103 protein-coding genes, 2 tRNA genes, 1 other RNA gene and 16 pseudogenes (2 of these 122 running past the window's edge) are annotated in these 113,751 nt (G+C 60.2%); 44 read left to right on the top strand and 78 right to left on the bottom strand.

Features of this window, described 5'->3' with window-relative positions; translation table 11 throughout:
• The 8 genes from AC0L7P_RS06645 to pyk all read right to left on the bottom strand — a co-directional run.
• Positions 1–274, bottom strand: the 5' portion of a protein-coding gene (locus tag AC0L7P_RS06645) for a YrhK family protein (protein WP_473435000.1). The gene continues 5 nt to the left of window position 1, outside the view; the window shows 274 of its 279 coding nt (coding positions 1–274); its start codon is at positions 272–274; its stop codon lies beyond the left edge, outside the window.
• Positions 275–322: 48 nt separating this feature from the next.
• The gene (gene pheS, locus AC0L7P_RS06640; protein ID WP_473434999.1) at positions 323–1,393 is read right to left on the bottom strand and encodes a phenylalanine--tRNA ligase subunit alpha; all 1,071 of its coding nucleotides are present in this window, start codon (positions 1,391–1,393) and stop codon (positions 323–325) included.
• A gap of 67 nt (positions 1,394–1,460) precedes the next feature.
• Positions 1,461–2,204: a MauE/DoxX family redox-associated membrane protein gene (locus AC0L7P_RS06635; RefSeq protein ID WP_473434998.1), complete on the bottom strand. Its 744-nt coding sequence runs from the start codon at positions 2,202–2,204 to the stop codon at positions 1,461–1,463.
• A gap of 8 nt (positions 2,205–2,212) precedes the next feature.
• Positions 2,213–2,698, bottom strand: a complete 486-nt coding sequence (locus tag AC0L7P_RS06630; RefSeq protein WP_473434997.1) for a DUF305 domain-containing protein — start codon at positions 2,696–2,698, stop codon at positions 2,213–2,215.
• A gap of 138 nt (positions 2,699–2,836) precedes the next feature.
• Complete coding sequence (rplT, locus tag AC0L7P_RS06625) at positions 2,837–3,202, bottom strand: 50S ribosomal protein L20 (protein ID WP_473434996.1); 366 nt, start codon at positions 3,200–3,202, stop codon at positions 2,837–2,839.
• Positions 3,203–3,214: 12 nt separating this feature from the next.
• On the bottom strand, positions 3,215–3,415 hold the full coding sequence (rpmI, locus tag AC0L7P_RS06620; RefSeq protein WP_473434995.1) for a 50S ribosomal protein L35: 201 nt from the start codon (positions 3,413–3,415) through the stop codon (positions 3,215–3,217).
• A gap of 123 nt (positions 3,416–3,538) precedes the next feature.
• A complete protein-coding gene (locus AC0L7P_RS06615; protein WP_473434994.1) occupies positions 3,539–3,763 on the bottom strand; it encodes a hypothetical protein in 225 nt (74 codons plus the stop codon).
• Between the two features lie 29 nt (positions 3,764–3,792).
• A complete protein-coding gene (gene pyk / locus AC0L7P_RS06610; RefSeq protein WP_473434993.1) occupies positions 3,793–5,238 on the bottom strand; it encodes a pyruvate kinase in 1,446 nt (481 codons plus the stop codon).
• Positions 5,239–5,455: 217 nt separating this feature from the next.
• On the opposite strand from pyk, the gene AC0L7P_RS06605 reads away from it, so the two are divergent.
• Complete coding sequence (locus tag AC0L7P_RS06605) at positions 5,456–5,740, top strand: DUF1244 domain-containing protein (RefSeq protein WP_473434992.1); 285 nt, start codon at positions 5,456–5,458, stop codon at positions 5,738–5,740.
• A 152-nt stretch (positions 5,741–5,892) separates the two neighbouring features.
• On the opposite strand, the pseudogene AC0L7P_RS06600 reads toward AC0L7P_RS06605, so the two are convergent.
• Positions 5,893–7,450 (bottom strand): annotated as a pseudogene (locus AC0L7P_RS06600) (bifunctional metallophosphatase/5'-nucleotidase).
• A gap of 493 nt (positions 7,451–7,943) precedes the next feature.
• Between AC0L7P_RS06600 and leuC the strand changes: the two are divergent.
• The 4 genes from leuC (at position 7,944) to AC0L7P_RS06580 (ending at position 12,283) form a co-directional block, all read left to right on the top strand.
• Positions 7,944–9,347: a 3-isopropylmalate dehydratase large subunit gene (leuC, locus tag AC0L7P_RS06595; protein WP_473434991.1), complete on the top strand. Its 1,404-nt coding sequence runs from the start codon at positions 7,944–7,946 to the stop codon at positions 9,345–9,347.
• Positions 9,348–9,447: 100 nt separating this feature from the next.
• Complete coding sequence (leuD, locus tag AC0L7P_RS06590) at positions 9,448–10,053, top strand: 3-isopropylmalate dehydratase small subunit (RefSeq protein WP_473434990.1); 606 nt, start codon at positions 9,448–9,450, stop codon at positions 10,051–10,053.
• Between the two features lie 317 nt (positions 10,054–10,370).
• A complete protein-coding gene (locus AC0L7P_RS06585; RefSeq protein ID WP_473434989.1) occupies positions 10,371–11,162 on the top strand; it encodes a hypothetical protein in 792 nt (263 codons plus the stop codon).
• Entirely contained in the window at positions 11,063–12,283 is a 1,221-nt protein-coding gene (locus tag AC0L7P_RS06580) for an endonuclease/exonuclease/phosphatase family protein (protein WP_473435414.1), read from the top strand. Before AC0L7P_RS06585 ends, AC0L7P_RS06580 begins: the two co-directional genes overlap by 100 nt.
• On the opposite strand, the gene AC0L7P_RS06575 is transcribed toward AC0L7P_RS06580, so the two are convergent.
• Positions 12,212–13,123, bottom strand: a complete 912-nt coding sequence (locus tag AC0L7P_RS06575; protein ID WP_473434988.1) for a Rossmann-fold NAD(P)-binding domain-containing protein — start codon at positions 13,121–13,123, stop codon at positions 12,212–12,214. The two genes, AC0L7P_RS06580 and AC0L7P_RS06575, sit on opposite strands and share 72 nt — an antisense overlap.
• A 94-nt stretch (positions 13,124–13,217) precedes the next feature.
• On the opposite strand from AC0L7P_RS06575, the gene AC0L7P_RS06570 reads away from it, so the two are divergent.
• Positions 13,218–14,168: a LysR family transcriptional regulator gene (locus AC0L7P_RS06570; protein WP_473434987.1), complete on the top strand. Its 951-nt coding sequence runs from the start codon at positions 13,218–13,220 to the stop codon at positions 14,166–14,168.
• On the opposite strand, the gene AC0L7P_RS06565 is transcribed toward AC0L7P_RS06570, so the two are convergent.
• Positions 14,144–14,677: a redoxin domain-containing protein gene (locus AC0L7P_RS06565; protein WP_473434986.1), complete on the bottom strand. Its 534-nt coding sequence runs from the start codon at positions 14,675–14,677 to the stop codon at positions 14,144–14,146. The two genes, AC0L7P_RS06570 and AC0L7P_RS06565, sit on opposite strands and share 25 nt — an antisense overlap.
• A 152-nt stretch (positions 14,678–14,829) precedes the next feature.
• Here AC0L7P_RS06565 and leuB point away from each other — a divergent pair, with 152 nt between their 5' ends.
• The 3 genes and pseudogenes from leuB to AC0L7P_RS06550 all read left to right on the top strand — a co-directional run bounded on the left by leuB (position 14,830) and on the right by AC0L7P_RS06550 (position 17,100).
• Positions 14,830–15,882, top strand: a complete 1,053-nt coding sequence (leuB, locus tag AC0L7P_RS06560) for a 3-isopropylmalate dehydrogenase (RefSeq protein ID WP_473434985.1) — start codon at positions 14,830–14,832, stop codon at positions 15,880–15,882.
• 119 nt (positions 15,883–16,001) lie between these two features.
• Positions 16,002–17,009: pseudogene (locus AC0L7P_RS06555) on the top strand (DMT family transporter).
• Positions 17,010–17,023: 14 nt separating this feature from the next.
• A tRNA-Pro gene (locus AC0L7P_RS06550) sits at positions 17,024–17,100 on the top strand.
• Positions 17,101–17,517: 417 nt separating this feature from the next.
• On the opposite strand, the gene AC0L7P_RS06545 is transcribed toward AC0L7P_RS06550, so the two are convergent.
• On the bottom strand, positions 17,518–18,222 hold the full coding sequence (locus AC0L7P_RS06545) for an SDR family oxidoreductase (RefSeq protein ID WP_473434984.1): 705 nt from the start codon (positions 18,220–18,222) through the stop codon (positions 17,518–17,520).
• 98 nt (positions 18,223–18,320) lie between these two features.
• On the opposite strand from AC0L7P_RS06545, the gene AC0L7P_RS06540 reads away from it, so the two are divergent.
• A complete protein-coding gene (locus AC0L7P_RS06540; protein WP_473434983.1) occupies positions 18,321–19,238 on the top strand; it encodes a LysR substrate-binding domain-containing protein in 918 nt (305 codons plus the stop codon).
• Positions 19,239–19,296: 58 nt separating this feature from the next.
• Here AC0L7P_RS06540 and AC0L7P_RS06535 read toward each other — a convergent pair whose 3' ends face one another.
• Positions 19,297–20,280: a YHYH protein gene (locus tag AC0L7P_RS06535; RefSeq protein WP_473434982.1), complete on the bottom strand. Its 984-nt coding sequence runs from the start codon at positions 20,278–20,280 to the stop codon at positions 19,297–19,299.
• Between the two features lie 40 nt (positions 20,281–20,320).
• Positions 20,321–21,484 carry a YHYH protein gene (locus AC0L7P_RS06530; RefSeq protein ID WP_473434981.1) on the bottom strand — a complete coding sequence of 388 codons (1,164 nt, stop codon included), beginning with the start codon at positions 21,482–21,484 and terminating at the stop codon, positions 20,321–20,323.
• Positions 21,485–22,665: 1,181 nt separating this feature from the next.
• Here AC0L7P_RS06530 and AC0L7P_RS06525 point away from each other — a divergent pair.
• The 3 genes from AC0L7P_RS06525 (at position 22,666) to AC0L7P_RS06515 (ending at position 25,791) form a co-directional block, all read left to right on the top strand.
• Positions 22,666–23,724, top strand: a complete 1,059-nt coding sequence (locus AC0L7P_RS06525; RefSeq protein ID WP_473434980.1) for an alpha/beta fold hydrolase — start codon at positions 22,666–22,668, stop codon at positions 23,722–23,724.
• A 147-nt stretch (positions 23,725–23,871) separates the two neighbouring features.
• The gene (locus AC0L7P_RS06520; RefSeq protein ID WP_473434979.1) at positions 23,872–24,783 is read left to right on the top strand and encodes a DMT family transporter; all 912 of its coding nucleotides are present in this window, start codon (positions 23,872–23,874) and stop codon (positions 24,781–24,783) included.
• Positions 24,784–24,999: 216 nt separating this feature from the next.
• A complete protein-coding gene (locus tag AC0L7P_RS06515) occupies positions 25,000–25,791 on the top strand; it encodes a class I SAM-dependent methyltransferase (RefSeq protein WP_473434978.1) in 792 nt (263 codons plus the stop codon).
• Positions 25,792–25,999: 208 nt separating this feature from the next.
• On the opposite strand, the gene AC0L7P_RS06510 is transcribed toward AC0L7P_RS06515, so the two are convergent.
• Complete coding sequence (locus AC0L7P_RS06510) at positions 26,000–27,550, bottom strand: winged helix-turn-helix domain-containing tetratricopeptide repeat protein (protein ID WP_473434977.1); 1,551 nt, start codon at positions 27,548–27,550, stop codon at positions 26,000–26,002.
• A 186-nt stretch (positions 27,551–27,736) separates the two neighbouring features.
• Here AC0L7P_RS06510 and cysK point away from each other — a divergent pair, with 186 nt between their 5' ends.
• Positions 27,737–28,822 (top strand): cysteine synthase A, encoded by a 1,086-nt coding sequence (gene cysK / locus AC0L7P_RS06505; RefSeq protein ID WP_473434976.1) that lies wholly within the window; start codon positions 27,737–27,739, stop codon positions 28,820–28,822.
• Between the two features lie 13 nt (positions 28,823–28,835).
• Positions 28,836–30,437, top strand: a complete 1,602-nt coding sequence (locus AC0L7P_RS06500; RefSeq protein WP_473434975.1) for a pyridoxal phosphate-dependent decarboxylase family protein — start codon at positions 28,836–28,838, stop codon at positions 30,435–30,437.
• 204 nt (positions 30,438–30,641) lie between these two features.
• Here AC0L7P_RS06500 and AC0L7P_RS06495 read toward each other — a convergent pair whose 3' ends face one another.
• The 11 genes from AC0L7P_RS06495 to AC0L7P_RS06445 all read right to left on the bottom strand — a co-directional run bounded on the left by AC0L7P_RS06495 (position 30,642) and on the right by AC0L7P_RS06445 (position 38,659).
• Positions 30,642–30,785: a hypothetical protein gene (locus AC0L7P_RS06495; RefSeq protein WP_473434974.1), complete on the bottom strand. Its 144-nt coding sequence runs from the start codon at positions 30,783–30,785 to the stop codon at positions 30,642–30,644.
• A gap of 481 nt (positions 30,786–31,266) precedes the next feature.
• The gene (locus tag AC0L7P_RS06490) at positions 31,267–31,662 is read right to left on the bottom strand and encodes an ATP-binding cassette domain-containing protein (protein ID WP_473434973.1); all 396 of its coding nucleotides are present in this window, start codon (positions 31,660–31,662) and stop codon (positions 31,267–31,269) included.
• A gap of 62 nt (positions 31,663–31,724) precedes the next feature.
• On the bottom strand, positions 31,725–32,042 hold the full coding sequence (locus AC0L7P_RS06485; protein ID WP_473434972.1) for an ATP-binding cassette domain-containing protein: 318 nt from the start codon (positions 32,040–32,042) through the stop codon (positions 31,725–31,727).
• A gap of 11 nt (positions 32,043–32,053) precedes the next feature.
• Positions 32,054–32,926, bottom strand: a complete 873-nt coding sequence (locus AC0L7P_RS06480; protein ID WP_473434971.1) for an ABC transporter permease — start codon at positions 32,924–32,926, stop codon at positions 32,054–32,056.
• Positions 32,927–33,070: 144 nt separating this feature from the next.
• A protein-coding gene (locus AC0L7P_RS06475) for an IS3 family transposase (protein ID WP_473434970.1) occupies positions 33,071–34,148 on the bottom strand; the annotation gives its coding sequence in 2 pieces (ribosomal slippage) (positions 33,071–33,893 and positions 33,892–34,148; 1,080 coding nt in all).
• 99 nt (positions 34,149–34,247) lie between these two features.
• Positions 34,248–35,573 (bottom strand): AAA family ATPase, encoded by a 1,326-nt coding sequence (locus AC0L7P_RS06470; protein ID WP_473434969.1) that lies wholly within the window; start codon positions 35,571–35,573, stop codon positions 34,248–34,250.
• Positions 35,570–35,923 carry a hypothetical protein gene (locus tag AC0L7P_RS06465; protein ID WP_473434968.1) on the bottom strand — a complete coding sequence of 118 codons (354 nt, stop codon included), beginning with the start codon at positions 35,921–35,923 and terminating at the stop codon, positions 35,570–35,572. Before AC0L7P_RS06465 ends, AC0L7P_RS06470 begins: the two co-directional genes overlap by 4 nt.
• A 205-nt stretch (positions 35,924–36,128) precedes the next feature.
• Positions 36,129–36,365 (bottom strand): MerR family transcriptional regulator, encoded by a 237-nt coding sequence (locus AC0L7P_RS06460; RefSeq protein WP_473434967.1) that lies wholly within the window; start codon positions 36,363–36,365, stop codon positions 36,129–36,131.
• Positions 36,366–36,442: 77 nt separating this feature from the next.
• The gene (locus AC0L7P_RS06455; protein ID WP_473434966.1) at positions 36,443–37,015 is read right to left on the bottom strand and encodes a hypothetical protein; all 573 of its coding nucleotides are present in this window, start codon (positions 37,013–37,015) and stop codon (positions 36,443–36,445) included.
• Positions 37,008–38,207, bottom strand: coding sequence for a tyrosine-type recombinase/integrase (locus tag AC0L7P_RS06450; RefSeq protein ID WP_473434965.1), 1,200 nt, complete (start codon positions 38,205–38,207; stop codon positions 37,008–37,010). Before AC0L7P_RS06450 ends, AC0L7P_RS06455 begins: the two co-directional genes overlap by 8 nt.
• Positions 38,207–38,659 (bottom strand): hypothetical protein, encoded by a 453-nt coding sequence (locus AC0L7P_RS06445; RefSeq protein WP_473434964.1) that lies wholly within the window; start codon positions 38,657–38,659, stop codon positions 38,207–38,209. Before AC0L7P_RS06445 ends, AC0L7P_RS06450 begins: the two co-directional genes overlap by 1 nt.
• A 508-nt stretch (positions 38,660–39,167) precedes the next feature.
• Here AC0L7P_RS06445 and AC0L7P_RS06440 point away from each other — a divergent pair.
• Positions 39,168–39,818, top strand: a complete 651-nt coding sequence (locus AC0L7P_RS06440) for a sce7726 family protein (RefSeq protein WP_473434963.1) — start codon at positions 39,168–39,170, stop codon at positions 39,816–39,818.
• On the opposite strand, the gene AC0L7P_RS06435 is transcribed toward AC0L7P_RS06440, so the two are convergent.
• The 4 genes from AC0L7P_RS06435 to AC0L7P_RS06420 all read right to left on the bottom strand — a co-directional run bounded on the left by AC0L7P_RS06435 (position 39,815) and on the right by AC0L7P_RS06420 (position 42,931).
• Positions 39,815–40,801, bottom strand: a complete 987-nt coding sequence (locus AC0L7P_RS06435) for a beta family protein (protein ID WP_473434962.1) — start codon at positions 40,799–40,801, stop codon at positions 39,815–39,817. The two genes, AC0L7P_RS06440 and AC0L7P_RS06435, sit on opposite strands and share 4 nt — an antisense overlap.
• A 234-nt stretch (positions 40,802–41,035) precedes the next feature.
• Entirely contained in the window at positions 41,036–41,599 is a 564-nt protein-coding gene (locus AC0L7P_RS06430; protein ID WP_473434961.1) for an ImmA/IrrE family metallo-endopeptidase, read from the bottom strand.
• Positions 41,599–42,237 carry a hypothetical protein gene (locus tag AC0L7P_RS06425; RefSeq protein WP_473434960.1) on the bottom strand — a complete coding sequence of 213 codons (639 nt, stop codon included), beginning with the start codon at positions 42,235–42,237 and terminating at the stop codon, positions 41,599–41,601. Before AC0L7P_RS06425 ends, AC0L7P_RS06430 begins: the two co-directional genes overlap by 1 nt.
• 292 nt (positions 42,238–42,529) lie before the next feature.
• Entirely contained in the window at positions 42,530–42,931 is a 402-nt protein-coding gene (locus AC0L7P_RS06420; RefSeq protein WP_473434959.1) for a hypothetical protein, read from the bottom strand.
• 86 nt (positions 42,932–43,017) lie between these two features.
• Here AC0L7P_RS06420 and AC0L7P_RS06415 point away from each other — a divergent pair, with 86 nt between their 5' ends.
• Positions 43,018–43,344, top strand: a complete 327-nt coding sequence (locus tag AC0L7P_RS06415) for a helix-turn-helix domain-containing protein (protein WP_473435413.1) — start codon at positions 43,018–43,020, stop codon at positions 43,342–43,344.
• Positions 43,345–43,364: 20 nt separating this feature from the next.
• On the opposite strand, the gene AC0L7P_RS06410 is transcribed toward AC0L7P_RS06415, so the two are convergent.
• A complete protein-coding gene (locus AC0L7P_RS06410; protein WP_473434958.1) occupies positions 43,365–44,336 on the bottom strand; it encodes a site-specific integrase in 972 nt (323 codons plus the stop codon).
• Entirely contained in the window at positions 44,329–45,402 is a 1,074-nt protein-coding gene (locus AC0L7P_RS06405; RefSeq protein ID WP_473434957.1) for a hypothetical protein, read from the bottom strand. Before AC0L7P_RS06405 ends, AC0L7P_RS06410 begins: the two co-directional genes overlap by 8 nt.
• Positions 45,403–46,283: 881 nt before the next feature.
• On the opposite strand from AC0L7P_RS06405, the gene AC0L7P_RS06400 reads away from it, so the two are divergent.
• Together AC0L7P_RS06400 and AC0L7P_RS06395 are read left to right on the top strand one after the other, a co-directional pair.
• Positions 46,284–46,514: a helix-turn-helix domain-containing protein gene (locus tag AC0L7P_RS06400; RefSeq protein WP_473434956.1), complete on the top strand. Its 231-nt coding sequence runs from the start codon at positions 46,284–46,286 to the stop codon at positions 46,512–46,514.
• Positions 46,507–47,814, top strand: a complete 1,308-nt coding sequence (locus tag AC0L7P_RS06395) for a reverse transcriptase domain-containing protein (protein ID WP_473434955.1) — start codon at positions 46,507–46,509, stop codon at positions 47,812–47,814. The genes AC0L7P_RS06400 and AC0L7P_RS06395 overlap by 8 nt, the downstream gene beginning before the upstream one ends.
• A 7-nt stretch (positions 47,815–47,821) precedes the next feature.
• On the opposite strand, the gene AC0L7P_RS06390 is transcribed toward AC0L7P_RS06395, so the two are convergent.
• From AC0L7P_RS06390 to AC0L7P_RS06380, 3 genes and pseudogenes are all read right to left on the bottom strand, one after another.
• The gene (locus AC0L7P_RS06390) at positions 47,822–49,549 is read right to left on the bottom strand and encodes a DUF6538 domain-containing protein (RefSeq protein ID WP_473434954.1); all 1,728 of its coding nucleotides are present in this window, start codon (positions 49,547–49,549) and stop codon (positions 47,822–47,824) included.
• Positions 49,550–49,643: 94 nt separating this feature from the next.
• Positions 49,644–49,733 (bottom strand) — tRNA-Ser (locus tag AC0L7P_RS06385).
• Between the two features lie 239 nt (positions 49,734–49,972).
• Positions 49,973–50,185: pseudogene (locus AC0L7P_RS06380) on the bottom strand (transposase); the annotation flags it as partial.
• A 97-nt stretch (positions 50,186–50,282) separates the two neighbouring features.
• On the opposite strand from AC0L7P_RS06380, the gene AC0L7P_RS06375 reads away from it, so the two are divergent.
• Positions 50,283–50,564 carry a DUF6471 domain-containing protein gene (locus AC0L7P_RS06375; RefSeq protein ID WP_473434953.1) on the top strand — a complete coding sequence of 94 codons (282 nt, stop codon included), beginning with the start codon at positions 50,283–50,285 and terminating at the stop codon, positions 50,562–50,564.
• 38 nt (positions 50,565–50,602) lie between these two features.
• Here the strand turns inward: AC0L7P_RS06375 and AC0L7P_RS06370 are convergent.
• The 9 genes and pseudogenes from AC0L7P_RS06370 to AC0L7P_RS06330 form a co-directional block, all read right to left on the bottom strand.
• Positions 50,603–50,809, bottom strand: a pseudogene (locus AC0L7P_RS06370) (IS630 family transposase); the annotation flags it as partial.
• A 53-nt stretch (positions 50,810–50,862) separates the two neighbouring features.
• A protein-coding gene (locus AC0L7P_RS06365; protein WP_473434952.1) for an IS3 family transposase occupies positions 50,863–51,940 on the bottom strand; the annotation gives its coding sequence in 2 pieces (ribosomal slippage) (positions 50,863–51,685 and positions 51,684–51,940; 1,080 coding nt in all).
• Between the two features lie 385 nt (positions 51,941–52,325).
• Positions 52,326–53,592 (bottom strand): annotated as a pseudogene (locus tag AC0L7P_RS06360) (IS256 family transposase).
• Between the two features lie 235 nt (positions 53,593–53,827).
• Positions 53,828–54,206: RNase P RNA component class A (gene rnpB / locus AC0L7P_RS06355), an RNA gene on the bottom strand.
• 12 nt (positions 54,207–54,218) lie between these two features.
• Positions 54,219–54,882 (bottom strand): annotated as a pseudogene (locus tag AC0L7P_RS06350) (N-acetylmuramoyl-L-alanine amidase).
• 68 nt (positions 54,883–54,950) lie between these two features.
• Positions 54,951–55,691: a hypothetical protein gene (locus AC0L7P_RS06345; RefSeq protein WP_473435412.1), complete on the bottom strand. Its 741-nt coding sequence runs from the start codon at positions 55,689–55,691 to the stop codon at positions 54,951–54,953.
• Positions 55,692–55,767: 76 nt separating this feature from the next.
• The gene (gene gatA / locus AC0L7P_RS06340) at positions 55,768–57,252 is read right to left on the bottom strand and encodes an Asp-tRNA(Asn)/Glu-tRNA(Gln) amidotransferase subunit GatA (RefSeq protein ID WP_473434951.1); all 1,485 of its coding nucleotides are present in this window, start codon (positions 57,250–57,252) and stop codon (positions 55,768–55,770) included.
• A complete protein-coding gene (gene gatC / locus AC0L7P_RS06335; RefSeq protein WP_473434950.1) occupies positions 57,252–57,539 on the bottom strand; it encodes an Asp-tRNA(Asn)/Glu-tRNA(Gln) amidotransferase subunit GatC in 288 nt (95 codons plus the stop codon). The genes gatA and gatC overlap by 1 nt, the downstream gene beginning before the upstream one ends.
• An 85-nt stretch (positions 57,540–57,624) precedes the next feature.
• On the bottom strand, positions 57,625–58,074 hold the full coding sequence (locus AC0L7P_RS06330; RefSeq protein WP_473434949.1) for a nucleoside deaminase: 450 nt from the start codon (positions 58,072–58,074) through the stop codon (positions 57,625–57,627).
• Between the two features lie 94 nt (positions 58,075–58,168).
• Between AC0L7P_RS06330 and AC0L7P_RS06325 the strand changes: the two genes are divergently transcribed.
• From AC0L7P_RS06325 to AC0L7P_RS06280, 10 genes and pseudogenes are all read left to right on the top strand, one after another.
• Complete coding sequence (locus tag AC0L7P_RS06325) at positions 58,169–58,978, top strand: pseudouridine synthase (RefSeq protein ID WP_473434948.1); 810 nt, start codon at positions 58,169–58,171, stop codon at positions 58,976–58,978.
• Between the two features lie 63 nt (positions 58,979–59,041).
• On the top strand, positions 59,042–59,887 hold the full coding sequence (locus AC0L7P_RS06320; protein WP_473434947.1) for a TerC family protein: 846 nt from the start codon (positions 59,042–59,044) through the stop codon (positions 59,885–59,887).
• A gap of 77 nt (positions 59,888–59,964) precedes the next feature.
• Positions 59,965–60,168 carry a hypothetical protein gene (locus AC0L7P_RS06315; protein WP_473434946.1) on the top strand — a complete coding sequence of 68 codons (204 nt, stop codon included), beginning with the start codon at positions 59,965–59,967 and terminating at the stop codon, positions 60,166–60,168.
• Position 60,169: 1 nt separating this feature from the next.
• A complete protein-coding gene (locus AC0L7P_RS06310; protein WP_473434945.1) occupies positions 60,170–61,060 on the top strand; it encodes a 5-bromo-4-chloroindolyl phosphate hydrolysis family protein in 891 nt (296 codons plus the stop codon).
• 36 nt (positions 61,061–61,096) lie between these two features.
• A complete protein-coding gene (locus AC0L7P_RS06305) occupies positions 61,097–62,287 on the top strand; it encodes a toxic anion resistance protein (RefSeq protein WP_473434944.1) in 1,191 nt (396 codons plus the stop codon).
• A 34-nt stretch (positions 62,288–62,321) separates the two neighbouring features.
• Positions 62,322–63,251, top strand: a complete 930-nt coding sequence (locus AC0L7P_RS06300) for a DUF2927 domain-containing protein (protein WP_473434943.1) — start codon at positions 62,322–62,324, stop codon at positions 63,249–63,251.
• A gap of 141 nt (positions 63,252–63,392) precedes the next feature.
• Positions 63,393–63,863, top strand: coding sequence for a GbsR/MarR family transcriptional regulator (locus AC0L7P_RS06295; RefSeq protein WP_473434942.1), 471 nt, complete (start codon positions 63,393–63,395; stop codon positions 63,861–63,863).
• Between the two features lie 53 nt (positions 63,864–63,916).
• Complete coding sequence (locus tag AC0L7P_RS06290) at positions 63,917–64,885, top strand: efflux RND transporter periplasmic adaptor subunit (protein WP_473434941.1); 969 nt, start codon at positions 63,917–63,919, stop codon at positions 64,883–64,885.
• Positions 64,875–65,147 carry a hypothetical protein gene (locus tag AC0L7P_RS06285; RefSeq protein ID WP_473434940.1) on the top strand — a complete coding sequence of 91 codons (273 nt, stop codon included), beginning with the start codon at positions 64,875–64,877 and terminating at the stop codon, positions 65,145–65,147. Before AC0L7P_RS06290 ends, AC0L7P_RS06285 begins: the two co-directional genes overlap by 11 nt.
• Positions 65,144–68,289 (top strand): annotated as a pseudogene (locus tag AC0L7P_RS06280) (efflux RND transporter permease subunit). The gene AC0L7P_RS06285 and the pseudogene AC0L7P_RS06280 overlap by 4 nt, the downstream one beginning before the upstream one ends.
• Positions 68,290–68,300: 11 nt before the next feature.
• Here AC0L7P_RS06280 and AC0L7P_RS06275 read toward each other — a convergent pair.
• Both AC0L7P_RS06275 and AC0L7P_RS06270 read right to left on the bottom strand, forming a co-directional pair.
• Positions 68,301–68,702, bottom strand: a complete 402-nt coding sequence (locus AC0L7P_RS06275) for a group III truncated hemoglobin (RefSeq protein ID WP_473435411.1) — start codon at positions 68,700–68,702, stop codon at positions 68,301–68,303.
• A gap of 2 nt (positions 68,703–68,704) precedes the next feature.
• The gene (locus AC0L7P_RS06270; RefSeq protein ID WP_473434939.1) at positions 68,705–68,860 is read right to left on the bottom strand and encodes a hypothetical protein; all 156 of its coding nucleotides are present in this window, start codon (positions 68,858–68,860) and stop codon (positions 68,705–68,707) included.
• An 82-nt stretch (positions 68,861–68,942) separates the two neighbouring features.
• Between AC0L7P_RS06270 and AC0L7P_RS06265 the strand changes: the two genes are divergently transcribed.
• Complete coding sequence (locus AC0L7P_RS06265; protein WP_473434938.1) at positions 68,943–69,371, top strand: RrF2 family transcriptional regulator; 429 nt, start codon at positions 68,943–68,945, stop codon at positions 69,369–69,371.
• Between the two features lie 15 nt (positions 69,372–69,386).
• On the opposite strand, the gene AC0L7P_RS06260 is transcribed toward AC0L7P_RS06265, so the two are convergent.
• The 11 genes and pseudogenes from AC0L7P_RS06260 to AC0L7P_RS06210 form a co-directional block, all read right to left on the bottom strand.
• Positions 69,387–70,385 (bottom strand): alginate lyase family protein, encoded by a 999-nt coding sequence (locus tag AC0L7P_RS06260; protein ID WP_473434937.1) that lies wholly within the window; start codon positions 70,383–70,385, stop codon positions 69,387–69,389.
• On the bottom strand, positions 70,382–73,132 hold the full coding sequence (locus AC0L7P_RS06255) for a tetratricopeptide repeat protein (RefSeq protein ID WP_473434936.1): 2,751 nt from the start codon (positions 73,130–73,132) through the stop codon (positions 70,382–70,384). Before AC0L7P_RS06255 ends, AC0L7P_RS06260 begins: the two co-directional genes overlap by 4 nt.
• Before the next feature lie 64 nt (positions 73,133–73,196).
• Positions 73,197–73,841 (bottom strand): alginate O-acetyltransferase AlgX-related protein, encoded by a 645-nt coding sequence (locus AC0L7P_RS06250; RefSeq protein WP_473434935.1) that lies wholly within the window; start codon positions 73,839–73,841, stop codon positions 73,197–73,199.
• Positions 73,826–74,416 (bottom strand): annotated as a pseudogene (locus tag AC0L7P_RS06245) (alginate O-acetyltransferase AlgX-related protein); the annotation flags it as partial. The gene AC0L7P_RS06250 and the pseudogene AC0L7P_RS06245, both read right to left, overlap by 16 nt.
• A 55-nt stretch (positions 74,417–74,471) precedes the next feature.
• On the bottom strand, positions 74,472–74,903 hold the full coding sequence (locus AC0L7P_RS06240; protein WP_473434934.1) for a hypothetical protein: 432 nt from the start codon (positions 74,901–74,903) through the stop codon (positions 74,472–74,474).
• Complete coding sequence (locus tag AC0L7P_RS06235) at positions 74,875–75,240, bottom strand: hypothetical protein (RefSeq protein ID WP_473434933.1); 366 nt, start codon at positions 75,238–75,240, stop codon at positions 74,875–74,877. The genes AC0L7P_RS06240 and AC0L7P_RS06235 overlap by 29 nt, the downstream gene beginning before the upstream one ends.
• Positions 75,241–75,255: 15 nt before the next feature.
• Positions 75,256–77,703 carry a right-handed parallel beta-helix repeat-containing protein gene (locus AC0L7P_RS06230; RefSeq protein WP_473434932.1) on the bottom strand — a complete coding sequence of 816 codons (2,448 nt, stop codon included), beginning with the start codon at positions 77,701–77,703 and terminating at the stop codon, positions 75,256–75,258.
• Positions 77,643–78,260, bottom strand: a complete 618-nt coding sequence (locus AC0L7P_RS06225) for a sugar phosphate nucleotidyltransferase (protein ID WP_473434931.1) — start codon at positions 78,258–78,260, stop codon at positions 77,643–77,645. The genes AC0L7P_RS06230 and AC0L7P_RS06225 overlap by 61 nt, the downstream gene beginning before the upstream one ends.
• A 23-nt stretch (positions 78,261–78,283) precedes the next feature.
• Positions 78,284–79,342 (bottom strand): hypothetical protein, encoded by a 1,059-nt coding sequence (locus tag AC0L7P_RS06220; protein ID WP_473434930.1) that lies wholly within the window; start codon positions 79,340–79,342, stop codon positions 78,284–78,286.
• 31 nt (positions 79,343–79,373) lie between these two features.
• The gene (locus AC0L7P_RS06215; protein ID WP_473434929.1) at positions 79,374–80,849 is read right to left on the bottom strand and encodes a glycosyltransferase; all 1,476 of its coding nucleotides are present in this window, start codon (positions 80,847–80,849) and stop codon (positions 79,374–79,376) included.
• 13 nt (positions 80,850–80,862) lie between these two features.
• Positions 80,863–82,182, bottom strand: a complete 1,320-nt coding sequence (locus AC0L7P_RS06210; RefSeq protein ID WP_473434928.1) for a UDP-glucose dehydrogenase family protein — start codon at positions 82,180–82,182, stop codon at positions 80,863–80,865.
• A 280-nt stretch (positions 82,183–82,462) separates the two neighbouring features.
• On the opposite strand from AC0L7P_RS06210, the gene AC0L7P_RS06205 reads away from it, so the two are divergent.
• Complete coding sequence (locus AC0L7P_RS06205) at positions 82,463–83,368, top strand: heparin lyase I family protein (RefSeq protein ID WP_473434927.1); 906 nt, start codon at positions 82,463–82,465, stop codon at positions 83,366–83,368.
• An 11-nt stretch (positions 83,369–83,379) separates the two neighbouring features.
• Here AC0L7P_RS06205 and AC0L7P_RS06200 read toward each other — a convergent pair whose 3' ends face one another.
• From AC0L7P_RS06200 to AC0L7P_RS06180, 5 genes are read right to left on the bottom strand one after another with little or no spacing between them, the layout of a single operon-like run.
• Complete coding sequence (locus AC0L7P_RS06200; protein WP_473434926.1) at positions 83,380–84,066, bottom strand: ABC transporter ATP-binding protein; 687 nt, start codon at positions 84,064–84,066, stop codon at positions 83,380–83,382.
• Complete coding sequence (locus tag AC0L7P_RS06195) at positions 84,063–84,809, bottom strand: ABC transporter ATP-binding protein (RefSeq protein ID WP_473434925.1); 747 nt, start codon at positions 84,807–84,809, stop codon at positions 84,063–84,065. Before AC0L7P_RS06195 ends, AC0L7P_RS06200 begins: the two co-directional genes overlap by 4 nt.
• Complete coding sequence (locus AC0L7P_RS06190; RefSeq protein ID WP_473434924.1) at positions 84,802–85,779, bottom strand: branched-chain amino acid ABC transporter permease; 978 nt, start codon at positions 85,777–85,779, stop codon at positions 84,802–84,804. The genes AC0L7P_RS06195 and AC0L7P_RS06190 overlap by 8 nt, the downstream gene beginning before the upstream one ends.
• Positions 85,776–86,696 carry a branched-chain amino acid ABC transporter permease gene (locus AC0L7P_RS06185; RefSeq protein ID WP_473434923.1) on the bottom strand — a complete coding sequence of 307 codons (921 nt, stop codon included), beginning with the start codon at positions 86,694–86,696 and terminating at the stop codon, positions 85,776–85,778. The genes AC0L7P_RS06190 and AC0L7P_RS06185 overlap by 4 nt, the downstream gene beginning before the upstream one ends.
• Before the next feature lie 50 nt (positions 86,697–86,746).
• Positions 86,747–87,883, bottom strand: a complete 1,137-nt coding sequence (locus AC0L7P_RS06180; protein ID WP_473434922.1) for an ABC transporter substrate-binding protein — start codon at positions 87,881–87,883, stop codon at positions 86,747–86,749.
• Between the two features lie 195 nt (positions 87,884–88,078).
• Between AC0L7P_RS06180 and AC0L7P_RS06175 the strand changes: the two genes are divergently transcribed.
• The gene (locus AC0L7P_RS06175) at positions 88,079–88,990 is read left to right on the top strand and encodes a Gfo/Idh/MocA family protein (protein WP_473434921.1); all 912 of its coding nucleotides are present in this window, start codon (positions 88,079–88,081) and stop codon (positions 88,988–88,990) included.
• A 27-nt stretch (positions 88,991–89,017) separates the two neighbouring features.
• Here AC0L7P_RS06175 and AC0L7P_RS06170 read toward each other — a convergent pair.
• Positions 89,018–90,209: pseudogene (locus AC0L7P_RS06170) on the bottom strand (acetyl-CoA C-acyltransferase).
• Between the two features lie 205 nt (positions 90,210–90,414).
• On the opposite strand from AC0L7P_RS06170, the gene AC0L7P_RS06165 reads away from it, so the two are divergent.
• Positions 90,415–91,575, top strand: coding sequence for a trans-sulfuration enzyme family protein (locus AC0L7P_RS06165; RefSeq protein ID WP_473434920.1), 1,161 nt, complete (start codon positions 90,415–90,417; stop codon positions 91,573–91,575).
• An 11-nt stretch (positions 91,576–91,586) separates the two neighbouring features.
• Here the strand turns inward: AC0L7P_RS06165 and AC0L7P_RS06160 are convergent, their stop codons facing one another.
• The 4 genes and pseudogenes from AC0L7P_RS06160 to dgcN all read right to left on the bottom strand — a co-directional run bounded on the left by AC0L7P_RS06160 (position 91,587) and on the right by dgcN (position 95,361).
• The gene (locus tag AC0L7P_RS06160) at positions 91,587–92,444 is read right to left on the bottom strand and encodes a D-amino-acid transaminase (protein ID WP_473434919.1); all 858 of its coding nucleotides are present in this window, start codon (positions 92,442–92,444) and stop codon (positions 91,587–91,589) included.
• Between the two features lie 54 nt (positions 92,445–92,498).
• Positions 92,499–93,167, bottom strand: coding sequence for a CE1 family esterase (locus tag AC0L7P_RS06155; RefSeq protein ID WP_473434918.1), 669 nt, complete (start codon positions 93,165–93,167; stop codon positions 92,499–92,501).
• A gap of 205 nt (positions 93,168–93,372) precedes the next feature.
• Entirely contained in the window at positions 93,373–94,338 is a 966-nt protein-coding gene (gene dgcA / locus AC0L7P_RS06150; RefSeq protein ID WP_473434917.1) for an N-acetyl-D-Glu racemase DgcA, read from the bottom strand.
• A gap of 24 nt (positions 94,339–94,362) precedes the next feature.
• Positions 94,363–95,361 (bottom strand): annotated as a pseudogene (gene dgcN / locus AC0L7P_RS06145) (N-acetyltransferase DgcN).
• Between the two features lie 244 nt (positions 95,362–95,605).
• On the opposite strand from dgcN, the pseudogene AC0L7P_RS06140 reads away from it, so the two are divergent.
• A pseudogene (locus AC0L7P_RS06140) lies at positions 95,606–96,561 on the top strand (L-malyl-CoA/beta-methylmalyl-CoA lyase).
• A 150-nt stretch (positions 96,562–96,711) separates the two neighbouring features.
• Here AC0L7P_RS06140 and AC0L7P_RS06135 read toward each other — a convergent pair.
• Positions 96,712–97,548 (bottom strand): AraC family transcriptional regulator, encoded by an 837-nt coding sequence (locus AC0L7P_RS06135; protein WP_473434916.1) that lies wholly within the window; start codon positions 97,546–97,548, stop codon positions 96,712–96,714.
• Positions 97,549–97,672: 124 nt separating this feature from the next.
• Between AC0L7P_RS06135 and AC0L7P_RS06130 the strand changes: the two genes are divergently transcribed.
• Complete coding sequence (locus AC0L7P_RS06130) at positions 97,673–98,635, top strand: acetyl-CoA carboxylase carboxyltransferase subunit alpha (RefSeq protein WP_473434915.1); 963 nt, start codon at positions 97,673–97,675, stop codon at positions 98,633–98,635.
• Positions 98,636–98,653: 18 nt separating this feature from the next.
• On the opposite strand, the gene AC0L7P_RS06125 is transcribed toward AC0L7P_RS06130, so the two are convergent.
• The 4 genes and pseudogenes from AC0L7P_RS06125 to AC0L7P_RS06110 form a co-directional block, all read right to left on the bottom strand.
• Complete coding sequence (locus AC0L7P_RS06125; protein ID WP_473434914.1) at positions 98,654–99,265, bottom strand: pyridoxamine 5'-phosphate oxidase family protein; 612 nt, start codon at positions 99,263–99,265, stop codon at positions 98,654–98,656.
• Positions 99,266–99,296: 31 nt separating this feature from the next.
• Positions 99,297–100,049 carry a lysophospholipid acyltransferase family protein gene (locus tag AC0L7P_RS06120; RefSeq protein ID WP_473434913.1) on the bottom strand — a complete coding sequence of 251 codons (753 nt, stop codon included), beginning with the start codon at positions 100,047–100,049 and terminating at the stop codon, positions 99,297–99,299.
• Positions 100,049–100,947 (bottom strand): annotated as a pseudogene (locus AC0L7P_RS06115) (cell division protein FtsX). The gene AC0L7P_RS06120 and the pseudogene AC0L7P_RS06115 overlap by 1 nt, the downstream one beginning before the upstream one ends.
• A pseudogene (locus tag AC0L7P_RS06110) lies at positions 100,947–101,623 on the bottom strand (cell division ATP-binding protein FtsE). The pseudogenes AC0L7P_RS06115 and AC0L7P_RS06110 overlap by 1 nt, the downstream one beginning before the upstream one ends.
• 118 nt (positions 101,624–101,741) lie before the next feature.
• On the opposite strand from AC0L7P_RS06110, the pseudogene AC0L7P_RS06105 reads away from it, so the two are divergent.
• A pseudogene (locus AC0L7P_RS06105) lies at positions 101,742–101,846 on the top strand (MJ0042-type zinc finger domain-containing protein); the annotation flags it as partial.
• Between the two features lie 27 nt (positions 101,847–101,873).
• Here AC0L7P_RS06105 and AC0L7P_RS06100 read toward each other — a convergent pair.
• Positions 101,874–102,050, bottom strand: coding sequence for a hypothetical protein (locus AC0L7P_RS06100; protein WP_473435548.1), 177 nt, complete (start codon positions 102,048–102,050; stop codon positions 101,874–101,876).
• Positions 102,051–102,297: 247 nt separating this feature from the next.
• Between AC0L7P_RS06100 and AC0L7P_RS06095 the strand changes: the two genes are divergently transcribed.
• The gene (locus tag AC0L7P_RS06095) at positions 102,298–102,621 is read left to right on the top strand and encodes a hypothetical protein (RefSeq protein WP_473434912.1); all 324 of its coding nucleotides are present in this window, start codon (positions 102,298–102,300) and stop codon (positions 102,619–102,621) included.
• Positions 102,622–102,651: 30 nt separating this feature from the next.
• Here AC0L7P_RS06095 and AC0L7P_RS06090 read toward each other — a convergent pair.
• Together AC0L7P_RS06090 and lysA are read right to left on the bottom strand one after the other, a co-directional pair.
• A pseudogene (locus tag AC0L7P_RS06090) lies at positions 102,652–105,251 on the bottom strand (TIGR02302 family protein).
• A gap of 42 nt (positions 105,252–105,293) precedes the next feature.
• Entirely contained in the window at positions 105,294–106,559 is a 1,266-nt protein-coding gene (lysA, locus tag AC0L7P_RS06085; protein WP_473434911.1) for a diaminopimelate decarboxylase, read from the bottom strand.
• 109 nt (positions 106,560–106,668) lie between these two features.
• Here lysA and AC0L7P_RS06080 point away from each other — a divergent pair, with 109 nt between their 5' ends.
• Both AC0L7P_RS06080 and AC0L7P_RS06075 read left to right on the top strand, forming a co-directional pair.
• A complete protein-coding gene (locus AC0L7P_RS06080; protein ID WP_473434910.1) occupies positions 106,669–107,091 on the top strand; it encodes a hypothetical protein in 423 nt (140 codons plus the stop codon).
• The gene (locus AC0L7P_RS06075; RefSeq protein ID WP_473434909.1) at positions 107,088–107,822 is read left to right on the top strand and encodes a WD40/YVTN/BNR-like repeat-containing protein; all 735 of its coding nucleotides are present in this window, start codon (positions 107,088–107,090) and stop codon (positions 107,820–107,822) included. Before AC0L7P_RS06080 ends, AC0L7P_RS06075 begins: the two co-directional genes overlap by 4 nt.
• Before the next feature lie 5 nt (positions 107,823–107,827).
• On the opposite strand, the gene AC0L7P_RS06070 is transcribed toward AC0L7P_RS06075, so the two are convergent.
• Together AC0L7P_RS06070 and argH are read right to left on the bottom strand one after the other, a co-directional pair.
• Positions 107,828–107,968: a hypothetical protein gene (locus tag AC0L7P_RS06070; RefSeq protein WP_473434908.1), complete on the bottom strand. Its 141-nt coding sequence runs from the start codon at positions 107,966–107,968 to the stop codon at positions 107,828–107,830.
• 44 nt (positions 107,969–108,012) lie between these two features.
• The gene (argH, locus tag AC0L7P_RS06065; protein WP_473434907.1) at positions 108,013–109,404 is read right to left on the bottom strand and encodes an argininosuccinate lyase; all 1,392 of its coding nucleotides are present in this window, start codon (positions 109,402–109,404) and stop codon (positions 108,013–108,015) included.
• A gap of 15 nt (positions 109,405–109,419) precedes the next feature.
• Here argH and AC0L7P_RS06060 point away from each other — a divergent pair, with 15 nt between their 5' ends.
• Positions 109,420–109,968 carry a TlpA disulfide reductase family protein gene (locus AC0L7P_RS06060; protein WP_473434906.1) on the top strand — a complete coding sequence of 183 codons (549 nt, stop codon included), beginning with the start codon at positions 109,420–109,422 and terminating at the stop codon, positions 109,966–109,968.
• Here AC0L7P_RS06060 and AC0L7P_RS06055 read toward each other — a convergent pair.
• Positions 109,965–110,497 (bottom strand): annotated as a pseudogene (locus AC0L7P_RS06055) (DNA-3-methyladenine glycosylase I). The gene AC0L7P_RS06060 and the pseudogene AC0L7P_RS06055 overlap by 4 nt on opposite strands.
• A 163-nt stretch (positions 110,498–110,660) precedes the next feature.
• On the opposite strand from AC0L7P_RS06055, the gene AC0L7P_RS06050 reads away from it, so the two are divergent.
• The 3 genes from AC0L7P_RS06050 to yddG all read left to right on the top strand — a co-directional run.
• Positions 110,661–111,500, top strand: coding sequence for an EAL domain-containing protein (locus AC0L7P_RS06050; protein WP_473434905.1), 840 nt, complete (start codon positions 110,661–110,663; stop codon positions 111,498–111,500).
• Between the two features lie 120 nt (positions 111,501–111,620).
• Positions 111,621–112,793, top strand: coding sequence for an acetyl-CoA C-acetyltransferase (locus AC0L7P_RS06045; RefSeq protein ID WP_473434904.1), 1,173 nt, complete (start codon positions 111,621–111,623; stop codon positions 112,791–112,793).
• A 121-nt stretch (positions 112,794–112,914) separates the two neighbouring features.
• On the top strand, positions 112,915–113,751 hold the 5' portion of the coding sequence (gene yddG, locus AC0L7P_RS06040) for an aromatic amino acid exporter YddG (RefSeq protein WP_473434903.1). It continues 27 nt past the right edge of the window; 837 of the gene's 864 nt are visible here — the first part of the coding sequence; its start codon is at positions 112,915–112,917; its stop codon lies beyond the right edge, outside the window.

Raw genomic sequence — 113,751 nt, 5'->3', positions numbered from 1 at the left:
CAGCGCGGTCGGATAGATCGGAATAATCGCCCATGTGATAGAGCCGTATCTCCCGGCTCAGGCGCAAGGTCGGCTTCAGCGCAAAAAGAAGCGAGCCGACAACAAACAGCCATGTTCCTGTATATTGCCATGCGTCTTGAAAGAACATGACAGACCCGACAAGAAAACAGAGGGCCGCAGCGAAATCGGCCAGCGTGTGCGCCAATTCATACAAAGCATAAAGACGGCGGCTTTCAGCAGATTGCTGTCTTACCTCATGACGGAACAGTTTCATTCTGCCTCCTGCGGTATCGCCCCTGCAAAGCCACTATGTCGGATCATATCACACACCCCCGTGCAGCGTTGGCACAGCCAGCGGCGAGAACCCGTAATGCCGCAACCACCTCAGGTCGCTGTCGAAGAACGCCCGCAGATCAGGAATGCCGTATTTCAGCATGGCGATACGGTCGATTCCCATGCCAAAGGCAAAGCCCTGCCATTGGTCGGGGTCAATGCCCCCGGCCTTGAGAACCGAGGGGTGGACCATGCCGCTGCCCAGCACCTCTAGCCAACCGTCACCTTCGCCCACGCGCACCTGGCCATCTTGCCATGAACACTGAATGTCCACCTCGGCGCTTGGTTCGGTGAAGGGGAAATGCGAGGCGCGGAAGCGGGTTTTCACCGTGGTGCCGAAATAGGCGGTGAAGAATTCTTCCAGCACCCATTTGAGGTTGGCCATGGAAATATCCTTGTCCAATGCCAAGCCTTCGACCTGATGGAACATCGGCGTATGGGTCTGATCGTAATCGGCACGATACACCCGGCCCGGCGCGATGATGCGGATCGGCGCGCCTTGCTCCTGCATGGTGCGGATCTGCACCGGGCTGGTGTGGGTGCGCAGCACATGGGGCGGGCGTTCATCGCCCTCGGCCCGGTGCATATAAAACGTGTCCATTTCGCCCCGTGCCGGGTGATGGCTCGGGATGTTCAGGGCATCAAAATTGTAAAAATCGGTTTCAATCTGCGGCCCTTCGGCCACAGCAAAGCCCATGTCGGCAAAGATCGCCGTCACTTCCTCCCACACCTGGGAAACCGGGTGGATCGTGCCCATGGCCGCGCCGCGCGCCCGGCCCGGCAAGGTGACATCCAGCCATTCACCGCGCAGGCGTTCTTCCAGTGCCGCATCACCAAGCGCCTGTTTTCGCGCGGAAATTGCCGATGTTATCTCATCCTTCAGGGCGTTCAGGGCCGGCCCTGCCACTTGCCGTTCTTCGGGGGTCATGCGGCCCAGCTCTCGCATTTTCAGGGAAACTTCGCCCTTCTTGCCGATGGCCGCCAGACGCACCGCCTCCAGCGTGGATTCATCTGCCGCCCCGGCCACCTCGTTCAGGTATTTCTGTCTCAGCGCGTCCATGGCGATCTCCGAAGATATGGGTTGCGCTGTCAGCTATCCCGTTGCGGCGCCGCTTGCAAGTTTGCGGTTATTTCAGCAGCATCCACAGGGCCATCGCCACCATCATCAGGTTTTCGGTCAGCGATACAAAACCAAGCGGCACATTCGAACTGCCCCCCATACAGGCGCATTTCAGGCTGCGTTTGTCGATATAGACCGCCTTGATCACCGAAACCGCCCCGATTCCGCCAATAAACAGCGCCACAGGTGCGGCCAGCCAGATCAGCGCCCCCGCGATCATCAGAACACCGGCCAAGGCCTCTCCGAACGGATAGAGGTATCCATAGGGCACCCATCGCCGCGCCAGCAGGTCGTAATTCAGGAACATCGTCGAGAAACTTTCGACATCGCGCAGCTTTTGCACCGCCAGAAGACACATGGAAATGGCGATAAACCATTCACCCGCCCGCAGGGTCAGCAAGGTGCCAAAGGCCGCCCAGCTGGCGGCCAGCGCCATGGCCAGCCCCATTCCGAACAGGGCGATCACCGGCGTATAGGTGGTATCATCCTCGCCGGTCAGGGGAATGTCGAAATGGGCGCGCAGATCGTCATAGCCGCCGATCCTTTCACCATCGATAAAGGTTTGCGGCGTAGTCTGCACCCCGTGTTCGGCCATGAAGGCATCGGTTTCGGCGCGCGTCTCAAGATGGTGATCCTCCACCTCGTATCCCTTCGCCTCAAGCAGGGCCTTGGATTTCAATCCATAGGGACAAAGGTGATCGGGCATCACCATGCGGTAAAGGCGGGCTGTCTTTGGGGTATCACTGGCCATGGGGTTCCTCACTTTCCGTCGATTTCCGGGGTGGCGACCGGACCACCGCGCAGGTCGGCCAAAAGGGCCTTCATCTCGGCGATCTCGCGACGCTGTGTCTCGATGATTCCATCCGCAAGCTTGCGCACGCGCGGGTCGGAAATATCCGCCCGTTCACTGGTGAGAATCGCGATCGAATGATGCGGGATCATCGCCGACATCCAGGCCGTATCGTCCACGGTATCCTGACTGCGCACCAGATAGAGCGCGGCACCGAACACAATGACCGCGCCCGTGAAGATCGAAAGATTGATCCTTCGGTTCGTATACATCCCCATCATGAACGCCAGCATCACCACAGCCATCGCCGCCCCCATGTAAAGCGCCATCCACATCCGCGTCTGGCTGAACATCACATGTTCAACGGCGTAAGTGTTCAGATACATCAGCCCGAACATTACCAGGGTCGATGTGGCGATCATGGCGGCGAAACGCACATAGGACGGTTTCATCATGGCTCTCCTTCCCGGGGCTGCACGGTGCGCGTGCATGCTGTCTGTGAAAAGAAAACGCCCCTCCTGCGCTGGAAGGTTCCACAACGAAAAAGGCCGCCCCCAAAAGGAGCGGCCCCGTTTTCGGCAATGTGGTAACGATCAGGCGGCCAGCGCGGCCTGTGCCTTGGCCACGATCGCACCGAATGCGTCGGGTTCGTTCACGGCCAGATCGGCCAGAACCTTGCGGTCAACCTCGACACCGGCCAGGGACAACCCGTTGATAAAGCGGCTGTATGTCAGCGCCTCATCGTGGCTGCGCACGGCGGCGTTGATCCGCTGAATCCACAGGGCGCGGAAATTGCGCTTGCGGTTCTTGCGGTCGCGCGTGGCGTATTGGTTGGCCTTGTCCACCGCCTGTGTTGCGGTCTTGAACGCCGTGGAGCGGCGGCCATAATAACCTTTGGCGGCCTTGATGACCTTCTTGTGACGGGCGTGGGTGACGGTTCCACCTTTAACTCTCGACATGGATCTGTCTCCTTAACGGGCGTATGGCATGTAGGATTTAGCAAGCTTTTGATCAGGCTCGCTCAGCACGCGTGTGCCACGGGCATCACGGATGAACTTTGTGCTGCGCTTGATCATACCGTGGCGTTTTCCCGCCATGCCGCCGACAACCTTGCCGGTTGCAGTCACCTTAAAGCGCTTTTTGGCGCTCGATTTCGTCTTCATCTTGGGCATTTCCGTCTCCTGTTCTTTGGGTCGGGTTTACGCGCGACTCGGCATGCCACATTGGCCGGACGCACGACAGAAAGGGCCGTATAGGGGGGACATGAAAAACTGACAAGCCCAAAAGCAACCGGTTCAGCGGGTCACCATACCGACAACCCGCACAAACGCACCGGGAATATCATTCAGGGTATAGCCACTGGGCCGATGATTGACGGCCCAGTAGATCGAAACCCCGGCCAGCACGATCAAAACCATGGCGGCGCGGGGCGACCGGGATTCGGAAAAGGCCGACAGCAGGGATGGAATGGCAAGCGCAAGACAGATGACGCCAAGCACAATGGCAATATCGGGATCCACGCACGCCTCCAACCACAGGTTTTACAATGTTATTCAGGATCGCCCGCGAAAATCAACCTTTCTTCGCAGGGCGCCACACGCAGAATGTTTGTGGTGCCCGGAATGTTGAACGGCACACCGGCGGTGATGACAATCTGGTCCTCGCGTGTGGCAAAACCTTCGGCCTGCGCCGCCCGCACCGAGGCCACAACCGCGCCCTTGAACCGGTCAACCGTGCGCGTCATCACACAATGCAATCCCCAGGTGAGGCACAACCGCCGCGCGGTGCTTTCCACATGGGTCATCGCCAGAATCGGCACCCGAGGCCGTTCGCGTGCCACCAGGCTGGCGGTGGTGCCGGATTGCGAGAAACAGCAGATCGCCTTGATTTCAGTGGTTTCCGCGATTTCCCGGGCCGCTGAAACGATGGCATCGGCCACGGTTTCCTTGCGCCCTCCCCGGCTTGCCTCGATCACCTCGCGATAGGTCGGGTCACTTTCCACTTCGATGGCGACGGCGTTCATCGTCTGCACCGCTTCGATCGGGAAACCGCCCGCGGCGGATTCCGCCGACAGCATGACCGCATCCGCACCTTCATAGATGGCAGCCGCGACATCAGAAACTTCGGCGCGGGTGGGCATCGGTGATTCGATCATCGATTCGAGCATCTGCGTCGCCACGATCACCGGTTTGGCCGCCGCGCGGCTTTTGCGCACCAGTCGTTTCTGGATCGGCGGCACATTCTGCACCGGCAATTCGACGCCCAGATCACCCCGGGCCACCATGATACCGTCAGAGGCGGCGAGGATGGCGTCAAAGTTGGCAACCGCAGATGGTTTTTCGATCTTGCTGAGGATCGCCGCGCGGCCATAGGCCAGATCCCGCGCCTCGGCCACATCTTCGGGCCGCTGCACAAACGACAGGGCCAGCCAGTCTACCCCCAGTTCACAGACAAATTCCAGATCCTTGCGGTCTTTCGCGGACAAAGCCGCCAGCGGCAGCACCACATCGGGCACGTTCACGCCCTTGCGATTGGAAATCACCCCGCCGACCAACACTTCGCAATTGGCAAAGTCACTGCCGCAATCCTTGACGATCAAACGGATTTTGCCGTCATTCACCAGCAGGGTCGACCCCGGTTCAAGCGCCTCAAAGATTTCACGATGGGGCAGGCGAACGCGGGTATTGTCACCCTCGGCCTCGTCCAGATCCAGACGGAAACTTTGACCGACGCTCAGTTCCTCTTCGCCATTGGCGAAGGTTCCCACCCGCAGTTTCGGGCCCTGAAGATCGGCCAGAATTGCAATCGGACGCCCCAGATCGGTTTCGATTCGCCGGATGATGGCATGGCGCGCAGCGATTTCGCTGTGGTCCCCATGGCTCATGTTAAGGCGAAACACATCTGCGCCGGCCTCAAACAAGGCGCGGATCGTGTCATAATCATTGGAGGCGGGGCCAAGCGTGGCGACGATTTTGACGTTGCGAAGGCGTCTCATGGGGCCTTTTCCTTAATACAGGTCATCGTTTTGATGGGTCGCGGCGGTTATGACCCAAAAATGTTAGCGGTACAACTGGCACTGACATCCTGCATGTTTCGTGCCAGAAATCTGCAAAGAAATGATGAAGAACCGGCCACCGGCCCTGGCTTGGCCAGGCCCGCTTGACGAATGGGCGCCGCCCTTCCACCCTTTGATCATATGTCAGGAGAACACCATGGACCTTCAAACCGAACTCGAAGCTGCCGCCTTTCGCCGCTTGCGCGATCATCTGGGGAAACGGACGGACGTACAGAATATCGACATGATGAACCTGACCGGGTTCTGCCGCAACTGCCTGAGCCGCTGGTATCAGGAGGCCGCAAATGAACGCGGCGTCGAAATGACCAAGGAGGAAGGGCGCGAAGCGTTCTATGGAATGCCCTTCGCAGAGTGGAAAGCCCTGCATCAGAAAGACGCGACCCCGGAACAACAGGCCGCCTTTGCCAAATCACACGACTAAGGCGTTTCGACTTTACATTGAAACATCACAGATCGCTTTTCGCGTTCGACCGAAGGGAGAGGCAGCGAACAAGCGATTCAAGGTTAAGTCGAAACGCTATAGGCTTGCTCGATTGGCGGCCCTGCCCGCACCGGAACAGGGCCGCTGATCGTTTACTTCTGGGTGATGCGTCCGCCGACATCGGTTTTAACCGGGCTGTGCGCGATCATGTACTCGGCCAACACATCGGCCACATCCGGCCCGAAGTCATAGGCATTCTTGGCGTCACGGAACATCGAATACCCATCACCACCGTTGCGGACGTAATTGTTGGACACCACGCCATAGGTCTTGGCCGGGTCGATCGGTTCACCGCCAACCATCACATCGGAAATCCGGCTGCCCACGTCTTTGCTCGGGTCAAAGGCATAGGTCATCCCCGCCACCAGTGGGAACCGGCCCGCGCCGTCGGCGTGCTGACTTACGCCGTTTTCCAGCGCCTCCAGCATGGTCGCGCCCGTCACCTGAAAGGTCGACAGAGTGTTCTGGAACGGCAGAACCGTCAGAATTTCACCCATGGTCACGGGACCGGCATCAATGCTGGCGCGCACACCGCCCGAGTTCTGAAACGCGATCTGGATGCCCTGATCGGCCACCCGCGCCAACATGGCGTCAGCGATCAGATTGCCCATGCCGCATTCCTGCGCCCGGCAAATTGTACGATCACCCTCGATGGCTTCGGCGGCTTCTGCCACCACCTTGTTGCGAATCTCTTCCAGTGGTTTGGCGGCTTCGGTGATACGATCCTTGGTGGCCGCATCCTCGTTTACGGCGCCATCCAGAATCAGCGGCGCGCCGGTGGCGGCTGTCACGACACCGGCATCATCAAAGGTAACGTTCAGTTCGCCCAGAAATTTACCATAGGCATAGGCCGACACGATGGCGGTATCACCCACCATGGTCGGATAGGCGCCCTCGGCCCCGTCCATATCGCCCAATAGGGTGTTGGTATGTCCCCCGACAATCACGTCGACACCCGTGGTATTGGCCGCCACGGTCTGATCAACCTTGTATCCCGAATGTGACAGGACGATGATTTTGTTCACACCCTGTTCGGTCAGCTTGTCCACCTCACCCTGCACGGCATCGCTGGGGTCGGTGAAAATCACATTGGGGCCAGGGCTGGACAACTCATCAGTGTCCACCGGGGTCAGGCCAATCAGCCCGATCTTTTCGCCGTTCTTTTCGATCACCACGGATTTCTTGATCGCATCCTTCAACAGATCTTCGCCGGAAATATCGGCGTTGCTCATCACGATCGGGAAATCGAGCGAGATCGACAAAACCGCGCAGCACCTCGGGGCCATCGTCGAATTCGTGGTTCCCCACGGTCATCCCGTCATAGCCCATCTTGTTCATCATCTCGGCGGCCAGCTTGCCCTTGTAATAGGTATAGAACAGCGTGCCCTGAAACTGATCGCCACCATCCACAAGAATGGAATTGTCGCTGCGCGCCCGTGCTTCGGTGATTGCGGTCATCAGACGGGCCGACCCACCGAAACAATCGCCCGCTGTGTTGTCATCGGGCGCGCAAACGGAATCGTACTTGGTGATGGGTTCGAACCGGGCGTGAAAATCGTTGGTGTGCAGAATGGTCAGTGAATAGTCGGCCGAGGCTGTCCCCGCCGAAAGCGCCAGTACAGCGGCGGTGGAAAGAAGACGGATGGTCATGAGAATCCCCCTGAGGTTTTTGATTGCAAACAGCTTGGCCTCACGCTCTGCGCAAGTCAAAGGTCAATGCGCCCATGCAGTGGCAGCGCATTGTAACACGCACATGAAACCGGCCCGGGTCCGGGGAAATTCGCCGGACATATGCAGCATCGACCCCGGGCCTGCGCCTGCAACGGCCCATCTGCGCCAACCATAATCCTGTCATTTGTGCGACCCGGGCACTGAGGGCCTTTTTCGTGGCGCTTTCCGGCTTGTCCCTCTGGGCTTGGCCAGCCCGCGCCCCCCGGGGGGGTGACGTGCGGGGATCCCCAAAGGATCTTGCGGGAAACACCGGGCCATTGTATCTCGTGCTCATGACTCAGGTTTTCGACATGGATGATCGTGCGCGCCTGCCCTGGCGGTTTTTCGGCGCAACGCTCAGCGTTCTCGCGCGTCTCTGACAGCGCGCCACGGTTCCGTATCCATCGCCCACCCTTTGCGAAAGACAAAAACCATGTCCCCCAAAACACTCTATGACAAAATCTGGGATGCCCATGTCGCCCACGAGGCCGAAGATGGCACCACCCTGCTGTATATCGACCGGCATCTGGTTCACGAAGTGACCAGCCCGCAAGCCTTTGAAGGCCTGCGCATGTCCGGCCGCAGCGTGCGCGCACCGGACAAAACCATCGCCGTGCCCGATCACAATGTGCCCACAACGCTGGACCGCGCCAAGGGAATCGAGAACGAAGAAAGCCGCATTCAGGTCGAGGCGCTGGACAGGAATGCCAAGGATACCGGCATTCACTATTACCCGGTGTCAGATGTGCGTCAGGGCATCGTGCATATCGTCGGCCCCGAACAGGGCTGGACCCTGCCGGGCATGACAGTGGTGTGCGGTGACAGTCACACCGCCACACATGGCGCATTCGGCGCGCTGGCCCATGGTATCGGCACATCCGAGGTGGAACATGTTCTGGCCACCCAGACGCTGATTCAGCGTAAGTCCAAAAATATGAAAGTGGAAATCACCGGCAAGCTGGCGCCCGGTGTTACCGCCAAGGACATCACCCTGTCGGTGATCGGCAAGACCGGCACCGCCGGGGGCACCGGTTACGTGATCGAATATTGTGGCGAAGCGATCCGCGATCTTTCAATGGAAGGGCGGATGACCGTCTGCAACATGGCCATCGAAGGCGGCGCCCGCGCTGGCCTGATTGCGCCAGATGAGACGACATTTGAATATTGCAAAGGCCGCCCCCACGCCCCGAAAGGCGCCCAATGGGAGGCGGCGCTGAACTGGTGGAAAACCCTGCAATCCGACGATGATGCCCATTGGGACAAGATCGTCACCATCGCGGGCGAAGATATCGCACCGGTCGTCACCTGGGGCACCTCGCCCGAAGATGTGCTGCCGATCACGGCGAATGTGCCCGCTGCCGGGGATTTCACGGGCGGCAAAGTGGATGCTGCGCGCCGCTCGCTCGAATACATGGGCCTGACCGCCGGAACGCCGCTGTCCGAGGTTGCCATCGACACGGTATTCATCGGCTCTTGCACCAATGGCCGGATCGAGGATCTGCGCGCCGCCGCTGCGATCCTGAAAGGCAAAAAGGTCAAGGACGGCATCCGCGCGATGATCGTCCCCGGATCGGGCCTCGTGCGCGCCCAGGCCGAGGAAGAAGGGCTGGCCGATATTTTCAAGGATGCCGGGTTTGAATGGCGCCTTGCTGGCTGTTCCATGTGCCTGGCGATGAACCCGGATCAGCTCGCCCCGGGCGAACGCTGCGCCGCCACGTCGAACCGCAATTTCGAGGGCCGTCAGGGCCGGGGCGGACGCACCCACCTGATGAGCCCGGCCATGGCCGCCGCTGCCGCCATTACCGGTCGTCTGACCGATGTGCGGGAATTGATGTAATCACGCCCGCTCATCGGTCCTTACGTCCCTCTTCGCACGCCACAGCGATGAGGGACGACAGGACCGAAGAGCGGTATGCGGTTCGAAAAGGATAAAAACGATGGAAAAATTCGAGAAACTCACCGGCGTCGCGGCGCCAATGGACATGATCAACATCGACACCGACATGATCATTCCCAAAAACTTTCTCAAAACGATCAAACGCTCGGGGTTGGGTGTGAACCTGTTCGACGAGATGCGCTATGACGACGACCGCAACGAGATCCCTGAATTCGTGCTGAACAAACCCGCCTATCGCAACGCCGAGATCCTCGTTGCGGGCGATAACTTTGGCTGTGGGTCATCACGCGAACATGCGCCCTGGGCGATCAAGGATTTCGGCATCCGCTGCGTTATCGCCCCCGGTTTTGCCGACATCTTCTTCAACAATTGCTTCAAGAACGGCATCCTGCCCATCCCCCTGCCGCAAGAGCAGGTGGATATTCTGATGAAAGATGCCGAAAAGGGCCAGAACGCGCGCATGACCATCGACCTTGAGAATCAGGTCATCACCACGTCGGACGGGGCCGAGATCGCCTTTGAGGTCGATGCCTTCCGCAAGCACTGCCTGCTGAACGGGCTGGACGATATCGGACTGACAATGGAAAAGGTCGCGTCCATCGACACATTCGAGGCCGCGGCCGCCCAGCAGCGCCCCTGGGTCTGACGCCACCCCGATTGTGCCCACCCCGGGCGCAACCACAATATTTTGAGGCAGCCCCACAGGCTGCCTTTTTTTCATCGAAACAATGATGCAAAGGCGCACCAGTTATTCCCTTAAAAGACCTGAAATTTTCATCAAGGTTAACAAGACGTTGAGAACCGAAGTGAAAGTGGGCAAAACTTGGGCAACAATGAGGCACCCCGCCACATTACGCGGGAACAGTTTGGAACAAGGGCGCGGCATCGTATCGCACCCGTCCAGGTTGAGGGTACATGGCAATGATTTCGCGACTCTTTGGCGCTTGTCTCAGGGGATTCCTGGTGGCGCTGCTGATTGCAACGCCGGCGCTTTTGCTGCCTGGGGTTTCGACAGACACAACGCAGGTTGTCATGCTGGTCGCTATCTTTGCGGCCGTTCTTACCGCAATGGAATATAATTCCTCCTATCCCTGCCTTTACGAATTCCGTGATGCCCCGCCGTTCAACCGAATCCGGTTCACCAGCCTGTTTCTCACGGTTTTCCTGCTGGCTGTCGTCCTCAAGGGCGCCACGCATCCCAGCCTTTTGGCCGAATTCGTCCATTCCGTCGGTCTTCTCATCGCCCGGGCGATCGATTTTCCCTACAGCCCGGTGCGGCTTGTGGTGCTGATGTTGCCCGAAAACGCACCAATGGAACGGCTTGATTTGCTGCGGGCGATGGCGGGGCTGTCCTATCTGATTTCTCTGATCTCGCTCGCGGTGTTTGCGGTTGCCATGCGCCTGCAACGCTGGCCGCTTCATAACGGCAGCTTCAACGTCTGGGTCAATCTGCCCACCTTCGACCCCACATCAGGCGGCGAGGTCGTGGGGCGGTTGCGGCGCGATTCCTATGTGAACATCGCCATAGGAATTCTGTTGCCTTTCCTGATGCCTTCGGTGGTATCCTCGGCATCTGATCTGTTCGGGTCGGTTTCGACAACCAACCCGCAAACCCTGATCTGGACGGTAACTGCATGGGCCTTTCTGCCTGCCTCATTGTTGATGCGTGGCATTGCCATGTCGCGGATCGCGGCGATGATCGAGGCAAAGCGCCGCGAAACGCCAATCACCGACGCGGGCCTGCTGCCCGCCTGATCGCCGCCTTTCTGAGCGCGCTGTTCCTTGCCGCCCCGGCCTGCGCCGACACTCTGCGTATTGCCACATTCAACGTCGAACTCGCCCGCAAGGGACCGGGGCTGTTACTGCGCGATCTGACCGAGCGCGACGACGAACAGGCCCGACTGATCGCCGGAATCGTCGCCCATGTGGCGCCGGATGTTCTGGTGCTGCAGGGAGTGGATTATGATTTCGACGGGCTGGCGCTTACTGCCCTTGCCGGGCTTTTTGCCAAGGCGGGCCACGGGATGCCCCACCGGTTCGCCCTGCTGCCGAACAGCGGCGTTGCAACGGGGCTGGATATGGATGGCAACGGGCACACGGGCGAGCCACGCGATGCGCAGGGCTATGGCCAGTTTGCGGGCGAAGGGGGGATGGCCGTGCTGTCACGCCTGCCCATTGATCTGACCCGAACCCACAGTTTCACCGCATTGCGTTGGGCCGATCTGCCCGGCGCGATCGCACCGCGCAAAGATGGCGCGCCCTTTCCATCGTCACAGGCACAGCAAATCCAAAGGTTATCGTCGGTCGCCCATTGGGATGTCGCGCTGACCCTTGAGAATGGTCAGACGCTCAACCTGCTGACATGGCACGGATCGCCGCCGGTGTTCGATGGCCCCGAGGATATGAACGGCCGGCGCAACCACGATGAAACCGCGCTTTGGCTGCGCTATCTCGATGGCACACTTGATCAGGCCCCACCAAAGGGCGCCTTCGTGGTGATTGGCGATGCCAACCTTGATCCGGTCGATGGCGATGGCCGCTCGGGTGCCCTTGCCGCCTTGCTGGCCGATCCCCGGCTGCAAGACCCCCGGCCCGAATCCCGCGGTGGCCCGGTTGCGGCCATGGCCGATGGCGGCGCCAATGGCCGGCACCGGGGCGATCCGGCGCTGGACACGGCCGACTGGAATGACACGAACGACGATGACCCGGGCAATCTGCGCGTTGATTATATCCTGCCTTCGGCCGACTGGCAGGTCGCGGGCGCGGGCGTGTTCTGGCCCGCGCCGGATGACCCGCTGCGCCCGCTACTGGGCGGTAACGGGAACGGCGCGTCGCGCCACCGGTTGGTCTGGGTCGATCTGGTGCTTGATCCCTAGGGCCACGGCATCAGCCATCGGAGTTTCCCTGAAATCGGCCAGCAGCGCGTTGAACCGCGCGCCATCCAGCCGGTGCGCCATATCCCACAAATACCGCATTTCGCACAGGTGGCGCGCCATCGGCCAGACCGGCGAAAGCAGGCGCAACGGCGCCCATGACATCTGCGCGATCCTGACGTCACGCCCTGATGCGCGCGCCACCGCTTGCCCCAAGGCGCGACCGGTCAGGGTATAGCCGGGGAACCCGACATCCTCGAACCGCTGCAACCGGTCTGGCTGATTGCACAGGGCCACCATCGCCCGTGCCATGTCGGGCAGAAAGGCAAAGGCGTGGGGCGCGTCCAGATCACCGGGATAGCTGAACCGCCCCTTGCCCAAACCCGCGGTCAGCACCTTGTCAAACCAGTTGCCGCTGGCCCGGGTGTCAATGAAATCACCCGCCCGCAGGATAAGGCAGCGCACGCCCGCCTCGCGATAGGCACGCTCCATGTCAATGCGCAGCCGCCCCAACAGATTGGTGGCCCGGTGGGGTGTGGTGGGGTGCAGCACGGGCGGCGCCCCTGCCCCGTAAACATAGACATTGCCGGGGATCGCCACCAGGGCACCACTGACCCGGGCCGCCGCGATCACCCGTGCCGTCAGCCCCGGCAAATCGCGCGCCCAATCGGGATAGGCCGGGTTCCAGCCATTGACGATCACGTCCTGCCCGATGGCCTGTGCCGCCAGATCATCCGTGGCACGGTTGAACAGTGTCACCCGCCACCCGGCGTTCCAGAATGCCTCGGCGGCGTGGCGCCCGAACCTGCCGTTGGCGCCCAGTATCAACACCCGTTTGCTCATCTGTCTCTCCTTGGATTGCGAACCTTCCCCATGATCTGACATTCACCGGTGTTTCGGAATTGCGAAAATCCGTAGGTCGTGTATTCATTTTTGAATGGTTAATCCTCTCGCCTCGCTCGACTGGTCGCTGGTTCAGGCCTTTGTGGCCGTGGCCGACACCGGTTCTTTATCCGCCGCTGCCCGCGCTTTGGCCAGCAGCCAGCCCACGGTCAGCCGGCAGATTCACAGCCTTGAGGCGCAACTGGGCACGACCCTGTTCACCCGACAGCCGCGCGGCATGGCCCTGAGCGCGACAGGACAGGCCATGATCGCCCCGGCCCGCGCCATGCAGGACGCGGCGGGGCGTATGGCCCTGATCGCCGCAGGCAATGCCGAAACCCTGGCCGGAACTGTGCGCGTTACCGCCAGCGAATTTACCGCCCACCACCATCTGCCGCCAATTATCGCCGGAATGCGCGAACGCCACCCCGAAATCACGGTCGAAATCGTGGCCAACGACAGTTCACAAAACCTGTTGTTCCGCGAGGCCGATATCGCTCTGCGGATGTATCGCCCCGAACAGATGGAAATGATTGTTCATCATCTGGGCGATCTGCCTCTCGGTATTTATGCCACCCCCGGATACCTTGACCGGCGGGGCCGTCCCACGACGCTTGAGGAATTGCGACAGCACGATCTGATCGGCTATGACCGCAACGAAATCATCATTCGCGGGATGCAATCCTATGGCTGGAACGTCACCCGCGACGATTTCACCATCCGCTGCGATCATCAGACGGTGTATTGGGAGCTGGTGCGCGCGGGCTGTGGGATCGGCTTTGCGCAATGTCCGGTGGCCCTGCGTGATCCGGGGATTGAACAGATCCTGCCCGATCTGCCCATGCCCGGCCTGCCCCTGTGGCTGACCGCCCATGAACGGGTGCGGCGCACCCCGCGTGTGGCGGCGGTGTGGGATATGCTGATCGCCGGGCTGAAACCCGTGCTGCGCGCGCCCGGCGGCCGGTTGGTCGCGCGCCCGGTTCAGTCGGGCAAGGCACCACAGTAGGTGCCACGGGGCGCATATTGTGCGTCCTGCTGGTGTTTGATGCAGGCCAGAACATCGTCCAGCGTCGGGCGGGCAAAGGGCGCGGATTGAATCCACACGGTTTGCAACGTGCCATCACCGTTGATCAGAAACAGCCCCGGCTCGGCAAAAAACGCTGGCTCCTGTGACCCGGGGCGCGCGGGCGAAACCCACAGCCCCCAATCATCGCGCGCCGCGCGCGGGCTGAACGAATGGCCCACGGGCACCGCATCACAGGCGGCTTTGGCAACAAAGGCAACGGCCTTTTCTTCGGTGTCGGTGCTGATCGCGATGGGGCAAACCCCAAGCGCATCGAATTCGCCGCTACGTCCGGCCACGTCTGCCAATTGCCGCACACAGATTCCGCAATGCAGCCCCCGGTAAACAATCAGCAACGCGCCCTTGGGGCCAAGATCCTTGTGCAGGTCCATTGTCCCCCCGCCAACCCGGGGCAGGGTCAGTTCGGGAACGGGCTGTCCGGGAATAAGCATGGCAATCTTCCTGTTATGCTGGGGATGGGCGGCCCCATCGCTTGATTTGTCATTGCGACCGGGATACGCCGCTGCGAACGAATTGCAAGGAGCTTCGCGATGTCCAACCCCTCCTCCTCATCCTGCCCGGCGACGGGATCGGCCCCGAAGTCATGACCGAAGTGCGCAAAGTGATCGAATGGTTCGGCGCCAAGCGCGGCCTTCAATTCGACGTGAGCGAGGATCTGGTGGGCGGCGCGGCCTATGATGCCCACGGCACCCCCCTGACCGACGAAACCATGGCCAAGGCGCAAGAGGTCGACGCCGTTCTTTTGGGCGCGGTCGGCGGGCCGAAATACGATGATCTGGATTTCAGCGTAAAGCCCGAACGCGGGTTGCTGCGCCTGCGCAAGGAAATGGACCTGTTTTCGAACCTGCGCCCGGCCCAGTGTTTTGATGCCCTCGCTGACTTTTCGTCGATGAAGCGCGACATCGTCGCCGGTCTCGATATCATGATCATCCGCGAACTGACCTCGGGCATCTATTTCGGCGAACCGCGCGGCATCATCAAAGAGGGCAACGAACGGGTGGGCATCAACACCCAGCGGTATACGGAATCCGAAATCGCCCGGGTGGCGCGGTCGGCGTTCGAACTGGCCCGCAAGCGCGACAACAAGGTCTGTTCCATGGAAAAGGCCAACGTGATGGAATCCGGCGTGCTGTGGCGCGATGTGGTGACAGAAATTCACGCCGCCGAATACCCCGATGTGGAACTGTCGCATATGTACGCCGACGCGGGTGCCATGCAACTGACCCGCTGGCCCAAGCAGTTTGACGTGATCGTCACCGACAACCTGTTCGGTGATATGCTGTCCGATCTGGCCGCGATGCTGACCGGCAGCCTTGGAATGCTGCCCTCGGCCTCTCTTGGTCTGCCCATGGCGAATGGCCGGCCCAAGGCATTGTACGAACCCGTCCACGGCTCGGCCCCTGACATTGCCGGCACGGGCAAGGCCAACCCCTGCGCCTGTATCCTGTCGTTTGCCATGGCGCTGCGCTATTCCTTCGATCAGGGGGATGAGGCGACACGTCTGGAACAGGCGGTGGAAAAGGTGCTGGCCGACGGTGTGCGCACCGCCGATCTGATGCAATCGGGCGACGGCACCCCCGCCACAACCCAGGACATGGGCCAGGCCGTGATCGCCGCCCTCGACGCCAGCCTCTAGGGCCGACTGTTGCACGGGCGGCGGGCAAATCTCCGCCGTCCGTTCACCACCCGCGCAATCTGCGGGCTTGACCGCCCCGCCCTTCTGTCGGAACACACCCCGAGACAAGGGCGGGCGATATGATTGACACGGCAAAATCCAATATCAAAGGGGCGTTTCTGGCGCTGGTGGCGTTTGGCATATTCGCCACCCACGATGTGGTCGTAAAGGTGTTGGGCAGCCACTACACCGCGTTCCAGATCATCTTTTTCTCGGTGGCGTTCAGCTTCCCTCTGGCCACGTTGATGCTCATGCGCGATCTCGACCAGTGGCCATTTGCGCCCAATTCACCCATGGTGGACGGCCCTGCGCACGCTGGCGTCGGTATTGACCGGATTTTCGGGGTTCTATGCCTTTTCGGTTCTGCCCCTCGCGCAAACCTATGCCATCCTGTTTGCCGCCCCCATGCTGGTCACGGTTCTGTCGATCCCGATCCTGCACGAAAAGGTGGGCGTTCACCGCTGGGCTGCCATCATCGTCGGGCTGATCGGCGTCATGGTGGTGCTGCGTCCGGGCAGTGCCGCGTTGTCGCTGGGCCATCTGGCGGCGCTGACGGCGGCGGTGGGCAGCGCCACAGCCTCGGTCATTGTGCGCAAGATCGGGCGCGATGAACGCAGTGCCGTCCTGATGCTGTACCCCATGGTCAGCAACTTTGTGGTCATGGCCTGCATTCTGCCATTCGTTTACCGCCCCATGCCCATCGAACACCTCGGGCTGGTCGGGGTGATTTCAGCCTTCAGTTTTGCCGCCGGGCTGTTCATGATTGCTGCCTATCGTGCGGGCGATGCGGCAATCGTGGCGCCCATGCAATATTCCCAGATCCTCTGGGCCGCCGGATACGGGTTGTTGTTCTTCAACGAAACCCCCGACGCCTTTACCTTTGTCGGGGCCGTCATCATTATCAGCAGCGGCCTTTATATCGTGCTGCGCGAAACCATTGGCGGGGTGTCACGCAACACGCCCGTTCTGGAAAACAAATCCCCCGCGAAACCGGCGCCCCCGCCCGGATCAGCGCAATGTTGCGCGACCGCGCAAACCGTATTCCGCCGGGCTATGAGGCCCTTGCCAAACAGCGCGCAACAAAGTAACCCCCACCCACGGTCGGGCTGTAGCGCAGCCTGGTAGCGCACCTGCTTCGGGAGCAGGGGGTCGGAGGTTCGAATCCTCTCAGCCCGACCAGTAATCTTTCAATGAATTCAACAAACCTCAGCAAAGCTAGGGCCTGAACCTTGCCCTGCGCCTGGGTTTTGCCCATCAGCAGCGGCACAAAATGGGATTCTGCGGGGCACAATGGCACAGCAGACGGTCGGATACACCAGGCTGCGGGACATGACCTATCGCGCCCACTTCCCAATCCCGCCCGCGATTCGGCCCCTTCCCCGCCAACATCCGGTCACTCTCTTTCGCGCCCCCCGGATAACGCCCACCCAAACGAGGCCGAACGGCGGGTGCGCAACCAGAAGGCCGCGTTTGACGCACTGTGATCGCAGGCCGGCGCCACGCCGTTCGGAAACCTGTCTCATCGCGGTGCGGCCGAACGGCCGTCGCGGTCAGTGAGACATGGGCGCGCCCTGCCCCGGCGCCGCCATTGAGCCATCAGACGGAACGCGTCAATCCTCCGTCGATCCGCAGGTTCTGGCCGGTCATATAGCCGCCCTGCCCGGACGCCAGCAACGAGATCAGCGACGACACCTCATCTGCGCGCCCGTAGCGCCCCATCGGGATTCGCGCACGGCGATCCTCGGTTTCGGGCAGACTGTCGATGAACCCCGGAAGGACATTGTTCATGCGGATATTGTCTGCCGCGTATTTGTCGGCATAGAGTTTGGAGAACGCGGCCAGACCGGCCCGAAACACCCCCGAGGTCGGGAACAGTGGATCAGGTTCAAACGCCGCGAAGGTCGATATATTGATGATCGCGCCGCCCCCCTGCGCCTGCATCAGCGGCGTGACCAGCCGTGTGGGCCGAATGACGTTCAGCAGGTAGACGTCCATGCCAAGGTGCCAGTCATCATCCGTGATGTCCAATACCGGGCCTTTCGGGCCATGCCCGGCAGAGTTGACAAGCACATCAACGCGCCCCCAACGATCCTTCGCACCTTGTACCAATGCGGCAAGATCGCCCGTCGAACGGTTCGAACCCGTAACCCCAAAGCCGCCCAACTCCTTGCCAAGCGCCTCGCCCTTGCCGGATGACGACAGAATGCCGACCCGAAAACCGTCTGCCGCCAATCTGCGGGCAGCATCCGCGCCCATTCCGCTGCCACCTGCGGTGACAAGCGCTACTTTTTCTACTGACATTGTGTCCTCCATGGTTGCCTTGGGTTTTAAATATAGGTCAAAGATCGAAAATGCGCGCCAGAATTGATGTTTCCTGACAGTAGGATTACTGTTGCCGCATGATACAGATACCACCTCTCAACGGTCTGCGCGCCTTTGATGTGGCCGGTCGCCACCTGAATTTTCGCTCCGCCGCCGAAGAAATGGGCGTGACGCAAGGGGCAGTGGCACAGCAGGTGCGCCAGCTCGAGGCACATCTGGGGATGCCGCTGTTTGAAAGGTTGCCAAAGGGATTGGCGTTCACGCCCGCCGGGCGCAGCTATCATGCACGTGTTGCCATTGCATTCGAGGACTTGCGCGCTGCCACCGAAACCCTGCGCCCCGCGCCGGGGAACGTTCTGGTGAGCGTCACGCCGACGTTTGCCGCAAAGTGGCTGATCCCGAACCTGCCGGAGTTTTCAACCGCACATCCAGAGATCGACCTTGGGATCGTTGCCACAGAAAAGATGTCGCGTTTTCATGGCGATGGCATAGACCTCGCCGTGCGCCAGGCGAACCCGCCCTTTGGTGCGGCGCTGGAGGCTGATCTTCTTTTCCGGCAAAGGGTCATTGCGGTTGCTGCACCGTCGCTGGTCGGCGCGCAAGACCTGCCGTTGGCCCCCGGGACGCTCGGGCGCCTGCCCAAGCTGCACGATGCGCACGGCCTCTGGCCCGCGTTTCTCAAGATGCTCGGCGTGACCGAACGGGGCGGCGCGGGGTTGCGGCTCAGCCAGACGGCGCTTGCCATCGACGCGGCCCTGTCGGGCCAGGGTGTCGCCCTTGTCAGCGATTTTCTGGTGCAGCGCGACATCGCAGCAGACCGCCTGATCCAACTGACCCCGGCCAGTCTCGAAGGTGGCCTGGATTTCTATCTTCTGTCCGGGCGCGGTGTAAGATGCGGCCCCGCGGCACGCGCCGTACGAGACTGGATCAGATCGAAAGCCGTTCCGCCACAGGACGAAACGGCAACACCAGACGCAAGGAAAAGGCCGATGTAAAGGGGCGCTCCGCCTTGAACTGAAAGCCCTCGACGTTGTGCCGCGCGGACAGTCAGGTTCAGGGCCGGGGTCTGCGGACCGAGGCGTCGCAGGAGCCGTCAGCATCGTTCAGTGTGCAGCCGGCCTGCGCGGTGAGGCAGCCGAGGATCGCGTTCGATCCGGCTTCACCGACATGGTAGTGATAACTGCCGTCCTCGGCCGCGTGTCCGTTGCACTGGTCGAGCGCCGCCGGTGCCGAACCATCTGCCATAAGATGCGGCAGGATCAACTGGCCGTCCATGGCTATACCGATTGGCACGCCATGGCCCGTTGTTTCGGCCGCCGTCGGTGCGTCATCCAGGCAATCCGTGACGGCGTGATAGTGATAGCCGACATGAGGGTTCACATGGCCGCCGCAATCGTCGAAAGGCGCGATGGTATAGGCCCCGAGGATCGCATCGACCGGGGCGGGCCCGTCAAGCCTGACCCCATTATAGGCGACGCCGGAGCCGGTCATGTTGGTGGGCGCAGGCTGCGTTGCCGCCACCGGCTCGAACGGAATGACATAGGTCACGACCATCGTTTCGGGCAGCGTTTCAGGCAGACATTGGACGCAGTAGTTCTGATAGGCGGGGTCCACGTCGGGGCGCGCCGCCGCCTGGCATTCCGCAAGTGTGCCGGTGTAGCGGATATCGCCGGTGTCGGGGTCGTAGAGCTGCCATTTGGTATCGCCATATATTTCGGCCAACCGCGCGATGAAGGCGCCATCCACATCGACCGTCGCGCCATCGAGAAACCACATGCCACCTGCCGCCGGGCCATCGGTAATGTTTGTCGGGCACCACGGGCCCGGCGTGTAGGTTTGTGGATCAGCGGCAAGCGTGATCCGAAAACACTCCGTTTGCATCCCTTCGGACAGAGTGCAGTCAACGATTTCCGGCCCCGCGACAACGTCAGCGGCGGCGAAGAATGCGGCGATCCCGGCCAGCCGGTCGTCGGTCTGGGCAGAGGCGATCGCCGCGGTGCAGACGAACAGGGTTGCGCAAGCAGAACTGCGGGGCATGGCGGGCTCTTTCTGTGTCAGGTGGGTTTTGCGGCGTCGGTCATTGTCCGGGCGGCGGCGGCACCGCTGCGCGCAGGGCGGTTTCGTCGATGCCCAGAGCGGCAGCAACCGCCGCAAGGTCAGCGCGGGGACCGCCCGCATTCTCCATCGCCTGTAGCAATGCCTCGGGCGTCACGCCCAGAGTGTCAGCCGCAGCATCAAAACCAGGCGGCATGCCACCCGGACCTCCGCCGGGGCGTGGGGGTTCGTTGCGACCGCCCTCGCCTGCGTTCTGCGCCCCCACCCCTGCGGTCGCCGTGGTGGTGAAATTGCTCTGCGCCTGCACACCGACAAGGCAGGCGGGCAGGTTCGGGAAGTCCTCGGAGGCGTGGTAATGATAGGTCTCGCCCGTCGCCGTCATGCCGGCATGGCCACCGCAAGCGTCCAGCCCCACCGGGACCGATCCGTCCGCCTCGCGCGATCCGAACATCGGGAAACCGTCAAAGGCATAGCCGAACTGGGCGCTCGCGTCCTGATCCAGCGCGCAATGCGCAACCACGCCCGCGCCGTCAAACACCGTTTCCACATCGGTCGACGTGCCGTGCCAGTGATACCAGCCGCCCGGGTCGACATGGCCACCGCAGGTATCAAGCGCGGGCATATGCTCCGTCACCTGGATCGGCGGCGCGTCCGAGAAGATCGGCACACCATCCAGCGCCACGCCGACCTTGGACACGACTCCGAGGTCGGTCGGGGTGTCGGCCATGACCGGATCGACCGGCAGCAACATCGTGATCTTTACGTTTTCGTCAACCGACACGTTGATGCAGGCGTGATCGACGGTCGGTCGCTCGGTGGCGTTATCGACCGAAAAAACATTGCCGTTGTCATCAAAGAACCGATAGCCAAGGCTGTCGAGCATCCACAGGAAATCACCGTCGATCCGGTAGAGCCCGGCATTCTCGCCTGTCCAGTCCCAGATGCCACCCGCATCATCCAGCGTTGCCGGACAGAACGGTCCGATCTCCAACCCTTCCGGCAGATAGCCGACCGTGATTTGTTGGCACTGTGTCTGCATACCGTTTTCCAGCGTGCAATCCACGACTGCCGGCGTTTCGACCATGGCGGTCTGCGCGAACGCCGCAACATCGGGATGCGCGAGAACCGGCGAGGCACAGGCCATCACAGCAGCGGGCAGAACACTCGAAGTCTTGAGGTTGAGCATAGGTCAGATCCTTTTTTGCGGTCCGCGGCGCGGGAAGCGGGAATCACCGCATTCATCTTGGAGACTGGAATGCCCGAACATAGGGGAGCAGGAATGCAGGGAATGTGCAAGAAATATGCAGGCAGAAAGTTTTTCGCGCTATCCCGTCACCGACGGTTTCAAGGCGGCGTATAGATTTCGCGGACAACCCTGCCGTTTCCGGCAACGTCACCGGTTGGGTGGCAGTGCCCGCCCAAAACCTGGGGGCGCCGAAACCCCCAAGGACATGCGGGCAAGGTTCGGTCGCGACGTAGCCGGCGACGTGACCATGAACGCACCCGGCACGTATTGCCTGTGCGGCCAGCGCGGCGAGAAGCGAGAGATCGCGGCGCGTCAGTTCGAGATCGGCCCCGTCCAGTGTGACCCGCCAGCGCTCTGTGACGATATGCAGGCGGGTGGCCGTTCATGCCAGCGGCGCGTGGGCAAGCTGTTTGCAGGTGGCCGATATTTTCTATGCCGTCACTGCTATGGCATCGCCTATGCCAGTCAGTCAGAGGACGCGCCAACAAGCGACGGATGGCGCTGGGCGGGCAACCTGGCGCCGCCTGTTTCATAGCAGACAAGCCCAAAGGCATGTGGACCAGAACCTGTGTGCGAAAGCGGGGCCGACCGCGCATTTGTTGAGAAATTCTGCCACCTGTTCACGGACAATCCCTTTGACGGGCTGTTTGACGACTGACACCGCAGCACCGGGAGGACATGCATTTCCCTGAGCGCCCGAATCCAAGGACCGGCGGGTTCCGCCAATTTTGCCTATCCACAATTCAGAGGATCCATCTTGCCCTGCTATGGCCGTCATCGAAAACAGAATGACGGAGGGAACGGCCCCCCGTCGAACCTTCTCTGCCCCAAGGCATTGTTTTTGTTAAATCCAGTGAAGCGCTTCAGGTTAGGTTCTTTCAAAACCCGATTCGTCAGTCGCCGTCTCGTGCAGCATGAAACACCTTGGTCACCAAATCGATATCGCGATTTTGGCACATCGCGGGTGTAACAATGGATCGCGACATCAATTTTCCTTTTGCCAGAAATGCCTTCAGGCCTATTCTGTATCCGTGCTTCGTTTCCGCTCGGGCATGCGTTTGCAAGCAATGCCTTCGTTCAGAAAGATTGGTGCAATCGCTATCTCTGCGTAATAGTGCGCCATGGCCCTGCAGCAGCACATAGCATTCTCGACCTCCCCTGACGGCACACGAATCGCGACTGCCGCGATCGGGCGTGGCCCGCCGCTGGTGCGTGCCGCACACTGGTTGAGCCATGTCGAGTTCGACGCTGATAGCCCGGTCTGGTGTCCGTGGCTGGTGGCATTGTCCCGTGATCACCGCTATCTGCGCTACGATCAGCGAGGCTGCGGGCTGTCTGATCGGGATGTTACAAACGTCACGCTGGCGGCAATGGTGGCCGATCTCGAGGCGGTGACCGAAGACCTTCCGGGCCCGTTTCCGCTGATCGGAATGTCGCAGGGCGGTGCCGTGGCGATCGAGTATGCGCGCCGACATCCTCGCCGCGTGTCGCGCCTGGTGCTTGTCGGAGCCTACGCGCGCGGGGCACTTCGACGCCCAGCCGGGAAAGGTCACCGCCAAGAGGCCGAGGCGTTGCTGGCTCTGGTCCGTCTAGGTTGGGGCCGCGACAATCCTGCGTTCAGGCAGGTCTTCACGAACCAGTTCATACCAGGCGGCACGCCTGAACAGCATCGCTGGTGGACCGAACTCGAGCGGCGCACTGCGAGCCCGGAGACTGCGGCAGCGCTTCTGTCGACCTTCTACCAGATCGACGTCATCGACGCTGCGCGCGTGCTCGACCTGCCGGTTTTGGTCATGCATTCCCGAGGCGATGCGCGCGTGCCCTTCGATGAAGGACGCCTACTGGCCGAACTGATCCCGCGCGCGCGCTTCGTCCCGATGGAAAGCGACAATCACGTCCTGCTTACGACGGAACCGGCATGGCCCCGTTTTCTTGCGGAGATGCGAGGCTTCCTGCTGGGCGAGCCTTTGGACGCCGCGCGGCACAGGCTGTCGGCCAACCTTACGCCTGCAGAGGCCCGCGTATTTGGGCACCTCGTCGAGGGTGTCGACAATCGGACAATCGCCACGCGGATTGGCAAGAGCGAAAAGACAGTGCGCAACCAAGTCTCGGCAATTCTTTCTAAAACCGGACACCCAACCCGCGCCGCGCTCATTGCGGCGCTGCACCGAACCCGTTGAGAGCGCAGTCGCACCCGCAATTTAGGCAGTTGTCCCTGACCATTGTCGATTTAGGCGGCCGTATGCGGGACTTCCGCCTCATGCGCTTCGAGTCGTTCCGCTTGATACTCTCCACCATGGTGCAACCAAGGAGGGGAGACATTCGGAATGGCTATATCCGGCAATGCAATTACGTCGCAAAAAGATTGGGCTGCGCCACTGGCGCTGACGCTGGCCGCGCTCTTCTGGTCGGGGAACTTCATCGCCGGGCGGGCGCTGCGCGACGACATCGACCCGGTCACGCTGAACACACTGCGCTGGACTCTCGCCTGCGCGGTGTTCCTGCCCTTTGTCGCACCGATTTGCCGGGCGCATTCGGGCGCGATCAGGCGGCACTGGCGCTTCCTCGTGGCCCTGGGGGCAACCGGAATCACCGGATTTCACACCGCAGTTTACGTTGCGTTGACGCAGACCACGGCCACCAGCGCCCTTCTGGTCCTGGCACTGGCGCCGGTGGCCATTCTGGCCGGCTCGGCGCTGATCCGTGCCAGCCGACCGACCAAGGTGCAGTGGGCGGGTTCGGCAGTGTCGCTGACAGGCGCGGCAGTGCTGATCACCCGGGCGGACATCGACATCCTGCGCGGTCTGGTTTTCAACCGCGGCGACCTGTGGATGCTGGTCGCCGTGTTGATCTGGGCGGCCTATACGCTGCTCTTGAAACGTCGCCCGGCGGAGTTGCCGCCGACCGTGACTCTTGCCACAAGCATGGTTCTCGGGACGGGGCTGATGCTGCCGTTGGCACTTTTGAATCTGCCGTCCGCACATCTTGCCATCTCCCCGGGATTTCTTGGTGCGATAACGTATATCGTTGTTTTCCCTTCGGTTCTGGCATTCTGGCTTTGGGGCTATGGGGTGACGCGGATCGGGCCCGAGCGTGCAGGCCAGTTCGTGCATCTGATGCCGGTTTTCGGCCCGGTTCTGGCCGTGGCGATCCTCGGCGAGACGGTTTCGGCAGCACAAGTGACGGGGGCGGCAATCGTTTTCGTGGGGATCGTCGCCGTCGTTCGCGGGGGCGAATGAATGATCCCTACCGGCCTCGATGCCCGCCTGCCCGAACGACGGTCGACGCAGGCCCAGAGGGGCACGGCGTGGCACACCCTGCGCAATGTTCTGAAAGCCGGTTTGTCCGGCGCTCGACATTGCCAAACCCTCACATCTGGGGCTTGATGTATCAAGACGGCAAGTTCGAATATTTCAGATTTATCCTTTGACACCCTGTAACGCAGGAGAATTCAAGTGACATTTCAGCTGGCTGGCAACGCGCCCGAGATTTACGAAAAGGTTATGGTGCCATTGTGGTTCGAACGTTGGGCCGAAGCACTGATCGATCTTCTGTCGCTGAAACCGTCTGAAACCGTTCTGGACGTGGCTTGTGGAACTGGCGTTACAACGCGGCTGGCCAAGGCCGGGACCGGCCCCGGCGGACGAGTTGACGGTCTCGACATCAATGCCGCCATGCTCACCAAGGCGAAAGACCTGGCGGTCGGCCTCGATATTGGATGGCTGGAACGGGATGTCGTGGAAACCGGGTTGGCCGCCAACAGTTATGACGTGGTCATATCGCAGCATGGGTATCACTATTTTCCGGACAAGCCTGCCGCCCTCAAGGAGTTCCGGCGTCTGCTTGCCCCGCAAGGACGGATGGCACTCTCGATCTGGGACGGTCACAGCCCCTACACACAAGCGCTCTGCGCCGCTGTTGAACGCCACATTTCTCCGGAGATTGCGCGCAAACAACGATTGCAACGGGAGACACCGTCAGCCGACGACCTCGCGGATCAGGTGCGCGATGCAGGTTTTTCCGATGTCAGCGTTCTCAGACAGGAACTGGTGATCAAGGTGCCTCTGGCGCAGGAGTTCGTACCTCTGCATCTGGGCTCGATGCCAATTGCCGGTGCTTTCGAGGCGTTGTCAGACGACCGGAAGGGAAGGTTGATTGCCGACGTCGAGGACGCGTTAAGGCAATTTGTCAGAGGTTCGCAGATTGTCTATCCCGATGCAGTGCATGTCGTCACAGGTGTGAAATAGGAAACCAGAACGGTTCGCGCGCCATGGTGAAAGCACGCAGAGTGCCGGCCAAGCCAACCTGCACGGAAAAACATCGACCGCTGAGCGTCGTAGATACTGGGGTCAGACCGCGGGTCGGACGCAGCCAATTGCATCGGTGTTCGCCACACGAGGCCTATACCTGTCGCTCGTTGTGCGGCACTGCCACCCTTGATAGATCATATCGAACTTAGAAACCGTGCCGGCTCAGTTCGGCTTCGATACGCGAACGGGACGCCGTGTCGCGTGTCGGAAAGGCCGCGAAATAATCGCCTGCCGTGGCGTCGTGTTTGAGGCGGCGGACCTTCTGACGCCACCGGGCCGCCTGGTCATGACGCCCGGCCAACCCGTTGGCACAAAGCGCGATCATGAAGATCAGGTAATGCGCACCGGGTGTGGTGGCCGCGCGATCGGCCCAGCGGGCCGCGGCATGATAGTCCTCCTGCTGGATCAACATCTGAGCACGAACGCCGTGAATGCCGTAAAGCAGCGGATCGAGCGGGCTGAGATGCAGCGACGTATCCAGAGCGGTGAGGGTCACCGGCGCATCGCCCCTCAGCATCGCAGTAAACGCCGAGGCGTAGAAGCCTTGGGCAAAGTTGGGATTGAGCGCCGTTGCCCGCGCCAGCCAGTCTGCGGCGATCTCGGGCTCGTCCGTCAGCCAGAACGAGCGGCCCATTGTGAAGTTCGCAAACGGGTCAAAAGCGTCCAGTTCCAGACTGTGCTCGGCATGGTGGCGTGCATTGCGCGCCGCCAAAGCTGTATCGGGGCTCAGGCGCAGGAAGGCGTCAATAAAGCTGGTGAAGGACAGACCGGCGTGTGCGCGCGCGAACTGCGGATCTGCCCTGACCGCCTGCTCGAAACAGGACCGCGCCAGCGCATTATCGGCGGCCGTGAAGCGATATAGATGACCAAGGCCAACATGATAGCTGGCCCAGGCGTCCAAGCTTTCGAAATCACTGAGTCGCGCAATGCGCGCCTCGTTCAAGGGAATAAAGGTCTCGAGGGCAGCAACCAGATGCGCTACGATACGCCCCCTCAGGTCGCTGATTTCGTCAACGGGCGCCACCAGCCGGTCCGCCCAGAGGATCTCGCGGGAGCTGGTGTCCGTCAGTTCCAGCGTCACCGCGATGGTATGGTTCAAGTTCTCGATGATTCCTGACAGAACATAGCGCGCCGCAAGTGCGGTTGACACCAGATCCATGTCCGCGCCGGTCTGCCGGAAGCGGAAGGATGAGCCTCGGGCAATCACCGCGAGCCAGCGCAACCGCGACAGCGCCTCGATGATCTCGTGCGGGATCGCATCGCCCAAGACGACAAGTTCCGCTGACATTCCGAGCGGCTTCAATGGCAGCACGGCAATTGAAGGGCGCCCGCCCAGACCGGTGGGGGGCTCGGAGGCCGCGGCACTCGACGTCGCAATCGCAGGCCGCAAAACCGTGACTTCGGCCACGAAGCGGAACCCCCGGCCATGAACGGTCCGGATCACAGCCTGGTTGCCACCACTGTCACCAACGGCCTGACGGGCCGAACGGATACGGCTGGAAATGCTTGTGTCCGACACCACCCGGCCCTGCCAGATTGCCGCAACAATCTCGTCCTTCGTCACCATCCGATCGCGGTGTCGGACAAGATGGATCACTAACGACAGCACCTGCGGTTCAAGCGCTACCGGCTGTCCTGAGAGGCTGAGCTCAAATCGCTCAGGGTCAAGTTTGAAGTCTCCAAATGCCCAAGTCATGCCCAAACATACAGAAAATTGTCACTTTCTACAGGAATTCTTCAGATCCCCTTCAAGCATGTTCGGAGCGGATGACGCAGGATTAATGGATCAGATCACTTTTGCCACTGAAGGCGTTAAGCGCAATGATCCCATTTGCGTGGGCCCGGCTCGCCACAACAGATGAATCCAGAACGGAGAAAATCAATGGAAGGCACAACCAAAAAGAATTCGCAGGGGCGCGGCATGCTGTATGCCAGCGTCCTCGAAACTGTCGGCGATACGCCAGCCATTAGGATCAATGCGCTCGCGCCCGCCGGGGTGGACATCTATGTGAAGGCCGAGGCCTTCAACCCGGCCGGATCGATCAAGGACCGCCTGGCGCTCAGCATCATTGAAGAGGCCGAGAAGGATGGGAGCCTGCGCCCCGGTCAAACGGTGATCGAGGCGACGTCGGGCAATACCGGCATCGGGCTGGCCATGGTCTGCGCGGCGAAAGGCTATCCGCTGGTGGTGACGATGGCCGACAGCTTCTCGGTCGAGCGGCGCAAGCTGATGCGGATGATGGGGGCGAAGGTCGTCCTGACACCGCGCACAGGGAAGGGAATGGGCATGTACCGCAAGGCGGTGGAACTGGCTGAAGCAAACGGCTGGTTCCTTGCCCGCCAGTTCGAGACCGAGGCCAACGCGCGCATCCATGAGAATACGACCGCCCGCGAAATACTTGCCGATTTCGACGGTCAGCGGCTGGATTACTGGGTCACCGGCTACGGAACGGGCGGGACGGTAACGGGCGTTGGTCGCGCTCTGCGCCGCGAGCGGCCCGAGATAAAGATTGTCCTGTCTGAACCTGCCAACGCACAGCTTCTGGGCAGCGGCCATGCGCAGGCGCGAAATTCCGATCACTCACCCGCCGCAAGCCACCCGGCATTCGAGCCACACCCGATTCAGGGATGGACACCTGACTTCATTCCTCATGTCTTGCAGGAAGCTGTCGACGAGAGGCTTTATGACGAATTGATCCCCGTGGCCGGTCCCGACGGTATTGCGTGGGCGCAGAAACTTGCGCAGCGGGAAGGCATTCTGACCGGAATTTCGGGCGGATCGACCTTCGCCGTCGCCATGCAGATCGCCGAACGGGCGGAGTCGGGAAGCGTGATCCTGTGCATGCTGCCCGACACGGGCGAACGCTATATGTCGACCCCCTTGTTCGAGGCCATCCCCGAGGACATGACCGAAGAAGAAACGGCCCTGTCGCGCTCCACGCCCGGTTTCCAGATGGTGGCAGAATAAAGTCGCGTCCAAAGTGAAACTGGATGCAAACCGTCATGATATGAAGACTGCCGGGGCGATTTTTGCTGGGGTGCGACGACAGTTGTTGGCCCCCGTCTCCGGCGAAACAATGAGGTTGGAAAAATCAGTCATGGACAAGATCACCACGGACGCAAAAATTGTCCGGGAGGAAACCCTCGACCCGGCGGACTGGGAAACACTCCGCGCCTTGGCGTTGCGCGTGGTGGACGACGCGGTCGATTATACCCGCGACATTCGCGACCGTCCTCTCTGGCAGGACATGCCCCCCGAGGTGCGCGCCCGGTTTCACCGCGCGGTGCCGCAGAAAGGCAGACCGCTGGCAGAAGTCTACGACGATCTCGTGACCAATATGCTCCCCTACCCCATGGGCAACATCCATCCGCGCTTCTGGATGTGGTACATGGGGGCGAGCAACTTCACCGGCGCACTGGGCGACTTCCTTGCGGCCATTCTTGGGTCGAACCTCGGCGGCGGCGATCATGCGGCGGCAGAAATCGACAAGCAGGTGGTCAACTGGCTGAAGGAGATGATGGGCTACCCCACAACTGCCAGCGGCACACTGGTCTCGGGCGGGTCGATGGCCAACCTGATCGGGCTAACCGTGGCGCGCAACCAGATGTCCGGTATCGACCTGCGCGAGTTGGGCGTGGCCGCGCTGAAGGCGCCCATGCGGTTCTACGGCTCCGACCAGATCCATTCATGCCACCAGATCGGGATGGAGGCGATGGGGCTCGGCAACAGGGCATTGCGTCGCGTGGCGTCCGATGCGGCCTGTCGGATGGATGTTGCGGCTCTTCGCGCCGCCATTGTCGAAGACAGGGCGGCAGGAACCCTGCCCGCCTGCGTGATCGCCACTGTCGGAACGGTGAATACCGGTGCGATCGACGATCTGGACGCGATTGCCGACCTCTGCTCCGAACAAGGGCTGTGGCTGCATGTGGATGGCTGCATCGGCGCGCTGCTGGCCATTGCGCCTGAAGGAAAGGCGCTGGTGCGCGGGATCGCGCGCGCCGACTCAATCGCGCTCGACCCGCATAAATGGTTGCACGCCCCCTTCGAGGTCGGCTGCGCCCTGGTCCGCGATGCAAATGCGCATTTCGGCAGCTTTACCGTGACCCCCGAGTATCTGGTCAATGCCCCGCGCGGCATCGCTTCGGGCGCCTGGCTGCACGATTTCGGCCTTCAGACTTCGCGCGGGTTCCGCGCGCTCAAGGTCTGGATGGCCCTCGAGGAACATGGCGTCGCCAAATTTGGCCGCCTGATCGATCAGGATCTCGCCCACGCTCGCCATCTGGTAGATCGGATCACGGCCACGCCTGATCTCAGCATCTGCTTTCCGACAGAAATCAACATAGTCTGCTTTAGGTATGACCCGGGCGGGCTTCCCGAAGTGACGCTCAAGAGGCTGAACACCGAAATCATGGTGAGGATGCAGGAGGCCGGCACAGCGGCGGTTTCCGATACGACCGTGCAAGGCCGCCACTGCCTGCGCGCCGCAATCAACAATCACCGAACAACGCGCGCCGATCTGGATGTTCTTGTCGATGAGGTTGCGCGTCAGGGTGCAATATTAATCGGGGAAAGTCGCTTTTGACTACCGCAGGCCTTCAAGCGGATTTCCAGCGTGCCCGCAATAGGAGAGCGGCAAAAATGCGGCACCTTGAAAGACCTACCAATAAGCGGGATGTGCGGAGTATCGATATTCGGGAGAGTTGCTATGTGCACGCCCCCACCTGATCCCGCATCACCGCATAGTCACTCATCATCTCGACGACAGCTGATCCGTCCCGTAGCAGCGTCAATTCCCCGGCCGCGCGGTTCTGCAAGGCTTGCCGTTGACGGTCAGGATCTGCGGCCGTCCGCTTTTCTTGATACGCGCGTTCATGCGCGCCGAATCCCGCTTGAACTCGGTCAGCGGGCTGATGTCTTTGGTGATGTTCATGGTTCGGCTCCCGGCGCGCACCTAATTCAGTGCGAAGATGGCGCCAATTTCGATGCGCGTCGAGATGTTCCGCAATCAATCGCGGATGGTATAGACCCGCCCCCGATGCGTGCGACGTGCGGCCAGAAATGGCGTGGGTCTTCGGCTCCGATGCGTTTGCCCACAACCGAAAAATGGCTGACACGGATAGCCAGCAGTGACGATGTCCACCGTGCCGCGCCGCGGGCGGCCGTCGAAGGTCCAAACGTCGTCCCAGACAACAGCTTTATCCATGGCCGCGTCCTCCATCCGCGCCACGAGAATGGCCGCAGCGAAGGTTGCCGCTGTGTGGTCATCCCCCCTCAGATCGCGGCCATGATGTCACTGGTTACGGTCGCAGACATTGGAAACGCGGCGCTGGCGGCCTGCGACCCTGCCTTGATCGGGCCGATGTTGCCGGAATACCTTGCAAAGTTTCAACCAAACGGCGTGAGCGATGCCATCAATCAACCTGTTCGAGGTCATCTTCCAGTTGCGCCATCTCCTCACCACCGGCCATGAGGTTCAGCACCTCTTCCCGGCTCTTTTCTCCGCGTGAGAAACGTGCTGCCACCTCGCCCTGAATCAACACGCGAAACCGGTCACCCACGGACATCGCGTGGCGGGCATTATGGGTGATGAATACGATTCCGGCACCGGCGGCGCGGGCCCGGCGCATCATTTTCAGCACGAAAGACGCCTCTTTGACGCCCAGAGCCGAAGTCGGTTCGTCAAGGATCAGCAGTTTGGCGCCGAAATACATCGCCCGGCCAATGGCCAGCACCTGACGTTCGCCACCGGACAGGGTTCCGACCAACTGCTCACCGTCGCGCACGCGGCTGATGCCGAAGGCGCGCATCTGTTCAAGCGCCGTGGCGTTGGCCGTCGCCGTGTCGAAGCGGCGGAACGGCCAGCGTCCGGTTACGGGTTCAGCCCCCAGAAAAAGTTGCGCCCGACGCTCATCAAAGGGATCGAACCAACGTCCTGATGGACGGTGGCAATGCCGAATTGGCGGGCATGGCGGGGGCCGGACAGCCGTACCGGGTCACCGTTCCAGAAAACCTGGCCCGAGGTCGGCGCATGATACCCCGACAGCACCTTGATCAGGGTCGATTTGCCGGCGCCGTTGTCACCAAGTAAACACAGGATCTCGCCCGCCTCGACCGACATCGAAATGTCCGACAGGGCCTTTGTCGCGCCGAAGTTCTTGTCGACGTTTCGCAATTCCATCAATGGCATGACGCCCTCCGTTATCTGGCCTGCAACGCAAAGCGGCGGATCCAGTTGTTGGCAAGCACGGCAAGGCCGAGCAAGACACCCAGGAACAATTGCACCCAATCCGTGTTCCAGCCCGTGTAAAATATGCCGGTCGAGATGACGCCAAAAAGCGCCGTGCCAAATACGATCCCCAGAACCGTGCCATAGCCCCCCGTCAGCAGCACGCCACCGATCACCACGACGATTGGCGCCTGAAAGACATAACCCATTCCGTAGGTCGAGTTGCCGGAATTCCACTGCACGGCTTGAATCACGCCAACAAGGGCCGCGGCGACGCTGGTCGAGACGAAAAGCACGATCTTCACCCGCTCAACCGGCACACCGGCCGAGCGCGCCGCGATCAGGTTGCCGCCCGTGGCGTAGATCCAGCTGCCAAAGGCGCTTTTGGCCAGCACCCACCAACCGGCAAACGCGGCGAGCGCCCACCAAAGGATCGAAATATTGACCTGGCCCCAGCGCGCCGCAAAAAGCCATTTCACCGGGTCCGACACCGCAACGGACCCTGACGTGACGTTCGCCAGTAACCGCGAAACGCCCATCGTACCGCCGATGACGATAAAGTTTGTGGCCAGCGTCACGATGAACGACGGCAGGCCGGTGCGCACCACCGCATATCCGTTCGCCACCCCCACAAGCGCGCCCGCCGCCAGCGCCACGGCGATCATCACGCCATCCGGCACCCCGTAATACCGGGTGCCCAAGGCAAGGATCATCGACGCCATCCCGACAGTGGACCCGATCGAAAGGTCGAACTCTCCCGAGACCATCAAAAGCCCGATAGGAATTGCCACGATACCAAGCTCGGCAGCAAGATTCAGCCAGCCCGCCGTACCGTTGACCGACACAAAGCCGTTGCCGGAAGTCGAGAGCGCGAAGAACAGGTAAGTAAGTACAAAGGCCGCGATGGCGCCAATTTCGGGGCGGCGAAGCAGAATCGTAACGGGTGATCCGGTAATCCTCCCGTTTTTAACGGGCCGAGGTCGTAGAACTTACGCAGCCATTTTCAGTTTCATTGCGGGTGTGATGCCGCCGATGCCCATGTTCGGTCGGTCATTGTTGTAAGTCCAGAGCCACTGTGTGGCAAAGTGTTGGGCCTCCTCGATGCTGTTGATGATGTATTGGTCCAGCCATTCGTGCCTGACCGTGCGATTGTAGCGCTCGATGTAGGCGTTCTGTTGCGGCTGAATGTGCGCGAGGGCGATGCCGTGTTTCTCAGCCCATTCCAGCAGCGCATGGCTAATGTATTCAGGGCCGTTATCCACGCGGATGGTCCTGGGCTTGCCGCGCCATTCGATGATGTTGTTGAGGCTCCGGATGACCCGCTCGGCGGGCAGGGAAAAGTCCACCTCAATGCCCAAGCCTTCCCGGTTGAAGTCATCTAGGACGTTCAGCAGCCGGAAGGCACGACCGTCAGCCAGTCGATCTGCCATGAAATCCATCGACCAAGTCACATTCGGCCTCTCCGGCACAGCCAGAGCGTCCGGCACCTCCCGCTTCAGCCTTTTGCGCGGCTTAATCCGCAGGTTCAGTTCCAAGGCACAGTAGATGCGATAGACACGTTTCTGATTCCACGGGTGCCCTTTGACATTGCGCAGATGCAGGAAACACAGCCCAAATCCCCACGTCTTGCGGGCGTCGGTCAGGCCGACCAGCAGGTCAGCGATCAGCTCGTTCTCGTCGCTGAGCAACGGGCTGTAGCGATAGCACGTCTCGCTCACCCCGAACGCCCGACAGGCGAGTGCGATGCTGACCCCTCGATGTTCCACGGCCTTGGCGGCCATCTCGCGACGCTGAGACGGCCGATCTACTTTTTCCAAGAGCTTCCTTCAGCAGATCGGCCTGCATGCTCAGGTCCGCAAACATGCGCTTCAATCGCCTGTTCTCGTCCTCCAGGCTCTTCATCTGGCTGATCATGGACGTATCCATACCGCCATACTTTGCCCGCCATTTGTAGAAGGACGCTGAGCTCATGCCGTGCTCGCGGCACAGCTCAGCCACCGGCACACCGCCCTCGGCCTGGCGTAGGATCGCAAGGATCTGGGGTTCGCTAAATCTCGTCATCTTCATCAGATTCTCCTCAGTCATCTTGCTGAGAAAATTCTACGTCCGCATCCCCTTAGTTTTGGGGAGGATTACCACACGTCACGCTTTGTCACGGTTGTCACGCTATTCATCGGCGCATTTCCAAACGAAGCCATCAAGGATCTGGACAACCTCTTTCTCTTGTAGCGATTTCAATGCACGACCAAAGGCTTTGCGCGGAGCGCCTTCGCTGGACCCATCGGCCAGCCCAAGGCGGTCGCAATACCCACGCCATATTTCCAGAGACACACACTTGCAGGTGCTTGGGAAAACTGCGCCGGCCCGTGTCTCGCCATGAGCCGCCAGCGCTTCGTCTAACGCTTTTGATGCTATCAACGCCTGCCCTGTAATGCGTGCGACCTTCCTCACAGGCTCAGTCACCACGACAACAGCAGATGTCACCGTGTCACCGTCCTCATCATTCCCGACAAAGACGCTCTGCAAGGTATAGGCAAAGACCTTGCCCTTTTCTTTGTCACGCTGCTTGCGGTCCGTTGCCTCGATCACAGCGCCAGAGCGGGTCAGCTCTATCTCACTGTCAGCCGCCGCCCTCAGGCTGCCGCTGCCCCGTGCGCCTTTGCTTCTATCCTTGCCACTATGGTGGATCACCATCACATGAGCACCAGTCTCCAACCTGAGGCGCATACAGTTGGTGATGAACAGGTTCATGTCTTTTGCCGTGTTCTCGTCACCGCCGCCGAATGCCATTGCCAGTGTGTCGATGACGATCAAAGAAGGAGCGCTACAGCGTTCTTCGACGGCTCCGATCAGTGCTGCCGCGTCATTGCTGCCGCATAGGTCCAACATGGTGGGCAACAGAGTAAAGTCAGTTTCAGCCTCTTCGAACAGGGCTGGGTCATTCCGTCGTATCGCCTCAATTCGGTTTTCCAGACCTATCCCGCCCTCACATGCCACATATAGCACCGGGCCTGCGTGCATCGGTGTAGTCGGAACTTTGTGACCGTGCCAATCTGTCCCAGCTGCAACATGAATGGCCAGATCAAGCGCAAAGAAGGTCTTGCCCACGTTGCTCTCGCCATAGACGACTGACAGCGCACCACGGTCCAGCCAACCTTTGACAAGGTAACGTGCCTCCAGAACAGGCTTGATGTTGCGCAATGACACCATCTTGTTTGCTAAATCTGACGCACGCCCATTGATCATTTGGTATGGTTTTGCTTTTGTTGGCTTGGCCATGATCGAATCAGGAACCACCAGAAACGCAGACGGCTCAGCATTCACACCTGAATAGTCAGGGTAGCCCTTATTTTTGGTGCCGGGCGTATTCTTCTTGACGCTAGATAATGCCTCAACCGAGTTCCGAATATTTGACAATTCCTTAGCTGCGTCACCAATCTCATCTTCGTCTGGGCAACCGCTTTTCACCCAATCATCGAAATTGTCGTTCATCGCGACACCTCCACGATTGCGAACGCACTTGGGGACTCCTCCAGCGCTGTGGTAATGTCGACATTGAACTCTGCCATTTTTATGAAGCAGATGGCTCTGCGGTACGCCGTGCTCCAAACACTGTTGAAAGCACCATTGCACTCCCAAATCATGGGATGATCCCGCACGCTCATTTTTAGCGGCTCATTTCGACCCACCCTGAAATCTAACGCGCCAACAGGTGAATAGCAGGTTGTTAAGGCACCCAGTTTTTGGTAATTCTCTTGTTGAAGTTTTGCCGCTTCGAATGTTGAATTGTCCCCGGTTTCAGTTACCGCTGCGCCGGGGCTTTTTGTTCTTAGATCGTTCATGTTGCCTCCATGGCTCGATCATGCCTCTGACTTGCTAGATCAACCATTAAGGCGAGGCGGAACGTGAAAATTGCCGCATTAAAGCATCCTTCTGAGGCTATGTGGCCTCCGTCCTTCTGTAGTATCAGACCATCAATAAATGTTCGGACAGAGACCCTAAAGGGACACACGACTGCTCGACGGCCTGAAAACGATAAAGCTCTCATTACGGCCGACCGCCCGCAGCAGGCTCAACGCGATTATTTTCAGCCCAGGCGTTCAGATCAGTTCCACGATAAATGATCTTGCGACCGAGCTTGTAGAATGCCGGACCCAAGCCTTTGTGCCGCCACTGGGCCAGCTTGTCGCGGTCACCTATGATTTCAAGTTCTTTGTCACCCAGAACGTAGTTTCGGGTCGGGTCGAAAAGGTTTGCTAGGCTGTTGTTGAGTAAACTACTCATGATTCAGTTCTCCACCGTTTTGTTTAGATGGGGCCTGATTATTGGGAAGGACGCTGTATGGGAAAACAGTAAGAACGCTATTTTTTTGTTATACGATCATGCTCGTATGCCCATTTTGCCGGACTGTTCCAATCGGCATCCAGCCCTGCCGCCTTCAAAGCACCCTCAACGAGCTTCCCATATTCGCCAGTGGGACGGTCGCTTTCCGCCCTTGTTCCTAAGGTCGGAGTTCGCCCAGTTTTTTGGACCGCGATAAAGCAAAGCCTTGCGACATTCCGAGCAGCCCAGTTTGGCTTGCCTCTGGTCTCATGACCATAGAAATGATTGTAAGACCCAAGTGAAAAGTCGAGGAGGAAAAATGCCTCCATCAGAGACAAGGAAATTTGTTTGTCGTAAATTCCAAGCATGCCCTCATACGTCGAACAGAGCCCCTCAAGCCGATGTCTGAAATTTTTCAAGTTACCTATTTCTTGACGACGATTAGGGCGACCATCCCAAAGCATGTTCATGAAGGCGTCATCAGCTTCAACATGGAAAGCGCTGCCAAGCATGTGAGGCTCGAACCCTTCCACATTGCTGCAAAGAAAAGCATGAACGGACTGGAGATCAAACCCAAAGCCGCCATTTTCGTCTGAGGAAAGTTCAACCATCCTGACCTCCTATCACTAAACTCGTTGAGCTAGCGGCGAACGCCGACCACCGCTCCATCAGCACCCGCCGTTTCTCTAGCAGATCAGACCGCGCATAGGCCCGCTCAACATCCGACCCCACCCGATGCGAAAGGCTCATTTCAGCGACCTCTCGCGGCGTGTTGGCAACCTCGGATGCCCAATCGCGAAAGGTCGAGCGGAAACCATGCACGGTGACGCCCTCGACCTGCATCCGACGCAGCAGCATCAGCATCGACATATTCGACAACGGCTTGTGCCGCTTCTGACCTTCGAACACAAAGTCTGACTGCATTGCCTTCAACGGCTCGATAACCGCCAACATTTCATCTGTGAGCGGGACGCGGTGCAACTCACCCGTCTTCATCCGTTCCTCTGGACAGCTCCAAAGCTGCGCGTCAAAGTCGATCTCTTCCCAGCGCATCCCAAGCACTTCGCCAGTGCGCGATCCTGTCAGGCAGGTGAACATCAGCGCTTTGGCAGACATCGCGCTGCGTGTTTTCAGGTCGGCGTAGAAGGCTGGCACATCTTTCCAATCCATCGCCTTGTGGTGTTTCACCTTGGCTTTGACCTTTGGCAGCACGCCCCCGTCTTTGATCGCCGTGACGGGGTTCTCCCCAGAACGGAAACCCTTTGAGCGTGCCACGTCCAGCACCGTCTTGATCCGTTGCGCCAACCGCCGTGCCGTTTCGTGCTTTTCCGTCCAGATCGGCGCGAGGCACATCATCACTTCGGGCTCGCCTACGCAATCAATCGGCATCCGCCCGATTTTGGGAAAGGCATAGTCGCGTAGGGTGTTGATCCACTGCTGGCCGTGTTTGGCATTCTTCCACGTCGGCATCCGGTCGATGTGGACTTGCTGCGCGACTTCTTCAAACGTCGGAACCTCTTGGCGTGCACTAAAACGCGGATTCAAGCCTTGTTTGGCCATGCGGCGATACTCTAGCGCCCGCTCACGTGCTTGGTTCAATGGGACGATGTCTGCACCACCCAAACCAAAATCGGTGCGCAACGGTGCACCTTTCTTGTTCTTCTGTCCTTTGACGACTACGCGTACGATCCACCTTCGGGCACCCGATGGGTCGACGACGAGATATAGACCGTTGCCGTCACCGTGCCGCCCAGTGCTCAGATTCTCGACCAGCTTCTTCGTCAACTTGCCAGATAATGCCATTAGACGACTCCTTTTCTCAGGAACATGCTGACGAAGCCGACGCTGCCCACGTTAGTGCAGCCCCGAAGGTGGGATTCAACCAGTCCCCAAGGCAAGGCCTTCCTTAAGGCTCCGCATTGAGACGCGTTTCGGTTGGGCGCGATCACCACTGCTTGAAAAGCTGCATCCAAGCGGTCGCTCTCGACGCCAGCCGCTTCTGCAAGCCAAAACAGCATGGGTGCGCATTGTTCGTGGTTGTAGACGAACCGGGCATCACGCCCGCGTACCACATTTCGCGAATAGGCTCCCGGCCCGCTATACTCCCGCAGCCATCCGAGCCAGTGCTCTTTCTGGGTTGCGTACCAAGCACCGTTGTAACCAGCACCTTCTTGAAGAGCGTCTGCAAGGCGCAGATGATGCAGTGTGTTTGGGTCAAGCTGCTTGATACGTTGCCTGAACTCTCGCAGTTTCATCATCGCCCCCTAGAAATACCACATTCCATACCACTCAAGGAACGAATATAGACACCATCGAAATAAACTCAAGATAAACGTGAATTCACACAAACCCCACAAAACAAAAGAAAAAGACCGCTCAAGGCGACCCATTCAAACTCAATAAAATGGTGGTCTGGCGGAGACGAAGGGATATCCTACTTCAATCTGCCGATGTAACGATACCAGAGGGTTAGCTAGCACCACGCCCGAGGTACTCATCTGAACTGTACCAGATGACTGTGCCATGGGAAGGGGATGTCGCCAGAAAACCCACCAAATTTCGTGCGGGTAGCGGGGCCGTTACGCTTGCCTTCCCGAACGGGGACCAGAATTCATGCTGGCGAAAAACGCTTGATCGTGTCTCCGGCGGTCACCCGTTAAAGCGCTTCGGCACATGTGGACGATCCATCAAGCATTGATCACAAATCATGTGTACTCTATTTGTTCTAGTGAAACTTACGCCAACTTAGTTCATAGAAGCGGTATGAAAGACCATCTCGATCATGAACAGCGCCAGTGCGCAACTGAAGTCCTCATTCGGACGGCTTTGGTACGCCACCTAGCTCCGCTCGCTAAACCACGGAAGAGTATTCTGGCCGTCGAAGCTGTTTACGGCTACGAAAACCGGAGAGCTGACCTGCTTCAACTGGACGATTTCTCTCACGCCTTTGAAATAAAATCGGACTATGACAACACATCAAGGTTGCCCGGTCAGCTTGCCGAATATTCGAGAACTTTCGATTTCGTATCTGTTGTAACTACGCCAAAGCTTTTGCCGGAAATAAGAATGATCGCGCCAAGAAAAGTTGGCCTGATGGTGTTCAGGGACGGAAAGGTCGTGCCCGTTCGAAAACCAGCCGTCAACAAACAACTCTCGAAGTTTCATTTGGCGGGTGGCACAACCAAAGCTCGGCTTCTTGATGTGCTGCCCAGCCATTTCAAGAACCGGGACGCCGCAGAGGTGCGAAGTGAGGCGGCGAGGGTTCTGACGAGCAAGGTTCTTAGAAATGTATTCCATTCTGAACTGATTTACCGATTTGCAGCAAGTTCAGAAATATTCTTCACGGAAACGGATGCGGAGATTTCCTCCGAAGATTTGCTGCTCCTGCGGCGCAGTTCTCGCCTGTTTGCCTAAGCCGGATCACATCCGAAGTACTTGAGCACCTGCGAGATGTGAATTTCCATTCGAACGGAAATCCAATGGGATGGCGAGTTGCTTCCCACTTTACTTCCCGCTGCCGAAACGATCTCACCGTCGCCCCAACTGTCAGAAACGGACTGATAGTAGGGCGCAAACGCCATGACCTTCTTCGCGACGGATTGATAATGGACGGAGTACGGGGCCAAGATGTTCTTGGTCTTCACCTCTCCCTTTACAACAACCTGTTTGGTCCCAACAACTTTTCGCTTCTCGCGGAAATAGTAGGTGTTCATGCCATTGTGCCGCGAAACAAAGTCAATCCTCGGCCGCCAACCCTGTGTGATGATGATTTCGTCGTTCCGAATAGGATTGATGGAACCGTAGTCTCCATAGCAAATCGCACTATGTGTCTTTTTGATTTCTTCATACAAGAACACCTCTTCGACCCGGAAGATGTCGTGCTCTTCGTCCCCTACGTCAGTAACAGACTTGGGAAAGGACGTGGCGAGGACAATTATCTCAACGCCCTGCAACTCCGCGTAGATCGAACTGATCACTTGGGCTGTGCGCTTCGCATGAACTAAGCCATTACCAGGGCGAACATACTCATGATCCAAGACCACAAAGAAACGTCCACCCTTGTTCATAAAGGCATCAATTTCAGGCTTGAGCGACACAAGGTCGAATAGAAACTCGTCATCCTCAGTAACCGCAACCCTATACGCTATTTCATTAAAAGCGCCAGAGAATGCAGAAAACTGGGACTTCAAGTGAGCAACATAAGCGGCCTCATCGTCCCCCTCCGCAGGGTTTACAATGAGTGTCGGCCTAAGGTTCAAGCCTTCTTTTTGACGCTCAATAACGAAGGATGTCCAGTTGCTGTAACCATTCGATGAACTTCCCAGTGCTTCAATCTCTGCACAGCTCAGGCTCGGTTCACGGGTGAGATCAAGAAAAAACCATTCACAGTCTTCCATTAGCTCCAAAGATGTTTGCCAGTTTCGCTCGAAACCATACATGCCGAAGGTTGACAGAAGCTGTTCGGCTGTAAGCGGTTTGCCAGCCTTGTCCTTGCCTGCATTTCTTTTTTCTTACCCCGAGAAAGCTCAACAATCGGCGTAACGGCTGTGCGTCGTTTTGCGCTCAGGTTCCGCCAAGCCCTTTTCTCGGCGTCAGCCGTCTTGAACAGAAGGAAATAGTTCTCGTCCAAATTATACACCATGACCTTTCATACCAAGGTTCTTAGCCCGATAACGAAGTGCCAAGGGGGACACACCGAAACGCTTGGCAAGCTCCGAAACATCACCTTGAGTGCGACGCACCTCCTCTCGAAAATGATCTTCCGGCATCAACATCGCCGCTGCAAAAGAGTTCGCTTGGTACTCCAAATGGTTACGCTCATCCGAGCGATGGAGAATTCGCTCTCCCTCGGCCAATCCGTTCAGATTTTCCCTGTGCAGTTGATAGTGAGCAAACTCATGCGCCATTGAAAACCTCTGTCTTGTTCGGCTGTGTTTTGAGTTCACGCCGATTTCGAAGTGGTTCGGTCTTGTTTCTTTGATGTAAGCATCAATTCCATCGGGAAGTGGCTTCTTTTTCAGTGCTAGGAACTCATTTCTCTCAATGAGCGTCTCAATATCCAGCTCAACCCCATCAATCAGGTCGTGTCGGATACAATATTGAATAACCCGCTCGGTCGTGTCGAGCGCGTCCACCTCAAGATCAGGCAACGCAGGTACGGGGCGAGCAATAGGGCGCTTCGGAGTTTTTCTCATTAGTAAATCTTCCCGTTTTCCTGATCAGCGTCATCACCCTCAAGGTATCGTTCAAATTCAGCTTGGAGCTGTTCAACATCTCCCCGTAGGCCTTCATATCCAGGCACCAACTTCTCATATACCTGCCTTTGCAGTTCTTCGGTTGCCTTGGCGTCTTCCTTCATCAATTGCTGTAGTGCGGCCTTTGCGGCCTCAAGGGAGATTTCTTCCAGAGCGTCTCGGATAATTGGGTCCGCGTCCTTCGTTCTAAAGAAGTACGGGATTTCTTTCTCGACCTCTTCAGAAATCGATTGTTTGTTGGAACTTCTAATCACCGTGAAGGCCAGCCACGAAACCAAAGCTTGTACAGCAACTAGCACTGCAATCAGTGTTGAATAGAACCCACTTACCGCAGCGAGATAAGTCTCTTCGTCCCAGCCCGTGCCATAAAAACAATAGGTAAAGCTGTCATAAAAACGTGTCTGCGGAACCTCCCGGCAAGCCGCATCAGACAAAAAGGAAAAATCAACAATGTGCGTCGCAAAAACGACAAGGATACCCACAAGAACAACGGCAGTCGAAACAGCTACTAACAAATAGCCCCAGAAAATGCCAACGGGCTTCGACGGTTTTCCTGCATTACTGGTGGGTTCGGTCATGCGGTTTGACTTCCGGTAGTTACTCGTTCTCACGAACTTGGGGCCGCATGCACCGAGGCGGCGGAACTTTCCAAGCCTCGCCAACTATAGGCTGCACGCAAAAAGTGTTCAATTGCAGTTAACTGCACGAGCCAAGCAATCGATGATATGCCTTGAATGTATGTGTTCATCGAATAGTTTTCATGGGCATCGCCGCAAAAATCCTACCATTTCCATGCGTTTTGGTGGCAGGAAACTGTCCCTGTCCCTGTCGCTGTCCGTCAACGGCCCCTGAATTCATGGTTGGTCTGCGTCACTCGCTAGGTTCGAGCCACGCGCTGAACGCCCATGCAGGGCGCTGATACCAGGGCGACCACGGGTCGGTTCGCGCACGCTCTATCGTGGCTTCCGGTGCCCCTCGTGCAACCATCCGTTCGATTTCTGTGTGGTCCGTGAACTCACGATAAATGATGCGACTGAAACGATCGCTCGCCTGCAAAACTATAACCTGGATCGGCGGCAACACGAGCCAGCAGTCATCGCTATATTCGATCTGATTTGCCAGCGCGAGCGCGTAGGTTGTTTCTATGGAACTGTAGGTCGCGCAAACGATCAATCTCCTGTCTGCGATATCTAACGGCTGGAGTTCTTGGGCCTTCGCAAGGCTTCCCCCACAGCCGAGGACGGCAATAACCAAGACTGCAAACTTTTTCACTTCTCATCCTTCCTGAACAATACGGGCTTAAATATGCCTCCATATTGTTCGTAGCACGTATTGTCGATCCAGAACAAAACGTTCCTATGGAAGTGTTCAGCAATAATTTGAGAAATCGTGCGGCTGGACTGGGCCTCTCGAACGCCGAGGTCGCCCGGCGGAGCGGCTTGAGCGAGCGGCGCTATGCACATTATGTCAGCGGGGATCGCGAACCCGACCTTGCGACCCTTGTGCGGATCGCAAGTGTGCTTGCGGCAACGCCAGACCAGTTGCTGGGGCTGGAGGATGCGCCGAAGCGTTCGCCGCATGACCTGCTGACCCAGCGCATTTTGTCCGCCGCTCAGGGCGTTTCGGAGGCCACGCTTGAGGTGGTCGCTGTCCAGATCGAGGCACTGGCCGGGAAGCAGATGTAGCCGCACTGACCCAGCCTTGGTCACAACAGTGCCCCCGCCGCATTCCCGTCAAACAGGCCCGCATCGCGCACGTAGCGCGATAGCATCAGGTCCGAGGCATGTCCGGTTTGCGCCCGGACCTTGTACGTCGGCACCCCGGCCTTGATCGCACTGGTGGCGAGACCTGCGCGGAGGCTGTGGCCGCTATAGCCATCGGCTGCGATCCCGGCCCCGCGAACCCGGTCCCGCAGGATCGTGGAAACGGCATCGCTGCGGATGCGTTCGGTCGAGATATTGCCGTGACGATCAACGGGGCGGAACAAGGGGCCGATGTCATCCGCCAGAACGCCACGCCACGCGGTCAGGGCCGCGACGGGGCAGTGGCGCGTACGGCCAAGGGGGATGCCGATTTTGCGGCCTTGGCCTGATTGATCGGTTTTGGAGCGCCGCAGGGTCAGGATAAGGCCCTCGCGCACCTCGTCGATGTCAGCACGATCAAGTCCGATCAGTTCCGAACAGCGAAAGCCCCCGGCCCAGCCGACCAGCAGCAAGGCGCGGTCGCGGTGGTCGCGTGGGGTGTTGCCCATCGCGTCAAGGATCAGAAACAGGTCTTCGCGCAGCAGGGGCTTGGCCTGATCCTGTGCGGTGCCTTTCACCCGCTTGATCCCCCGTATCGTCGCCCGCACGATCTCACTTTGGCAGGGGTTGGGCCATTCGTTCGCGGCGTGAACCTTGCTCAGGGTTGCAACTCGCCGCGCAAGGCTGGACGGGGCCAGATTGTCGGCATGGTCGGCCAGATAACGGGCGACCTGTTCCGGCGTGGCGGGCAGAGTGCCGCCCCATGCCGCGTAATGCGCGAGATCAGAGCGATAGGCCTTGCGGGTGTTGTCGGAAATGCTGGCGCGGATGAAGGTTTCCGCAGCCTCAGACAGGGCATCCGGCCCCGCAGGAGCGGCAGTTGTGGGCCGTGATAAGAAGTGAATATGCCGGGTTAGAACCAAATGATCAGTCATGGCGTTGGCCCTCCATGATCGCAATCCGGCAGGCGTTGAGTGCGGGGATCGCGTCTCGCATCAGTTTGAGCAGCGTATCCGCTTGGCCGGGGTCGATCCCCAGGCATTCCCGCTCCATCTGGGATCGTAGCTTTTGGCCCATCGGCCCATCCAGACGGTTGCGGAGCAGACCGCTTTCCACGCGAAACACCGCCTCACCCAACAGCCGCGTTCTGCCTGCGTATGGAAATGTGTCCCGCGCATACCGGGCAACATCGCTGTTGCCAGCCATCAAGCGGCGAATTGCGGCCTTGCCCTCGCGGGTGAACATATCCAGCGCCCAACCGGGTATGCCCTCGATTTCAACCTCGGCTGGCATCTGGGCATCAGGATTGGGCTGCCTCAGCCCGTTTTCTTGGGTCAGCAAGCCCACCAACAGCGGCAACATCGTGCGCGTGCGGGTCCAACCCTCGATCACCAGCCATGCAACGGAAGGCGGAACGCCTACGGCATCGGTCAGGCTTGCTGCTACTTTATGTAGGGGCAATTTGCAATTAACTGCAAACATCTCGGCTGCGACGCATCTAGTAGTGGTATCTTCACATCCCGCCACGACCCTCAGAAGATGGCGTTCGGACATCGCGGCCAGCTTCTGCGTCAATCCGGGGATCATGGGATGGTCGGTCAGCACACATAGCAGATCATCCGCAGCACGGTTTTTCGGGGACCGGGCAAGATCGGTCGCTAAGCCGATGGCAACACGAACGTCACCGCCAAACGCCCGCCGATAGGTTTTGCCGCGCAGTGCGATGGTGACTTGGCCAACCAGCGGCAGATTGGCCAGTCCGATGTCTTCAAAGGCGATGACGCCCAACCTGCGCCAGAACCGGGCGGGGTCGGTGGCCATCAGCGAGGATACCGCCCGTTGGGTGCATGAAACATCGCCCCTGCGGATCGCCTTTTGCAATAAGCTGGCGGCCATCCACGGCGACATCGGTGGCGGGGGTATCAGCCCCTTGATTGGCCAAGTTTGGGCACGTTCAACCAGCAGGGCTGCGAAGCGTTCGGGTGGTGAAATCGGTGGCATAAGCTCCTCCTTGAGCGGGAGCTGGAACGATGATGCCCTCGTTCGTCGTATCTTCTGGCGCAGTGCAGGGAAGAAAATTGCGGCAAAACGAACATAAATTCCGCACGAAATCCGCCGAAAAAATCGCCGGTTTATCATTCTGGAGTGTCAGGCCGAATTGCATCGGCTTCGGAATTTACGGGCGCGGTTGCTGTTTCCAGAAATGTCCCCATGCAGCCTGCGGTCTTCAACGGCTTCGGGCAGTAGCGTTATGCTTCTTTGTATCTGACCTTTGTGCTGGCCAGTGCGGCTTCCGAAGATCGAAACCATCGTACAGTGTCTCTGCCGTAAGAACCCAGGCGCATTTCCACATTTGCGCCTATGCTCCCCCACACCTCCCCCGCGGCAAATTTCAGAGCAGCCAATCCGATGATCGGGGTAAAACCGCAGAATAATGCAAGTTTTAGGGTTCCATTCTCCTCGGAACGTATTCTGGACCGGGGTTCGAGACACTTACATCCGATTTGTCTTTCAAACTGTCCCGAGGACAGCTTCGCCGGTACTTTGGATTGTTTCGTTTCCCATCGAGCAAATCTGCCTCACCAACCTATCTGGGTGTGATCACGACGTGGGCTCCACGGCCCCTAGATGCAAGCAATATCATAACTGTGCAAGACGTAGAATTGGCGCGAACCCTCAGGACTGCAATTCCAAAATGGCTCATCTGTGCAAATTAGGATTTTTCTCGTTTTCCTTCAACTACATGAAATACCGTCAATAAATCGACCTCATAGCGGTTTCTAAAGTTATGGGTGGTGCAAACCCTGTACCACCTTGATGTGCAGTCGGTTGCCTAACTGAGGCGTCGGCCACATGCTTAAGGCGAACACGGAGATCGTTACATGAACAACGTTGAACGCGCCTTGAACCAGCTATCTAACCCTCCCCTGCGCAAGACTGATTTCGTTTCAGTCGCTGAAGCAGCAGTAATCTTAAACAAATCCGTTCGCACCGTTCGATATTGGGAAAAGGCCGGGCTGATGCCTGCGAGAAAGCGTTTCGGGAAACAGCTAATGTACAAGCGGCAGGATGTCCTAGAGTTGGCGTCTGGTTGCGGGCAAACTGATGCTTGATGCCCCAGCCTCATCTGACGCCCTGTCTGTGCTTCAAAACGAAAAAGCATGGCGTCGAGCAATTCACCGGGACCGTGTTCGATACAACAAAAAACTCGGTGAGTTACACAAAGCGATTGCTGAGGACGATACGGCCATGGTGGTCGCGTCTCAAGATTGGTTGCTGACCTCCCCTAGCGCAAAGCGGGTACCCATTGCTCAGTTGCTGCAAGCTGGCAAAGACATAAACGTCTGGACCTATGATGATGTGAAAGCACTGGCCGAAACTGTCACGGTACATGAGGCAATGGATGAGCCGGTTCGCTTGTTTGCCAAAGAGAAAACCTCGAAAACAGGCTATAGGACGATTTTCGCATTTGGGGATCGGCATCGGGTCGCGCAGCGGTTGCTGGCGAATGTGATCCAAGCGCATACGACGAAGCAGAGCTTTCAGCTCTTCGATGCCGGGGTCCCCAAGGCCATAACGCGGGCTCTTTCCCTGATTAAAGCGGGCAACGTATGGCTCGCGCATCTGGATATCAAAGACTTCTACCCGTCCTTCACAATCAAAGGACTTTCGACCTTCGTACCGCTGCCGCAAACAGTGGTAGAAGCCGCCCTGACCGGGCGGAACATGGTGCTGAAGTGTGCATCGCTACCTGAGGGGCTACCCTCCCTACACTTCATCGAGGAAGCCCGCCGGGGCTTGCCACAAGGGGCGTCATCTTCGCCTGCAATCTCTCACCTGTGCGTATCACAGTTGGTGCTGGATGTCGCGACCCTTGAGCATCTTTTCAACTACGAAGACGATTTCTTGCTTGTGGCAAAATCAAAGGCCGAGCTGGAGTATCGGATCGCAGCTTTGAAGGATGCGGTTGGCAATCTCCCCGGCGGGCAATTCGAGCTATCGGTCAAGAGCGCCGCCCACGTAAATGATGGGGTCGAGTTTCTCGGACATCACCTCGTTATCCGTGACGAGGCACCAGTCGCAGAGCCGACCGAAGCGAACATGATGCGACTGTTCAAACGTCTCTACGAGATTGATGAACAGTTTGGCGTATACCATCACGCGGGAGGGCAAGTGTGTTCGGATGCAGTGTTGCAGAGTTGTGCAGATAAGTTCGCATTGTATAAAGGCTGGCGGGCCGCATTTCAGGCCTGTTGTCCTGAAACCGACACTTGGGCCAGCATCAAAGAAGTTCCTTCTCAGATTGTCGAACCTATCCTAGCCAACGGGCTGGAAAACGAAATTCTTCCGCCCCCGTCATCCAATACCAAAACGCAAGGGCGGAAATTCTATTACTACAAATGGTTCAGCTAATACAAGGTCACCAATCTGAACCTGGTATTGCTACCGGGTAGATGACCTTTTCAATCTCCTCTTTCAGCCGCGATATGGATGCCCCTTTGCCATAGCCCCAGTGCGCAGCATCATCCGCATGGCCGCAGAGCTGCATAGAGATGGCGTCGGTCACATTGGCATCATGCAGCGCGTCTACGAAGTTGTGGCGGAAGCTGTGAAACACCTGGAGAGGCGTTCTGAACCCCCACTTGTTGCCGAGATTATACCAAAATTTCGACCATGGCTGACTGTAGGTGCCATCGCTGCCGAGCTTCAAATCGGGAAACAAGCGTCCAGAGCCACGACCCACCACATAATCCAGAAAACCGAGGTCCAAGATGACCGAATGGATTGGTACCTTACGATAGCTGGACCCAGTCTTGATGTTCTTGATTTCCTCCTCCGGTTCGTCCTCCCACTTCGAGATGTCAAAATAGGTGATGCCGTCCTCGGTGCGGATGTCCGATTTCAGAAGCTGGATGATCTCACTCGACCGCATCCCGGCGTACAGCGCGATCACGGGCACCCAGTACCGCCCATCTTTCAAACGTAGGTCACCCGGCACACCGGAATGCGTGACGCTGCGGCGCCCCGTGTAGATCGGCGTCTTGAAAACCTTTTGGAGCTGATCTGCATCATACGGCAGCCTTTTGGGCTTCCCCTTAGGTGGTTTTTTGACCAGCAGCTTGATGTCTGCTCCCGGAACCTTCGCGATGTACTCTTCGGCAACCATCCACGCGACAAACCGTTTGAAGAAGTCGAACCGCTTCTTCTGGGTTTCATATCCCATCTTGGGCAGATGCTTACCTGCTTCGACGGCGGCATTGGGGTCGAGGTCGCGTGTTTCGGGCTTCTTTTGGTAATGTGCTGGGATATGCCCGATGATGTCGCGCAACTTCTTCATGTCAGCGATGTCTAGCAGGGAGGCAGGCTTATCAAAGTCGATCACAGCGCGTGCTAGGTCAAAGGACAGTCGCAGATCACCGATTGTTTTGGCTTTGATCCCCTGAGCAGTGAGAACCTCTTCATAAGACTTCGCCAATTCGTCCAGAGGTGGTGTCTGTGGAACCTTTGGCATAGCGGCCTGTGCATGTGCGACCACTTGTGCGGGGATCGTTCCGTCCAACTGCGACTCAACATCTGCGAACAATGGGTCTGCGATCCCAGTCTGCGAATAGTCACCGTTCAGTTTCGTGATCAACAGGCGGTCGGCCTCGATTTTTGCCCGCATAAGGCCTGCATGGGCTCGCTGTATCGCCTGATAGCGGCTTGTAAGCTGTTCTGGGGGGATAGACCCCACAAGAGCCTCAGCGTCCACTTGAACGTCGCTGGGGAAGTCTCTGATGGCGAGACGGCGGCGATGCTCCGAAAGGCGGGTCTCAAGTGTCGAAATGCAATCATCAACATCAACTTCTGCATCTGGCGCAAAGATGTCCGCGAACTCCTGCCCCCAATCAAGCGCATCGCGGAAATACTCCCGGATCGCCTGATCAATCGTTGCATCTTGCCCTTGAGCCATCCTCCGCGTCTCCTTCACCACGAGATCGACATGGTTGCTGAACACGCGACACCTCAGTTGTGCCAATGATCGCTCAGCAGTCCTTAATGAAATCTTAACCTCTTTTCGGCCCGCGACATCCCACAAATCCTGCGGAACGGAAGCGCGAAAATAGAAGGTTCGCCCGCGTGTAACCAGCCTTGGTATCGTGGCCATCCTTGCCCCTCTGTACCAGTGAACTGTACCAGGGCGCGGATTTCGGCCTTCCCAAAAATCGGTATCGTTTATTATCAGCGGGTTAGCCATGAAATGGCGGAGACGAAGGGATTCGAACCCTCGAGACCCTTCCGGGCCTACTCCCTTAGCAGGGGAGCGCCTTCGACCACTCGGCCACGTCTCCACCGACGCGTATAGCCAAGAAAACATAGAGGTTACAAGGCGAAAACCTCCAGTTTTGAAATTTTCCTGCTTGGGCAAAAAAACCCTCAAAATTGCACTCAGTGGCACAGAAGGGCACCGGATTTGGGAAACATTTGGTCAATTTCCCTTACAGGGAAAGCGCTTTGGACGTGGGTTGCCGGTGTCCGCAGCGACTATCACTGGCGATAGCTCGAAGCACTTTGAGTTGCGGGCTCATATGTATTGCTTTGCGCAGCCTTTGCACTTGTATACCTGACGTGTTTTCAGGTCATAGGCTTCACAGCAACCGCATTCTGGGCAGTATGGTGCGCCATCAGTATCAGCAAAGCGGATATTGCAGAAAGCATCGCGGGCTTCGTGGTGTGACATGCGCATGACCTTCACAAGCGAAAGTGTTTTGGCTGGGGGCGACAAGAGGAAGTGTTGGGACATGACACTCACCTTATTTGGTGACTTACTTATGGAAATGGACAGAACCCACGTCAACACCCATATTCACCCAATATGGTTATTCCAAAAAAGGTGATCCATGACTGCAATTGAAAAGGTGCAGCGACCTGCGCCACCGACGCCCGTTGCCCGCAAGGCAAGCCCTGTGAATGTCGAGTATGAGGACAAGGCCCGCGAAATGGTGCGTGACGCTATGCGCGCCAAAGGTGTGACTGTCGATCAACTCACGGCCCGATTGTCCGAGATAGGCGTAGATATGAGTTCCGGCGGCGTTGCCAACAAGATAAGCCGTGGTGGGTTCAGTTCTGCGTTTCTACTTCAATGCGTTGCGGCCATGGGCCTTGAAATAAAGGTGGAATAGTTATCCAACCATATTTGGTGAGCTTGATCCATAATGCCGGATTTGACCCATTTGTAGGGCTTTGGATTTTCGTTGTGGGCGTCAATGAATGTAGTGGTATCGGCCTCGAGTTCGGCCACCGAGCGATGCAAGCCGCGCTGTAATTGTTTGCGGGTCAACTCGGCGAACCAGCGTTCCACTTGGTTGATCCTTGACGCTGAGGTCGGCGTGAAGTGGACGCGCCAGTGGGGCCTGTGCTTCAGGAAAACGGCGCTCCTCAGGTAATCCTCCCGTTTTTAACGGGCCGAGGTCGTAGAACTTACGCAGCCATTTTCAGTTTCATTGCGGGTGTGATGCCGCCGATGCCCATGTTCGGTCGGTCATTGTTGTAAGTCCAGAGCCACTGTGTGGCAAAGTGTTGGGCCTCCTCGATGCTGTTGATGATGTATTGGTCCAGCCATTCGTGCCTGACCGTGCGATTGTAGCGCTCGATGTAGGCGTTCTGTTGCGGCTGAATGTGCGCGAGGGCGATGCCGTGTTTCTCAGCCCATTCCAGCAGCGCATGGCTGATGTATTCAGGGCCGTTATCCACGCGGATGGTCCTGGGCTTGCCGCGCCATTCGATGATGTTGTTGAGGCTCCGGATGACCCGCTCGGCGGGCAGGGAAAAGTCCACCTCAATGCCCAAGCCTTCCCGGTTGAAGTCATCTAGGACGTTCAGCAGCCTGAAGGCACGACCGTCAGCCAGTCGATCTGCCATGAAATCCATCGACCAAGTCACATTCGGCCTCTCCGGCACAGCCAGAGCGTCCGGCACCTCCCGCTTCAGCCTTTTGCGCGGCTTAATCCGCAGGTTCAGTTCCAAGGCACAGTAGATGCGATAGACACGTTTCTGATTCCACGGGTGCCCTTTGACATTGCGCAGATGCAGGAAACACAGCCCAAATCCCCACGTCTTGCGGGCGTCGGTCAGGCCGACCAGCAGGTCAGCGATCAGCTCGTTCTCGTCGCTGAGCAACGGGCTGTAGCGATAGCACGTCTCGCTCACCCCGAACGCCCGACAGGCGAGTGCGATGCTGACCCCTCGATGTTCCACGGCCTTGGCGGCCATCTCGCGACGCTGAGACGGCCGATCTACTTTTTCCAAGAGCTTCCTTCAGCAGATCGGCCTGCATGCTCAGGTCCGCAAACATGCGCTTCAATCGCCTGTTCTCGTCCTCCAGGCTCTTCATCTGGCTGATCATGGACGCATCCATACCGCCATACTTTGCCCGCCATTTGTAGAAGGACGCTGAGCTCATGCCGTGCTCGCGGCACAGCTCAGCCACCGGCACACCGCCCTCGGCCTGGCGTAGGATCGCAAGGATCTGGGGTTCGCTAAATCTCGTCATCTTCATCAGATTCTCCTCAGTCATCTTGCTGAGAAAATTCTACGTCCGCATCCCCTTAGTTTTGGGGAGGATTACCCTCATCGCTCAGAACCAATTGGTTCGCAACTCGACCTGCCATCGCACCATCTCCCGAATTTGGACAGGGCAATGATGCGAATTACAGTTCCGAGTGACCAGGGGTGAAAGTCACTTGGGCGTCGAGTGATAGGCTGCCTGAAAAAATCAAAGACCGAAACGTAAGCGGGAGAATACCAAGATCCCTCGGGTCACCCGGAGCCTTCGCGTCCGTTGAAGTTCCACAACCTTCGCGACACGGCCTGTCAATGTGATGGTGTCCCATGTCGTGGTGTAGCTCCCGATGGGCCTCGCGCTTCCGGGCGGGCGGAGCTGGTCAGTCGCACTGCGCGGCAGGCAAGCTGACGATGGCATCATCGCAGACTGGTGCGAGCGTTTCCAGTGTCATGTAGCGACCACGCTGGACGGTCCATTCCTCGGCCTGTTCCATCAGGATCGCGCCGACGAGACGTCGTATTGAGGGCTCGTTCGGAAAGATCCCGACGACATCGGTGCGCCGCTTGATCTCGCCGTTCAGTCGTTCGATGGGGTTGGGGGAGTGCAGCTTGGTGCGATGTTGCTGGGGAGCTCGCGCCGGTCCGCCGAAGGCGGCAAACCGTCCGGGGGACGGGTTGAGGCAAGAACGGGCTGAGCCCCATGCAGGCCAGAACGTCCTCCTCGGCTCCATCCATGAGCGTTGCGAGCTTCGGCAGCTTGGGCCGCATCTGATCGGCCACCAGACGCCACTGCACCTTGGCGGCCGTGTGATCTGGTTGGGCGAAGGCGGTGGCGATGAAGGCGGACACGACACGTCGGCTGTTCTTGCCGGCATGGGCCAGGGCATTGCGCTGGAAGTGGACGCGACAGCGCTGCCAGGTTGTGGACAGCACGCGGGCCGTCGCGGCCTTGATGCCTTCGTGCGCATCCGAGATAACGAGCTTCACGCCACTCAGCCCGCGGCGGACAAGGTCACGGAGGAATTCGGTCCAGAAAGGCTCGGCCTCCGAAGCGCCGATCGCCATGCCCAGAACCTCGCGTCGCCCGTCGGTGTTCACGCCGACTGCGAGGGTAACCGCGACACTGACGATCCGGCCGCCCTGGCGAACCTTGAGGTAGGTGGCATCGATCCAGAGGTATGGCCATTCGCCGTTGATCGGTCGGGTCAGAAAGGCATCGACCCGTTCATCAATTTCCTCGCAAAGCCGACTGACCTGGCTCTTGGAGATTCCGGTCCCGCCCATGGCCTGCACGAGATCGTCCATGGCTCTGGTCGATACGCCATGGACATAGGCTTCTTGAATAACGGCCGTCAGCGCCTTCTCCGCGGCCCGTCGAGGCTCCAGGAAAGAGGGAAAGTAGGAACCGGTGCGCAGCCGGGGGATGCGCAACTCCACACTGCCTGCCCGGGTCTGCCAATCCCGGTCGCGGTAGCCATTACGCTGCGCCAGACGTTCGACGCTCTTCTCGCCATAGTCGGCGCCGGTCCTGGCGCCGACCTCCAGGTCCATCAGCCGTTCGGCGGCGAAACCGATCATCTCGCGGAGCAAATCGGCATCGGCGCTCTTTTCCACAAGCGCACGCAGGTCCATCATCTGTTTGGTCATCGGGTGTAATCCTCGGTTCAGGTTGGTCATCACAACCCGACCCTACCGAGAAACCCGATGGCCACCGCAAGCTACACCACGTCCGGGGACGTCACCGTCAATAATTCAGGGCCTGGCCGGTACGAGGCAATATTCAATCCCGGTGAAATCTTTTAATTCCCGGGCGGATCGGTTCCGGCGCCTGGCGGATCGGAATGGCATGACCAGACTGTGTTGTTTTCCACAATATCCAAATTTGCGCGGACAGCCTGTAAGCCGGATTTTGTCCCCTCCGGGTTGCCCCGAAGGTGGATGACCATTCCTCTGGCCCTTTGGTTGCCCAAAGGGTCAAGCTGCCAACCCGGATTTCGGGGCAGAAGCAGCCCTGGGGAAACCCCGTGAAATCCCTATTCGGCATTGCTCCCGGTGGGGCTTGCCTTGCCGGTGGTGTTGCCACCCCCGCGGTGCGCTCTTACCGCACCGTTTCACCCTCACCCGCACATGTACGGGCAGTCTGTTCTCTGTGGCGCTTTCCGTCGGGTTGCCCCGCCCGGGCGTTACCCGGCACCGTTGCTTCTGGGAGTCCGGACTTTCCTCGCATTCCTTGCAGAACACGCGATCATCCAGCCATCCGCGCAAGGGGCGGCTTAGGCGTCGGCGCCGCCTGCGTCAACGGGAAAGCGCGCGGCGATGTCGGCTATAACTGCCATGTCAGAGGCGCAAAGCGGGCCGTCGCCCCAGGGACGGAACCGCAGGCGGACTGCCGCCAGCAATGTGGCGGCGTCCACATCGGCGGTAAACCCTGCGCAGCGTGCAAGCCGGTTGAACCGGGCCTCATCGGTCCCTGCCGGTCCCTCTTCGGGCGCGGAGGGACCGGCAGGGACCGACAAGCCCCCGCGCGGCCAGATGGCAAGCCCCCGGTGCGCCAGGCGTTGCCAGTCAAAGCGCGGCCCGGGGTCAATCTTGCGCCCCGGCGCCATGCAGGAATGGCCGACGACCCGCTCGGGCAGAATGCTCCAGCGCGCCAATATTCCGGCCAAAAGGCTTTCCAGCGTATCCATCTGCGCGGCAGCGAAGGGGGCGCAGCCGGTGTTGGATATCTCGATCCCGATGGAGCGGGAATTCACGTCATCAACCGCGCCCCACCGCCCTGCCCCGGCGTGCCATGCGCGCTGAGCCTCATCCACCATTTGGGTGATCTCGTCCGTTGCTGCCGATCAGATAATGGGCAGACACCTGACTGTCAGGATTGCACAGCCAGTCACAGGCGCGCCGCGCGCTGTCCATGGCGGTGTAATGCAACACCACCATATCGGGCGACACACCGCCCCGGCGTGCTCCGCAATTGGGTGACGCGCGCCACTGGATCGGCGGCTTGCTCAGCTTTTCCCGACTTTGCGGAATGGCGTGGGATCCCAATAGCATGCAAAGCCATCGCCGTCGGGGTCAATACCCATCTTGTCTTTCTGTGGGCCACCACTGCGCAGGAAATCCTCCTGTGCGCGGTCGGATGAGCTGTAACCGGCGCAGGCGCGCAGAAATTTGGAATCGGCGTTGAATCCGCCCCGATCATAGATCTTCTGCCCAACGGCGTTGGTGGTGGACAGGGCATAGGTCACGATGTTGGGTCCATCGCTGCCCGGGCGGGTTGGCACGGCTGTGGGTTGCACCACTGTATAGGCCGCCCGCTGGCGGGCCAGTCGCTCGGCGTCGGATTCGATGGTCTGACGCTCTTTGACGGCGCCAAAATCCTGTTCGTCGGATATCGCCGGGTTATTGGCGGTGATTGGCGCGGTCCTGACCGGTGCGGTGGTGGTGTCCGCAGGGATCGCCGACATCGGCCCGCCCGTAATCGGGCCAGAGTCGATCCCACCGCCGACGGGCAGGCCGGCCGAACGCAATTCGTCTTCGGATATCGCCGGTCGGATTGCTGTTGCGGGCGCCCCGGCCACCGGCGCGCCGTCTGTCACGGTGCCTTGCGGGAACACGGATTCACCCCGGCGCAGAGCCGTTTCACGGTCAATCCGCGATTGCTCATAAGCTTCGTAGTTGGAAAAGCCGACGCCCGCGCCACTGTCGGGAACCGGAGGCTGACAGGCGGCCAGCCCAAGGGTTGCCACGACCAAATACACGCATCTTGCGGAGTTTTGCATCACTGTTCTGCCCAGACCTTCATTGTACTTTTGACCGGCTTACTTACCACCATTTCGCCGGTTTGGCCACAAAGCCCGCCGCACGTTCCAGTGCATAGGCCGTATTCAGCAGCTCTGCCTCTTCCCAGGGGCGCCCGATCAGTTGCAGCCCCAGGGGCAACCCTGTCTTATCAAGGCCCGTCGGCACCGCGACCCCCGGAAGACCGGCCAGATTGACGGTCACGGTAAACACATCGTTAAGATACATCTGCACCGGATCATCGTGGTTCATTCCCAGCGGGAAAGCCGCCGACGGGGTGGCCGGGGTCAGGATTGCATCGATGCCATCGGCGAATACGGTTTCGAAGTCACGCTTGATCAGGGCGCGCACCCGGCGGGCGCGGTTGTAATACGCGTCGTAGAAACCCGCAGACAGAACATATGTGCCAACCATGACCCGGCGCTGAACCTCGGCGCCGAACCCTTCGGCGCGGGTTTTTTCGTACATCTCGGTGATGCCGTCGCCCTGTTCCAGCGTGGCGCGGTGGCCGAACCGTACACCGTCATAGCGGGCCAGGTTGCTGGACGCTTCGGCTGGCGCAATCACATAATAGGCGGGCAGCGCGTATTTCGTATGGGGCAGGGAAATGTCGGCGATTTTCGCGCCTGCATCCTTGAGCATCGCGGTGCCATCGGCCCAGAGTTTTTCGATCGCTTCGGGCATTCCGTCCATGCGGTATTCTTTTGGAATGCCGATGGTTTTGCCGCGGATATCGCCGCTCAGCGCCGCCTCGAAATCGGGCACGGGAAGATCGGCGCTGGTGCTGTCCTTGGGATCGTGGCCGCACATGGCGCCCAGCATGATCGCCGCATCGCGCACATCGCGGGTCATCGGCCCGGCCTGATCGAGCGATGACGCAAAGGCCACGATGCCCCAGCGCGAACAGCGCCCATAGGTGGGTTTCAGCCCCGTAATGCCGGTAAAGGCCGCCGGTTGGCGGATCGACCCGCCCGTGTCGGTGCCGGTTGCCGCAAGGCACAGATCGGCGGCCACAGCCGAGGCCGACCCGCCCGAACTGCCGCCCGGGGTCCGATCGGCGCCATCGGCCCCTTTCCACGGGTTGATCGCATTGCCATAGGTACTGGTTTCGTTCGAACTGCCCATGGCGAATTCATCCATGTTCAGCTTGCCCAGCATCACGGCACCTGCATCGAACAGGTTTTGGGTGACGGTGGATTCGTATTGTGGTTTGAAGCCATCAAGGATGGCGCTGGCCGCCTGCGACGGCACGCCTTTGGTGCAGAACAGATCCTTGATCCCCAGCGGAATTCCGCACATTGCGGGGGCCTCTTCGCTCCCTTTCAGTCGCTCATCGGCGGCGGCGGCCTGTGCGCGGGCAATGTCGGGGGTGTTATGCACAAACGCGTTCAGCGCCCCGGCACCATCAATGGCGCCAAGGCAGGCCTCGGTCAGATCGACCGCGGTGAAATCGCCCTTGCGCAGCCCGTCGCGGGCGGCGGCGATGGTAAGTTTGTTCAGATCGGACATTATTCAACCACCTTCGGCACAGCAAAGAACCCTTCACGCGCATCGGGCGCATTGGCCAGCACTGCCGCCTGCTGATCGCCGTCCGTCACCACATCGGTGCGCCGTTTGAGCCGCTGGGGCGTCACGCTTGTCATCGGCTCTACGCCGGTCACGTCCACCTCGTTCAGCTGTTCGATAAAGCCGAGGATGGTGTTGAACTCACCCGCCAGCGCAGGAAGATCAGCGGGATCGACCTTGATTCTGGCCAGTTTGGCCACTTTGGCGGCGGTTTCGGTGTCGATGGACATGGGCGGCTCCGGTGCAATTCTGTCTGGCATTTAGCGGGTGTCGGGTGCGGCATCAAGCGGATGGCGCCGCATTCCTGCGCGCCGGTCAGCGCAATCGTTGAAAAAACGCCTTTAGCAGCGCTTCGGCCTCGATCGCGGCAATGCCATCGTAGACCTCGGGCGCGTGATGCGCCTGGGGGTGGGTGAACACCCGCGCGCCATGGGCCACCCCGCCGGATTTGGGATCGGCGGCACCATAATAAAGGCGCGCGATGCGGGCGGCGGCAATGACCCCGGCGCAGGCGGCGCAGGGTTCAAGCGTCACATAAAGATCGCAACCGCTCAATCGTTCGCTTTGCAGGGCGGCACAGGCGGCGCGGATCGCCAGCACCTCGGCATGGGCCGAGGGATCGTGGCGTTCGCGGGTGCGGTTGCCCTCTGCCGCCAGGACGGCGCCCCCCGGGCCAACCACCACGGCGCCCACGGGCACCTCGCCCCGGGTGGCGGCAATGCGGGCCTGTTCCAGCGCCAGCGACATATGCGAACGAAACGTCATGGCGCAACATTGCCCGCCCCGTAACGGGCGGCAAGGGGCAGCGGAACGTTACGCCTGCCCTTTTCACGGGCCGCCGGGCAGCGTAGAAGGCCCCATGAGTGAAACACCCCCTCCCGGCGACCGGATCGCCAAGGTTCTGGCCCGTGCAGGCCTGGCCAGCCGCCGCGATGCCGAACGCATGGTCGAAGACGGTCGCGTGACCGTGAATGGACGCCACATCAGTTCGCCCGCTTTGAACGTGACGGAAAGCGACATCATCACCGTCGATGGCAAACCGGTTGAACCGCCCGCCCCCGCGCGGTTGTGGCTGTATCACAAACCTGTCGGCCTTGTGACCAGCGCCCGCGATGAAAAAGGGCGCCCCACGGTGTTTGACCGCCTGCCCGAGGATATGCCCCGGGTCATGTCGGTGGGGCGGCTGGATATCAATTCCGAAGGCCTGCTGTTGCTGACCAACGACGGGGGCATCAAGCGCAAGCTGGAATTGCCCAGCACCGGATGGTTGCGCAAGTACCGGGTGCGGGTCAACGGCACGCCGAGTGACGCCATGCTGGAGCCTTTGCGCCGGGGCGTGACCGTGGATGGCGACCGGTTTCAGGGTATGGACATCACGCTGGACCGGCAACAGGGCGCCAATGCCTGGCTGACAGTGGGCCTGCGCGAAGGCAAGAACCGCGAGATTCGCCGGGCCTTGGAAACCGTGGGCCTGAAGGTGGGCCGGTTGATCCGGCTGAGCTATGGGCCATTCCGGCTGAACGAATTGAAAGCCGGTGAGGTGGAAGAGATCAAGGGCCGCGTCCTGCGCGATCAGTTGGGCATGGAAAGCGCGCCCAAACTGAAGCCGGCGCAAAAGCGAACGGGCCGCCCCGCACCACGCAAACCCGGCAACACCCCCCGCAGATAACCCTTGGCACAAGCACGCACATCGGTTTTTTAATACCACAGGGATAGTTGGAGTATTGGCCCCATGGCAGACCTGTTGACCATCGAAAATCTGGGCCATCTGGTCATGTTGTGTTTCCTTCAGGCGGTTCTGGGATTTGACAACCTGCTTTATATCTCGATCGAGAGCCAGCGTGCGCCAGTGGCCCATCAACGGGCGGTGCGGTTCTGGGGCATCATCATTGCCGTTGCCCTGCGGGTGGTGCTGCTGTTCGTGATGATCCGGCTGATTGATGCCTTGGCGACCCCGTTTTTCGTGATGAACTGGCCGGGCCTTTTGGAAGGCGGGGTGAACTTTGCCACCTGCGTGTTCATATTCGGCGGCGTATTCATCATGTACACGGCGATGAAAGAAATATCTCACATGCTTTCGGTGCAGCATTTGCAGGTTGATGTCGAAGCGAAATCCGCGAAATCCGCGGTAAAGGTCGTGGCGTTGATCGTGATGATGAACCTGATCTTTTCCTTTGATTCGGTCTTGTCGGCGCTGGCCATCACCGATGTGTTTCCGATTCTGGCAACGGCGATCATCCTGTCGGGTGTCGCCATGGTGCTTTTGGCCGATGGGGTAACCCGGTTTCTGGAGCGCAACCGCATGTACGAGGTTCTGGGCCTGTTTATCCTGCTGATCGTCGGTGTCGTGCTGTTGGGCGAAGCGGGGCCTGCTGCCGCCCATGCGAGCCATGACGCCGCGCTGCAAATCAAGGTGTTCGGCTATGACATCATTCCGATGAGCAAAAGCACCTTCTATTTCTCGGTTCTGGTTCTCGTCGCGGTCGAGGTGATCCAGTCCGGCTATAAACGGAAACTGGACCGCGAGCGGCAGTCCCATCAGGGTACGCCGGTCAAGACGCATTCGATTGGGGGCTAGGCAGATTGTCTGACCTCTGGGCAGACCGGGCGCGATGGCCTAGTCTGCCATCAACGGTTTGAAGGAGGCCGAACGCGATGGCCAGATTTGCGATCGTATTGCTGTTCGTTGCCATTCTGGCGGCACTGGCGCTTGGGGTCATGTCCGCCGTGGGCCGGGCTGCGGATGCGGGGCGGGCGCGACTGGCGCAGGCCGAAATGGGGAATGGGGCGATGCAGCGAATGTCTTTCGTGCTTTTGGTGGCACTGATCTTTTACGTTTCCATCTGGGGGAGCGCCTGACATGGCGCAGCGTTTTGGCGGAGAGTTCAGCCCCGACAACGCCGACAAGGACACGTCGCCCAAACCCGCATGGGCGGGCAAAACCCGCTCAAAGGCGGGCGGACGGGTCAATGCCCTGTTTATCGCGCCGTTTCCGCTGTTGCCTCTGGCTTTTGTGAAAGAACCGGTTGGCCTGGCCATCAACCTGTGTGCCTTTGGCCTGTTGATGCTGGCCGCATGGTTGACCCGCGAAGGCGTGCTGGCCCAAGAGGCCTATGACGCGCGCAGGGTGGCCAAACGCCCCGCCATCCCGCGCAAGATTTTCGCCTCGGTGATCACCGGTGCCGCGCTTGGCCTTGTTGGCCTGTTTGGCGGCGATATCGTGTCGCCAGTGATTTTTGCCGTTCTGGGCGCCGGGCTGCATTTCATGGCCTTCGGCGCTGACCCCCTGCACGACAAGGGCGCCGAAGGCGTTGACGCCCATCAGGCCCACCGTGTGGCGCGCGTGGTGGATGAGGCCGAACAATATCTGGCGGCGATCAAGGATGCGATCCTGCGCGCGGGGGATCGGCAGGCCGAAACCCGGGTCGATCATTTCGTGCAGACCGCCCGCGATATGTGCCGCACAGTCGAGGAAGACCCCCGCGATCTGACCTCGGCGCGCAAGTATCTGGGCGTTTATCTGATGGGCGCGCGGGATGCGACGGTGAAATTCGCCGACATCTACAGCCGCACCCGCGATGCCAAGGCCCGGACCGATTATATGGCCCTGCTTGATGATCTTGAACAGGGATTCGCAACCCGCACACGAAAGTTGCTTTTGGAAGACCGCAGTGATCTGGATGTCGAAATCGAGGTGCTGCGCGACCGTCTGGAGCGTGACGGGCTGGTACGCGGCCCGATCAACGAGTAACCCGGTAATCAGACCCATAAGGGAGTGTCTTGTTCCATGTCAGAAACTATCGCCAAAAAGGCCGCCGACCGCCAAACCGAAGTCGACGAGGTGGCGGCCGTCGTTCTGTCTGAACCGGCCGGTGAACTGGTGCCCTATGAACTGGCCGATGCACCGGTTGCCGCCGAGATCGAACGCCGGATCGGGGAAATCGACATCGACGATACGAATTCCATCGTGGCTTTTGGCAGTGCCGCACAGGCCGAGTTGCAGGAAATCAGCCAATCCATGCTGAGCGGTGTGCGCAACAAGGATGTCGGCCCTGCCGGCGATTCCCTGCGCCAGATCGTCACCACGATCCGCGGCTTTTCGGTGTCGGAACTGGATGTGCGGCGCAAACGGTCATGGTGGGAACGGCTGACCGGGCAATTGGCGCCCATGGCCAAATTCACCGCCCGGTTCGAGGACGTGCAGGATCAGATCGACGGCATCACCGACAGGCTGCTGGAGCATGAACACACCCTGCTCAAAGACATCAAATCCCTCGATATCCTTTATGATAAAACGCTTTCGTTTTACGACGAACTGGCGCTGTATATCGCGGCCGGCGAGGAAAAGATCAAACGTCTGGACGCCACCGATATTCCCGCCAAACAGGCCGAGGTTGACGCAGCGCCGGAAGAAACCGGCGTGATGAAGGCGCAGGAACTGCGCGATCTGCGCGCGGCACGCGACGATCTTGAACGCCGGGTACATGATCTGAAACTGACCCGCCAGGTGACCATGCAATCCCTGCCCTCGATCCGGCTGGTCCAGGAAAACGACAAATCGCTGGTGACGAAAATCAACAGCACCATGGTGAACACCGTGCCCCTGTGGGAAACCCAACTGGCGCAGGCGGTGACGATCCAGCGGTCACGCGAAGCCGCCGAGGCAGTGCGCGAAGCCAACGATCTGACCAACGATTTGCTGACCTCGAACGCCAAGAACCTGCGCGAAAGCAACAAGGTCGTGCGACAGGAGATGGAGCGCGGCGTGTTCGACATCGAAGCGGTGAAGGCCGCCAATGCCGATCTGATCGCCACGATTCAGGAATCGTTGCAGATTGCCGACGATGGCAAGGCAAAACGCGCCGCCGCCGAGGATGAGCTGCGCAAGATGGAAGCAGAATTGAAAGATACCCTGTCATCCGCCAAGGCACGCGCCACCGGCACGGGCGATGTGGCCGCCACATCGATTCCGGGCTAAGTGCGTGACACTCAGGTGGGCATGGACAGGCGCAATGGCGGCGCTGATCGGGTTGGCGGGCTGCGATATGCCCCCCAGTCAAGCCGGTTCCACGCCCCCGGCCCGACCGGCCCACAAGCCAGAGGCCAAACCCACGCCCAAGCCAAACGTGGACCCGGGCGCCGAAAGTCATGAACTGGGCATTTATTATCAAAGGATCCAGAACAGCCTTTTGGCGCAGGGGTTGCTGCGGCGCGATGGCGGCGGAACAGACACCCCCTTTGGCGCCCGGCAACTGGTGGAAAACTTTATCCAGATCGCCCTGTTTGAGGAATATGCCAATGTCGGCGGCACACTTGTGGCCCGCGCCACCGCCAGCCGCCTGCACCGCTGGGAACAACCGGTGCGGATGCAGGTGGAATTCGGCGCAACCGTATCGGCAACCAAACGCATTCATGACCGTCGCGCCATCACCCGTTTCGGCGCGCGGCTGTCACGGCTGACCGGCCTGCCCATCCATCAGGTCAGTTCCAACAGCAATTACAATGTGTTCATTGTGAATGAACAGGAACGCCGCGCCCTTGGCCCGCGTCTGCGCCAACTGGTGCCCGGAATCAGCGATCTGGCCATCCGCACAGTGATCGACATGCCCCGATCATCCTATTGTCTGGTGTTTGCGATGGATGGCGACACCGACGGTGCCTATACCCGCGCCGTGGCGGTGATCCGTGCCGAACACCCGGATCTGCTGCGTCTGTCCTGCATTCACGAAGAATTGTCACAGGGGTTGGGCCTGCCCAACGACAGCCCCGCCGCGCGCCCGTCGATCTATAACGACGACGAAGAATTCGCGCTGCTGACCCGTCAAGACGAACTGATGTTGAAAATGCTGTATGACCGCCGCATGCACTCGGGCATGTCGATCAGCGAAGCCCGCCCCGTGGCCAAAACCATCGCGGCCGAATTGCTGGGCGCCGACAGCTAGGGCACGGCCCGGCATCGCTTTCCTGTGGAAATTTGCAATCAAACTGCCCCCACGTCACCTTCGGTTATTTCGTTCAGAAATAACTGAACGAACTTGACCGCCGATGACATGCACATTATCTGCACGCGGAACGGAGGCCAAATGAACCACAGACCTGACATTGACAGCGTGCGCACCGCGTTCATCGAACGCATGGGCATGGTCGCGCACCATGAAGGTATGCCGCGCATGTGCGGACAGCTTCTGGCCATGCTGGTGTTTGACGGCAGCGCGGTTTCCTTTGGCGATCTGGCCACCCGGTTGCAGGTCAGCCGCGCCACGATCAGCACCAGCGTCCGTTTCCTTGAGGAACGCGGGTTGATCCGCCGGTTGAACCGCAAGGGCGAGCGTCAGGATTATTTCCAACTGGCCGAAGATGCCTATGCCACCATGCTGCGCCATGCCCGCACCGGCACCCTGCGGGCCAAATCGGAAATCAGCCTGACCGTTGACGAATTGCCCGACGACGCCGACGACATTCGCCAGCGACTGGATGATTACGCCGGATTCTATGACGCCATCGACGCTTCGATCGCCGATGCCATCACGCGGTTCGATCAGGGCCGCGACTGATACCAGACCAAACACCGCACCGGGCCCTTGCCCCCTGCGACAGGAGAATTCCAATGGCAGACGACACGTCGGCACCGCCCGAGCCGCTTGCTTTTGACAGCGACGCCGGATCTTCGCGTTCAAAATGGCTGGCGATGGGGCTGACCATCCTCATTGTGGGCTGGATGGGCAGTGGTTTCGTTTTTCCCGCAAGCGAAAGCGCCGAAAAGCCCCCAGCGGCCAAGACCGAACCGCGCGCCGTCACGGTTGCGGTGCGCCAATCGGTGGCACAGGATGTGGCACAGGTGTTCGTCGCCGAAGGTCAGGCCCTGCCCGACCGTGACACGATGATCCGCGCCGAAACCGCGGGCAAGATCGGCAAGGTTCTGGTTTCCAAGGGCGCGGATGTGACCGACGGCCAGATCATCGCGCAGATTGATGTTGCCAGCCGCGCCGCCGATGTGACCCGCGCCAAAGAAGAACTGGCCCGGGCGCAGCGCGAATTCGACAACGCCGAGGCGCTGTTGAAACGCGGGGTTGCGACCCAGGATCGCGTGTCCGAGGCCCGCGCCACCCTGGCCGCCGCCCAAGCCGCCGTGACCCAGGCGCAAGAGGCCGAGGACAACACCGAAATCCGCGCACCATTCGCCGGCCGGCTAGAGGCGCTGGATCTGGCCGAGGGTGAGTATGTTTCGCTTGGCGCGGAAATTGGCCGGGTGGTCGATAACACCCCGCTGACCATCACCATCCAGATTCCCCAGCAATCCCGCTCCGAGATCAAGATTGGCCAACCCGCCGACGTGAATTTCATCACCGGAACCGAAACCACCGGCAAAGTCACCTTTGTGGGCAGCAGCGCCGATCTCGCAAACCCGGACCTTTACCGCCGAAATTCACGTCGCCAACGCAGATGGCGCAATTCCCGCAGGCATCAGCGCCAAGGTGCGCATTCCCACCGGATCGGTCACCGCGCATTTCGTATCGCCCGCCATCCTGTCGCTGGACACCGACGGCACGCTGGGGATCAAAACGGTGGGCGATGACAACGTTGTCGTGTTTCACAAGATTGCAATCGTGCGCGCCCAGACCGATGGCATCTGGGTGTCGGGCCTGCCTGATACCGCGCGGATCGTGACCATCGGTCAGGGCTTTGTGAACGCCGGCGAACGGGCCGACCCACAGCCGGAGCCCGCCGCAAAACCCGACACCGGTGAAACCGCCGACGGCATCGCAATTCCCACCCCCGAAAACGACGAAAGCGCAACACTGATCGCCCCCGCCACGCCGCAGGAGCCCGGCAAATGAACACGCTGATCGACGCCGCATTCAGCCGCGCCCGTGTCGTTGTCATGGCTTTGGTCATGATTTTGGCCGTGGGGGCCTATGCCTATGTCGCGATTCCCAAGGAAAGCTCGCCCGAGATTCCGATTCCGTTCTTTTATGTCTCGACCGGGGTTGATGGCATCACGCCCGACGACAGCGAACGCTTGCTGGTCGAACCGCTGGAAACCGAACTGTCGAGCCTGACAGGCCTGAAACAGATGACCGGCAACGCCGCCGAAGGCCATGCCAGCGTGCAGTTGGAGTTTGACCCCGGCTTTGATTCGGATGAGGCGCTTGACAAGGTGCGTCAGGCGGTGGACCGCGCCAAAGCCGAACTGCCCGACGATGCCAACGACCCGACGATCACCGAAATCAACACCGCTTTGTTCCCGATCCTGACGGCGATCCTGTCCGGGCCGGTTCCCGAACGCACCCTCAACAGCATTTCCCAAGACCTGAAAGACGAAATCGAAGGGTTGGCAGGGGTGCTTGAGGTGGATGTGGGCGGTTCGCGCGACGAATTGCTTGAGGTACTGATCGACCCGACGGTGTTTGAAACCTACAACATCAGCTTTGAAGAACTGATCAGCCAGATCAACCGCAACAACCGCCTGATCGCCGCCGGAGCCATCGAAAACGGCGCCGGGCGGATTGTGCTGAAAATTCCCGGCCTGATCCAGAATCTTGATGATGTGATGAACCTGCCCGTTATTGTGCGGGGCAATACCGTTGTCACCTTTTCCGACATCGCCACCGTGCGCCGCACCTTTGAAGACCCGACAGGTTTTGCCCGGATCAACGGCCAGCCCGCGCTGGCGCTTGAGATCAAGAAACGCTCGGGCAGCAACATCATTGAAACAGTCGCCGCCGTGCGCGCTCTGATCGAAGAGGCATCACAGGATTGGCCCGACAGCGTGCATGTCGATTACATGCAGGACGAAAGCGAGCAGGTGAAAACCATGCTCAGCGATCTTGAGGCGAACGTGATCGCGGCCATCATTCTGGTGATGATCGTGATCGTCTGGGCGCTTGGTATCCGGTCCGCGTTTCTGGTGGGGCTGGCAATTCCGGGGGCGTTTCTGGCCGGTGTGACCGTGCTTTGGGTCATGGGATATACCATGAACCTCGTGGTGCTGTTTTCACTGATCCTTGTGGTCGGGATGCTGGTGGACGGGGCCATCGTCACCACCGAACTGGCCGACCGCAAGCTGCAAGAGGGCAGCCCCCGCGCGAGGCGTATGCCTTTGCCGCCAAGCGCATGTCGTGGCCGATCATCGCGTCCACCGCGACCACGCTGTCGGTGTTCTTTCCGCTGCTGTTCTGGAACGGCGTCGTCGGCGAATTCATGAAATTCCTGCCGATCACCGTGATCCTGACCCTCACCGCCTCGCTGTTCATGGCACTGGTGTTTATCCCCGTGGTCGGCGGTATCATCGGCAAACGCCCGCCCCAATCGGCCAAGGACAAGGCCAAACTGCACGCCGCCGAATTGGGCGATCCGCGTACGCTGACCGGGTTTACCGGCGGCTATGTGCGGGTGTTGCAATATGCGATCCTGAACCCCGGCGCGACACTGACCCTGGCCATTGCCATGCTTCTGGCCGGATTCGGCGCCTATGGCCAGTTTGGCAACGGGATCAGCTTTTTCCCCTCGGTCGAACCTGATTTCGTGCAGGTGCAGGTGCGCGCCCGGGATAATTTCTCGATCTACGAAAAGGATGCCTTGGTGCGCCGGGTCGAAGAACGCCTGTTTGATTACGACGAAATCAAAAGCGTCTATGCTCGGTCAACCACCGGCGGTGGCCAGCAGGATGAAGACGTGATCGGCACCATCCAGCTTGAGCTGACAAAATGGAACACCCGCCGCAAGGCCGAAATCATCAACGAACAGATTCGCCAACAGATGTCTGACATCGCCGGTGTCGATGTGCAGGTACAGGCCGCCTCGAACGGACCATCGGGGGGCAAGCCGATAAACCTGCGGGTGCGCGCCCGCGACCCCAACGTGCAGGCCGCCGCCGTTCAGAAAATCCGCGACGCCATGGACCGGATCGGCGGTTTCACCGATGTGACCGACACCCGCCCCCTGCCCGGGGTGGAATGGCGCATCGCCGTGAACCGCAGCGAGGCGGCGCGGTTCGGCGCCGATATTTCAACCCTCGGTCAGGCGGTGCAGCTTTTGACACGGGGCATCACCGTGGCCGATTATCGCCCCGGCAATGCGGATGGATCGGTGGATATCCGGGTGCGGTTCCCCTCGGGGGAACGCACGCTGGAGGCATTGCAGGGCCTGCGGGTGCCCACCAGTGCGGGCCTTGTCCCGATCTCCAACTTCGTGACCTTCGAACCTGCCCCGCGGTCCGGCACCATCACCCGGATCGACCAGCGCCGCGTCGTCAGCATCGAGGCAAACGTGGCCCCCGGCCTGTTGGTCAACGACCAGGCGATCGCGCTGACCGCCGCCATCGACAAGATGGATCTGCCCGACAGCGTCGAGGCGAAATTCGCGGGCGAGGCCGAGGATCAGCAGGATTCGATGATCTTTCTGGCGGGTGCCTTTCTCACCGCGATTTTCCTGATGTTCGTGATTCTGGTGATCCAGTTCAACAATTTCTATCAGGCGTTTGTGGTGATGAGCGCGATCATCTTTTCCATCGCCGGTGTGCTGTTCGGACTGATCGTCACCGGGCGGCCCTTTGGCGTGGTCATGGGCGGAATCGGGGTGATCGCCCTTGCCGGGATCGTGGTGAACAACAACATCGTTCTGATCGACACGTTCAACGATCTGAAACGCACCGGGATGGCACCCATGGAAGCGGCCCTGCGCACGGGCGCGCAACGTCTGCGCCCTGTCGTGCTTACCTCGGTCACCACGGCGCTGGGGCTGTTGCCCATGGTGATCGGCGTGAACCTCAATTTTTTCACCCGAGAGGTGGTTTACGGCGCGCCCTCCACCCAGTGGTGGACCGAACTGTCATCGGCCATCGCCGGGGGGTTGGTGGTGGCAACTGTCCTGACCCTCGTGGTCACGCCAGCGATGCTGATGCTGGGCGAAGGGCGCAAACGCAAGAAGCGGGCGAAGGGCAAAACCGCAACACCCGACACAGCCGCCGCACCGACATGACCGGCGCAGTTTCAGGTTCGGCAGAGATTGGGCACCTCTGCCGCGCCCGGTTCCGGCGGCAGACCATAGCGCAGCCCGCGCCCGATCCGGTGAACAAGCGCCGACCATGATTGCGCCAGAGGCTCTGGCAATTCCTCGGCCAGCACAATGTCGAACAGCGACAGCCAGACATCGAAATGCCGGGCCTTGACGTTGCCCGCCGCCATGTGAACCTGCATCGGGTTGCCATCATAACAGCGTTGCAGCAACAGCGCATTGCGCCAGAACCTGCCGATCTTTTCTTCATGGCTGGGCCAATCGGCCACATGGGACGCAAAAATCGGCCCAAGGGCCGGGTGCATGCGGACACGGGCATAGAACCGCGCCACGACCCGGTCGATCTGTGCCTCGGTGACGGGAATACGCGGCGGCATGGTCACGCGACGATGATCCAGACGATAACCAGACCCACCACCAGATAAAACAACGTGTTGACGAACCATCGGATCAGACCGGCATCCGATTCGGGGTCGACGCCCAGATGTTCGCAAACCTTGGTTCCCGGCCAGAGAAAGGCTTCGGAAAATGACATAGCACGCGCTCCCTAATGGGTATTCATGATGCGCATTATCTAGCTCTTTTAATTGCGCATTGTAAATGCTAAATATGCGATCATGCAGTTGGACAAATTCACCGATTACGCCCTTCGGGTTCTGATGATGCTGGCGATACGCACGCCTGCGCGGGTTGCCACGTCGGAAATCGCGGCGATCTATGGGTTGTCCGAAAACCACCTGTCAAAAGTGGCAAGCCAGCTTACCCGCGAAGGGTTTGCAGCGTCGGAACGCGGGCGCAACGGCGGCCTGATCCTTGCCCGCCCCGCCGATCAGATCCTCATCGGTGATGTCGTGCGCGCGATGAAACGCAATGACCCGGTGGTGGAATGTTTCGGGCCGAATAAATCCTGCCTCATCCTGCCCGCCTGTGGCTTGCGCGCCCCCTCGCCGAGGCCCAGGAGGCGTTTTTTGCAACGCTGGATCGCTATACGCTGGCCGATGTCGCCCGGCTCGCGGCGCGCCCTTACCGATCTGCTGGGCGCGTAACCGGCACCGCTCTTGTTATCGCCACAGCGCCGTCTGATCGCCCCCCAGCTTGGAATGGCTTAACGGGCGGAACGGCGCGGCCAGTGCATCCAGCGCCGGATTGGGATAGAGGGTCAGATAGGCCTCGATCCAGGCAAGGTTGAACCCTTCGACCTGATCGCTGCCATCAAAGAAGGTCTGGACCTTGCCGGTGATCGCCAGCGTTTGGGCGCCATCGCGCAGGTCACGTTCGGTAAATTCCACCACCCGGCGCAGGGAATCGTTGCATTGCCCGGCCACGGGCACCCCCTGCCCCGCCAGCCGCACCGCCGTAACCACAAGCGGCGCAAGGGCATGGAGCTGATAGTGCAGTGCAAACCGGCCCCGGCTCATCTCCTGCGGCAGGCTGCCATCGGCGTTGGCGGAACACAGAATGTAACTTGTGGACCAGGCCGACCACCCCAGCATCACCGCGTCATCGCTCAGCTCTCCGATGGCATTTCCTGCCAACGCTGACCATGCACGCAGGTTGCCCCGCGCCGCGCCGTCGGGCGCCGTTTCCCAGAAATTCATCTGCGCCCGCTGACGCCGGTTCAGCCAGTCGCGCACATCATTCAGATCCTCGGCGTTGCTGGCAAAGGGTGCAACCTGTAGCGCGGCCATGCCAAAGGCCGACAGGCGCGACCCGATGGTCAGTTGCGAAGTGTTCGAGCGCAGATCGCCCATGGCATCGGCGCGCGCCCAGACCGCCATGCGCGACAGCACACAATCGGCCACGGCAGGCCTGTTTGCGTCATCGGCAAACACCTCGTTCGCGTCGCTGGTCAGGGCGCGCAGGAAATCGTCGATAGGGCCAAGGGCCTCGTCAACATCTTGGTTTGCCTTTGCGTCCAGCGTGCTGCTGCTGCCTTCGGCATCGGAATACCGGCTGCCATAGGCCAGGCTGAACACCGGTTCGGGCGCGGTCGGGCAATCCTGCGCCAATGTCACCCCGGGCACGATCAACGCCACCACCAATGCACATGCACGGATCATTGCCCTGCCCCCAAACGCAACAAATCAGCCAGGCCGCTGGCCCGGTGTTGCCCCACCAATGCGGCCCGCTCCAGCCAGATGATAGCCAGATCGGTGTCTTTCTCAACCCCGATACCAAAGCCCAGAACATAGCCGTATTCGGCCATCGCCACGGGGCTGCCGGCCTCGGCGGCTTCGCCCAGCAGGCGGGCCGATGTGACCAGATCGCCGGGGCTGCGGGCGGTGTTGCGCAGCAGCAGGGCAAATTCGACCTTGGCCGTCGTATCGCCCGCCCGCATCGCCTGTTGATAAAGTGCACGCACATCAAACCGCCCGGCGGCACTATCGCGCACCTCTTGTACGGCCTTGCGGTAATTGGCCAGAACCCAGGTCAAATCGCCCGGCGCGCCGCTGTTGGCCAGTGCCAACAGATGATCCACCGCCTGCGAAGGGTTATACGTGCGCAGATCAGGATCAGCCGTCAGACGGAACAGGCGGCGGTGCGCGGCCATATCACCATCGTCCAGCGCCCGCTGATACACGTTCAGTTCGCTGGGCGCGGCACCGTCATCGAACGCCGCCATCTGTCGGTCCGACAGGCGCAGTTTCGACAGAACATTCCCGCCCTCGATAATCAGCCCGATCTGGCGCCAGTGATAGGCAAGGACCGGCGTATTGCGCAGGGCGTGGGCCTCGCCCAATTCATCGGTGTCCTTGGTGCCACAGGTCATGAGGGAAACCGCACGATCAAAGTAATCCTCGGCCTTTTGCGGGGTGACAAAGGGCAGCGCGAACATCAACGCCAGAAAATCGCCCCGATCCTCGATGGTCTGTTCGTACTCTTCGAACACCGCCCGCGCGCTGACATCGGGCGCCAAAAGCCGGGCCTTCAGGCGGATCGACGCCCCTTCGCCGCGGTTGCCGGCACGGGTCAGCAGATCAATGATTTCATCCGCGATTTCAGGTACCTTGGCGTTATCCTCGACCAGGGCAATGGCCAGATCCAGCGCGGTGGTCACCCCGTTGTTCAGATAGATCCGGCGGAACAATTCGACCGCGAGGGTTCGTTCAAACGGGTTGGTGGCCAGTTCGAATTCCAGCTCGGCAAAGGCTTCAAGCGCCTGATCGGAATTGTCGATCCGGTCGGCCCAACGGCGATGGGCGCTGTTGCGCGCGAATGGATCGACCTGAATACGCTCAAGAAAATTCGCCAGTGATTTGATCCGGCCATCCAGCGCCTGCGTTTGAATCTGGGCGACGGTCAGGGGTTCCTTGAACGGATCAAGGGCAATCAGATCGGTGGCCGACACACCCACAGCGCCATACAGCGATGCGTCATAATTCCGCGCCCATGTATCGGCCTCGTGCAGGCGCGGCGCATCATTGGCCTGACAACGATAGAGCGTATCAAGGTCATCCATCGCCTCGGGCATGCCATGGCGTGTCACCGCCTCGGTCAGCAGATCAATGGCGCGGCCCAACTGAACCGGATCATCGCGATACCGCACCAGCATCTTGCCCAAAATCCGGGTGCCCTCGCCGTCGCGCAGCTTGGCGGCGGTTTCCAGCAGGATCATCGCTTCGGCCTCTCCGGCCCAACGCCCGCGCCGCACCAGCACCTCTTTCGCCAAAGCGGTAAACACCCAACCCGGCGCATCGGGCAACGCCGTCAGTTCGCGCAGATATTTCATATAGGGTGTGTCGTCGTCGTCGGGGTCGATCCCGTCAATGTTGACCGCAAGGCTCAGCAGGGGCGCAACCGAGGGACGATGGCGTCCGGTATCTTCGGAATAATTGAACCCGAGGATATCCTGCAATTCCTCATCGCTGACCGCGCCGGTGGCTTTCAACGCATCGACCTGACCATCGGTAATCGCAATGCCCCGTTCGGCCGCGAGCCGCAGATAATGCAGCATCACGGCGTTGTCTTTCTTGGCGGCATCTGCCGAAAGGTGAAATTCCACCACCCGCCACGCCCCTTCGGCGCTGCCCATATCGGCGGCGAATTTATACCACGCATAGGCGATCTCGGGGTTGCGGCTGACGATTTCGCCGTTGATGTATTCACGGGCGATCCGTTCGGCCCGCCCGCATACACCCGGATTCATCTGCCCCAGCAGACCACCAAAGGCCATGGTCACCGTCAGATCAAGCGGCGCATCCCAGCCTTCGACCGGCCGCCCCTCAAGCTCCATACGGGCCAGTTGCAGCAACGCGTTGGCATTGCCGCCAAAGGCCGCATTCAGGATCAGTTCACGGGCGAAATCCTCGTCACGGGCCACGCCTATTGCGGTCATGTAATATTGCGCCAGAACAAGCCGTTGGTTGTTGGTCAGTTGATCGGCACGGACGCGCAGATCGTCGATCAACCCCGCCGTGCGCAATTCATCCAGCCGCCCCGCATCAATATAAAGCGCGACCCGCGCCAACAGTTCTTTGCTGCCTGCGAAATCATCGTCGACCTCGGCCAGACGGGTGATCAACGTGCTGATGAAATCAAACCAGCGGTCAGCGTCATCGGACTGAAGCCGGCGAATATCGCGGTTGAGATAAAGAATACGCAGGCGGTTTGTCAGTTCCTCGTCGTCGCCGCTTTCCACCGTGAGGTCATTGGGCTTGTCCTCGGGCGCGGACCGGCAAACGTCCTGGGGTTCAAGCGCCGGCGGCAGGAAGGCCAGCTCAATGGTACGCGCCTGCACGGGCGACGCCCCAAGAACAGACAACAGGACAGATGCACCAATGGCGGCACGGATCAGCGGTTTCAGCATCAAAGTCAGCCTTTCCCGGAGTAAAAGCAGGCCACGACGCGGGGCGCGCCGCCAAATGGCGCGGTCAGTTCGATGTCAACAGATGATGTGCCACCGACCCAAAGCCCCGACATGGGCATCCCGAACCGCCCGGTGTGAATCTGATCGGGATTGCGCAGGATGGTGCGCGACCGCGACAACCCGTCGCGCGACCGGAAGGTAAACGTTGCCTCGGGCTGGCCGCGCCCAAGGAATCGACAAAAAGGGTGTAATCCAACCCGATATCCAATTCGTTCAGATCAACACTGATCCGGTTCGGGTTCTCGGTTGAAAACACGTTCAGCGGCACCCGGCAGGTATTGCCCGCCGCCGCGATCAATTCGCGCATGGGCTGGTCACCGAACTGCGCGAGGTTCTCTTCTATGGGCACTTCCCACACCAGAACGCCGGGGCGCGCCGTCTGAAACGCATCCGAGGTCAGATATGAACTGATGGCGCCAAAGGCCCCGCCGCCGGTGACCGTGTACTGCACCACATCTGCCCCGGTCTGTTCGGCCAGAAAGCCGGTGAAATTCGTGGCGGGTTCGCCGGTGAATTCCGTACCGACAACTGCGATGGGGCCATCCTGCTGCGTGCTGGCAAAGATGGAATTGTCAGCGGACTGTGCTGCGCCACGGGGGGCCGGGTGGCGTAACTGGCGGTGGTCACGGCGGGAATGGTCATTTGGCAATGCTGCTGAATCTGGGCGAACATATCCGATTCCAGCGTCACGGTTTCACCGGCGGACGACGCGAACCCACCCTTGCCCGGCAATGCCACATCCGGCAGCGCGCCCAAACGCGCGGCCACGGCTGCGGCGGCCATGCGGGCGCCTGCCACTGTCCAGCGAAGATCGGCCTTGAAATAGGCCGGGGCGCTGGTTTGCGCCTGCACCATCGCGCGGCGCGGATCGGCCGTGGCAACGCCGCGTTCTTCCAGCCGCTTGATCACATCCAGATAGACGGTCGTGGCCAGATCCGGGTCAAACCCGAAATCTTCCGCCTCGGATGTCAGGTATCCGGGCATGGCCAGACTTTTTGTCGGCACCGGCAGATAGATCAGCACCGTGCCCGTGGTGGCCAGCGCCTCGGACAATTCGCCCACAAGGTCGATTGTTTCATCAGAGACGCTGTAGAAATTCCGCATGTCGGGATTGACGCGAAAGAACACGCCCTCCTTGCCCTCGATCACCGGAAGATCGCCGCGCGCCGACAGGTCGCTGCACCCATAGGCCGATTGTGCCTGTGCCTGAAACGCCCCGATCATGCCGCAACTCAATGCAAAGACCAGCCCCACCAGTCGTTTCATCCCTGTCCTCACCTTAGCTTTTTGTCGCGCCCGCCTGTACCGTTTTGGCATCCAGAAGGCCGATCAGATTTTGCGCCGTCGTCATGACCGCCAGATTCGTTGATTTCCGCGCCCGTTCGAGATAGCCGCGCACCACCGACGCGTCGGATTTGCTCAGTGATGGCTTGCTCATCAGATCAAGGGCAAAGTGCAGCTCGACCCGGCCATCCATGGTTTTGGCCTGCTCCAGAATTCTGTCACGGGTGGCGTTTGACAGCGCGCCGAACAGCCGCCCTTCGCCGTTGAATTCGATCACCGCATCCAGGGCCAGCGCATTTCCGGCCCAGGCATGAGCATAGAGCACCTTGATCAGTTGGTTCAACCGCGCCGCAGGTTCGCTTCCCGGTTCGATCCGGCGCATCCCGGAAATCATGTCATCAAGGCCGTAAACCCGCCCCTGCCCCACCGCGATTGCCGCATAATGCGCGATATCCGAGGCCGATGCCCCCCGCGCCCATGGCCTGCAACCGCTTGGTATAGCGCCAGGCGGCCATGCCATCGCCCCGGTCGGCAAGGGCGCGCAGATCATCATTGCTCAGCCGTACATCGTTGTTCATGGCGCGCCGTGCCGCGCGCAATTCGGCGGTGGGCAGTTGATTGGTGCGGGTCAGGCCCCGGTCAGTGACCACGCTGATGGTGCGGGTTTTGGCATCGACAGGCATGGTCAGCGGCACGCCCTGCGCCGCCACCCCCTTGACCAGAAGCACCGCGATCGGCAGAGCAAGACAGATGGTTCGGATCATCGTTGCGTTCCCCGTTCAGTTCTGCGCGCAGGGGCTGATGGCATCCGGCACGGGCGCGCCCCCCGCCGCCGTCAACAAAAGCGGCGTTCCCCCATCCAGATCCTGCGCGATATAATGGCTTTGCCTTGCCACATCGCCCGACAGGAACCGGGGGAACTGCCCGGTGAAATCATTGCCTGACAGGATCAGGTTTTCCGCGGTGGCCGAGGCCAACCCCGAACGGTTGTCATGCAGCACGTTTTGCACAATGAAGGTGCGTGCGCCCGGAGATTGCGCCGAAATCCAGATGCCCGCACTGTCGTTTGACAACACCTGATTGTCCCGTACGAGCGATCCGTCGCTGCTGCGCACCTCGATCCCTTTCTGGGTGTTGTCCATCACGAAATTCGCCAGAATGCTGGCGCAGTTGGATTTATCCACGGTTATGCCACCGCCCGTGCGGTGCCAGACAAGATTGTTGGCCACATAGGGGCGGTGGCTGCTGCTGCGCACGACGATGCCCGACTTTTCACCGTTCAGCACGACATTGCCCGAAACCACGGCATCAACCGACCCTTCAACCACCTGCACCGCGTTGAATTCGGACGCGCCGGCAAAGAGGTTCGACACGACCCGCGCACGCGGGCTGTTGGCCAGTATCAGCCCGGTGCCACGGGCCTGTTGAATGCGGTTGCCGTCGATGTGGATATCGGCGGCGGCGCTGATCACAACCGAAACCACCCGTTGAAACAGGCTGTTGCGGATGAACGACCGGTGGCGCACCACCATCAGATTGTTGCGGATGACCGAAAGGCCGCCAAAGGCGCGGGTGCGGCCAAATCCAAGATCCTGAAACCGGCTGTCCTTGATGTGAAAACTGCCACTGCCGGTCATGGCCACAAAGGGGGCAAAGCGCGGCAGATAGGTGTTTTCGCGGCCCTCGCTGCGCACCTGGGCGCCAGTCATCGCCAGATGGCCAAAATTCACCAAAAAGGCACCGTCCGGGCGGCTTAGCCCCAGGGTTTGCCCCGGCGTCAGGGTCAGCGAGGCGCCCTCCCAGATCACCAGTGGCACGGTCAGGGTCAGATTGCCGTCGGTGCTGGGGGCTTGCAGGTGATACTGGCTGAGAAACAGATCGACATCGGCCAGCGTCGCATCACCCTTGCGGATCACCAGGGCGCGCAGGGTGCTGTCGGGGCCCTGGGCCGTCAAAACGGCACCTGTGTCGGTTGCGCCGGCAATCTGCGTCAGCATGGTCAGGGCAAGGCGCAGATCAAGGGGCTGCCCCTCGACCGCGTCGCGCGAATGAACCGGCCCCGGTGCGGGGCGGATCGGGCCGGGCGGGGCGGTTGGCGCGACCAGATCGAACAGACCCGCCGCCTGAAACAAGGCCGGTGCCGATTGCGCCAGACGCGCAGGATCGTCCAACATCTGTGACAACCCGGTGATGCCATCGCGAATGGCGCGGTCCTCGGGGCGGTCGGGCGCGGCAGCGGCAACGCCGACACTCATTGCCCCGCCGACCATGACCATGGCGACGCGGCGCAGAAAAGATGCCAGTACGTCAGGCAAGTCGGACATGGGTGACCGTTTCATCGCTGAGCGTGCGCGCCACAGTCTGCGCACGCTCGGGTTCGGGGCCGTCCCGGCGGGCACGGCGTTTATGCTGTCGATCAACGCAAGAGATGCCGATTGCGTCATCATCAGCAGTTCGACAGGTTCATCGGTGCGGTTGCTGACCCGGCTGATCGTCTTTGGGTCAAGCAGCGCGCGTTCCCCCTCGGCCAGATCGGTCTGGGTGCGCCCGTTGCTGACCACCACAGAACCGGCCACCACCGTCAGTTCGCGCATCCCCGCAGGATCAACATCAAGCGATGTGCCGGCGTTCAGCGTCAGCGTGGACAGGTTCAACCCGTTGGTATCAATCAACTGCTTGTAACTGCCCCAACCGGCGGTGCTGCCGTTGTGTTTTTCCGCCTCTTGCCGTTTGGCCGCTTTCAGATGCTCGGCCACCTTTTTCACGTTCTGGCAATGGCCCACCCTGGTGACCAACAACGCATCGGGGGTGTCGATGATGATCACATCCGACAGGCCAACCACCGAAACCAGCCGGGTATCGCTGCGCACCATGGAATTCCTGGTTTCCACGGCGATCACATCGCCCTGCAAGACATTGCCGTCGTGGTTGGGTTTGGAAATCCCGTACATCGCCGACCAGCTTCCCACATCGCTCCAATCGACATCGAGAGGGGCCAGCGCGATCCGGCGGGTTTTCTCGAACACCACCTGTTCGGTTGGCAGGCTTGCCGCATGACGAAAGTGATCGGGATTCAGCAGACAGCCCCGTTCGTTGCTCAGCCCGTGGGCCAACGCCTGTTGCACGGCAACAAAGCTGTCGGGGTCGAACTTGCGGTATTCCTCGATCAGGACCGCCGCCGAAAACATGCTAATCCCCGAAGCCCAATAGGCGATGTCGCTTTCCACCAGCAACCGCGCCTTGCGCAGGGGGGCTTTTCCACAAAGCGATGCACCCGGTGAAGGCCGGGGTGTTCGGCAATCGGCCCACCATCGGTGATATAACCAAACCCGGTTTCCGCATAGCGCGGCTTGATCCCGAAGGTGATGATATGACCATCCAGCGCCGCCTGACGCATGGCCAGAATCGTGGTGTTCAGATCGCCCTCGATCACATGATCAGACGGAACAACCAACATGAGAGCATCGGGATTCTGCCCATACAGCGACAGGGCAGCGGCCAGAACCGCAGGGCCGGTGTTGCGGCCCATGGGTTCGAATATCAGTTGCGCGTCGCTTTTGATCTGGGCCAGTTGGCCAGCCACCGTATTGCGATGCCGGACCGATGACACAATCAACGGTTTTTCAAACCCGTCGCCCCGGTGCCGTTCGACGGCGGATTGAAAGAACGTCAACGATGCCTCATCCCCGACGCGCTGAAACTGCTTGGGGCTTTCGGTGCGCGACATCGGCCACAGCCGGGTGCCGTTTCCACCGCAAATGATGAGTGGATGAATATTGGTCATTGTCGAAGCCCTTTGATCCCGTTTCAGATCACGCTATCGAATAGGGACTTGGTCAGGCGAACACGTGCAGGTTTGCCAATATCATCGACCCCCAACGCCCCTTTCTCGGCCAGAAGAACAACAGGCATATAAAGATCACCGCGTTGGGCAGCGGCATTCGTGGCCGAGGTCTGAACAACCTTGACCGGAATCGCCCGTCCATCGCTGAGATCAAGATAAACCTGTTCTCCGTTCATGGTTTTTGTCAGCCCTTCGATGCTCATCTGTGTTTGCACTCTGACATCGACGTTATTGTCGAAAATTGTCAGAATTGGGTCCGAAGGAAGGACAGTTGCGCCTTTATAGATGCCATCGGTGAATGCGATTTCGCAATCACAGGGCAACATGAAATTCAATGTGTCGCCACTGTTGGCACTGATTGCGTAAACCACATCGCCGGCTTTCGCGTCTGGGTTGATAAATGTAATCTGGCCGGGACTTGTCGCACGCATTTCATTGCCGCTGCGGGCAATGAAAACCGGCCGTGGTTCATAAGACGTGGTATATCGTTGCCATATCGACCCACAGGCAACCGCAATCAACACCACCGAAAGCGCGATTGCGCCGATCCGCCGAATGCTGCGCGCGCCCACTTTGTCGGCTCCAATGCTGCTTTTATCCGCTTTCGGCTTTGCCGGGCCGGTAAAGCTCATCATTGATCCCAATGAAATAAAGTCGCCCGCAATAAAACTGTTCAGGATATAGCGCAATTGCGGAAGATGCGGGCCGGTAGGATCAAGGAATTGCAGAACCGCGTCTTCATCCGTAACATTGACGACCCTTACTTCGGGAAACAGGTCGATGGTAAACCCTTCAAAGTTGAATTCGAGCCTTGCGATATGCTGACTGCCGATAACAAGGTGCCCAATGCCTGCCGAGGATCTCACATAGGCGGTTGTCAGCGAAACACCTGTGCCGCTGAATGTATCCGCACCTATACGCGCATTGAATGGCACGGACAGAATTGGATGTTCCTTGTCAAACAGGAATTCTGTCGAAATCTGTGTTGCCGCATCCGTTGAAACATTGATGTGATCGTTCATTGCAAATCTCCGGAGATTGCGAAATCCGTCATCAGACTTTGGTCAAAAACATGATGGCAATTGTCAGCCACACAAGCGCGAGAACATGGTGCACAGAGGATTCCCGGGCGCGGATCTTTTGACTCCAGGTCATGGTTGCACTGCCGCCGGCGCCTTGTCTGGTCCATTTTTGTTTATCCAGACGGAAGAATACAAAAGTCTTTACCGCCGCCCCGACAACTTGGGAAAAATACAGGATTGGTGGATGGGTAATCGGGAACCACGTGCCGCGAAACACCGAAATGATGATGCAGAACACATAGCGCGTGGTCATGACCCAGGCGAAATAAAGTGGAATAACCGAAACATCGTGCAAGATCGCTGCCAACAGAATGGTGATGGGGCCGACAAGGGTGGTCCACATGGAAATCCGTTGGTCGAGAATTGACCACCAGGTGAAAAACCCCACCTTTTTCGGGCTTTCCCGCAAGGCGCGGCCATTGGTACGGATCATATTTCCGAACCAGCGCGTCATCAGCACCTGAGACGATTCCAGAAACGTCGGGCGCGGCTGTGTTTCCATGGACCATGACCGCACGTCCGGCAGATACAACATCTGATAGCCGCTCTTGAGCAGCCAGAACCATGTGGATTTGTCATCCCCGGTCAGGAATTTGACCCGCCCCAACCGCCAATGATCCAGAAAATCGTCGCGCACCTGATCAATAAATTCGGGGTCAGTGGCCAAAGATGCCCGAAACACCGACATGCGGCCGGTCAACGTCAGCACCCGTTTGGACAGGCCCATAGCGCACATCATCACCTGACGCTGATTGAAGCGCATGATGAACCAATCGCGAAACAGGTTCTTTTTCTCGATCACCACGCCTTCGTCGGTGGTTAACGCCCCAACTTTTGGATCAACAAACCAGGGCGCCGCTTCCGCTGCGATGTCGCGCGGCACCATGGTATCGCCATCAACAAACACCAGAATGTCACGGACACTGGGCGCATAGCTGCCGATCAGGCGCAGGGTGCGCGCCAGGGCGTCGCGTTTGCCGTTGGCGGGAATCCGGTCAATCACGAGTTTGACGCTGCTCATGTCCAGCATCATCGTTTCAAACACCGCGCGGATCAGACGTTCATCGGCGCCATCCACAACCGAGGATACGATCGTCGCGCCATCCCGCGCCCGCGCCGCCGCCTCGAACACACTGCGATAAACGGGAACGGTGGTGTCCGCGTCCACCATATAGGACGTGACCAGAAAAAACGCATGGCTGCGCCGCCCGTCAGTGTGAAACGCCCGGATCGCCCGCACCTTGCGACGCGGATACGCCACCCGGCGAAACCAAAACGCGCGGCAAAAGTTCAGGGACGCCCAACTGTACCGCCAGGCGCCCAGAAAGCCGATAATGAAGATCGAACTCTTGGCGTCTTCGAGCGAGCCAAGATACCCCTGAGGCACGGTTGATGCCAAAAGAATAACGACCGCAAAATAGGCAAAATGTGTCAATATATTGAACACGACAGGGCCTATCTTACCAACATATGCCTTCGTAGTGTCCGCCCGAAACCATCTTTCGGTTCAGCCGTGTCAGGTCAAAAACAGGGCGCGTTTTTGCCGCCTCTTCCAGTTTCTGCACCGTTTCGCCATAAAAGTTGCCAACCAGAACCGCGCCGCTTTCGTCGATCAGCGCGTCCAGGCTTTCGACCATGCGGTCGGCCAGATCCGGGATCACATCGTTGCCCCGGCCAGCGGTGGAATTGGCATTGGCGTAAGCTTCGAACACGAACGGATCAAAGATTTCCACCTGCACGCCCTTGGCAATCAGCCGCGCCGCCAGTTCGGCAAGGGGGCTTTCGCGCATGTCGTCGGTGCCCGGCTTGAAGCTGATGCCGACAAAGCCAACCTTTTTCGCACCCGAGGCCAGAACCATCTGTTCGGCCCGCTTGATCTGCGATTCATTGGCATCAAGAACGGCGTTCAGCATATGGGCGGGGGTGTCCAGTTCGCTGGCCAGATGGCGCAGGGCGCGCACATCCTTGGGCAGGCACGACCCGCCAAAGGCAAAGCCGGGGCGCATGAAATACGACGAGATGTTAACCTTTTTGTCGCTGCACAGGATCTCCATCACCGTTTGTCCGTCCAGACCGCTGGCCTTGGCGATATTACCGATTTCATTGGCAAAGGTCACCTTGACCGCGCGCCATGTGTTGGAGGTGTATTTCACCATTTCGGCAGTGCGCAGATCAACAACATGGATCTTGCAGCCCAGACCTTCGTTCAATTCGGTCAGGATTTTCGTGGTGTAATCGTCCAGCGCGCCAAACACGATTAGCCCGGGATCGTAATAATCCTCGATCGCGGTGCTTTCGCGCAGGAATTCGGGGTAGTAACCAACGCCAAATCCCTCGCCCGCTGTCTTTCCGCTGGCCTTTTCCAGCGTCGGAATACAGGTGCCTTCGCACGATCCAGGTACGATGGTCGAACGGATGACAACAGAATGGTTGGCATCCTTGCTGGCCAACGCGCGCCCGATGTTTTCACAAACCGCAGTTACGTATTTCAGCCCGACCGATCCATCCGGCGCCGAAGGTGTGCCCACGGCAATAAACGACGCATCGGAATTGTCGATGGCATATTGCACATCATCCGTGGCCGTCAGTTTTCCCTCGGCCACGACCTGCGCAATCAGTGAATCCAAGCCGTTTTCAACGATAGGGGACTTTCCGCCATTGATCGCTGCAATCTTGCCGGGGTCAACATCGACCGCGATCACCTGATGCCCGTCTTTCGCAAGACAGGCCGCAGAAACCACGCCAACATACCCAATGCCAAAGACACTGATTCTAGCCATGTTCGCCTCATTTACGTTTTATTAATTGATCGTATTTTTTGTACTGCTTTAAGAGTAAGCGCTAAGCTCTTGCTTATGTTGAGTAAAGATTCTCGTATCCATAGGCGGCTTTTTGCCAGACCGATGTGGTAATTCTACATCAAGACAGAATTCAACCTATGCGTGTATATTGACAGCGTTTTCCCGCCGACCGTGCAACCCTTGTTGCGACACCATCCCTGACGTAAAAGGTTGATGGAATAGTCCGAAAAGAACCCCGCGGGCAGTGAAGGTTAATACAATGAAAAAGCGGCACAATCCTTTGGCTTTTACGTTCGCGCTGGCATTGGCCGCCGCGGCCTGTGGGGTGATTTCGCTGCCGATGGGCAAACTGCCCCGTGGTTATGATCTGTTGTTCAGCCCCCAGGCCCACGCGTTCCGTTTCGCCGAATTACCCGAGCCGGTGCGACGGGGGACGTACAGCGAACGATATGAGCTTCGCGATGGTGATTGCGGCGGGTCAGACTGTGGAAACCCCCGTTACCGCAGCGAAATTCAAGACACCGCATCCAAGGCCAGAATCGGGCAGGATATCTGGTATGGCTGGAGCTTTCGCAACCAGACCATCCCGACCTTCACCCCCAGCAACGCCCTGCGCATCGTGCTGGGCCAATGGAAGCTGAGCGGCGGAACACGCCCGGCGTTTCGTTTGATTCAGACGGGGCTGGGCGAAGGCAACTGGAGCAATTGCGACCCGACCATCTGTCGCCCCACCAATGACGCGCGCGAAGATGTGGTGATGCAACTGGCCGACATGGCCAATCAGCGCGGATGGGGCGACAAACAGAACGACGGTCAGATCTGCAAATTGTTCAGCATGGAAGACGCCACAAATCAGTGGATGGATATCGTGGTGAACACCAACTTTTCCGCTGGCACTGACGGTTATCTGCGGGTCTGGGTGAACGGTGTGCAAAAATGCGATTATCGCGGTCAGATTGTGGCAACCTTTGACAGCGCGATGCAAGATCGGCCAAACACCCGGCGCGGCATTTTCGCCAGCTATACCTCTCGTTGGAACGACAGCGAAGGTGCCAGACCAAAGCCGACGCTTATCGCCTATTATGATGAGTTCCGGCAAGGTAAAAGCCGCGAAGATGTCGATACCCACCTGCGCGAACAGATCGGCGAGCGCCCCAACGATTAGGGCGGCGCCCCTCAGACGCCGAGGAACTGCGCGCTGATCTCGCCGGTCAGATCACCCATGGCGCCGGTCCAGACAGTGGCGCCCCGTTCAAGGATGGTGGCGCGATCCGCCACCTGTGTCAGTTCCCGCAGGGATTTATCAACCACCAAAATCGCCAATCCCGTTTCAAGCTTTACCTGCCGGATTGCGGCCCAGATCTCGGCGCGGATCAGAGGGGCAAGTCCCTCGGTCGCTTCGTCCAGGATCAGCAGCCTGGGGTTGGTCATCAGGGCCCGGCCAATGGCCAGCATCTGTTGTTCGCCCCCCGACAGGGATTCAGCGCGCTGTCCCTTCCGTTCCGCCAGTCTCGGAAACAACGCCGCGATGCGTGTATTGTCCCAATGGCCCGGGCGAGCCGCCGCCGCCAGGTTTTCCGCCACACTCAGCGGTGCAAAACACCGCCGCCCCTCTGGCACCAACCCGATGCCAAGCCGCGCCGCCCGATGCGATGGAAGGCGCAACAGATCCTGACCGGCAAACATGATTTCACCACGGGACGGAAGCATCCGGCATATCGCCCTGATCGTGGTGGTTTTGCCCATGCCGTTGCGCCCCAGCAGTGCCAGCACCTCGCCCTGCCCCACCGCAAGCGTGACATCGAACAACGCCTGCGCCGCGCCATAGCTTGCGCTCAGATGTTCGACATCCAGCAAGCTCATGCCTCTTCTCCCAGGTAGGCGCGGCGCACGTCTGGATCGTTGCGCACCTCATCCACCGTACCGGTGGCGATGATCTGACCATAGACAAGCACCGAAATCCGGTCGGCCAATGCAAACACCGCATCCATGTCATGTTCCACCAGCAGGATCGGCGCCTCGCTTCGCAGCCCATCCAGAAGCACCGTCAGATCGCGTGATCCCTGTCCGCCCAGCCCCGCCATCGGTTCATCCATCACAAAGGCCGACGGACGCAGGGTCAGCGCCACGGCCACCTCAAGCTGACGGCGTTGTCCATGTGACAGATCGGCGACCCGGGTATCGGCCTGATCCATCAGCCCGACCCGGCTCAGCGCCGCTTCGGCCCGGTCGCGGATCGCGCCCCGTTTCAGGGCGTTGCCCCACAGCGGCAGCCGCCCACCAGCCCCCAGCGCGCCCAACACCGCGTTCTGCAATACAGAATCCTGCATCGCCAGCGCAGACACCTGAAACGTACGTCCCAACCCGGCACGCGCCCGTTGTGCAGCCGTCTGTGCGGTGACATCAACGCCCCCCAACAGGACCCGTCCGGCATCCGGCGTCAGCCAACCGGCAATCTGCTGAATCAGGGTGGATTTTCCCGCCCCGTTTGGCCCGATCAGCGCGTGGATTTCACCCGCACGCAAATCAAGTGAGACATCCCGGCTTGCCTCAAGCGCGCCAAAGCGCTTGCAAATTCCCGCCACCTGCAGCAGCCGATCACTCATGCCCACCCCGCCCCGCGATCAACCCGATGATCCCGCCGCGTGCGAACAAAACAACCCCCAACAACAGCGCGCCGAGGTAGATATGCCAATATTCCGATACCCCTCCCAATATATGTTCAAGGGCGATGAACAGCACCGCGCCCACCACCGGGCCAAACAGGCGCGCGACCCCGCCGAGAATCACAAACACCATAATTTCCCCGCTTGTCTGCCAGTTGAACATCACCGGGCTTACGAAACGGTTAAGATCAGCGAAAAGCGCGCCCGCAAGCCCGGTGATCCCACCAGAAATGGCAAAGGCGATCAGACGCAGACGGAACGGCACAATCCCCACTGTGGCGCTGCGCACCGCCGATTGCCGCGCGGCATTCAGGGCCAACCCAAAGGGCGATCGGGCAATTTGCCAGTGCAGAGCAAGGGCGATTAACAGAACCGTAAGACTTAGGCCGTAAAACTGTTCCGGTGCCAGCGTGTTCAGTCCGGGAAATCCGTTGCGCACATAGATCGAGAGGCCGTCTTCTCCGCCGTAAGCGGGCCACGAGATGGCGAAATAATAAAACATCTGACCAAAGGCGAGGGTAATCATAATGAAATAGACACCAGACGTTCGCAGGCTGAGCACCCCAATGACCAGTGCCGCAAGGGCCGCTGAGATGACCGCACAGAACCATATGACCGGCATCGATTTCGTACCTTCGATCAGCATCGGCCATTCGGCAATGGGGGTATAGGCCTGCGCATGGCTGGCCAGAATGCCCATGGCATAGCCGCCGATCCCGAAAAAGGCCGCGTGGCCCAGGCTGACCAACCCGCCCAGCCCCAACGCGATGTTCAGGCCCACGCCCGCCAGCGCCAGAATAATCGCGCGGGTGGCCAGGGTGATCAGAAACGGTTCATCCGCCCAAAGCGCCCACAGCGGAAAGGCGATCAGCCCGACGACGAGCGCAGCATTCAACCAGCGTTCAATCATAGCCGCACACCAAACAGCCCGGAGGGGCGCCAGATCAGGATCACTGCCATCAGAATATAGATCAGCATCGATGCCAACGCCGACCCTGTCGAGGCTGCCGCGCTCGGCTCCATCACGGTCGAAAACGCAAGCGGCAATAACAACCGCCCCAAAGTATCGGTGAGGCCAACCAGAACCGCCCCGACCAACGCCCCTTTGATCGATCCGATTCCACCGATCACGATAACCACAAACGCCAGAATAAGCACCGGTTCCCCCATGCCCACCTGTACCGATTGGATCGCGCCCACAAGCGCGCCCGCCAACCCCGCCAAAGCGGCCCCCAAGGCAAAAACCACCGTGTAAAGCCGTGAAATATCCACCCCGAGCGCTGCAATCATCTCACGGTCCGCAGCGCCGGCCCGAATACGAACCCCAAGCCGCGTGTGGGTGATCAGCAGGTACAACCCCACCGCCACCACCAACCCGACCGCGATCAGCGCCAGACGATAGGCCGGATACTGAATGCCACCGGGCAACATGACAGGCCCCGACAGCCAGGGCGGGATATCAAGGTAAAGGGGAAACGATCCAAACGCCCAACGGGTGCCTTCGGAAAAGATGAGGATCAACGCGAAGGTCGCCAACACCTGATCCAGGTGGTCACGCGCATAAAGCCGCCGGATCACCAGTATTTCGACCAGCGCGCCCGCCGCCGCCGCTGCCGCCAAAGCCGCGACAAGGGCCAGCAGGAATGATCCGGTCACCCCGGCCACCGCCGCCGCCACAAAGGCGCCAAGCATATAAAGCGAACCATGGGCCAGATTGATCAGCCCCATCACCCCGAACACCAACGTGAGGCCCGCCGCCATCAAGAACAGCATCACCCCGAATTGCAGCCCGTTCAGGGCCTGTTCGGCCAGCAACAGCAACGACATCTTTGCAAGTCCTGTTCAGATGGCCCGACGCGAACGCCGGGCCGCTGCGATCACATCTTGCATTCGGCGGCGTAAACATCGCCATGATCGGTCAGGGCGGTACCGATGATTTTATTGGTATAAACGTCACCCTCCTTGATCACTTCACGCACATAGATATCCTGAATCGGGTGGTTGTTGGTGTTGAACCGGAATTTGCCCCGGGTGCTGGCGAAATCCGCCTCTTTCAACGCCGCGCGGAACGCATCGGCATCTTTCACATCAGCCTTGGCCATCGCCGAGAGCAGCAGATTGGCCGTGTCAAACCCCTGCGAAGCATAGAGCGATGGCAGCCGCCCATATTCTGCCTCAAAGGTTTTCACAAAGCTCTGGTTCGCTTCGTTGTCCAGATCCTTGCTCCACTGGCTGGTGTTTTTCACCCCCAGCGCCGCGTCGCCAACGGCTTGCAAGATCCCCTGGTCAAAACTGAACGCCGGGCCGACCACCGGCAAATCGACACCGCTGGCAGCATATTGTTTCAAAAACGAAATCCCCATGCCACCGGGCAGGAAGAAAAACACCGAATCCGCGCCGCTGGCCCGGATCTGGGCGATTTCGGCAGCATAATCGGTCTGGCCCAGCTTGGTATACAACTCACCTGCCAATTCGCCCTCATACATCCGTTTGAACCCGGTCAGCGCATCCTGACCGGCGGGATAATTGGGTGCGAGGATAAAGGTATTCTTGAACCCGGCCGAATTGGCATAGGCACCTGCCGCCTCGTGCAGGTTGTCATTCTGCCATGCCACGTTGAAATAATTGGCGTTACACCCCTTGCCCGCCAGCGCCGAAGGCCCCGCATTGGGCGAAAGATAAAACTTGCCCTGTGCCACAGCGCCCGGCACCACGGCCATGGCAAGGTTGGACCAGATGATCCCGGTCAGAACATCCACCTTGTCGCTCTGGATCATCTTGTCGGACAGTTGCACCGCGACATCCGGTTTTTGCTGATCGTCCTCGATTACCAGATCCAGGTCGGTATTGCCCGATTGTTTGACCGCCAAAAGAAACCCGTCGCGCACGTCAATACCCAAACCGGCGCCGCCCCCCGACAGCGTGGTGATCATTCCCACCTTCACCGGATCGGCCCATGCCGCAAGCGAGGTTGCCGCCAGCCCCATGGCCAGCGCGAGTGTTTTCAGTTTCATTCCGGTTCTCCCCTTGTCTGTCATTTGCAATCGTCAACCGATGCCGCCCGGCTTTTGCCATCCGGTGCATACAGGTGTTCTATCCCAGTTTCATCCCGCGCAGAAGGCGTGTTTTGACCTCCTCTGCGCGCACTGGCGCCGCGCGGGATTTTCTGTTGATATGCCGCGAAAATTCAGAAGCAGGAACATCCACCAATGACACAAAAAATCGCACTGGCCGGAATCGGCAAGATCGCCATGGATCAACATGTTCCCTCCATCGCGCAAAGCCCCGACTGGGAGTTGGCCGCCACGCTCAGCCGCGCTGGCACGGTTGATGGTGTTCCGGCCTTTACCGACCTTGATGCCCTGTTGGCCGAACATGACGATATCCGCGTGATTTCCCTCTGCCTGCCGCCGGCGCCACGATTTGCCTATGCCGAACAGGCGCTGTTGGCAGGGTTGCACGTGATGCTGGAAAAACCCCCGGGCGCCACATTGGCCGAGGTTCACGCCCTTACCGCGCTGGCACAAAAACAGGGCGTGACCCTGTTTGCCACATGGCACAGCCGCATGGCCGCCGGGGTGGAACAGGCCCGCGCATGGCTGGCCGACAAGGCGATCACCAAAGCCCATATCACATGGAAGGAAGACGTGAAGAAATGGCATCCGGGACAGGAATGGGTGTTTGAACCCGGCGGCATGGGCGTGTTCGATCCGGGCAGCAACGCCCTGTCGATTCTGACCCACATCCTGCCCCGCCCGGTGCATGTGACGCAGGCCACGCTGGAATATCCCGAAGGCCGGCAAACCCCGATTGCCGCGCAGGTGCAGTTTTCGGGCAATGTCAGCGGTGATTTCGACTGGCGCCAGACCGGGCCGCAGACATGGGATATTGCGGTAGAAACCGACGGTGGGCCAATGCTGCTCTCCGACGGAGGGGCGCGGCTGGCGATTGGCGGCACGGTGCAGGAGGTCGGGGAAAATCGCGAATATCCCGCCCTTTACGACCGTATGGCCGATCTTGTGGCACGGGGGCAAAGCGATGTCGATCTGGCCCCCATGGTGCATATCGCCGATGCGCTCACCCTGGGGCGCCGGGTGAACTGCGCGCCGTTCACCTTCTGACGGAAAAGGCCGGCGGCTGATCCGGCGTCATCTCAGCCGCTCGATGGCCATTGCGGTTGCTTCGCCGCCGCCAATGCACAGGGTCGCCACGCCGCGTTGCAGATCGTGACGCTGCAAGGCGGCCAGCAGGGTGACAAGGATCTCGCGCCCCCGAGGCGCCGATGGGGTGGCCCAGCGCACAGGCGCCGCCGTGGATGTTCACCTTGTCATGGGGCAGGTCAAGATCGCGCATGGCGGCCAGCGCGACCACGGCAAAGGCTTCGTTCACCTCGATCAGGTCCACATCCCGCAAGGCCCAACCGGTTTTCTGCTCCAGCTTGCGCAGGGCGCCAATGGGGGCCGTGGGAAAAAGCGCCGGTTTGTCTGCATGGGTGGTGTGAGCGTGGATCGCGGCCAGTGGCGTCAGCCCGCGCTTTTCCGCCTCGGACCGGCGCATCATCACCAGGGCGGCAGCCCCGTCTGAAATGCTGCTGGCGTTGGCGGCCGTTACGGTGCCACCGTCGCGAAAGGCGGCGCGCAACTGCGGGATCTTGTCGAGCCGTGCCTTGCCCGGCTGTTCATCTATGGTGACGGTGGTGTCTCCCTTGCGACCGGCGATCGCCACCGGCGTCACCTCATCATCAAAAGCGCCGGATTCTATGGCGTGTTGCGCCCGGGTCAGCGACGCGATGGCAAAATCATCCTGCATCTCGCGGGTGAACTGATAGACCCCGGCGCAATCTTCGGCAAAGGTACCCATGAGGCGGCCCTTGTCATAGGCATCTTCAAGCCCGTCCAGAAACATATGGTCGATCACACGGCCATGGCCCATACGAAACCCTTCACGCGCCCGCTCCATCAGATAGGGCGCGCGCGACATCGCCTCCATTCCGCCTGCAACCATCACATCGGCGCTGCCCGCGACCAACAAATCATGGGCGAACATCGCCGCCTTCATCCCCGAACCGCACATCTTGTTCACTGTCGTCGCCCCTGCGCCCAGCGGCAACCCGGCGCCCAACGCGGCCTGACGCGCGGGCGCCTGTCCCTGCCCGGCTGGCAACACGCATCCGAACACGGTTTCTTCAACCGCATCCGGTGCAACACCGCTGCGCGCCACGGCGGCGCGAATGGCAGCCGCGCCCAGATCGGCGGCGGTCGCATCTTTCAGCGCGCCCAGAAACCCGCCCATGGGGGTGCGGGCGGCTCCGACAATAACGATGGGATCAGCGTTGGACATGGCGCACCTCATGGGGTTGATTGCCACCATGCTATCCGCCTGACCGAACAACGCAAGACGACGCCACCCAAGGACCGGAAAAAGCGACGCAACAGATCATGCCACGTTTCCTTCGCGCAAAAACCCGTTACCTTGCCAAGCATGGATTCGGCGGAACCACAACAGGCCCGGCTGATCCGCCGATAAACCCCAAAGCAGGCCGCCCATGACCGATACAGCCAACCGCAAGCCATCCCTTGTCACCCGGGTGACACAGGCGCTGCATTACATCGAAGCCGAAACCGGCGCCGTCGTCCCGTCGATTCAACCGACGGCGACCTATGCGCGCGATGAAAACTATGCGCCGCGCAAACCCTATTATTACCGCCGCGACGGCAGCCAGACCACGGCCCACGCCGAAGCGGTCATTGCCGAGTTGGAAGGCGCGCGGGAATCGCTGTTGTTTGCCTCGGGCATGTCGGCCTGTAGTGCGGTGATCGAAACCCTGCCCCCCGGCGCCCATGTGGTGGTGCCCCGGGTGATGTATCATGGGGTTCTTGGCTATATTCGCGGGTCCGAGGCAAAAGGCCGGATCACCGTCAGCGATTACACCGCCGGCAATCTGGATGAACTGCGCGCGGCCATGCGCCCCGGTGAAACCCGGCTGGTCTGGGTCGAAACCCCCAACAACCCCAACTGGGAGGTAACGGATATCGCCGCAGCCGCCGAGATCGCCCATGATGCGGGCGCCCTGTTGCTGGCCGATTGCACCGGCACCCCGCCCTGCATGACCCGGGCGCTGGATTTCGGGGCGGATTATTCGTTCCATTCGGCGACGAAATACCTCAACGGCCATTCCGATGTGACCGCCGGAGTTCTGTCGGTGCGTGAAATCGGTGAAACCTGGGATGAAATCGTCACGACGCGCACCCGCCACGGCACCGTTCTGCATTCCTTTGATGCCTGGCTGTTGATCCGGGGGATGCGCACCCTGTTTCTGCGGGTCGAACGCGCCAGCCAGAACGCCATGGCGCTGGCACAGCATTTTCACGGCCACCCCCATGTTGAGGCGGTCTATTATCCCGGCCTGCCGTCTGATCCGGGCCATGAGATTTCCAAACGCCAGACTGACGGGAAATTCGGTGGCATGATGTCACTCGTCCTGAAAGGGACCGAGCAGAATGCCATCGACGTGGCTCGGTTCTGTCAGGTGTTTTATCCCGCCACATCGCTGGGCGGTGTCGAAAGCCTGATCGAACACCGCAAAACGGTGTCAGGGCCGGATTTTCCGGTGCATCCCTGTCTGCTGCGCCTGTCCATCGGCATCGAGGACGCCGATGATCTGATCTGGGATCTTGAACAAGCCCTGTCGCGCGCGATGGAATAGGGCGGCGGCGGTCAAACCGCCGTCTTGCGGCTTTCATCAAGATAGATTTCGCGCAGGCGCGGGGCGACCCGCCCCACCGTGCCGTCGCCAATCGCCGTGCCGTCGATTTCAACCACCGGCATCACGAACATGGAGGCCGAGGTGATGAACGCCTCGTCCGCCTCTTTCACCTCATCCACCGTAAAGGCACGTTCCTCCACTTCCATCTGCGCCTCGCGGGCAAAACGCAGAACAGCGGCGCGGGTGATGCCGTGCAAGATCTCATTGCCCAGATGGCGGGTGATGATTTTGCCATTCTTCACGATATAGGCGTTGTTGCTGGTGCCTTCGGTCACTTTGCCACCTTCGACCAGCCATGCATCATGGGCGCCCGCGGCCTTGGCCATCATCTTGCCCATGGACGGATAAAGAAGCTGCACCGTCTTGATGTCGCGCCGCCCCCAACGTTGATCTTCGATGCTGATCACCTTCAGGCCGGTCTGGGCCAGCGGGTTGTCGGCAAGGCCGGGTTTGGCCTGGGTGAACAACACAATGGTCGGCGGTGTGCCTTCGGCGGGATAGGCGAAATCACGATCCGCCGCGCCCCGGGTGATTTGCAGATACACCAGCCCGTCGTCGATTCCGTTGGCGCGCACCAATTCACGGTGAACCTCCAACAGGTCGTCCTTGGAAATCGGGTTGGTCATTTCCAGCTCGCTCAGCGACCGGGCCAACCGAACAGCATGACCGTCAAAATCAAGCAGCTTGCCCCCCAGAACAGAGGTAACCTCATACACCCCATCGGCAAACAGAAAGCCCCGGTCGAACACCGAAACCTTCGCCTCATCCTCGGGAAGGTACTGGCCATTGAGATAAACGGTGCGGGTCATCGGAACACTCCTTGCGATTGGTCCCCGATCAAGTGCGGCGCCTGCGCGCCCCTGTCAAGACCCGCCCAGCACCTGTTCCACCCCATAACGCAAACGACGGGTGGAAAATCCGTGACCGCCATCAAACGTGCAGAATTCAAGGATCTTGCCAGCATTGTTGCGCGACCGGTTGCACAGCATCCCTCCGGGCGCCGCGATCCCTTCGGCACCGGGCACATAACCGCCATAAGCGGCATACATCTTTAACGCACTGCGCACATCGCCCTGTTTCGTCTGGCCAATCGCCCGCCCGGCCAGGGGAACGGTGGTGTCACGCGTGCCATGAATGTGGACGATATTGGTCGGCGGCGTGGTACAGCCCTGCGGCACCGGCGCCCAGAACGTGCCAGACATGGGAACGAACCCCGCGAACCGGTCAGACATGCCACAGGCGATGGTCCAGGTCATCATCGCCCCGGCTGAAAACCCGCTGAACACCAGCTTATCCCGGTCCAGCGTCATGTGTTTCGCCACATCCGTCAGCACCGCATCCACATAGCCGAACTCTGCCGCCTTGCTTTGGCGCGGCGCGGCGGGGCGATGGGCAAGGTTCCAGTCGTCATCGGCAGATTTCAGCGCAACCAGTGCCATGCCCAAAGTATCGGCCAGCTTGCGCAGCGCGGTGTTGCGCATCGCCCCCGCCGCGGTGCCCCGGTATCCATGGGCGAACAACAGCGCCCCCATCGGCCCCGTCCCCCCTGCGGAACATAAAGCCGATACGTTCGCTCCCCCACCACACAATCGCTGTCCGGCCCACAGGCCAGCGCGGGTGTGGCGATCAAAAAGGCGAAAACAACAAGGATCAGACGCATGGCAAGGCTCCGCAGTGGGTTGCCCATACCATGGGCGATCCCCCCGAAAACCAGAGTCACCTTGCCGTGAGGCCCGTTCAGCCCCAGAGCGCGGCCACCGGCGGATGCACCCCCGCATCGTCGAAATGCAGCGGCGTATCGCGGTCTTCGGCCAACAACAGCGGGCCATCCAGATCGGTAAACGCCATCCCCTGCGCCAGCAACACCGCCGGCGCCATGGCCAGAGATGTGCCAACCATGCACCCCACCATCACGCCAAACCCCTGGGCGCGGGCGGCATCGCGCAGGGCCAGCGCCTCGGTCAGCCCGCCTGTCTTGTCCAGCTTGATGTTGATCACATCATATTTTCCCGCCAGATCGCCCAGCGAAGCCCGGTCATGGCAGGATTCATCAGCGCACACCGGCAAGGGGCGCGCTATTTCGCCCAACATGTCATCCTGTCCGGCGGGCAACGGCTGTTCAACCAGCTTCACGCCCATGCGCACCAGATGGGGGGCCAGCTCGGTATAAACCTCAACGCTCCACCCCTCATTGGCATCCACGATGATCGCGGCATCCGGCGCACCGGCGCGCACCGCCTCAAGGCGGATCATATCATCCGGCGTGCCCAGTTTGATTTTCAACAACGGGCGATGGGCATGACGCGCTGCCGCCGCGCGCATGTTTTCCGGGGTATCCAGCGACAGGGTAAAGGCGGTGATTTCCGGCCCCGGCGCCGGCAACCCGGCCAGTTCCCACACCCGTTTGCCCGCCTGTTTCGCCGCCAGATCCCACAGGGCGCAATCCACCGCATTGCGCCCCGCCCCCGGTGCCATCACCCCTTGCAGGGCGTCACGGGTAATATCACCGGGCAGGGCATCAATCTGCGCCGTCACGCTCTCCAGCGTTTCACCATACCGGGCATAGGGCACACATTCGCCCCAGCCCCGGTGCGCGCCATCCTCCAGCCGCACGGTTAAAACCCGCGCCTCGGTGCGTGACCCGCGCGAAATGGTAAAGGCTTCGGCCAGGCGAAAGGTATCTGATGTAACGCTACGCTGCATGACAGGCTCCGTTTTGACGACAGGTTACAGCGCCAAAAGCGCATCAACCAGATTGGCAGTACCAAACCGGTATGGATCGGTACAGGGCAGGCCCATGCGGGTTTCCGTCTCTTCGATCAGGCGCCGCGCCTCATCCTCGCCCAGCGCCTTGGTGTTGATCGACACCCCCGTCACCTGCGCCGCCGGATTGGCGATCCGCGCCAGCGGCAGCGCGGTGTCGCGCAACATTTCCAGCGTCGGCAGCGCATACCCCGGCAACCCGCGCATATGGGTGCGGGTGGGTTCGTGACACAGAATCATCGCATCCGGTTGCCCCCCGTGAATCAGCGCCATGGTGACCCCGGAATAGGAAACGTGAAACAGGCTCCCCTGCCCTTCGATGTGATCCCAATGATCGGCGTCATTGTCGGGGGTCAGATATTCCACCGCACCGGCCATGAAATCGGCAATCACCGCATCCAGCGGCACGCCCCCCGGTGATCAGAATGCCCGTCTGCCCGGTGGGCCGAAAGGTCGATTTCACCCCGCGCCCGCGCATATCGGCATCCACGGCCAGACCGGTATACATCTTGCCCACCGAACAATCGGTGCCGATCGCCAGACAACGTTTACCGCTGCGCTTTTCACCATTGGCAATGGGATAGGCCACCGTGGGAATGCGCACATCATGCAACGTCGGCCCATGCAGACGCGCCGCCGAAATCAGCTCATTCTCGTTGCGCAACAGGGTGTGCAACCCCGCCGCCAGATCGAACCCCAAACGGATCGCCTCAACGAGAATAACCTTCCAGGCGTCGGAAATCACGCCCCCCGGTTGGCCACCCCGATCACCAAAGTTTTCGCGCCCGCCGCCTTGGCCTCGGCCAGGGTCATGTCGGGCAGGCCCATATCGGCGCCACAGCCAGGCATCCGATATTGCCCCAGCGCCACGTCGGGGTTCCAGTCCTTGATCCCCTGCGCCACCTTGGCGGCCAAAGCATCCGGCGCATCGCCGAGAAAAAGAAGATAGGGTGTCTGTATCATGGCAACCATCCTTATAGATTTGGGACAGCATAGCGCGGGTTGATGAAATGAGCTTCCTATTTACGCGCCCAGACATACACATGCAGGATATTCATTCACCATATCGGGCATTGGCGCAATATATGTGCGCCCGTTGCGCCCCCCGATACAGAGCCCGCCAATGCGCCACTGGCAGCCTTGCACTCCACTTCGCAATATCATAACAAAACACAACGCAAAAATGAACTAATATTACGAGGCCGCCATGTCCTTCCGTGTCCAACCCCCGCCCCTGCCCGCCCGAACCGGTGCCAATTGTTCGGCCCCGGCTCGCGCCCCGAAATCTTTGAAAAGATGGCCAAGAGCGATGCCGACGTGATCAACCTGGATCTGGAAGATTCCGTCACCCCCGACGACAAACCCAAAGCCCGCACCAATATCATCACGGCCATCAATGATATCGACTGGGGCACCAAACACCTCAGTGTCCGCATCAACGGCCTCGACACCCCCTATTGGTATCGCGATGTGGTGGATGTGCTGGAACAGGCAGACGACCGGATTGATCAGATCATGATCCCCAAGGTGGGCTGCGCCGCCGATGTCTATGCCGTCGATGCCCTGGTCACAGCAGTCGAGGCGGCAAAGCACCGCAAAAAACCCATCGCCCTTGAGGTGATCATCGAAACCGCCGCCGGAATCGCCCATGTGGAAGACATCGCCGCCAGTTCGCCGCGCCTCCAGGCGATGAGCCTCGGCGCCGCCGATTTCGCCGCCTCCATGGGCATGCAGACAACGGGCATCGGTGGCACCCAGGAAAATTATTACATGCACCGCGCAGGGCAGAAATACTGGTCCGATCCCTGGCACTGGGCACAAACCGCCATCGTCGCGGCCTGCCGCACCCACGGCGTGCTGCCCGTCGATGGCCCGTTCGGCGACTTTTCAGATGACGAAGGCTTCCGCGCCCAGGCCCTGCGCTCGGCCACGCTGGGCATGGTCGGCAAATGGGCGATCCACCCCAAACAGGTGGCCCTGGCCAACGCCATCTTCACCCCCACCCCCGAAGCGGTGCAAGAGGCCCGCGATATCCTCGCCGCCATGGAACAGGCCAAACACGACGGACAAGGCGCCGCCGTCTACAAGGGCCGCCTCGTCGATCTCGCCTCGATCCGCCAGGCCAAGGGGATCGTACGTCAATCAGAAATGATCGCCACCTGATCCACTTTTTACTGATAAAAATACTCAGGCCCGCCCACAGCCCACACAACGTATCCGCAAGGCACGCCAACCGCCCCGGGCGCCAACCGCCCGAAGGGCGCAAATATCATGTGCGCCGCAGGCGCTCCGTCGGATCAGGTCAGTGGCGGATCAGGTCAGTGGCACACAGATCTCGGTCAACAGATCGTCAGGCGCGGTATCCTGAGGGGAATTGAGGTAATATTCAAACGGCGGGCTGTCCGCCGCCTGCCGCCCTGATTGCGGCAACCATTCACCGTAAAGGTAATCATAGGCCGCCTTCAACCCCGCATATGGCCCTTTGAACGTCAGCACGGCATGTTCGCCCCCGGCCAGATCCACCACCGACAGTGGCGCATCGGGATGATAGCTGTCGATCACCACCGCACCGGCAAAACTCTGCAACTCGGCCTCGGGTTTGCTGGCCGGGTCGTCGTAATACACGCCCACCATCCCGCGCACCTTGTCCGTGTCATCGCGCGCACAGATCAGGGTAAAGGTCTGCTCAAAGGCCCGCCCGATCTCCATATACGGCCCTGTGTGCGGCACACCCGCGACGCGGTACGCCGGCCGGTCCTCGGTTTTCACATCAAACATCTCTCTGTCTCCTTTGGTTGGGGTATGCAGGGGCGCGCGCAGATCGCCACGACGGCGAAAGGCACCCGGCCCTGTTCCATAGGCGTCGCTAAAGGTGCGGGTGAAACTTTGCAGGTTCGGGTATCCAACACGCCGCCCGATTTCGGCCACTGCCAGATCGGTCTGCACCAGCCAGCAGGCCGCACGGTGCATCCGCACCCGGCGCACCGCCTGGGCGATGGTTTCACCGGTCATGGCGTGAAACACCCGGTGCCAGTGAAACCGCGACATCGCCGCCACATCCGCCAGGGCATCCAGCGAAAGATCGCCTGCCGGGTTGTCGTGAATGTGATCCAGCACCCGCACCAGCCGTGTTTCGTATGAATGCCCCATCTGCGCCCTTTCCCTGCCCATGCCCCGGAATGCCACGACAGGGTTGCACAAATCTTGCCGAGTTGCATTGCCCGCCGCACACCGCCATATACACCCCATTCGCGCGACCCAGCAGGAGCCTCTGATGACCACTTATCTCGAATTCGAAAAGCCGCTCTCGGCGATTGAGGGCAAGGCCGAGGAACTGCGCGCCATGGCCCGGACCAACGCGGAAATGGATGTGGAAAAAGAGGCGGCGGCGCTGGATAAAAAAGCCGCCGACATGCTGACCGAGATGTACCGCGCCCTGTCGCCCTGGAACAAATGCCAGGTGGCACGCCATCCTGCCCGGCCCCATTGCAAGGATTATGTGCGCGATCTGTTCACCGAATTCACCCCCCTTGCCGGCGACCGCAACTTCGCCGACGATCACGCGATCATCGGCGGCATCGGGCGGCTGAGCGGGCGGGCCGTGGTGGTGATCGGCCATGAAAAGGGCCACGACACCAAAACCCGGATTGAACGGAATTTCGGCATGGCCCGCCCCGAAGGCTACCGCAAGGCGATCTGCCTGATGGATCTGGCCGACCGGTTCAACATGCCGGTAATCACCCTCGTGGATACCCCCGGCGCCTATCCGGGCAAGGGCGCCGAAGAGCGCGGCCAATCCGAGGCGATCGCCCGCAGCACCCAGAAATGCCTTGAGATCGGCGTGCCGCTGATTTCGGTCATCGTCGGCGAAGGCGGGTCAGGCGGCGCTGTGGCCTTTGCCACGGCCTCGAAACTGGCGATGCTGGAACATTCGATCTATTCGGTCATTTCGCCCGAAGGCTGCGCGTCGATCCTGTGGAAAGACGCCGAAAAGATGCGCGAAGCCGCCGAGGCCCTGCATCTTACCGCACAGGATCTGAAAAAACTCGGGGTGGCCGACACAATCATCGACGAACCACTGGGCGGCGCCCAACGGGATTCGGCCAGCACCATCGCCAACGTGGGCAAAGCCGTGGAAAAGATGCTGAGCGAATTGGATGGCACATCCCGCGACGATATCATCGCCCAACGGCGCAAGAAATTCCTCGGCATGGGAAGTCTGGGCCTGGCGGCCTGAGATCGGGCGCCCGTCCGGCTACCACATGGTTTCTGCCGCGCGTCCGCTCCACGCGGCGTCATAGGTCTCGCCGCCCACCGCGCCCTCGGTCAGTGCCGACAACATCTGCCCCGGCGTGGGCAGGCCGGCACTGTCATCGCGCCCGGCCCAAAGCCCGCTGCGCAGGATGGCGCGGGCGCATTGAAAATAAACCTCATCAATCGCGATCACGCTGACACTGCGCGGCTGTTTGCCGCTGCGCGCGAAACCTGCGCACAGGTCGGCGTCAGCGGTGACAATACCCCGCCCGTTCACCCGCACCACATTTCCTGACCCCGGCACCATGAACATCAGCGATACACGCGGGTCGCGGACGATATTGCGCAGGGTGTCGATCCGGTTGTTGCCACGCCAATCGGGCAGGGCAAGGGTTTGGCGATCCAGCACCCGCACCACCGGGCCGTCATCGCCCCGGGGCGATGCATCGGTGCCTTCCGGCCCCACGGTCGACAGGATGCAGAACCGCGCCGCCATGATCCAGCGCCGGTATTCATCGTTCAGTCCCCGGGCCACCTTGCGCGTCGCTGCAACCACCGGCGCGCCATACAGCGCCTCAAGCGTGGCAAGATCGGCAATCGGCTGAAAGGACATATCGGGCCTCCTGTCGGGGCAAACGCCGGGGTTACGACCCAGAGGCCACCAACGACGGCACGACAAACCCCGCCTCGGCCATCAGCGCATCAGAGCGGGTTTCCACGGCGGTTTCAAGGCGGGCCATGAACTCGGCCTTCGGCAGGCCCGGCGGGATCGGCTCCAGAAATTCAACCACCGCGTTGCCCGGTTTGCGATAGACGCCGCGTTTGGGCCAGAAAACCCCCACGTTGCAGGCCACCGGAACACAGGGTTGGCCCAGTTGAGCATAGAGAACCCCCGTGCCCGCCTTATAGGGCTGCTTTACCCCTGGGGCCACGCGGGTGCCTTGGGAATAGATGGTCAACTGCCCCGGCGTGGTGTTGCCCGCCTCGACATCGCGCAGCATTTTGACAATCGCCTGTCCCCGTTTGCCACGGTCCACGAAAATGCACCCGACCCGCCAGGCGTATTGCCCAAGGATCGGCGCCCAGGCCAGCTCCTTTTTCATGATGAACCGGCCCCGGGGCATGGCTCCGAAAATGATCAGGATATCCAGAAACGACTGGTGTTTGGCCGCCACCAGAACGCCACCCGTGGGCGGTGTGCCGCGCACTTCGGTCTTCAGCCCGATCATCCACCGCGCCGACCACCGCACCCAGCGGCAATAGGCATGACAGGCGGCATAGGCCCCCCGGGGCGACATCAGCGCCCAGGGCAGAAACACCACGGCGCACACGGCCATCGCCAGATACATGCAGAAATTGAACACCAACGAACGCAGCCATTGAATGCCATAGGCCATCAGGTAATCTCCTTTAAGGCGCGCAGGGCGGCCAACCGGGTGGACCAGAATGCAATCACCGCCGTCAGGGGCGGAATCAGCAGCGGCACAAGCCACCCCGCCCCGACAAACCCCAGCCCGGTCAAAAACCCGCCCGCCGCATCGGCCCGGGGCAACAGGGCGATGGCAATCATGCCCAAAGCGGTGCCAACCGCCGCCCCGGTCAGGGCGCGCAGGGTGAAACGGCGCACAAAGGCCCGGGCGATATAGCTGTCGCGCGCCCCCACAAGGCGCAGCACGCGGATCACCTGCGCATTGGCCGACAGGGCTGCATTGGCCGCGAGGGTGATCATCGCCACCACCACACCGCCGATCAACAGCAGGCTGAACAACCCCAGCGTGTTCAGCCGCCCCGCCGCCGCAACCAGGGCCGCCGCCAGCGGGTGTGATCATCCAGAACCGCGCCCGGCGCTTCGGCCCTGAGGCGCAGGCGCAGGCCCTCGCCGTCATAGCCATCGCTGGTTTCGACCACGGCGATCAACTGTGGGATCGGCAGGGTTTCCACCGGCAGATCGGGGCCGAACCACGGCTCCAGCAGGGCGCGCTGTTCTGCCGGGTCCAAGGCCCGGGCCGAGGCGACGCCGGTGGTCGATTGCAACACCCGCAGCGCTGCGGCGGTCTGGGTTGCCATCTGATCGGCGGGGGCGGAAATGCGCACCGTGGAACTATGGGCCAATTCCTGCGACCACCGGTCGGCCAACCGCGCCGTGGCCAGGGACAGGGCCAGCGCAAACACCCCCAGAAATGCCATCGCCGCCGCCGTCAACAGCGTAAGGTGCGCGGTAAAGCCGGTGGGCGGCACGGCGCGGTCGGCCCGGGGATCACCCTTGAGAATGGTCAGAATTTCGGACAGGCGCATTACAGATCGGCCCCCGCCAGTTGCAGCCGCCGGTCCTTGATCCGCAGCACCCGCGCGGCAACCTGCGATTTGGCCTGACGGATCAGGTTCAGATCATGGGTGGCCACCAGAATGGCCTTGCCCATGCGATTCAGTTCCACCAGCAGGGTCAGCAGGCGCAGGGACATTTCCCAATCCAGATTGCCCGTCGGTTCATCCGCCAGAATGACATCGGGCGACATCACCACTGCCCGCGCCAGTGCCGCGCGCTGCCGTTCGCCCCCGAAAGCTCGGGTGGGAGCGACCGCAATTTCGACGCCAGACCGACCCACCCCAGAAGTTGCTGCATCTCGGTCATGTTGGCCTCGGTGCTTTGCCCTGACACGCTCAGGGGCAGCGCGACATTCTCAAGCAGCGGCAGATGATCGAGAAACTGGCAATCCTGATGCACAATCCCCACCCGGCGGCGCACGGCAGCCACGCCATTGCGATCAATCTCGTGGGCGGCGCGGCCAAAAAGGGTGACCGTGCCCTTGGTTGCCATCAGCTCCATATAACAAAGTTTGAGCAGGGTGGATTTTCCCGCCCCCGAAGGCCCGGTCAGAAAATGGAACGATCCCGGCGCCAGTCGCAACGATATGTCCGACAACAACGCGTCGCCGCCGTAGCTATAGCTGACCTCATTTAACTCGATCACTGTTTTACCGGTCCCTGTTTGCGCCGGTTCGTTCTGCCCCAGACGGCAGGGTGTTTCAATCATATCACGCAGATCGGCCAATATTGGCCCGCAACCCCTTGATCTTCACCCAAGGGCAATGAAAGTGTTAACTTCTGATAATGGAACGGTTGAGGGGTCCGCAATGCGGCTGATTTGCCCGAATTGCGCAGCGGAATACGAGGTGGACGCCTCGATGATCCCGGATGACGGGCGTGACGTACAATGTTCGTCATGCGGTCACACGTGGTTTCAGCGCCCCGATGCCGCCGATGACATGCTGGCCGAGGAAATGGGCGTCACCGCCCCCGACCCCACATTCGCCGAACCCGAGCCGGACACGGAACCCGAAACAGAGCCAGAACCCAAGGCCCCTGCCCCCCAAAAGCGCGCGAGCTGGACGAAGCAACCCGTGACATCCTGCGCGAAGAGGCGCGCCGCGAGGCAGACGCCCGGCGCCGCGATGCCGAGGCAGGAGGGGGCTGGAATCCCAGCCCGAACTGGGCCTGACCGATCCCGAAGGGGCGCAATCGCGCGCGGCCGCCGCCAAGGCGCGGCTCGCCCGTCTGCGCAGCACCCCCGAAGACGCGCCCGAGGAAGACGCCACCAGAGCCGCTGTCGCCGCTGCGGTTTCGGCCTCGTCGCGCCGTGAACTGTTGCCCGACATCGAAGAAATCAATTCCACCCTCACCGCCACAGGCGATCGGCACAGCGCCGAAACGGTCGAGGAAATCGAACAGGCGGCGGAAACCCGGCGCGGGTTCCGGTTTGGGTTTTTCACCGTGTTCGTGATCATCGCCGCGCTGATACTGCTCTATATGTTCGCGCCACAACTGGCCAAGGCCGTGCCGTCCCTTACTCCGGCGCTGATGGCTTATCTCGACTGGGCAAATGGCATTCTGGACCTGATCGACGATGGCTTACGCAGCGCCGTGGCGGCGATGCAGGGGTTGATCGGCGGCAGCACCGACAACGGTTGAACCAACTGCCACACGACCAACCTGCCCGTTTCAGAACCGGTCAAGCAACCGCTTGAGATAATCCAGCTCTTGTTCAGGGCGCTGCTGTTCGCCCGAGCGGCGGCGGATTTCATCCAGCAATTCCTCGGCCCGGCGATAGACATCTTCGCCCTGCAACAGGTTTTCATCGGTGCCAAGCTGCCCCTGTGACCCCGCCTCGCGGCCCAGTGGATCGCGCTGGCGCCCTTGCGGATCGCCCTTGGTGCTGGCCTGGCCCTGCCCGTTACGCTGGCGTTGTTCCTGCGCCATCGCCTCGCCCAGATTGCGGATACCTTCGCGCAGGGCCTCCATGGCATCGGATTGCTGATCCAGCGCCTCGGCGTAATCGCCTTCGCGCAGGGCCTTTTCGGCGCCGTCCATCGCATCACCCGCACGATCAAGCGCCTCGCGCGCCGCGTCGCCCTCAGAGGTGCCGGCCCCGGGCAGGTTGCCCTGCTGGCGGTTCAATTCATCGCGCAGGGCCTGTTGACGATCGGCAAGGCCCTGTTCGCCATTGCTGCCCTGGCCCTGTTTACCCTCTTGTCCGTCAGAGTTGCCACCCTGCCCCTGACCGCCCTGCCCTTCGTGGCTTTCGCCCCGGCCCTGGCCGCCGTTGCGCCCTTCGTTGCCGTCATTTTCACCAGCCCGGGCGCCGGGGTTGAATTGTTCCTGCAAATCGCGGAACGCCTGATCCGACAGGCCCTGCTGTTCGCGCAGGGTATCGGCCAGATCTTCCATGGCCTGTTCGCCTTCGCCCTTCTGGCCCTGTCCCTGCTGGCCTTGGGTGACCTGCATGTTTTCCATCATCTGCTGCAACTGATCCAAAAGCTGTTGCGCCTCGGCCATGCGGCCCTGCTCCATCAGTTCCTGAATCCGGTCCATCATCTGTTGCAACTGATCTTGGGTGATTTCCTGTGTCTCACCCTCGGCCTGCTGTTGTTCACCACGCTCGGCGTTCTCGGCCAGTTGGCGCATGTAATCCTGCATCGCCTGGCGCATTTCCTCCATCAGGCCGGCGATTTCCTCGTCGCTGGCACCATCTTTCATTGCCTCGCTCAGACGGTCCTGCGCCCGGCGCAGACGTTCCAGCGCATCGGCCATATCGCCGTATTCGATTTCCTCGGCGATGTTCCAAAGGGCATCGGCCACTTCGGTTTGAATGGCCGGAGTAAGAGGCGCAGCCTGAAATCCGGCCTCAAGCCTGCGGATCGCCACGCGCAATTTCATATACATGGTTTCGGACCGAAAGATGTCTTTGGGCGACCAGGACACCGCGCGCAACACCTGCGCCACCCGTTTGGCATTATCGCGCGACCAAAGCAGATCGCGGCGCTGTTCGATGATCGCCTTGGCCAGCGGATCAAAAAACCGCAACCCGCCAAGGTTTTCATTGATGTCCGAGCTTTCGCCGCCCTGGCCCTTTGCATCCTCAACACGCAAGCGGATGACGACAGGCATGTTGGCCCAGGGGTGTTTGCTGAAATTATCGGTCAGAACTTCCTCAAAATCGGCGCGATCGCCGTTGAACGGCAGGGGCAGGTCCAACACGATGGCATCGCGCGGCTCAGGATCAACCGCCAGACCATAGCGGCGATCAAGCGCCGCCAGATCCAGCGTGATCGTCGCCGTTCCTGATACGATACCGTAATCATCGCGCGCCAGAAACGGTTGGCGCAATTCGCCATCGGCCTTGTGTTCGGCCATGGCAGAGATTGCGACGGTGGGGGCCATGTCTGGCTCCATCACCACCTGCCAGCCGCGCCCGCCGGGGCCGTCGATTTCAATCCGTCCGCTTTGGACCACTTCAAAGGTCTGTGCCAGATCGCCGGTCGGTGGGGTTTCACCCTTGGTCGCTGGGCCGGGCGTGCGGCCTGACACATCTTCGATCACCGAAAGCGCGCCAACCTTGCCATAAAGGCGCAGGGTCAGGCGGCTGCCTTCGGGCACGCGCAGGGTGTCACCGGGGATATCCGCCAGATACAGGCTTGGCTTGCCGGTATAGGCGGGCGGTTCCACCCACCCCTCCCACGCCGGCCCCGCCGCAAGGGCGGCGCCACCGCCCCCGGCGCCATATCGCCCACCGATGCCACCCGCCAGAACGAGCCGAACAACAGCGCCACGGCAAACAACAACACCGCCCCATAACGCAGCGCGAAAGGATCGCGGGCGGCAATCCGCAGATCGGGCTGCACGGCACGGGCGGCCTTTACCCGTTCGGCCATGCGGGCGATATGGGCCTGCCACACCGCCTCGGATCCGGGATCATTGCCGCCGATGGCCTGGGTGTCGGTCAATGTCTGAATCGGGCGCCCGCGCAGGGTGGCATCCAGCCGCGTCAGGGCATCGGCGCGACTGGGCATGCGGAACGCGCGAATGCCACGCCACAAGAACCACAGCAGCGCCAACAGGGCAATCGCGCCGCCCCCCCAGACCACCTCAAGCGGTACATGATCCTGCACACCCAGCATCAGCGCGCCAAGGGTGACCAGAACAACGCTCCACGCGGGCCAGAACCCACGCGTCAGCCGTTCGGCCACCATGCCCATACGGGTCAGGGCCAGCGGACGGCGCAGGCTGTCAAAGGCGGGGTGGGTCAGTGTCGGTTCCGGCATCGGCCCTCGCAGTCGGTTTGCCCCATGCGGAACGTACCGCGATCAGAGCCATTCAGGTATGGTATCGCGATTGAGCATTTCGTCAAAGGTCGGCCGCGCCCGAATGACAGCGAATTGATCGTCCCTGACCAACACCTCGGGGATCAGGGGGCGGGAATTGTATTCCGACGCCATGACAGCGCCATACGCCCCCGCACTGCGCAACGCGATCAGATCACCGGCGGCAAGCACGGGCAAGGCGCGGCGTTTGGCAAAGGTATCACCAGATTCGCAAACCGGGCCAACGATGTCATAAAGGCGCGGCTCATGGCCGGGCGCGGGTTCGCTCAGCGGCACAATATCGTGGTACGCGCCATACATGGCAGGGCGGATCAGATCGTTCATCGCCGCATCGACGATCAGAAATTCCCGCTCTTCGCCTTCTTTGACAAAGATCACCTCGGCCACCAGAACCCCGGCGTTTCCGGCAATCAGGCGGCCCGGCTCAATCTCGATCTCGCAGCCCAGATCGCCCAGGGTCCGCTGCACCATGGCACCATAATCCGATGGCAGGGGCGGGTCGGCGTTGCTCCGCTCATAGGGGATGCCAAGGCCGCCCCCCAGATCGAGCCTGCTGATGGTGTGACCATCCGCACGCAATTCAGCGGTCAGCGCGGCAACCTTGCCATAGGCCGCCTCGAACGGGGCCAGATCGGTCAGTTGACTGCCGATATGCACGTCGATGCCGATCACCTTCAGCCCCGGCAGGGTGGCGGCATGGGCATAGACAGCGCGGGCGCGGGAAATCGGGATGCCGAACTTGTCTTCCTTGCGGCCCGTGGCGATTTTTTCGTGGGTCTTGGCATCAACATCGGGGTTCACGCGCACCGTGATCGGGGCAACCACCCCAAGGGACAGGGCGACTTCGTTCAGCGCCTCCATTTCCGGTTCGGATTCGACGTTGAACTGGCGAATCCCGCCACTCAGGGCCAGTTTCATTTCCTCGCGGGTTTTACCGACACCGGAAAACACAATGCGTTCACCCGGAACACCCGCCGCCTTTGCCCGGCGATATTCGCCGCCCGACACCACATCCATGCCGGCCCCCAGATCACCCAGCAGTTTCAGCACGGCAAGGTTGGAGTTGGCCTTCATTGCGTAACAAATCAGGTGATCGACACCGCTCAGCGCGTCGTCGAACAGGCGGAAATGCCGGGTGAGGGTGGCGGCGGAATAGCAATAGAACGGCGTGCCGACACTTGCCGCGATCTCGGACAGGGGCACGTCTTCGGCACAAAGCTGCCCTGAATTGTAAAGAAAATGATCCATTCGATGCCCCCATTGCTGTCAGCGACATAGCACACCCTGCGCGGGGTGCAATTCATGGGGATCACGCAGGGCGATTTCGTGGTAACATCGGACAAACGCAGGAGGGATCATGGCACGATCGGTTCAGGTACTTGTGGGAACGACAAAGGGCGCTTTCGTGCTGAAAGGCGACGGGGCGCGGGAAAACTGGGCCGTCAGCGGCCCGTTTTGCGACGGCTGGCCGATCAATCATGTGATTGGCGATCCGGCCACCGGCACGCTCTGGGCCGCTGGCGGGGGCGATTGGCACGGTGCGGGGGTGTGGCGTTCGGGCGATGGCCAAACATGGGAATTGTCAAAACTGGCCAACGGACAGGCCGACGCATGGCTGGCCGAAAGCCCCGAGATGGCCGAAACCATGGGCATGGAACCGGCACCCCCGCCCCCTTTACCGACAAGGTCAATACCCTGTGGTCGCTGGGGCGCAGTGGCGGAACGCTTTATGCGGGGGCCAAGCCTGCCGCGCTGTATTCCAGCGATGATGGCGGGGTGAGTTGGGCGGTGGTGCAGGGATTGAACGATCACCCCTCAGGCGACAGTTGGGAGCCGGGAGCGGCGGGGCTGGTGCTGCACTCGATCGCTGCCGATCCGGCGGATGCGGCCAAACTGTGGGTCGCGATTTCCGCCGCCGGGGTGTTTGCAACCGAGGACGGCGGCGCCACATGGGAACGGCGCAACCGCCTGTCCAACGCCGTGACCCCCGGCACCCACAGCCACCCCGCCGCACCCTGCGGCAGTGATACGGGGCTGTGCGTGCATAATATTGTGCGCGCCGGTGATCCCGGCGATCTGATCTATCAGCAAAACCACCATGGCACCTATCGCAGCCGCGATGGCGGGCGCAGTTGGGATGACATCACCGAAGGTCTGCCCAGTACCTTTGGGTTTCCCGTCACGGTTCACCCCCATGACCCCGATACGGTTTGGGTGCTGCCCCTGAACAGCGATATCGCCGGGCGTTATCCCCCCGATGCCGCCGCTGCCGTCTGGCGATCACGCGATGGAGGCGAGACATGGGAGGCGACGCGCCAGGGGCTACCGCAGGAAGGGTGTTTCTTCACTGTGCTGCGGCAGGGCATGGCCCATGACACCGCCGAAACGCCCGGCCTCTATTTCGGCACCAACACCGGATCCGTCTTTGCCAGCCTTGACGAGGGCGACACATGGGCCGAAATCGCCCGGCATCTGCCGACGGTTCTGGCGGTGGAAACCCTGACCCGCTGACCGGTTCAGAGCGTGCCGGTAACGCCGATCCGGGCGTCGCCGCTGACGCTGACACCGGGCTGCTGTGCGTTGGGCCGTTCAGGCGCGCCATTGGCGCCGCAGGCGGCCAGCAGGGCAGTTGTGGCAAGGGCAACAATCAGGCGCATTGGCAATCCTTTCCGGGATGATGCGAAGGGTATCAGGGGAAAGGTTACCCCAACACCCCTTGCCAGCGGGCAATCTGTTCGCGCACCCGCACCGGCGCAGTGCCACCATAGCTCAGCCGGGATGCCACCGAATTATGCACCCCCAGCACCGAGAACACATCTTCGGTGATCTTGTCATTCACCGATTTCATATCCTCCAGCGTCAGGTCAGGCAGATCACATCCCTTACCCTCGGCCATGGCCACCAATGCGCCGGTCACATGGTGCGCCTCGCGAAATGGCATGCCCGCCTCGCGCACCAGCCAATCGGCCAGATCGGTCGCGGTGGAAAATCCCGAACCGGCGGCGGCTTCCAACACCTCGGTGTTGGCGCTCATGTCCTTTACCATGCCCTCCATCGCGGCAAGGGCGAGCATCAGGGAATCGGCGGCGTCAAAGGTCTGTTCCTTGTCTTCCTGCATGTCCTTGGAATAGGCCAGCGGCAGCCCTTTCATCACCGTAAGCAGCGCCACCTGCGCCCCCAGAATCCGCCCGATCTTGGCACGGATCAGTTCGGCCGCGTCGGGGTTTTTCTTTTGTGGCATGATGGACGAACCGGTCGAGAACCGATCCGACAGCGCCACAAAGCGGAACTGCGCCGATGACCAGATCACCAATTCCTCGGCAAAGCGGCTCAGGTGCATGGCGCAAATCGTGGCCGCGCCAAGAAACTCCAGCGCGAAATCCCGGTCCGCCACGGAATCAAGCGAATTTGCCGTGGGCCGGTCAAACCCCAGGGCATGGGCCGTTGCTTCGCGATCAATCGGAAACCCGGTGCCGGCCAGCGCCGCCGCGCCAAGGGGCGATTCGTTCATCCGGGCGCGGGCATCGCGAAACCGCGAAACATCCCGGCCCAGCATTTCAACATAGGCCATCATGTGGTGCCCCCAAGTGACCGGCTGGGCGGTTTGCAGATGGGTAAAGCCCGGCATCACCCAATCGGCGCCCGCCGCCGCCTGTGTCAAAAGCGCGCGCTGCAAGGCCTCGCAGCCCGAAATCGCGGCGTCCAACTGATCGCGCACCCAAAGCTTGAAATCGGTCGCCACCTGATCATTGCGTGACCGGCCCGTGTGCAAACGGCCCGCAGGTTCCCCGATGACCTCTTTCAGGCGCGCCTCGACGTTCATGTGGATGTCTTCCAGCGCAGCCGAAAACTGAAATGTTCCGGCCTCGATTTCTGACAACACCGTGAGCAGGCCTTCCCTGATCGCGGTGGCATCGTTATCGGTGATGATACCTTGTGCGGCCAGCATGGCAGCATGGGCACGCGACCCGGCAATATCCTGCGGCGCCATCCGTTTGTCATACGAGATCGAGGCATTGATTGCCTCCATGATCGCGTCCGGCCCGGCGGCAAACCGCCCGCCCCACATCGCGTTTTGTGTTTTTTCGGTCATGGAAGGGCCCCGATCATGAAAATTCTGCTGTCTGCGGTTCTTTATATGGCACTTGCGGTGGGTGCAAACGCTGCTGATCTTGCCACTCTGAACGGGCTGCGCGAAGGGGATATGAAAAAGCTGAACTTTCATTCCGAACCCAAAGACGTTTCCGATGCGGTGTTCACCGACAAGGACGGCGGCGAACACACCCTGGCCGACTGGCAGGGCAAGGTCGTTCTGGTGAATTTCTGGGCCACATGGTGCGCCCCCTGCCGCCACGAAATGCCCGATCTGAATGCCTTGCAACAAGAATTGGGCAGTGACCGGTTTGAGGTCGTGCCGGTTGCCACGGGCCGCAACACCCTGTCTGGGGTTCAGCGTTTCTTTTCCGAGGCCGGCGTGACCGCCCTGCCGATCCTGCTTGACCCGAAACAGGCGGTGGCGCGCGAAATGGCGGTTCTGGGCCTGCCGATCACCGTGATCCTGAATGAACAGGGTCAGGAAATCGCCCGCCTGACCGGCGATGCCGAATGGAACAGCGACAGCGCCAAGGCGATCATCAAGGCCCTGACCGACGGTTAGGGGCGCGCCAGTTTCGCCACCTTTTCATGGCAGGGGCAGGTGATCAGATGGTCGTTGACCATGCCCACCGCCTCCATGAAGGCATAAACAATGGTCGGGCCGCAGAACCGGAACCCCTGTTTTTTCAGGTCTTTCGAGATTCGCGCCGAAAGGGGGTCTGCGGCGGCACCTCGGCCATGGTGGCGAAACGATTTTGCCGCGCGACGCCATCCATATAATCCCACAAGAACCGGTCGAATCCCTGCTTTTCCTCGATCGCAATCCAGGCGCGGGCATTGCCGATGGTCGCCTCTATCTTGCCCCGGTGCCGGATGATTCCGGCATTGGCCAAAAGGCGCTGCACCTCGGGTTCGCCCCAGCCTGCAATGCGCTCGGGGTTGAATCCTTCAAATGCCGCACGAAAATTTTCGCGTTTCTTCAGAATGGTGATCCAGCTCAGCCCCGCCTGAAACCCGTCGAGAATCAGCTTTTCCCACAATGCGCGACTGTCCCATTCGGGCACGCCCCATTCCCTGTCGTGATAGGCCATATAAATCGGGTCATCTCCGCACCAATCGCACCGTTGTTCCATTATCTGTTCCTCGCCTGACACCTTCTCGGGCCTTTTAGACGAATTAGAACAAAATGAGAATATTCATGTCTTGTTAGAACACTTTTGCAAATGTGGCCCGGCACGTCATGGAGTTCCCGGAATGCAACCTGACTATCCACGAAGCATTGCAGATGCCAACACCGAAGCAAACAGTCCGCTGGCGTTTGCCGTCTCCGAACGCGACCGCGATGTCCTGAACACCGTCGAACGGGCGGTGGCCAACGGCGATGTCATGCTGGCCTTTCAACCTGTCGTTCCCGCAGGACGGCAGGACAGGCCGGCGTTCTATGAAGGGCTGATTCGCATTCTCGACAAGAATGGCCGCATCATCCCGGCGCAGGAATTTATCGGCACGGTCGAAACCCGCGAATTGGGCCGACAGATTGATTGTCTGGCCCTGCAAAAGGGGCTGGAAACCCTTGCTGCCCATCCACGCCTGCGGCTGGCCATAAACATGTCGGCCCGCTCCATCGGCTATGCCCGCTGGATGGCTGTGCTGACCTCTCGCTTGAACGAAGATCCCTCTCTTGGCGAACGCCTGATCCTGGAAATCACCGAAAGTTCGGCGATCCTGATGCCCGATATCGTGCAGGCCTTCATGTCTGACCTTCAATCGCGTGGAATCAGCTTTGCCATTGATGATTTCGGCGCCGGTTATACCTCACTGCGGTATCTCAAGGATCTTTACTTCGATATTCTCAAGATCGACGGCCAGTTCATTCGCGGCATTGCCCACAACCCCGACAATCAGGCATTGGTCAAGGCGCTGCTGTCGATCGGGCGACATTTCGACATGGTCACCGTGGCCGAATTCGTCGAATCCAACGAAGATGCCACCTATTTGGCCAAGATCGGGGTGGACTGTCTTCAGGGGTATTATTTCGGTGCGCCCACGATCCGCGCGCGCTGGGAACCCTGCGAAGAGGAAAAGCGCGCCTGAGGCCCGTTGTATATTGCCGGATGAGTGCCTAATCTTGCCCCGAACCAGCCTCTGGTCCGGGTGGATTTCCATCCGATGCCGTTCAGAGGCCCGCCGCAAGACTGAAAAGGGGCTTTTCTCATGACCAACGTTGTAATCGTATCGGCGGGGCGTACGCCCGTGGGGAGTTTTCTGGGCGCATTTGCCAACGTACCGGCCCATGACATGGGCGCTGCCGTGCTGGAAGGCATCGTCGCCCGCGCCGGAATCGACAAGGCCGAGGTCAGCGAAACGATTCTCGGGCAGGTTTTGACCGCCGGTCAGGGGCAAAACCCGGCCCGTCAGGCCCATATCAATGCAGGCCTTCCCATCGAATCGGCCGCCTGGGGCATCAACCAGGTGTGCGGTTCGGGCCTGCGCGCCGTGGCACTGGGCGCGCAGCACATCCAACTGGGCGACGCTGCCATCATCGCCGCAGGCGGTCAGGAAAACATGTCGATGTCCCCCCATGTGCAAAACCTGCGCGCGGGTCAGAAAATGGGCGATCTGCAACTGATCGATTCGATGATCCGCGACGGTCTGTGGGATGCCTTCAACGGCTATCACATGGGCCAGACGGCCGAAAATGTTGCCGAAAAATACCAGATTTCCCGCGACCAGCAGGATGAATTCGCCGTCGCGTCGCAAAACAAGGCCGAAGCGGCCCAAAAAGCGGGACGGTTCGCTGATGAAATTATCGCCTACACGGTCAAGGGCCGCAAAGGCGACACCGTGGTCGATCAGGACGAATACATCCGTCACGGCGCCACCATCGAAGCGATGCAAAAACTGCGCCCCGCCTTCGCCCGCGACGGCAGCGTGACTGCCGCCAACGCCAGCGGTCTGAACGACGGCGCCGCCGCTGTCCTTTTGATGACCGACAAAGAGGCCGAAAAACGTGGCCTCACCCCCCTTGGCCGGATCGCCAGCTATGCCACCGCCGGTCTCGATCCCGCGATCATGGGCGTTGGCCCGGTTCACGCCTCGAAAAAGGCGCTCGACAAGGCGGGGTGGTCGATCAACGATCTGGACCTGATCGAAGCAAACGAAGCCTTCGCCGCCCAAGCCTGCGCCGTGAACAAGGAAATGGGCTGGGATCCGGAAATCGTAAACGTGAACGGCGGTGCCATCGCCATCGGCCACCCCATCGGCGCCTCGGGGTGCCGGGTGCTGAACACGCTGCTGTTTGAAATGGTGCGGCGCGATTCCAAAAAGGGCATCGCAACCCTGTGCATCGGCGGCGGAATGGGCGTGGCGCTCTGCATCGAACGCTAAGGCCTGAAGAAATAGACCGCCTGCCCAACCCATCCCCGGGCAGGCGGTATCGCTGCATCCCTTTCCGGTTTCGGCGTTGCGCCAGTGTCGCAAGACCCCATAACTCCGTGAACCCGACCTTATGAACCGCAACCGCGCCACCATCATCGGGTTCGTCGCCGTTCTTCTGTGGGCGTTACTGGCCTTGCTGACTGTCGGGTCTGCCCCCGTACCGCCCTTGCAACTGAACGCCATCTGCTTTGCCATCGGTGGCCTGCTGGGGATGATCTGGGTGGGTGCAACGGGCACCTGGGCCACTTTGCGCATAGTTCCGCTGCGGGTCTATGCCATTGGCACATTGGGGCTTTTCGGCTATCATGCGCTGTACTTTTCAGCCCTGCGCATGGCTCCAGCGGCCGAAGCCGGGTTGATCGCCTATCTCTGGCCTTTGCTGATCGTTTTGCTTTCCGGGCTGTTACCGGGGGAACACTTGCGGCGCGGGCATGTGGTTGGCGCCTGTTTTGGCTTTGCAGGTGCGGCGCTGATCGTTGCGCGCGGCGCCACGTTCGATGCCCAATCCCTGCCCGGTTACGGCCTTGCCCTGCTGTGCGCGCTGTTCTGGAGCGGATATTCGGTGCTGTCGCGCCGGTTGGGCCATATTCCCACAGCAAGCGTCGCAGTGTTCTGCGCGGCCACCGCCATTCTGTCGACACTGGCCCATCTGATGTTTGAAACCACCGCCTGGCCCGAAAACGCGACCGGCTGGATATCAACACTCCTGCTTGGGGTGGGGCCGGTGGGGTTGGCGTTTTATGTTTGGGATATTGGCGTAAAAAGAGGCGACATCCAGCTTCTTGGCGTCGCCTCATATGCAGCGCCGGTTTTGTCGACGCTGGCCCTGGTGGGGGCCGGAATCGCACCTGCGACATGGCCCCTGTTGCTGGCCGCCGCCCTTATTGCGGGCGGCGCGGCGCTGGCG

This window comes from Oceaniglobus sp. K40-3 (genome assembly GCF_055808395.1).
Note: the sequence above shows the minus strand (reverse complement) of the source record. Positions and strands in the feature narration are given on the sequence as shown.

Bases quoted from the DNA above. Each gene is read 5' to 3' on its own strand.
- AC0L7P_RS06220 (WP_473434930.1), bottom strand. From the start codon at position 79,342: ATGAACGATCACATCAATGTTTCAACGGATGCGGCAACACAGATTTCG.
- AC0L7P_RS06225 (WP_473434931.1), bottom strand. From the start codon at position 78,260: ATGACCAATATTCATCCACTCATCATTTGCGGTGGAAACGGCACCCGG.
- argH (WP_473434907.1), bottom strand. From the start codon at position 109,404: ATGACCGAAAAAACACAAAACGCGATGTGGGGCGGGCGGTTTGCCGCC.
- AC0L7P_RS06410 (WP_473434958.1), bottom strand. From the start codon at position 44,336: ATGACTGATCATTTGGTTCTAACCCGGCATATTCACTTCTTATCACGG.
- AC0L7P_RS06390 (WP_473434954.1), bottom strand. From the start codon at position 49,549: ATGGCCACGATACCAAGGCTGGTTACACGCGGGCGAACCTTCTATTTT.
- AC0L7P_RS06520 (WP_473434979.1), top strand. From the start codon at position 23,872: ATGGCTATATCCGGCAATGCAATTACGTCGCAAAAAGATTGGGCTGCG.
- AC0L7P_RS06510 (WP_473434977.1), bottom strand. From the start codon at position 27,550: ATGACTTGGGCATTTGGAGACTTCAAACTTGACCCTGAGCGATTTGAG.
- AC0L7P_RS06450 (WP_473434965.1), bottom strand. From the start codon at position 38,207: ATGGCATTATCTGGCAAGTTGACGAAGAAGCTGGTCGAGAATCTGAGC.
- AC0L7P_RS06320 (WP_473434947.1), top strand. From the start codon at position 59,042: ATGGCAGACCTGTTGACCATCGAAAATCTGGGCCATCTGGTCATGTTG.
- gatA (WP_473434951.1), bottom strand. From the start codon at position 57,252: ATGTCCGATCTGAACAAACTTACCATCGCCGCCGCCCGCGACGGGCTG.
- AC0L7P_RS06430 (WP_473434961.1), bottom strand. From the start codon at position 41,599: ATGAGAAAAACTCCGAAGCGCCCTATTGCTCGCCCCGTACCTGCGTTG.
- AC0L7P_RS06465 (WP_473434968.1), bottom strand. From the start codon at position 35,923: ATGAACGATCTAAGAACAAAAAGCCCCGGCGCAGCGGTAACTGAAACC.
- AC0L7P_RS06190 (WP_473434924.1), bottom strand. From the start codon at position 85,779: ATGATTGAACGCTGGTTGAATGCTGCGCTCGTCGTCGGGCTGATCGCC.
- AC0L7P_RS06435 (WP_473434962.1), bottom strand. From the start codon at position 40,801: ATGGAAGACTGTGAATGGTTTTTTCTTGATCTCACCCGTGAACCGAGC.
- AC0L7P_RS06275 (WP_473435411.1), bottom strand. From the start codon at position 68,702: ATGCCGCCGCGTATTCCCGTCACCGAGGCACAGATCGACCGGGTCGTG.
- AC0L7P_RS06205 (WP_473434927.1), top strand. From the start codon at position 82,463: ATGAAAAAGCGGCACAATCCTTTGGCTTTTACGTTCGCGCTGGCATTG.
- AC0L7P_RS06635 (WP_473434998.1), bottom strand. From the start codon at position 2,204: ATGGCCAGTGATACCCCAAAGACAGCCCGCCTTTACCGCATGGTGATG.
- AC0L7P_RS06375 (WP_473434953.1), top strand. From the start codon at position 50,283: ATGACTGCAATTGAAAAGGTGCAGCGACCTGCGCCACCGACGCCCGTT.
- AC0L7P_RS06235 (WP_473434933.1), bottom strand. From the start codon at position 75,240: ATGATCCGAACCATCTGTCTTGCTCTGCCGATCGCGGTGCTTCTGGTC.
- AC0L7P_RS06495 (WP_473434974.1), bottom strand. From the start codon at position 30,785: ATGAACATCACCAAAGACATCAGCCCGCTGACCGAGTTCAAGCGGGAT.
- AC0L7P_RS06415 (WP_473435413.1), top strand. From the start codon at position 43,018: ATGGAAGTGTTCAGCAATAATTTGAGAAATCGTGCGGCTGGACTGGGC.
- AC0L7P_RS06630 (WP_473434997.1), bottom strand. From the start codon at position 2,698: ATGATGAAACCGTCCTATGTGCGTTTCGCCGCCATGATCGCCACATCG.
- AC0L7P_RS06470 (WP_473434969.1), bottom strand. From the start codon at position 35,573: ATGAACGACAATTTCGATGATTGGGTGAAAAGCGGTTGCCCAGACGAA.
- AC0L7P_RS06460 (WP_473434967.1), bottom strand. From the start codon at position 36,365: ATGAGTAGTTTACTCAACAACAGCCTAGCAAACCTTTTCGACCCGACC.
- AC0L7P_RS06545 (WP_473434984.1), bottom strand. From the start codon at position 18,222: ATGTCAGTAGAAAAAGTAGCGCTTGTCACCGCAGGTGGCAGCGGAATG.
- AC0L7P_RS06455 (WP_473434966.1), bottom strand. From the start codon at position 37,015: ATGGTTGAACTTTCCTCAGACGAAAATGGCGGCTTTGGGTTTGATCTC.
- AC0L7P_RS06165 (WP_473434920.1), top strand. From the start codon at position 90,415: ATGACCGATACAGCCAACCGCAAGCCATCCCTTGTCACCCGGGTGACA.
- AC0L7P_RS06155 (WP_473434918.1), bottom strand. From the start codon at position 93,167: ATGGGGGCGCTGTTGTTCGCCCATGGATACCGGGGCACCGCGGCGGGG.
- gatC (WP_473434950.1), bottom strand. From the start codon at position 57,539: ATGTCCATCGACACCGAAACCGCCGCCAAAGTGGCCAAACTGGCCAGA.
- rpmI (WP_473434995.1), bottom strand. From the start codon at position 3,415: ATGCCCAAGATGAAGACGAAATCGAGCGCCAAAAAGCGCTTTAAGGTG.
- AC0L7P_RS06540 (WP_473434983.1), top strand. From the start codon at position 18,321: ATGATACAGATACCACCTCTCAACGGTCTGCGCGCCTTTGATGTGGCC.
- AC0L7P_RS06265 (WP_473434938.1), top strand. From the start codon at position 68,943: ATGCAGTTGGACAAATTCACCGATTACGCCCTTCGGGTTCTGATGATG.
- AC0L7P_RS06525 (WP_473434980.1), top strand. From the start codon at position 22,666: ATGGCCCTGCAGCAGCACATAGCATTCTCGACCTCCCCTGACGGCACA.
- AC0L7P_RS06080 (WP_473434910.1), top strand. From the start codon at position 106,669: ATGGCACGATCGGTTCAGGTACTTGTGGGAACGACAAAGGGCGCTTTC.
- AC0L7P_RS06530 (WP_473434981.1), bottom strand. From the start codon at position 21,484: ATGCTCAACCTCAAGACTTCGAGTGTTCTGCCCGCTGCTGTGATGGCC.
- AC0L7P_RS06565 (WP_473434986.1), bottom strand. From the start codon at position 14,677: ATGCTTATTCCCGGACAGCCCGTTCCCGAACTGACCCTGCCCCGGGTT.
- dgcA (WP_473434917.1), bottom strand. From the start codon at position 94,338: ATGCAGCGTAGCGTTACATCAGATACCTTTCGCCTGGCCGAAGCCTTT.
- AC0L7P_RS06070 (WP_473434908.1), bottom strand. From the start codon at position 107,968: ATGCGCCTGATTGTTGCCCTTGCCACAACTGCCCTGCTGGCCGCCTGC.
- AC0L7P_RS06440 (WP_473434963.1), top strand. From the start codon at position 39,168: ATGAAAGACCATCTCGATCATGAACAGCGCCAGTGCGCAACTGAAGTC.
- AC0L7P_RS06175 (WP_473434921.1), top strand. From the start codon at position 88,079: ATGACACAAAAAATCGCACTGGCCGGAATCGGCAAGATCGCCATGGAT.
- AC0L7P_RS06135 (WP_473434916.1), bottom strand. From the start codon at position 97,548: ATGGGGCATTCATACGAAACACGGCTGGTGCGGGTGCTGGATCACATT.
- AC0L7P_RS06485 (WP_473434972.1), bottom strand. From the start codon at position 32,042: ATGCCATTGATGGAATTGCGAAACGTCGACAAGAACTTCGGCGCGACA.
- leuD (WP_473434990.1), top strand. From the start codon at position 9,448: ATGGAAAAATTCGAGAAACTCACCGGCGTCGCGGCGCCAATGGACATG.
- AC0L7P_RS06200 (WP_473434926.1), bottom strand. From the start codon at position 84,066: ATGAGCTTGCTGGATGTCGAACATCTGAGCGCAAGCTATGGCGCGGCG.
- AC0L7P_RS06045 (WP_473434904.1), top strand. From the start codon at position 111,621: ATGACCAACGTTGTAATCGTATCGGCGGGGCGTACGCCCGTGGGGAGT.
- leuC (WP_473434991.1), top strand. From the start codon at position 7,944: ATGTCCCCCAAAACACTCTATGACAAAATCTGGGATGCCCATGTCGCC.
- pyk (WP_473434993.1), bottom strand. From the start codon at position 5,238: ATGAGACGCCTTCGCAACGTCAAAATCGTCGCCACGCTTGGCCCCGCC.
- AC0L7P_RS06535 (WP_473434982.1), bottom strand. From the start codon at position 20,280: ATGCCCCGCAGTTCTGCTTGCGCAACCCTGTTCGTCTGCACCGCGGCG.
- AC0L7P_RS06575 (WP_473434988.1), bottom strand. From the start codon at position 13,123: ATGAGCAAACGGGTGTTGATACTGGGCGCCAACGGCAGGTTCGGGCGC.
- AC0L7P_RS06310 (WP_473434945.1), top strand. From the start codon at position 60,170: ATGGCGCAGCGTTTTGGCGGAGAGTTCAGCCCCGACAACGCCGACAAG.
- AC0L7P_RS06130 (WP_473434915.1), top strand. From the start codon at position 97,673: ATGACCACTTATCTCGAATTCGAAAAGCCGCTCTCGGCGATTGAGGGC.
- AC0L7P_RS06425 (WP_473434960.1), bottom strand. From the start codon at position 42,237: ATGACCGAACCCACCAGTAATGCAGGAAAACCGTCGAAGCCCGTTGGC.
- rplT (WP_473434996.1), bottom strand. From the start codon at position 3,202: ATGTCGAGAGTTAAAGGTGGAACCGTCACCCACGCCCGTCACAAGAAG.
- cysK (WP_473434976.1), top strand. From the start codon at position 27,737: ATGGAAGGCACAACCAAAAAGAATTCGCAGGGGCGCGGCATGCTGTAT.
- AC0L7P_RS06490 (WP_473434973.1), bottom strand. From the start codon at position 31,662: ATGCGCGCCTTCGGCATCAGCCGCGTGCGCGACGGTGAGCAGTTGGTC.
- AC0L7P_RS06125 (WP_473434914.1), bottom strand. From the start codon at position 99,265: ATGTCCTTTCAGCCGATTGCCGATCTTGCCACGCTTGAGGCGCTGTAT.
- AC0L7P_RS06195 (WP_473434925.1), bottom strand. From the start codon at position 84,809: ATGAGTGATCGGCTGCTGCAGGTGGCGGGAATTTGCAAGCGCTTTGGC.
- AC0L7P_RS06305 (WP_473434944.1), top strand. From the start codon at position 61,097: ATGTCAGAAACTATCGCCAAAAAGGCCGCCGACCGCCAAACCGAAGTC.
- AC0L7P_RS06570 (WP_473434987.1), top strand. From the start codon at position 13,218: ATGGTTAATCCTCTCGCCTCGCTCGACTGGTCGCTGGTTCAGGCCTTT.
- AC0L7P_RS06180 (WP_473434922.1), bottom strand. From the start codon at position 87,883: ATGAAACTGAAAACACTCGCGCTGGCCATGGGGCTGGCGGCAACCTCG.
- AC0L7P_RS06160 (WP_473434919.1), bottom strand. From the start codon at position 92,444: ATGACCCGCACCGTTTATCTCAATGGCCAGTACCTTCCCGAGGATGAG.
- pheS (WP_473434999.1), bottom strand. From the start codon at position 1,393: ATGGACGCGCTGAGACAGAAATACCTGAACGAGGTGGCCGGGGCGGCA.
- lysA (WP_473434911.1), bottom strand. From the start codon at position 106,559: ATGGATCATTTTCTTTACAATTCAGGGCAGCTTTGTGCCGAAGACGTG.
- AC0L7P_RS06400 (WP_473434956.1), top strand. From the start codon at position 46,284: ATGAACAACGTTGAACGCGCCTTGAACCAGCTATCTAACCCTCCCCTG.
- AC0L7P_RS06120 (WP_473434913.1), bottom strand. From the start codon at position 100,049: ATGGCCTATGGCATTCAATGGCTGCGTTCGTTGGTGTTCAATTTCTGC.
- AC0L7P_RS06315 (WP_473434946.1), top strand. From the start codon at position 59,965: ATGGCCAGATTTGCGATCGTATTGCTGTTCGTTGCCATTCTGGCGGCA.
- AC0L7P_RS06060 (WP_473434906.1), top strand. From the start codon at position 109,420: ATGAAAATTCTGCTGTCTGCGGTTCTTTATATGGCACTTGCGGTGGGT.
- AC0L7P_RS06445 (WP_473434964.1), bottom strand. From the start codon at position 38,659: ATGAAACTGCGAGAGTTCAGGCAACGTATCAAGCAGCTTGACCCAAAC.
- AC0L7P_RS06330 (WP_473434949.1), bottom strand. From the start codon at position 58,074: ATGACGTTTCGTTCGCATATGTCGCTGGCGCTGGAACAGGCCCGCATT.
- AC0L7P_RS06300 (WP_473434943.1), top strand. From the start codon at position 62,322: ATGGCGGCGCTGATCGGGTTGGCGGGCTGCGATATGCCCCCCAGTCAA.
- AC0L7P_RS06405 (WP_473434957.1), bottom strand. From the start codon at position 45,402: ATGCCACCGATTTCACCACCCGAACGCTTCGCAGCCCTGCTGGTTGAA.
- AC0L7P_RS06270 (WP_473434939.1), bottom strand. From the start codon at position 68,860: ATGTCATTTTCCGAAGCCTTTCTCTGGCCGGGAACCAAGGTTTGCGAA.
- AC0L7P_RS06210 (WP_473434928.1), bottom strand. From the start codon at position 82,182: ATGGCTAGAATCAGTGTCTTTGGCATTGGGTATGTTGGCGTGGTTTCT.
- AC0L7P_RS06185 (WP_473434923.1), bottom strand. From the start codon at position 86,696: ATGTCGTTGCTGTTGCTGGCCGAACAGGCCCTGAACGGGCTGCAATTC.
- AC0L7P_RS06395 (WP_473434955.1), top strand. From the start codon at position 46,507: ATGCTTGATGCCCCAGCCTCATCTGACGCCCTGTCTGTGCTTCAAAAC.
- AC0L7P_RS06605 (WP_473434992.1), top strand. From the start codon at position 5,456: ATGGACCTTCAAACCGAACTCGAAGCTGCCGCCTTTCGCCGCTTGCGC.
- AC0L7P_RS06325 (WP_473434948.1), top strand. From the start codon at position 58,169: ATGAGTGAAACACCCCCTCCCGGCGACCGGATCGCCAAGGTTCTGGCC.
- leuB (WP_473434985.1), top strand. From the start codon at position 14,830: ATGACCGAAGTGCGCAAAGTGATCGAATGGTTCGGCGCCAAGCGCGGC.
- AC0L7P_RS06295 (WP_473434942.1), top strand. From the start codon at position 63,393: ATGAACCACAGACCTGACATTGACAGCGTGCGCACCGCGTTCATCGAA.
- AC0L7P_RS06290 (WP_473434941.1), top strand. From the start codon at position 63,917: ATGGCAGACGACACGTCGGCACCGCCCGAGCCGCTTGCTTTTGACAGC.
- AC0L7P_RS06050 (WP_473434905.1), top strand. From the start codon at position 110,661: ATGCAACCTGACTATCCACGAAGCATTGCAGATGCCAACACCGAAGCA.
- AC0L7P_RS06255 (WP_473434936.1), bottom strand. From the start codon at position 73,132: ATGCTGAAACCGCTGATCCGTGCCGCCATTGGTGCATCTGTCCTGTTG.
- AC0L7P_RS06260 (WP_473434937.1), bottom strand. From the start codon at position 70,385: ATGATCCGTGCATGTGCATTGGTGGTGGCGTTGATCGTGCCCGGGGTG.